At 61.3% G+C, this 115343-nt stretch carries 95 protein-coding genes, 3 tRNA genes, 1 other RNA gene and 1 pseudogene (1 of these 100 only partly in view); 59 read left to right on the top strand and 41 right to left on the bottom strand.

Annotated features, from left to right (window positions below; all coding sequences use genetic code 11):
* The first annotated feature begins 105 nt into the window (after positions 1 to 105).
* Positions 106 to 1743, top strand: coding sequence for a glycosyltransferase family 39 protein (locus J4E58_RS05260; RefSeq protein ID WP_087091199.1), 1638 nt, complete (start codon positions 106 to 108; stop codon positions 1741 to 1743).
* A gap of 39 nt (positions 1744 to 1782) precedes the next feature.
* Here the strand turns inward: J4E58_RS05260 and J4E58_RS05255 are convergent, their stop codons facing one another.
* Both J4E58_RS05255 and J4E58_RS05250 read right to left on the bottom strand, forming a co-directional pair.
* Entirely contained in the window at positions 1783 to 2883 is a 1101-nt protein-coding gene (locus J4E58_RS05255) for a polyamine ABC transporter substrate-binding protein (protein WP_087091200.1), read from the bottom strand.
* A gap of 246 nt (positions 2884 to 3129) precedes the next feature.
* Positions 3130 to 4035 (bottom strand): LysR family transcriptional regulator, encoded by a 906-nt coding sequence (locus J4E58_RS05250; protein ID WP_087091201.1) that lies wholly within the window; start codon positions 4033 to 4035, stop codon positions 3130 to 3132.
* A gap of 109 nt (positions 4036 to 4144) precedes the next feature.
* On the opposite strand from J4E58_RS05250, the gene J4E58_RS05245 reads away from it, so the two are divergent.
* Complete coding sequence (locus tag J4E58_RS05245) at positions 4145 to 5383, top strand: SGNH/GDSL hydrolase family protein (RefSeq protein ID WP_087091202.1); 1239 nt, start codon at positions 4145 to 4147, stop codon at positions 5381 to 5383.
* A 142-nt stretch (positions 5384 to 5525) separates the two neighbouring features.
* Here J4E58_RS05245 and J4E58_RS05240 read toward each other — a convergent pair whose 3' ends face one another.
* The 8 genes from J4E58_RS05240 to J4E58_RS05205 form a co-directional block, all read right to left on the bottom strand.
* Positions 5526 to 5912, bottom strand: a complete 387-nt coding sequence (locus tag J4E58_RS05240; RefSeq protein ID WP_087091203.1) for a DUF6124 family protein — start codon at positions 5910 to 5912, stop codon at positions 5526 to 5528.
* A 435-nt stretch (positions 5913 to 6347) separates the two neighbouring features.
* Positions 6348 to 6739, bottom strand: a transfer-messenger RNA (tmRNA) gene (gene ssrA / locus J4E58_RS05235).
* 79 nt (positions 6740 to 6818) lie between these two features.
* Positions 6819 to 7106, bottom strand: a complete 288-nt coding sequence (locus tag J4E58_RS05230) for a hypothetical protein (RefSeq protein ID WP_007920821.1) — start codon at positions 7104 to 7106, stop codon at positions 6819 to 6821.
* Positions 7107 to 7384: 278 nt separating this feature from the next.
* On the bottom strand, positions 7385 to 10195 hold the full coding sequence (locus J4E58_RS05225; protein ID WP_087091204.1) for an FAD-binding and (Fe-S)-binding domain-containing protein: 2811 nt from the start codon (positions 10193 to 10195) through the stop codon (positions 7385 to 7387).
* Positions 10192 to 10863: a lactate utilization protein gene (locus J4E58_RS05220; protein WP_087091205.1), complete on the bottom strand. Its 672-nt coding sequence runs from the start codon at positions 10861 to 10863 to the stop codon at positions 10192 to 10194. The genes J4E58_RS05225 and J4E58_RS05220 overlap by 4 nt, the downstream gene beginning before the upstream one ends.
* Positions 10860 to 12317: a LutB/LldF family L-lactate oxidation iron-sulfur protein gene (locus J4E58_RS05215; protein WP_087091206.1), complete on the bottom strand. Its 1458-nt coding sequence runs from the start codon at positions 12315 to 12317 to the stop codon at positions 10860 to 10862. The genes J4E58_RS05220 and J4E58_RS05215 overlap by 4 nt, the downstream gene beginning before the upstream one ends.
* A complete protein-coding gene (locus J4E58_RS05210; RefSeq protein WP_087091207.1) occupies positions 12314 to 13138 on the bottom strand; it encodes a (Fe-S)-binding protein in 825 nt (274 codons plus the stop codon). Before J4E58_RS05210 ends, J4E58_RS05215 begins: the two co-directional genes overlap by 4 nt.
* Before the next feature lie 144 nt (positions 13139 to 13282).
* Positions 13283 to 14968 carry a lactate permease LctP family transporter gene (locus J4E58_RS05205; protein ID WP_007920833.1) on the bottom strand — a complete coding sequence of 562 codons (1686 nt, stop codon included), beginning with the start codon at positions 14966 to 14968 and terminating at the stop codon, positions 13283 to 13285.
* 261 nt (positions 14969 to 15229) lie between these two features.
* Here J4E58_RS05205 and J4E58_RS05200 point away from each other — a divergent pair, with 261 nt between their 5' ends.
* On the top strand, positions 15230 to 15997 hold the full coding sequence (locus J4E58_RS05200) for an FCD domain-containing protein (protein WP_007920835.1): 768 nt from the start codon (positions 15230 to 15232) through the stop codon (positions 15995 to 15997).
* A 79-nt stretch (positions 15998 to 16076) separates the two neighbouring features.
* On the opposite strand, the gene smpB is transcribed toward J4E58_RS05200, so the two are convergent.
* The gene (gene smpB / locus J4E58_RS05195) at positions 16077 to 16559 is read right to left on the bottom strand and encodes an SsrA-binding protein SmpB (protein ID WP_009042112.1); all 483 of its coding nucleotides are present in this window, start codon (positions 16557 to 16559) and stop codon (positions 16077 to 16079) included.
* A gap of 117 nt (positions 16560 to 16676) precedes the next feature.
* Between smpB and J4E58_RS05190 the strand changes: the two genes are divergently transcribed.
* The 3 genes from J4E58_RS05190 to J4E58_RS05180 are packed head-to-tail and all read left to right on the top strand — an operon-like array spanning position 16677 to position 18835.
* The gene (locus J4E58_RS05190) at positions 16677 to 18080 is read left to right on the top strand and encodes a sodium-dependent transporter (protein ID WP_087091208.1); all 1404 of its coding nucleotides are present in this window, start codon (positions 16677 to 16679) and stop codon (positions 18078 to 18080) included.
* A gap of 7 nt (positions 18081 to 18087) precedes the next feature.
* Complete coding sequence (locus J4E58_RS05185; RefSeq protein WP_007920838.1) at positions 18088 to 18522, top strand: type II toxin-antitoxin system RatA family toxin; 435 nt, start codon at positions 18088 to 18090, stop codon at positions 18520 to 18522.
* Entirely contained in the window at positions 18515 to 18835 is a 321-nt protein-coding gene (locus J4E58_RS05180; RefSeq protein WP_172963016.1) for an RnfH family protein, read from the top strand. The genes J4E58_RS05185 and J4E58_RS05180 overlap by 8 nt, the downstream gene beginning before the upstream one ends.
* Positions 18836 to 18893: 58 nt before the next feature.
* On the opposite strand, the gene J4E58_RS05175 is transcribed toward J4E58_RS05180, so the two are convergent.
* A complete protein-coding gene (locus J4E58_RS05175; protein WP_007920839.1) occupies positions 18894 to 19421 on the bottom strand; it encodes an outer membrane protein assembly factor BamE in 528 nt (175 codons plus the stop codon).
* A 98-nt stretch (positions 19422 to 19519) separates the two neighbouring features.
* Here J4E58_RS05175 and fur point away from each other — a divergent pair, with 98 nt between their 5' ends.
* Positions 19520 to 19924, top strand: coding sequence for a ferric iron uptake transcriptional regulator (fur, locus tag J4E58_RS05170; protein WP_007920840.1), 405 nt, complete (start codon positions 19520 to 19522; stop codon positions 19922 to 19924).
* A 90-nt stretch (positions 19925 to 20014) separates the two neighbouring features.
* Here fur and recN read toward each other — a convergent pair whose 3' ends face one another.
* The gene (recN, locus tag J4E58_RS05165) at positions 20015 to 21688 is read right to left on the bottom strand and encodes a DNA repair protein RecN (protein WP_053259602.1); all 1674 of its coding nucleotides are present in this window, start codon (positions 21686 to 21688) and stop codon (positions 20015 to 20017) included.
* A 252-nt stretch (positions 21689 to 21940) separates the two neighbouring features.
* On the opposite strand from recN, the gene grpE reads away from it, so the two are divergent.
* From grpE to J4E58_RS05125, 8 genes are all read left to right on the top strand, one after another.
* Positions 21941 to 22507: a nucleotide exchange factor GrpE gene (gene grpE / locus J4E58_RS05160; RefSeq protein ID WP_007920848.1), complete on the top strand. Its 567-nt coding sequence runs from the start codon at positions 21941 to 21943 to the stop codon at positions 22505 to 22507.
* Between the two features lie 102 nt (positions 22508 to 22609).
* Positions 22610 to 24526, top strand: coding sequence for a molecular chaperone DnaK (gene dnaK, locus J4E58_RS05155; protein WP_007920851.1), 1917 nt, complete (start codon positions 22610 to 22612; stop codon positions 24524 to 24526).
* 324 nt (positions 24527 to 24850) lie between these two features.
* A complete protein-coding gene (dnaJ, locus tag J4E58_RS05150; protein ID WP_007920853.1) occupies positions 24851 to 25975 on the top strand; it encodes a molecular chaperone DnaJ in 1125 nt (374 codons plus the stop codon).
* A 10-nt stretch (positions 25976 to 25985) separates the two neighbouring features.
* Positions 25986 to 26792: a 4-hydroxy-tetrahydrodipicolinate reductase gene (gene dapB, locus J4E58_RS05145; RefSeq protein ID WP_087091209.1), complete on the top strand. Its 807-nt coding sequence runs from the start codon at positions 25986 to 25988 to the stop codon at positions 26790 to 26792.
* A gap of 258 nt (positions 26793 to 27050) precedes the next feature.
* Positions 27051 to 28187, top strand: a complete 1137-nt coding sequence (gene carA / locus J4E58_RS05140; RefSeq protein ID WP_007920857.1) for a glutamine-hydrolyzing carbamoyl-phosphate synthase small subunit — start codon at positions 27051 to 27053, stop codon at positions 28185 to 28187.
* Between the two features lie 104 nt (positions 28188 to 28291).
* The gene (carB, locus tag J4E58_RS05135; protein WP_087091210.1) at positions 28292 to 31513 is read left to right on the top strand and encodes a carbamoyl-phosphate synthase large subunit; all 3222 of its coding nucleotides are present in this window, start codon (positions 28292 to 28294) and stop codon (positions 31511 to 31513) included.
* Positions 31510 to 31986 carry a transcription elongation factor GreA gene (gene greA / locus J4E58_RS05130; protein ID WP_007920862.1) on the top strand — a complete coding sequence of 159 codons (477 nt, stop codon included), beginning with the start codon at positions 31510 to 31512 and terminating at the stop codon, positions 31984 to 31986. Before carB ends, greA begins: the two co-directional genes overlap by 4 nt.
* A 28-nt stretch (positions 31987 to 32014) precedes the next feature.
* A complete protein-coding gene (locus tag J4E58_RS05125; RefSeq protein WP_087091211.1) occupies positions 32015 to 32419 on the top strand; it encodes an MFS transporter in 405 nt (134 codons plus the stop codon).
* A gap of 12 nt (positions 32420 to 32431) precedes the next feature.
* On the opposite strand, the gene J4E58_RS05120 is transcribed toward J4E58_RS05125, so the two are convergent.
* Positions 32432 to 32740: a YhbY family RNA-binding protein gene (locus J4E58_RS05120; protein ID WP_007920867.1), complete on the bottom strand. Its 309-nt coding sequence runs from the start codon at positions 32738 to 32740 to the stop codon at positions 32432 to 32434.
* Positions 32741 to 32846: 106 nt separating this feature from the next.
* On the opposite strand from J4E58_RS05120, the gene rlmE reads away from it, so the two are divergent.
* The 17 genes from rlmE (at position 32847) to J4E58_RS05035 (ending at position 49177) form a co-directional block, all read left to right on the top strand.
* On the top strand, positions 32847 to 33476 hold the full coding sequence (gene rlmE, locus J4E58_RS05115) for a 23S rRNA (uridine(2552)-2'-O)-methyltransferase RlmE (protein ID WP_007920869.1): 630 nt from the start codon (positions 32847 to 32849) through the stop codon (positions 33474 to 33476).
* Positions 33477 to 33677: 201 nt separating this feature from the next.
* Positions 33678 to 35582: an ATP-dependent zinc metalloprotease FtsH gene (ftsH, locus tag J4E58_RS05110; protein ID WP_009046930.1), complete on the top strand. Its 1905-nt coding sequence runs from the start codon at positions 33678 to 33680 to the stop codon at positions 35580 to 35582.
* 8 nt (positions 35583 to 35590) lie between these two features.
* Positions 35591 to 36442, top strand: coding sequence for a dihydropteroate synthase (gene folP, locus J4E58_RS05105; RefSeq protein WP_087091212.1), 852 nt, complete (start codon positions 35591 to 35593; stop codon positions 36440 to 36442).
* Between the two features lie 16 nt (positions 36443 to 36458).
* Positions 36459 to 37796 carry a phosphoglucosamine mutase gene (gene glmM / locus J4E58_RS05100; protein ID WP_087091213.1) on the top strand — a complete coding sequence of 446 codons (1338 nt, stop codon included), beginning with the start codon at positions 36459 to 36461 and terminating at the stop codon, positions 37794 to 37796.
* Between the two features lie 66 nt (positions 37797 to 37862).
* Entirely contained in the window at positions 37863 to 38618 is a 756-nt protein-coding gene (gene tpiA, locus J4E58_RS05095; RefSeq protein WP_007920876.1) for a triose-phosphate isomerase, read from the top strand.
* A 4-nt stretch (positions 38619 to 38622) separates the two neighbouring features.
* Entirely contained in the window at positions 38623 to 39006 is a 384-nt protein-coding gene (gene secG, locus J4E58_RS05090) for a preprotein translocase subunit SecG (RefSeq protein WP_009042126.1), read from the top strand.
* A gap of 29 nt (positions 39007 to 39035) precedes the next feature.
* A tRNA-Leu gene (locus tag J4E58_RS05085) sits at positions 39036 to 39121 on the top strand.
* Between the two features lie 96 nt (positions 39122 to 39217).
* Positions 39218 to 39294: transfer RNA gene (locus J4E58_RS05080), tRNA-Met, on the top strand.
* Positions 39295 to 39424: 130 nt separating this feature from the next.
* Entirely contained in the window at positions 39425 to 39883 is a 459-nt protein-coding gene (gene rimP, locus J4E58_RS05075) for a ribosome maturation factor RimP (protein WP_007920877.1), read from the top strand.
* Between the two features lie 47 nt (positions 39884 to 39930).
* On the top strand, positions 39931 to 41412 hold the full coding sequence (gene nusA / locus J4E58_RS05070; protein WP_007920878.1) for a transcription termination factor NusA: 1482 nt from the start codon (positions 39931 to 39933) through the stop codon (positions 41410 to 41412).
* 26 nt (positions 41413 to 41438) lie between these two features.
* On the top strand, positions 41439 to 43952 hold the full coding sequence (infB, locus tag J4E58_RS05065; protein WP_007920879.1) for a translation initiation factor IF-2: 2514 nt from the start codon (positions 41439 to 41441) through the stop codon (positions 43950 to 43952).
* Between the two features lie 159 nt (positions 43953 to 44111).
* A complete protein-coding gene (gene rbfA / locus J4E58_RS05060) occupies positions 44112 to 44507 on the top strand; it encodes a 30S ribosome-binding factor RbfA (protein WP_007920881.1) in 396 nt (131 codons plus the stop codon).
* Between the two features lie 3 nt (positions 44508 to 44510).
* Positions 44511 to 45428 carry a tRNA pseudouridine(55) synthase TruB gene (gene truB, locus J4E58_RS05055; protein WP_007920884.1) on the top strand — a complete coding sequence of 306 codons (918 nt, stop codon included), beginning with the start codon at positions 44511 to 44513 and terminating at the stop codon, positions 45426 to 45428.
* 140 nt (positions 45429 to 45568) lie between these two features.
* Positions 45569 to 45838 (top strand): 30S ribosomal protein S15, encoded by a 270-nt coding sequence (rpsO, locus tag J4E58_RS05050; protein WP_009042128.1) that lies wholly within the window; start codon positions 45569 to 45571, stop codon positions 45836 to 45838.
* Positions 45839 to 46034: 196 nt separating this feature from the next.
* Complete coding sequence (gene pnp / locus J4E58_RS05045) at positions 46035 to 48140, top strand: polyribonucleotide nucleotidyltransferase (RefSeq protein ID WP_007920885.1); 2106 nt, start codon at positions 46035 to 46037, stop codon at positions 48138 to 48140.
* 137 nt (positions 48141 to 48277) lie between these two features.
* Positions 48278 to 48353, top strand: a tRNA-Thr gene (locus J4E58_RS05040).
* Positions 48354 to 48580: 227 nt separating this feature from the next.
* On the top strand, positions 48581 to 49177 hold the full coding sequence (locus J4E58_RS05035; protein ID WP_143481888.1) for a hypothetical protein: 597 nt from the start codon (positions 48581 to 48583) through the stop codon (positions 49175 to 49177).
* Here the strand turns inward: J4E58_RS05035 and J4E58_RS05030 are convergent.
* The gene (locus J4E58_RS05030) at positions 49139 to 50389 is read right to left on the bottom strand and encodes a hypothetical protein (RefSeq protein ID WP_143481889.1); all 1251 of its coding nucleotides are present in this window, start codon (positions 50387 to 50389) and stop codon (positions 49139 to 49141) included. The genes J4E58_RS05035 and J4E58_RS05030 overlap by 39 nt on opposite strands.
* Before the next feature lie 462 nt (positions 50390 to 50851).
* Positions 50852 to 51712: a LysR substrate-binding domain-containing protein gene (locus J4E58_RS05025; RefSeq protein ID WP_087091214.1), complete on the bottom strand. Its 861-nt coding sequence runs from the start codon at positions 51710 to 51712 to the stop codon at positions 50852 to 50854.
* Positions 51713 to 51845: 133 nt separating this feature from the next.
* Here J4E58_RS05025 and J4E58_RS05020 point away from each other — a divergent pair, with 133 nt between their 5' ends.
* The 4 genes from J4E58_RS05020 to J4E58_RS05005 all read left to right on the top strand — a co-directional run bounded on the left by J4E58_RS05020 (position 51846) and on the right by J4E58_RS05005 (position 56121).
* Positions 51846 to 52895: an agmatine/peptidylarginine deiminase gene (locus J4E58_RS05020; protein ID WP_087091215.1), complete on the top strand. Its 1050-nt coding sequence runs from the start codon at positions 51846 to 51848 to the stop codon at positions 52893 to 52895.
* A 4-nt stretch (positions 52896 to 52899) separates the two neighbouring features.
* Positions 52900 to 53808 (top strand): N-carbamoylputrescine amidase, encoded by a 909-nt coding sequence (gene aguB / locus J4E58_RS05015; protein WP_007922261.1) that lies wholly within the window; start codon positions 52900 to 52902, stop codon positions 53806 to 53808.
* 2 nt (positions 53809 to 53810) lie between these two features.
* Positions 53811 to 54914, top strand: coding sequence for an extracellular solute-binding protein (locus J4E58_RS05010; RefSeq protein ID WP_087091216.1), 1104 nt, complete (start codon positions 53811 to 53813; stop codon positions 54912 to 54914).
* Between the two features lie 82 nt (positions 54915 to 54996).
* A complete protein-coding gene (locus tag J4E58_RS05005) occupies positions 54997 to 56121 on the top strand; it encodes an agmatine/peptidylarginine deiminase (protein ID WP_087091217.1) in 1125 nt (374 codons plus the stop codon).
* Positions 56122 to 56226: 105 nt separating this feature from the next.
* Here J4E58_RS05005 and J4E58_RS05000 read toward each other — a convergent pair whose 3' ends face one another.
* Complete coding sequence (locus J4E58_RS05000; protein ID WP_087091218.1) at positions 56227 to 57123, bottom strand: hypothetical protein; 897 nt, start codon at positions 57121 to 57123, stop codon at positions 56227 to 56229.
* A 338-nt stretch (positions 57124 to 57461) separates the two neighbouring features.
* Between J4E58_RS05000 and J4E58_RS04995 the strand changes: the two genes are divergently transcribed.
* Positions 57462 to 57758 (top strand): DUF6388 family protein, encoded by a 297-nt coding sequence (locus J4E58_RS04995; protein ID WP_007922267.1) that lies wholly within the window; start codon positions 57462 to 57464, stop codon positions 57756 to 57758.
* A 66-nt stretch (positions 57759 to 57824) separates the two neighbouring features.
* On the opposite strand, the gene nadC is transcribed toward J4E58_RS04995, so the two are convergent.
* Positions 57825 to 58673 (bottom strand): carboxylating nicotinate-nucleotide diphosphorylase, encoded by an 849-nt coding sequence (nadC, locus tag J4E58_RS04990; RefSeq protein WP_087091219.1) that lies wholly within the window; start codon positions 58671 to 58673, stop codon positions 57825 to 57827.
* A 341-nt stretch (positions 58674 to 59014) separates the two neighbouring features.
* Here nadC and J4E58_RS04985 point away from each other — a divergent pair, with 341 nt between their 5' ends.
* The 5 genes and pseudogenes from J4E58_RS04985 to J4E58_RS32190 all read left to right on the top strand — a co-directional run bounded on the left by J4E58_RS04985 (position 59015) and on the right by J4E58_RS32190 (position 64908).
* Positions 59015 to 61219, top strand: coding sequence for a DUF1631 domain-containing protein (locus tag J4E58_RS04985; RefSeq protein WP_087091220.1), 2205 nt, complete (start codon positions 59015 to 59017; stop codon positions 61217 to 61219).
* Positions 61220 to 61281: 62 nt separating this feature from the next.
* Positions 61282 to 61842, top strand: a complete 561-nt coding sequence (ampD, locus tag J4E58_RS04980; RefSeq protein ID WP_087091221.1) for a 1,6-anhydro-N-acetylmuramyl-L-alanine amidase AmpD — start codon at positions 61282 to 61284, stop codon at positions 61840 to 61842.
* Positions 61839 to 62675, top strand: a complete 837-nt coding sequence (gene ampE, locus J4E58_RS04975; protein WP_087091222.1) for a regulatory signaling modulator protein AmpE — start codon at positions 61839 to 61841, stop codon at positions 62673 to 62675. Before ampD ends, ampE begins: the two co-directional genes overlap by 4 nt.
* 235 nt (positions 62676 to 62910) lie before the next feature.
* Positions 62911 to 64002, top strand: a pseudogene (locus tag J4E58_RS32195) (methyl-accepting chemotaxis protein); the annotation flags it as partial.
* Positions 63979 to 64908 carry a methyl-accepting chemotaxis protein gene (locus J4E58_RS32190; RefSeq protein WP_394335665.1) on the top strand — a complete coding sequence of 310 codons (930 nt, stop codon included), beginning with the start codon at positions 63979 to 63981 and terminating at the stop codon, positions 64906 to 64908. The pseudogene J4E58_RS32195 and the gene J4E58_RS32190, both read left to right, overlap by 24 nt.
* A 1-nt stretch (position 64909) precedes the next feature.
* Here J4E58_RS32190 and J4E58_RS04965 read toward each other — a convergent pair whose 3' ends face one another.
* Together J4E58_RS04965 and cra are read right to left on the bottom strand one after the other, a co-directional pair.
* Positions 64910 to 65698 carry a TatD family hydrolase gene (locus tag J4E58_RS04965; RefSeq protein WP_087091224.1) on the bottom strand — a complete coding sequence of 263 codons (789 nt, stop codon included), beginning with the start codon at positions 65696 to 65698 and terminating at the stop codon, positions 64910 to 64912.
* A 2-nt stretch (positions 65699 to 65700) separates the two neighbouring features.
* Positions 65701 to 66696, bottom strand: a complete 996-nt coding sequence (gene cra / locus J4E58_RS04960) for a catabolite repressor/activator (RefSeq protein WP_087091225.1) — start codon at positions 66694 to 66696, stop codon at positions 65701 to 65703.
* Between the two features lie 296 nt (positions 66697 to 66992).
* On the opposite strand from cra, the gene ptsP reads away from it, so the two are divergent.
* The 9 genes from ptsP (at position 66993) to J4E58_RS04915 (ending at position 79431) form a co-directional block, all read left to right on the top strand.
* Positions 66993 to 69854: a phosphoenolpyruvate--protein phosphotransferase gene (gene ptsP, locus J4E58_RS04955; protein WP_087091226.1), complete on the top strand. Its 2862-nt coding sequence runs from the start codon at positions 66993 to 66995 to the stop codon at positions 69852 to 69854.
* The gene (gene pfkB, locus J4E58_RS04950) at positions 69854 to 70795 is read left to right on the top strand and encodes a 1-phosphofructokinase (protein ID WP_087091227.1); all 942 of its coding nucleotides are present in this window, start codon (positions 69854 to 69856) and stop codon (positions 70793 to 70795) included. Before ptsP ends, pfkB begins: the two co-directional genes overlap by 1 nt.
* An 11-nt stretch (positions 70796 to 70806) precedes the next feature.
* Entirely contained in the window at positions 70807 to 72549 is a 1743-nt protein-coding gene (locus tag J4E58_RS04945; RefSeq protein ID WP_087091228.1) for a PTS fructose-like transporter subunit IIB, read from the top strand.
* A gap of 848 nt (positions 72550 to 73397) precedes the next feature.
* The gene (locus J4E58_RS04940; protein ID WP_087091229.1) at positions 73398 to 73781 is read left to right on the top strand and encodes a DUF6124 family protein; all 384 of its coding nucleotides are present in this window, start codon (positions 73398 to 73400) and stop codon (positions 73779 to 73781) included.
* A gap of 527 nt (positions 73782 to 74308) precedes the next feature.
* The gene (locus tag J4E58_RS04935) at positions 74309 to 74680 is read left to right on the top strand and encodes a DUF6124 family protein (RefSeq protein WP_053259618.1); all 372 of its coding nucleotides are present in this window, start codon (positions 74309 to 74311) and stop codon (positions 74678 to 74680) included.
* A 316-nt stretch (positions 74681 to 74996) separates the two neighbouring features.
* Positions 74997 to 76268 (top strand): PAAR domain-containing protein, encoded by a 1272-nt coding sequence (locus tag J4E58_RS04930; RefSeq protein ID WP_087091230.1) that lies wholly within the window; start codon positions 74997 to 74999, stop codon positions 76266 to 76268.
* On the top strand, positions 76249 to 76824 hold the full coding sequence (locus J4E58_RS04925; RefSeq protein WP_053259620.1) for a hypothetical protein: 576 nt from the start codon (positions 76249 to 76251) through the stop codon (positions 76822 to 76824). Before J4E58_RS04930 ends, J4E58_RS04925 begins: the two co-directional genes overlap by 20 nt.
* A gap of 112 nt (positions 76825 to 76936) precedes the next feature.
* Positions 76937 to 77515 carry a hypothetical protein gene (locus tag J4E58_RS04920; RefSeq protein ID WP_143481890.1) on the top strand — a complete coding sequence of 193 codons (579 nt, stop codon included), beginning with the start codon at positions 76937 to 76939 and terminating at the stop codon, positions 77513 to 77515.
* Positions 77516 to 77889: 374 nt separating this feature from the next.
* Positions 77890 to 79431: an alkaline phosphatase gene (locus J4E58_RS04915; protein WP_087091232.1), complete on the top strand. Its 1542-nt coding sequence runs from the start codon at positions 77890 to 77892 to the stop codon at positions 79429 to 79431.
* 101 nt (positions 79432 to 79532) lie between these two features.
* On the opposite strand, the gene J4E58_RS04910 is transcribed toward J4E58_RS04915, so the two are convergent.
* Together J4E58_RS04910 and J4E58_RS04905 are read right to left on the bottom strand one after the other, a co-directional pair.
* Positions 79533 to 82061, bottom strand: coding sequence for a sulfite reductase flavoprotein subunit alpha (locus J4E58_RS04910; RefSeq protein WP_087091233.1), 2529 nt, complete (start codon positions 82059 to 82061; stop codon positions 79533 to 79535).
* Between the two features lie 394 nt (positions 82062 to 82455).
* Positions 82456 to 84729 carry a TonB-dependent siderophore receptor gene (locus tag J4E58_RS04905; protein WP_087091234.1) on the bottom strand — a complete coding sequence of 758 codons (2274 nt, stop codon included), beginning with the start codon at positions 84727 to 84729 and terminating at the stop codon, positions 82456 to 82458.
* 206 nt (positions 84730 to 84935) lie between these two features.
* Here J4E58_RS04905 and J4E58_RS04900 point away from each other — a divergent pair, with 206 nt between their 5' ends.
* Together J4E58_RS04900 and J4E58_RS04895 are read left to right on the top strand one after the other, a co-directional pair.
* Positions 84936 to 85616, top strand: coding sequence for a Fe2+-dependent dioxygenase (locus J4E58_RS04900; RefSeq protein ID WP_009042146.1), 681 nt, complete (start codon positions 84936 to 84938; stop codon positions 85614 to 85616).
* Positions 85617 to 85619: 3 nt separating this feature from the next.
* Positions 85620 to 86402: a tetratricopeptide repeat protein gene (locus J4E58_RS04895; protein ID WP_087091235.1), complete on the top strand. Its 783-nt coding sequence runs from the start codon at positions 85620 to 85622 to the stop codon at positions 86400 to 86402.
* 166 nt (positions 86403 to 86568) lie between these two features.
* Here the strand turns inward: J4E58_RS04895 and J4E58_RS04890 are convergent, their stop codons facing one another.
* From J4E58_RS04890 to J4E58_RS04870, 5 genes are all read right to left on the bottom strand, one after another.
* The gene (locus J4E58_RS04890) at positions 86569 to 87732 is read right to left on the bottom strand and encodes a type III PLP-dependent enzyme (protein ID WP_007923836.1); all 1164 of its coding nucleotides are present in this window, start codon (positions 87730 to 87732) and stop codon (positions 86569 to 86571) included.
* A 711-nt stretch (positions 87733 to 88443) separates the two neighbouring features.
* On the bottom strand, positions 88444 to 89601 hold the full coding sequence (locus J4E58_RS04885) for a betaine/proline/choline family ABC transporter ATP-binding protein (RefSeq protein ID WP_007923834.1): 1158 nt from the start codon (positions 89599 to 89601) through the stop codon (positions 88444 to 88446).
* A complete protein-coding gene (locus J4E58_RS04880; RefSeq protein ID WP_087091236.1) occupies positions 89598 to 90251 on the bottom strand; it encodes an ABC transporter permease in 654 nt (217 codons plus the stop codon). Before J4E58_RS04880 ends, J4E58_RS04885 begins: the two co-directional genes overlap by 4 nt.
* 14 nt (positions 90252 to 90265) lie before the next feature.
* Positions 90266 to 91159, bottom strand: coding sequence for a glycine betaine ABC transporter substrate-binding protein (locus J4E58_RS04875; RefSeq protein ID WP_087091237.1), 894 nt, complete (start codon positions 91157 to 91159; stop codon positions 90266 to 90268).
* A gap of 20 nt (positions 91160 to 91179) precedes the next feature.
* Positions 91180 to 91896: an ABC transporter permease gene (locus J4E58_RS04870; protein WP_009042154.1), complete on the bottom strand. Its 717-nt coding sequence runs from the start codon at positions 91894 to 91896 to the stop codon at positions 91180 to 91182.
* A gap of 520 nt (positions 91897 to 92416) precedes the next feature.
* Between J4E58_RS04870 and J4E58_RS04865 the strand changes: the two genes are divergently transcribed.
* A complete protein-coding gene (locus J4E58_RS04865) occupies positions 92417 to 94000 on the top strand; it encodes a peptide chain release factor 3 (protein WP_007923830.1) in 1584 nt (527 codons plus the stop codon).
* Between the two features lie 255 nt (positions 94001 to 94255).
* Here the strand turns inward: J4E58_RS04865 and J4E58_RS32185 are convergent, their stop codons facing one another.
* A complete protein-coding gene (locus tag J4E58_RS32185) occupies positions 94256 to 95248 on the bottom strand; it encodes a fimbrial protein (protein WP_371858167.1) in 993 nt (330 codons plus the stop codon).
* 558 nt (positions 95249 to 95806) lie between these two features.
* Between J4E58_RS32185 and J4E58_RS04855 the strand changes: the two genes are divergently transcribed.
* Positions 95807 to 96067: a hypothetical protein gene (locus J4E58_RS04855; protein ID WP_007927024.1), complete on the top strand. Its 261-nt coding sequence runs from the start codon at positions 95807 to 95809 to the stop codon at positions 96065 to 96067.
* A gap of 117 nt (positions 96068 to 96184) precedes the next feature.
* Here J4E58_RS04855 and J4E58_RS04850 read toward each other — a convergent pair whose 3' ends face one another.
* From J4E58_RS04850 to J4E58_RS04800, 11 genes are all read right to left on the bottom strand, one after another.
* The gene (locus J4E58_RS04850) at positions 96185 to 97156 is read right to left on the bottom strand and encodes a peptide ABC transporter ATP-binding protein (protein WP_009042157.1); all 972 of its coding nucleotides are present in this window, start codon (positions 97154 to 97156) and stop codon (positions 96185 to 96187) included.
* Positions 97156 to 98124 carry an ABC transporter ATP-binding protein gene (locus J4E58_RS04845; RefSeq protein WP_009042158.1) on the bottom strand — a complete coding sequence of 323 codons (969 nt, stop codon included), beginning with the start codon at positions 98122 to 98124 and terminating at the stop codon, positions 97156 to 97158. The genes J4E58_RS04850 and J4E58_RS04845 overlap by 1 nt, the downstream gene beginning before the upstream one ends.
* Before the next feature lie 10 nt (positions 98125 to 98134).
* Positions 98135 to 99061 (bottom strand): ABC transporter permease subunit, encoded by a 927-nt coding sequence (locus tag J4E58_RS04840; protein WP_007927027.1) that lies wholly within the window; start codon positions 99059 to 99061, stop codon positions 98135 to 98137.
* A gap of 11 nt (positions 99062 to 99072) precedes the next feature.
* On the bottom strand, positions 99073 to 100083 hold the full coding sequence (locus J4E58_RS04835; protein WP_007927028.1) for an ABC transporter permease subunit: 1011 nt from the start codon (positions 100081 to 100083) through the stop codon (positions 99073 to 99075).
* A gap of 73 nt (positions 100084 to 100156) precedes the next feature.
* On the bottom strand, positions 100157 to 101752 hold the full coding sequence (locus tag J4E58_RS04830; RefSeq protein ID WP_087091238.1) for an ABC transporter substrate-binding protein: 1596 nt from the start codon (positions 101750 to 101752) through the stop codon (positions 100157 to 100159).
* Positions 101753 to 101834: 82 nt separating this feature from the next.
* Complete coding sequence (locus tag J4E58_RS04825; RefSeq protein ID WP_053259633.1) at positions 101835 to 103235, bottom strand: OprD family porin; 1401 nt, start codon at positions 103233 to 103235, stop codon at positions 101835 to 101837.
* Positions 103236 to 103407: 172 nt separating this feature from the next.
* On the bottom strand, positions 103408 to 105009 hold the full coding sequence (locus J4E58_RS04820) for an ABC transporter substrate-binding protein (RefSeq protein WP_053259634.1): 1602 nt from the start codon (positions 105007 to 105009) through the stop codon (positions 103408 to 103410).
* Between the two features lie 305 nt (positions 105010 to 105314).
* Complete coding sequence (locus J4E58_RS04815; protein WP_087091239.1) at positions 105315 to 106940, bottom strand: ABC transporter substrate-binding protein; 1626 nt, start codon at positions 106938 to 106940, stop codon at positions 105315 to 105317.
* 113 nt (positions 106941 to 107053) lie between these two features.
* Positions 107054 to 107491: a hypothetical protein gene (locus J4E58_RS04810; RefSeq protein WP_087091240.1), complete on the bottom strand. Its 438-nt coding sequence runs from the start codon at positions 107489 to 107491 to the stop codon at positions 107054 to 107056.
* A 262-nt stretch (positions 107492 to 107753) separates the two neighbouring features.
* On the bottom strand, positions 107754 to 108317 hold the full coding sequence (locus J4E58_RS04805) for a cupin domain-containing protein (RefSeq protein WP_007927037.1): 564 nt from the start codon (positions 108315 to 108317) through the stop codon (positions 107754 to 107756).
* Positions 108318 to 108554: 237 nt separating this feature from the next.
* Complete coding sequence (locus J4E58_RS04800; RefSeq protein WP_087091241.1) at positions 108555 to 109271, bottom strand: SIMPL domain-containing protein; 717 nt, start codon at positions 109269 to 109271, stop codon at positions 108555 to 108557.
* A 400-nt stretch (positions 109272 to 109671) separates the two neighbouring features.
* Between J4E58_RS04800 and J4E58_RS04795 the strand changes: the two genes are divergently transcribed.
* The 4 genes from J4E58_RS04795 to J4E58_RS04780 all read left to right on the top strand — a co-directional run bounded on the left by J4E58_RS04795 (position 109672) and on the right by J4E58_RS04780 (position 114129).
* Positions 109672 to 110934 (top strand): ATP-binding protein, encoded by a 1263-nt coding sequence (locus J4E58_RS04795; RefSeq protein ID WP_087091242.1) that lies wholly within the window; start codon positions 109672 to 109674, stop codon positions 110932 to 110934.
* A complete protein-coding gene (locus J4E58_RS04790; protein ID WP_009046975.1) occupies positions 110927 to 111487 on the top strand; it encodes a response regulator transcription factor in 561 nt (186 codons plus the stop codon). The genes J4E58_RS04795 and J4E58_RS04790 overlap by 8 nt, the downstream gene beginning before the upstream one ends.
* Positions 111488 to 111584: 97 nt before the next feature.
* Positions 111585 to 113312, top strand: a complete 1728-nt coding sequence (locus tag J4E58_RS04785; protein WP_087091243.1) for an ABC transporter ATP-binding protein/permease — start codon at positions 111585 to 111587, stop codon at positions 113310 to 113312.
* Between the two features lie 67 nt (positions 113313 to 113379).
* Positions 113380 to 114129, top strand: a complete 750-nt coding sequence (locus J4E58_RS04780; RefSeq protein WP_007927044.1) for a FadR/GntR family transcriptional regulator — start codon at positions 113380 to 113382, stop codon at positions 114127 to 114129.
* A 108-nt stretch (positions 114130 to 114237) separates the two neighbouring features.
* On the opposite strand, the gene J4E58_RS04775 is transcribed toward J4E58_RS04780, so the two are convergent.
* Both J4E58_RS04775 and J4E58_RS04770 read right to left on the bottom strand, forming a co-directional pair.
* Positions 114238 to 114429 (bottom strand): hypothetical protein, encoded by a 192-nt coding sequence (locus tag J4E58_RS04775; RefSeq protein WP_009042169.1) that lies wholly within the window; start codon positions 114427 to 114429, stop codon positions 114238 to 114240.
* Between the two features lie 13 nt (positions 114430 to 114442).
* A protein-coding gene (locus J4E58_RS04770) for a phospholipase (protein ID WP_087091244.1) crosses the window boundary here: on the bottom strand, positions 114443 to 115343 show its 3' portion. The gene runs 737 nt beyond the window's last position; only the last 901 of its 1638 coding nucleotides appear in the window; its start codon lies beyond the right edge, outside the window; it ends in the stop codon at positions 114443 to 114445.

Here is a 115343-nt window from a genome sequence, read left to right as displayed (position 1 = left end):
CGGGATTTTTTGCGGCCTGTTCAGGGATGGTTCAGGGCCTGCGGCTGCAACATGGCAGCCGGCATGCCCAAGCCTTCGGGCAACGCACCCTCTGACGGATAATCCATGGACCACCACCGCATTCGCATCGAGATGTTGGGCGTCTTTCTGCTCGCTTTGTTCCTGTTCACTTTCGGCATCTGGGACCAGCCAGCGCAAGGCTTCGACGGGCGCTGGTGGTTGTTCCTGCAGGAGATGTTCCGCCACGGCGCGAGCCTGTTTCCCACCACCTACGGCGAGCCTTACCCGGACTATCCGGGTACCGCCACCTTATTCAGCTATGGCTTTGCCCAGCTGTTCGGCGCCCCTAACGAATTGGCCAATATCCTGCCCACGGCGCTGGCCTCGGCCGGGGTGCTGGCGTTGCTGTATCGCCTGCTGGCGCCGCTCGATCGCACCTGGGCATTGCTGGCGGTGCTGCTCACGGCGCTGACCACCCAGTGGCTGGAGAAGTCGCGCTCGGTATGCCTGGACCAGATGGTCTCGTTGCTGTGCCTGGGCTGTTTTTACCTGTTGCACAGCGGCGAGCAGCTGGGTTCTAAATGGCGCCAGTACGCGATTTTTCCGCTGTTCGTCATTGCCTTCGCGATCCGCGGCCCCTTGGGGCTGATCGAGGTCTGCGGCGTGGCCTGCAGCTACTGGGCATTGAGTATTTGCCGGGCACCGGGCGACGGCTGGCGACTGTTGAGCAAGGTACTCGCCCATGGGCTGATCGGCCTGATCCTGCTGGCCGCCTGCTGGTGGGCGTTGATGCAACTGGCGCAGTTCAGTGGCGGCGAAGCCTTCGCCCGACAGGTCTACCAGATGCAGGTCGGCGGGCGCCTCGATGAAAGCGGCGAGCCGCTGTATTTCTACTTTCAGCTCAGCCTCTACCGGTACTTCCCGGTGGTGCCGCTGGCGCTGGCGACGCTGTTCGTGCTGCGTCGGCAATGGGTCGCGCGGCATGCGGACGATCAGCTGCAACTGCTGGTGCGCTTGGGCGCCTGCGGACTGATGATCCTGCTCGGCTTGTCGGTGCCGCACTTCAAGCGTGCCTATTACATCCTGCCCATGGTGCCGATGTTCGCGGCGGTCGCGGCTTATGGCCTGCTCCATCCGCAGCGCTGGCTGCTCAGGGTGCGCTGGTTTTATCTCGGCCTGGTGGTGCTGTTGCCGGGCTTGTGCGCCGTGCTGCTGCTGGTCTGCCGGCACAGTTGGCAGAAGCACGGTTATTGGCCGGCGCTGTCATTGCCGCTGATGATGGCGGTGTTTTTCGGCCTGCAGGTGCTGGCGCTGCATGTCTGGCAAACCACTCGCAATGCGCCGGGGCGGCGCCTGGTGCTGCTCAGCTTGTTGGCCCTGGCGGCGCAGTGGTGGCTGCTGGTGAAGGTGATCGAGCCGGCCAAGGACCTGCAATTCGCCACCCGGGGTTTTGTCGGGCAGGTCGAGCAGCTGCGTGGGGAGGACCGCGGCACCCTGGTGTTTCTCAACCTGGGCAAAGACACCTGGGCGGTGCGCTACATGATGAACCTGGACCACGACGAGCAACCGCGGTTTATCGGCAAGGACGACCTGTCGCCACTGGCGTCGCTGCCGCGTCCGGCCTGGGTGATCCTGGCGCGCAAGGATCGGGCATTGCTAGCGGGAACTGCGCTGGAGCAGGCGATCCCGGTGTTCGAGGGGCGCTTGAATGACAATCCCTGCCTGGTGTTCGAGCTGAAGTGAAGGCCTGGCAGCCCCAGGGCGGGGCTGCCTGAGGGCGGATTATTTATCCGACTTGATGCTGGTCCAGACCCGGGTGCGCACGCGCTCCAGTTTTTGCGGCAGCGGTTGCACCACATAGAGTTTTTTCAGGGCTTCGGGGGTTGGCGTCAGGTCGGTATTGCCGGTGATCTCCTTGTTGATCAACGCAATCGAATCCTTGTTGGCGTTGGGGTAACCGAGGAAATCACTGATGGGCGCGATGACTTTCGGGTCCAGCAGGGTGTTGAGGAACTCATGGGCCTCGGCGACATTCTTCGCGCTCTTGGGAATGGCGAAGGTGTCGAACCAGATCGGCGCGCCTTCCTTGGGCAGGCGCCAGTCCACCACCACGCCGTTGCCGGCCTCTTTGGCGCGATTGCCGAACTGGTAGAAGCTGCCGGAGTAACCGATGGCCACGCAGATGTCGCCATTGGCGATATCGGTCATGTATTTGGCCGAGTTGAAGTAGGTGACGTAGGGGCGGATCTTCAGCATCAGATCCTTGGCTTTTTCATAGTCCTGCGGGTTCTGGCTGTTGGGGTCCAGCCCCAGGTAATGCAGGGCCAGCGGCAGGATTTCCGACGGCGAGTCGAGCATGGCCACGCCGCAGGATTTGAGCTTCTCCATGTTCTCCGGCTTGAACACCAGGTCCCAGCTGTCCACCGGCGCGTTGTCGCCCAGCGCGGCCTTGACCTTGGCAGGGTTGAAGCCGATCAGCACCGTGCCGTACATGTAGGGCACGCCGTACTGGTTGCCTGGGTCGTTGCGGTCCAGCAGCTTGAGCAGCTCGGGGTCCTGGTGCTTCCAGTTGGGCAGCTTGGACTTGTCGAGCTTCTGGAACACCCCGGCCTTGATCTGGGTGTCGAGGAACTGGTTCGACGGCACCACCAGGTCATAGCCCGAGTTGCCGGTCAGCAGCTTGGCTTCGAGGGATTCGTTGGTATCGAAGGTGTCCCAGGTGACCTTGATGCCGCTGTTCTTGGCGAAGTCCTTGGGCACCGACGGCAGGATGTAGTCGGCCCAGTTGTACACCCGCAGCTCACGCTGCTCGGCCTGTGCCGCGCCGGCCAGCAGCGACAGCCCACAAACGGTGGCACTCAGTATGCGTTTCATAGTGGCCATGAATGGTTTCCCCAGCGTGGCGATGGTTTTTATGTTCTGTACGCGGCAGGCGGTCCTTGAAAGGCAAAGGACAAAGAGGGTCAAGGTTCACAAGGGCGGTTCTGGTGACAGCGTAGGTCACTCGAGTCGGTGGTTTGGGTTCGATTCTTGCCGACGGCCCCTGGGATTCACAGCACGGGGTTGGCCAAAAGGGGATCGTAATGGCCATTGATCGTGGCCATGGCAGGCAACGCGCTGGCCCTGGGTTCAGGGAATGAAGCCCGGCAACCGCGCCACTCGCTCGGCCAGGTACTCCATGAGCAAACGCACGCGCAGGGGCCGGTAGCGGCGCTCGGGGTAGATCAGGAACGCCTCGTTGGCTGGCCCGCTCCAGTCGGGCAGGACCCGCACCAGTTGCCCGCTGTCCAGCAGGTCGCTGACCAGCCAGGCCGGGGTGACGCAGAGCCCGGCGCCCTGCAGCACGCCGTCGCGGATGGCCAACGAGCTGTTGCTCCGGTAGCGCCCTTGGGGGGTGACGCCGACCTTCTCGCCGCTCGGGCCGCTCAGCTCCAGGCGGTCGCCCGCCGCCAGCCAGGCGAAGCGCAGGAAGTTGTGTGCGCCCAGGTCGGCCGGGCTGTTCAAGGGCGCATGCTGGCGCAGGTACTCCGGGGCCGCCACCAGGTAGCGCGGCGACGTCGCGATGCGCCGGGCGATGGCGTTTGGCGGCAGGTCCCCGCCCAGGCGCAGGGCCAGGTCGACGTTTTCCTCGGTGAGGTCGACGAAGCGATCATTGAAGATCAGCTCCACCTCGATGTCCGGGTATTGCGCCATGAACGCCAGCAGCAAGGCATTGAGGTGCAGCACCCCCAGGCTCACCGGCACATTGACCCGCAGCACGCCCTCGGGGCGCTCGGTCAGGCCGCGCACCTCGGTCACCGCCTCGGTGTATTCCTCCAGCACCGCTTTCGCCCGCTCGTAGAAACGCTTGCCCTGTTCAGTGGGCGTCAGCCCGCTGGTGCCGCGGGTGAGCAGGCGGGTGCCCAACTGCTGTTCCAGGGCCGCCACCAGCTTGCTGACGGTGGGCTGCGTGCTGCCCAGCTCCCGGGCGGCCGACGACAGGCTGCCCAGCTCGACGGCGCGGACGAAGCAATGCATCGCTTTGAGACTGTCCATGGGTATTCGATATCGGAATGGGCTATATGAAGTTATGCCTTCTATCACGGTTATTTCGAATGGAGCAATCTGGCTCGCCTCAGCCTTACGGCCTCAAGGAGCTACCCGGATGAAAGCCCTGCACTCAAGATTTTCCCTGCCGCTGATAGTCACGGCCCTGCTTACCGCAGGTCCTGCCCTGGCCCAGGACAACTGGCTCACCACCTGGATGGCCAGCCCGCAACCGACCTGGGGCAACGAGCTGCCGCTGCCCACGCGGATTCCCGCAACCCTGGCCGACAGCACCGTCCAGCAGAAGCTGCGCGTCAGCGTCGGTGGCAGCCGGGTACGGGTGGTGGTGTCCAACGAATACGGCCAGCAGCCGCTGCTGATCGGCGCGGCGCGGGTCGCGGCCGTGGAGGAGACTGAGTCCGTTCGTGCAGGCTCCGGACAAGTCCTGACGTTTGGCGGTGAGGAACAGGTCAGCATCGCGCCGGGCGAAACCCGCACCAGCGACCCGGTGGCGCTGGCGGTGCCGGCCCTTGGTGAGCTGGTTGTCTCGCTGTACCTGCCACAGCCCACGCCGCTGACCACCTTCCACTGGGACGGCAAGCAAACCGCGTTTATCGCTGCGGGCAATCACGTCGACACTCAGCAGTTAGCGGGTGAGCGGCAAGTGGAAGCGCGGCTGTTCCTCAGCGACATCCTGGTGGATGCCGCGCCCGACAGCCGGGCGCTAGTGGTGCTCGGCGACTCCATTACCGACGGCAACGGCTCGACCCTGGACAGCAACCGCCGCTGGCCCGACTTCCTCGCCCAACGCCTGGCCGCCGAAAACATCGCCGTGCTCAACGGCGGCATATCCGGCGCGCGCCTGCTCGAAGATGGTATGGGCGCCAGCGCACGGGCACGTTTCGAACGCGACGTGCTGAGCAAACCCGGGGTGAAAAGCGTGGTGCTGATGCTGGGGATCAATGACATCAGCTGGCCCGGCACCGCCTTCGCGCCGAACGCACCCTTGCCTGCACTGGACAAGCTAATCGCCGGTTATCGACAACTGATCGACCAGGCGCATCGCCACAACCTGCGCATCATCGGCACCACACTGCTGCCCTTCGAAGGCGCCCTGGAAGGCAGCATCATCGAGCGCTACCACAGCCCGCAAAAGGAACAACTGCGCCAGGCGCTCAACCAATGGATACGCAGCAGCCGGGCATTTGATGCGGTGATCGACTTTGACCAACTGACCCGCGATCCACAGCATCCGACCCGGTTGTTGCCGTTGATCGATTCGGGCGATCACCTGCATCCGGGGGATGCGGGGAATAAGGCGATGGCGGAGGGGGTGGATTTGGAGATGCTTTTTTGAGTGTTTGGCGGGTGCGTTGAATTCGAATGCGGCCAGCATTCCAGGCTCGTTCAGGCCGTGTCTGTTTTCCACATGCGCAGGTGATGTCATTAAGGAACAGCGCGGCAGGTCATGCTGCCGCGCCGTGCGTTCGCGGGGTGTTCTACTTCAGCGATGGCGTGTGGCGACTGCCATCGAGCAAGGCGTCTACCACGGCCCGTGCCATCTCCACCGAGTGCACCAGGGACCAGATCAAACCGCGCTCGATGCCACTGCCGCGCTCAGTGATTTCATCGGAAACCTCCTCGGCGCTTTTCAGCAGCAGGGAGACATGGAGCAGGGCTTCTTCGGCGTTGATGCCTTCCCGGACCGAGAACAAGGAGTCGCGGCTCACCGGGATACTGACGGTTTTTTTGAGCGACTGAATCAGAGACACATCAGCAGGCTGAACTGACAGTTTCTGCCGGATGTGCTGATTGGCCAAATCGTGTTCGAGGTTTCTGACGCACTGGGTAGCAGTGCGGGGAGGATCGGGGACGAGCTTTTTCATGGTGTAACTCCTAGTACAGAGATAGGAGCCATCACCGTCGCTGCTAAACGATAGGGTGGCGGCCGTTCGCAGGTTAGCAGACCGGTGACTAGGACCCCGGCGCACCCGAAGGTGCCCTGCGCACGGCCGCCATAAAGCGGAGCCAAAAAAAGCGCCACGTAATGGGGGCGCCATGCGCCTAGTTACACGTCGAGCTGCTAAACCCGGTCACTGAATTTGCAGTGACGAATCGAGGCTAGCCAGTGCAGGGCGGTAGGCGCAAGCGGCTGGAAGTTTCTAGGAAAATTCGCACAATAGAAAGAGACTTAACGCTGCTTCAGGGGAAGGAAGGCTCGGCACTGTGAGTGCGGGGAGGGGGCGGTGGGCGATGGTGGCGGAACGTTAAGGCCAGAAACAACAAAGCCCACACAAGGCGGGCTTTGTTGGTGCTTCGTTTGGTGGAGCCGGGGGGATTTGAACCCCCGTCCGCCAGTACTCCGCTGTCGGTACTACATGCGTAGCCGTGTCTATTGAGTTAACCCTCAGCGACCCGACGGGCAGGGTGCTTTGGGCGAGTTGTGTAAGTTTTAGCCGCTTCGTCCACAACGTACTGCACGGCGATTCTGTTCTGTATGACAATCATTTCGGGTTTACAGACATCCCCTGATGATTGCTGGACCCGAAGGTACCAGAAGGAAGGCTAGCGCCGCTTACGCAGCGAGAGCGTATTCCCCGTAGGTTTCGTCATTGGCAACTATAGGAAGTTGCAACAGTGGATTTACGAGTTCTGTTACCAACTCGGCATGCACCTAAAGTTTCGCAACCGGCGTCGAATCCTAAACGGCCCCGAACCTGCTGTGCATTACCAGCAGGTTTGTACAGTCTACGCCAAAATGGCCCGCAAGGCCATCCCGAAGGCGGGGCCCGTTAGCCGCCGCCTTCACCCTTGGCGCTGTTCTGGATGCTCTGGATCGCGCGGGTGGTCAGGGCGATGCATTCCTTGGTGCCTTCCTCGGTGTTTTTCGCCTGGGCCGCCTGGGCTTGTTGCACGGTGGCGTCGATGTTGGCCTGCAGGTCCGCGGCCTGGATGGTGGTCCGTGCATCACGGATGGTTTGCAGGTTCACCTGGCACAGGTCTTCCTGGTTCCCGGCGAAGCTGGGGGAAGCCAGGACCGAAGCGGTGACGAACAGGCCTAACAGTACAGAGCGTTTCATGGGCGTCTCCTTGAACTGAAGTGCCAGGCGCTGCTGGCCATCAGTACGAACTGCCGAGATTTCAGGAAGCTCCCGTTTTCGGGAGCTTGATCTGTGGACTGCGGTGGTTCGACAGGGTTCTATTTTTCTGCCCAGGGTCGCGACCACTGAGCCTGCGGGTGCAAGAAACCTGTAGGAGCTCGTCATGGTCGTTAACGGTATCGCCCACTCACTGGCTAACCGCAGTGCTCTCCAGTTCATCGCGAGCAAGCTTCGCTCCTACAGTGGGCGCATACCGATCAGCTTTGCCGGGCCTGGGTCACCCGGTCCACAAGGTACACCAGCCCGTGATAATCGATCCCGCCATGCTGGCTCAGACCGATTTCACAGGTGCGGCTGGTGGAGATGCCTTCGCTGCAGTACTGCACCGCGTCCTTGAGACTACGCAGGGAGTGAGCGTTGAGCTCTGGTGTGGTGAACCCTTTATCGCCGGCGAAGCCGCAGCAATGGATGCCTTCCGGGATCACCACATTGTTGCTGCAACGCCGTGCCAGGTCGATCAGCGCCTGGCTTTCGCCCAGGTGCTGGGTGCTGCAGGTGACGTGCACGGCGACCGGTGCTTCCTGAGGGGTGAACTCGAGCTTGTCCATCAGGTGGGTGCGGATGAAGCGCACCGGGTCGTACAGGTCCAGGCGCACGTCGCCCAGGTCCTGCACCAGACGCAGGGTGCAGGGGCTGGTGTCGCAGTAGATCGGGTCGAGGCCACCGCGGCTGGCGTGGAGCAGGGCGCCGATCAGTTCCTGGCGCTTGTGCTCGGCCTGTTCCGCGTAACCCTTGGAGGCGAATGGCTGGCCGCAGCACAGGCTTTCGACGTTGTCCGGGATCACCACCTGGTAACCGGCTTTTTCCAGCAGGCCGCGGGTCTTGTCGTAGAGCGAGCTTTGCTCTTTGTCCCCGGCCGCCGGGCCCATGACCCGCGACACACAGGCCGCCAGGTAGACCACCCGTGGCCGCTGGTCGCTGACCGCCGGGCTGAAGCGAATGGCCCGTTCCGGCTGCGGCATGGCGCTGGTCCATTGCGGCACCTGGCCCTTGGACAGTTTGCTCAGCGCTGCGGAAACCCTGGCCAGGCGTGGCGCCCCCAGCAGCATCCGCGCGCCGTTGGCCACGTGCAGGGTGAACCGCGCGCCTTGCAAGGTGGCGGCGAAATGCGAGCCAAGCCAATCGGCCGCCTTGGCGTGCGTGGCGTGCTGGCTGCGCAGCTTTTTCACCAGCTCGCCGGTATTGATGCCCACCGGGCAACGCTGGGCGCACAGGCCGGTGGCGGCGCAGGTGTCGATGCCCTGGTATTGATAGGCCGCTTCCAGTTCCGTGGTGTCGATACCGGCGCGCTTGCGGGCCTGAATGTCGCGCCAGATCACGATGCGCTGGCGCGGGCTCAGGGTCAGCCCCTTGGACGGGCACACCGGTTCGCAGAAGCCGCATTCGATGCACTTATCCACAATCTCGTCGGCCGCCGGCAGCGGCTTGAGGTGCTTGAGGTGGATCTGCGGGTCTTCGCTGAGCACCACGTCCGGGTTGAGGATGCCGTTGGGGTCGAGCAGGCGCTTGAGTTGCCACATCAACTGGTAGGCATCGCCGCCCCATTCCAGTTCGACGAAGGGCGCCATATTGCGCCCGGTGCCGTGTTCGGCCTTGAGCGAGCCGCCGAACTCCACCGCCACCAGTTGCGCCACGTCATCCATGAAGGCCTGGTAGCGCGCGACCTCCTCGGCGCTGTTGAAGCCCTGGGTGAAGACGAAATGCAGGTTGCCCTCCAGCGCATGGCCGAACAGGATTGCCTCGTCGTAGCGGTGTTTGTCGAACAGCGCGATCAGGCGATTGACGCCGATGGCCAGCTGTTCCACCGGGAAGGTCACGTCTTCGATGATCACCGTGGTGCCGGTCTTGCGCACCGCGCCGACGGCGGGGAAGGTGTCTTTGCGGATCGCCCAGAGCTTGGCGTTTTCCTTCGGGTCTTCGGTGAAGTCGACCTGCTTCTCCACCGGGAAGGAGGCGAGGGACGCCATGATCTGCGCCAGTTGTTCCTGCAGCAGCGCGGAAGATGCCGCGCGGGACTCGATCAGCAGCGCGCAGGCATTGGCGGACAGTTGCTGGACGAAGGCCGGCATCCCGGGTTTGTCCTGCACCGAACGCAGGCTGCGGCGGTCCAGCAGTTCCACGGCGGAAACGGGCTGGTTTTTCAGCACGGTTACCGCGTTGCAGCAGGTTTCCACATCCGGGAAGACGATCAGCGCCGAGGCTTTGTGCGGGTGGTCGATCACCGTGTCGTAGGTCACCGCGCTGATAAAACCCAGGGTGCCTTCGGAGCCCACCAGCAGGTGGCTGAGGATGTCCAGCGGCTCATCGAAATCCACCAGGGCATTGAGCGACAGGCCGGTGGTGTTTTTCAGCCGGTACTTGTGGCGGATCTTCGCCGCCAGTTCACTGTTGGCGCGGGTCTCGCGGCCGAGGCTGGCCAGGCGTTCGAGCAGCTCGCCATGGCTGCTGCGAAACGCCGCGACGCTGGCGGCGTCTTCGGTGTCCAGGCGAGTGCCGTCGGCCAGTACCAGGCGCAGGCCGGCCAGGGTGTGGTAGGTGTTTTGCGCGGTGCCGCAGCACATGCCGCTGGCATTGTTGGCGACGATGCCGCCGATCTTGCAGGCGTTGATCGAGGCTGGGTCGGGGCCGATCTTACGTCCGAATGGCGCCAGCCAGGTGTTGGCCTGGGCGCCGATCACCCCCGGTTGCAGGCGGATCTGCTGGCCCTGGTCGCGGATCTCGCGGGCATTCCAGTTATCGCCGAGCACCAGCAGCACCGAATCGCTGATGGCCTGCCCCGACAGGCTGGTGCCGGCGGCGCGGAAGGTCACCGGTACGCGGTCGCGCTGGGCCAGCTTGAGCAGGGCCACCACTTCGTCTTCGGACTCGACGCGGATCACCAGTTGCGGAATCAGCCGATAAAAACTCGCATCGGTGCCGAAGGCCAGGGTGGAGAGCGGATCGTCGAAACGCCGCTCCTGGGGGATCAGTTGTTGGGCATCACGCAGAAAAGCCGCCGGTAGACTCATTGGTCCTCCAGGATCAGCACCACCAGGTCTTTCGGGCCGTGGGCACCGTAGGCCAGGACCTGCTCGATATCGGCGGTCTTCGACGGGCCGGACACCAGCAGCGCGTTGGTCGGCATGCCCTGGGCCCAGGCGTATTCCTGCTGGACCTGATAGAAGTTGTCGCGGATCTCGCTGGCCTTGAGCAGGGCGAAATGCACCGGCGGCACCAGGCTCATCAGCCGCGGTTCTTCGCGGGTCGGCCAGAGGATCAGGCTGCCGGTGGCGGCGATGGCGCCGAGGGTGGTGGTGAGGCTGGCCGGGGTATCGTTGAACAGCTCGGCTTTCCATTCCTCGACGGGCCGATCGTAGGCCTTCAACGTCGGCAACCCGGGATGCTCGGCCCAGTATTGGCTGACGCGCTGGCCGTGGGGCGTGGTCGGTGCGATCAGCAGGCTCGGCAACTGGCGTTCGCCCAGCAGGTGGGCGAGCAGCGCCGGCCAGTCCTGGGCGGTGGTCTGATGAATCTCGGTGTGCACCGCTTCCATCTGCTTGCGCAGCTGCGGGATGCGTTGTTCCGGTGCATAGGTATAAGGCTCGGTGACCAGGGCCTCATCGAAGTTATCCACAATCGGCGTGGTGCCGCTCAGGCTGCTGCGCAGCTTGCCGAGGATGTTCTGTTTGGCGCTCATCGACGTTCTCCCTGTTTGGCCAGATGCTCGCGGGCCAGGTCGTGCAAGGACCGGGCGGCGGGTTTCGGTGCGCTGTGGTTTTGCGTCCAGGGGCCGACGTTGCTCGGGGTCAGCGCGCGCAGGCGGGTGGCCGCGAGGCTGAACAGGCGATACAAGGTCGGCGAACTGTTGAGCCTGGCCCAGGCGTTCCAGATAAAACGTTCCTTGCGCGAGTACTTGCTGCCCTGGCCGCGCATCACCTGATGGGGGCTGTCCGGAGCCTTGACGTTCTCTTCGCGCAGGCGACGCAACAGGCTCGGGATCGGGATCTTCACCGGACACACTTCGCCGCAGGCGCCACACAGCGAAGACGCGCTCGGATGGTCCGGCACCTTGGCCAGGCCGACCATGTGCGGGGTGATGATCTTGCCGATGGGGCCGGGGTAGACCTCGCCGTAGGCGTGGCCGCCGATGCGGGTGTAGACCGGGCAATGGTTCATGCAAGCGCCGCAGCGGATGCAGTTCAGGGTCTGGCGCAGTTCGCTGTCGGCGAAGGCCTGGCTGCGACCGTTGTCGAGCAGCACCAGGTGCACTTGCTGCGGGCCGTCCAGCTCATGCTCCTTGCGCGGGCCGGAGATCATGTTGACGTAGGTGGTGATCGGCTGGCCCAGCGCCGAGCGGGTCAGCAGCGATAGCAGCGGCACCACGTCACGCAGGTTCTCGACGACCTTCTCGATGCCGGTGACGGCGATGTGCACGGGCGGCACCGTGGTCGACATGCGGCCGTTGCCTTCGTTTTCCACCAGCAGCAGGGTGCCGGTCTCGGCCACGGCGAAGTTGACGCCGGAGACGCCGATGTCCGCTTCGAAGAATTTCTGCCGCAGGACCCTGCGACCGATCTGAATGAGTTGGTCAACGTCCTTGGTGTACTCCACGCCAAGTTTGTCGTGGAACAAGGACGCGACCTGACCGGCGTTCTTGTGGATCGCCGGCATGATTATGTGTGAAGGCTTCTCGTGGTCGAGCTGGACGATGAACTCGCCCATGTCCGACTCAAGGCATTCAATGCCTTGTTCAGCGAGGACATGGTTCATCTCCATCTCTTCGCTGACCATCGATTTGCCCTTGATCACTTGCCGCGCCTCGTGAGCCCGGATGATCGAGAGGACGATGCCATTGGCCTCGTCCACCGTTTCCGCCCAGTGCACTGTCACACCGTTGCGGGTCAGGTTCTGTTCAAGCTGCTCGAGCAGGTCGGGCAGCTTGGATAACGCACGGGCCTTGATCGCATTGCCCAGGGCCCGCAGGTGTTCGCGCTCGTGGGCATCGCTGAACGACGCCGCACGTTTGGCCATGAGGGAATCCATGGCGCTGCGAAAGTTGTTTCGCAGTTGTCGGTCGCCCAGGGCCTGGTGGGCCCGGGTGCGAAAATCGTCCGACACGGTCAGGGTCGGAATCAGCTCCGGGGCGCTCATGCGGCACCTCCGGTACGCTGCCAGAGGAAGCTGGCCAGGTGTTGGCCGCGCAGCGCTTCCCGTTGTTTCTCCAGCGAACCGTTGATGTTCATCAAGCAGCCGCAGTCGGCGCTCAGCACCTGGTGGGCGCCGGATTCCTTCAGCGCGCGGGTCTTGTCCGCGACCATCGCACCGGAGATGTCCGGCATTCGGACGCTGAAAGTCCCGCCAAAGCCACAGCATTCGCTTTCGTGGTCGTGTTCTACCCGTTCCACGTTGCCCAGTTGTGCCAGCAGCTCACGACCGTGCAGGTGGGTGTTCATCTCGCGCCGTGCCGAGCAGGAGGTGTGCAGCGCCACCTTGATCGGCTCGCCACTGTCCTTGAGCTGCACCTTGCATACGTGCAACAGGAACTCCGCCAGCTCGTAGGTGCGTTCGGCCAGGGCCTGCACCTGCTTCAAGGTCTGCGGCTCGTCCTTGAACAAGTCCGCGTAGTGCTCGCGCAGCATGCCCGCGCAGGAACCCGACGGCACCACCACCGGATAGTCGCCGGCGAACAGCGCCAGTTGCGAGCGGGCCACGGTGCGCGCCTGTTCGGTGTAACCCGAGGTGTAGGCCGGTTGTCCGCAGCAGCTTTGCCCTTGCGGGTACTCCACGCGAATGCCTTCGCGTTCGAGCAAGTGAATCGCATCCATCCCGGCTTCGGGATAGAACAGGTCGACCACACAGGTGCCGAACAGGTAGACCCGCGACGGTTTCTCGCTGGGGTACTGGCGCGGTTCGGCCAAGGGTGGTGCGACACGGGTCGTGTTAGGCACGGCGTTGTAAAAAAGCTCGCTCATTAGGCGTGTCTCCGGGTGGTCCCGGTTATCCGTCTGCGGCGGCTGCTGAATATAGAGAGGCAAGCTTTCAGCAGCCTTGCAGACCGGGTTGTGAGTTGCAGGCGCCGGGTGGGTGCTCCGGCGCCGGTTCTTTCGGTGTCGCGATCAGTGCACCAGCATGCCGGTGAACCAGTAGGCCTGGGCCAGGGTGATCAGGCCGACGATGGTGGCAAAGAATAGGCTGTGCTTGAGGGTGAAGCGGAACAGGTCCGATTCCTTGCCTACCAGGCCGGTGGCGGCGCAGGCCACGGCGATCGATTGTGGCGAGATCATCTTGCCGGTCACGCCGCCGCTGGTGTTGGCCGCTACCAGCAGGGTGTCGTTGACGCCGATCTGGTGCGCGGTGGTGGCTTGCAGCGAGCTGAACAGGGCGTTGGACGAAGTGTCCGAACCGGTCAGGAACACCCCCAACCAGCCGAGGAACGGCGAGAAGAACGGGAACGCCGCGCCGGTGCCGGCCAGCACCAGGGCCATGGTCGAGGACATGCCGGAGTAGTTGGTGACAAAGGCGAAGGCCAGCACCATGCCGATGGACAGGATCGGCCAGCGGAGTTCGTAGAAGGTCTCTTTCAAAGTGGTCAGACCAGTTTTGAAATTGATCTTCAGCACCAGCATCGAGATCAGCGCGGAGAAGAAAATCGCTGTGCCGGTGGCGGAAATCGGGTCGAGCTTGAACACCGCCGGAATCGCGGTCGGAGTGGCGACGATCGGCGCGCTCTTGATCACCAGCTGATCCAGGTGCGGAATCGCGAAGTTGAATACCCAGCTGTACATCGAGCCGCCGGCGGCGAACATCGCCTTGAACGGCTTGAGCGTCCAGATAGTGACCAGCACGGTGAGAATCAGGAATGGCGACCAGGCCTTGAAGATTTCACCGAAGCTGTAGGGCGAAGGCTGGGTGGTGCGCGGCTGGCCGAAACCACCGTTGCGCACGGCAGCGGCGCCGACGCTGGCAGTGGCCGCGGCGAACGAACGCTTGGGTTGCCAGACCTTGAGGAACAGCGTCAGGGAAACCAGGCTGGCCAGGGCCGAGGTGATGTCCGGCAGTTCCGGGCCGATGAAGTTCGAGGTGAAGTACTGGGTCACGGCAAAGCTCAGGCCGGCCACCAGCGCCGCGGGCCAGGTCTCTTTGACGCCACGCAGGCCGTCCATCATGAACACCAGCCAGAACGGCACGAACAGCGACAGCAGCGGCAGCTGGCGGCCGGTCATGGCGCCGATCTTGAACGCGTCGATGCCGGTTACCTGGCCCGCCACGATGATCGGGATGCCCAGGGCGCCAAAGGCCACCGGGGCGGTGTTGGCGATCAGGCACAGGCCGGCGGCGTACAGCGGATTGAATCCCAGGCCCACCAGCAGCGCGGCGGTAATGGCGACCGGCGCACCGAACCCGGCGGCACCTTCGAGAAAGGCCCCGAAGCAGAAACCGATCAGCAGCACCTGCAGGCGCTGGTCGTCGGTGATCGACAGCACGGAGCTGCGGATGACCTCGAACTGGCCGCTCTTGACCGTCAGTTTGTAGAGGAATACGGCGGCGACGATGATCCAGGCGATGGGCCACAGACCGTAGGCAAATCCATAGCCAGCGGCGGCAAGCGCCATGTCGGCGGGCATCTGGAAGGCGAAGATCGCCACCAGAATCGATAGCGCCAGGGTGATGCTGCCGGCAACGTGTCCTTTGAGGCGGAACACGGCCAGAGCCAGGAAGAAGAAGACGATCGGGATGACGGCGGCGAGGGCGGACAGGCCGAGGCTGCCGAGCGGGCTGTAAAGCTGTTGCCAGGTTTGCATATGGGGTGGCCCCTAATTGTTGTTGGTCAGGCACTGGTCAGCGTATTTGGTTAATTGGTAAGACCAATTTACAATCGCTGTTGGCTAGGGTAAAAGCCTTGTGAGCGGTGTGTCAATTTGCCGCCCTAAAACTTTTGTCGAAGGTGCGGTGCAGATGGCATCTGATCCGCTCGCCGACATGCGTTCTGATAGGTGCTGGCGCAGCCCCGATAGGCCAGAATAGAGAGCCCGGCGCGCGGTCGGGATCGTGGAGAGTGAGTTATGGGGTTTGATCAGATTCGTCAGCGCCGTTTGTCTGACGATATTGTCGAGCGGCTCGAGGGGATGATCCTCGAGGGCACGCTGAAGTCCGGTGAGCGCCTGCCGGCGGAGCGTGCGTTGGCGGAACAGTTCGGTGTCTCGCGACCGTCGTTGCGCGAGGCGATCCAGAAACTCACGGCCAAGGGCTTGCTGGTCAGTCGCCAGGGTGGCGGCAACTATGTGGTGGAGTCGCTGGGCTCGACCTTCAGCGATCCGCTGTTGCAGTTGTTGGAAAGCAACCCTGAAGCCCAGCGTGACTTGCTGGAATTTCGCCACACCCTGGAAGCCTCATGCGCCTATTACGCGGCATTGCGTGCCACCGAGGTGGATCGTGAACGGCTCACCGCGGCCTTCGAGGAGTTGCAGGATTGCTATTCCCGGGCCGGCGATGTGAGCCGGGCGGAAGAGGGCGCGGCAGACGCGCAATTCCACCTGGCGATTGCCGAGGCCAGTCACAACGCTGTCTTGCTGCACACCATTCGCGGGCTGTTCGATCTGCTCAAGCGCAACGTGGTGACCAACATTGGCGGCATGTACAAGCAGCGCACCGAAACCCGCGACATGCTGATCAGCCAGCACCGCGATCTGTACCAGGCGATTATCGAAGGACGTGCCGAGCAGGCGCGCGAAGTCTCCAGCCGGCACATTCTGTATGTGCAGGAAGTGCTGGAAGAGGTGCGTCAGGAAGTGCAGCGCGTGGCTCGGGCGGAGCGGCGCAAGGGGATTTAGTTGGGAGATTCATCGCTGGCCAGCTCGCTCCTGGTAGGAACGAGCTGGCTCGCGATCATGGCATCAAGGCAGAAGAGCGTTACTCTTCCTTGCCCTTGTTGCGCACCGCGCGATGCAGCTCACGATCGGAGTCGCGCTCGCGTTCGGTATGACGCTTGTCGTATTCCTTCTTGCCCTTGCCGAGTGCGATCTCGCACTTGACCATGTGCTTGCTCCAGTAGAGCGACAGGCACACGCAGGCATAACCCTTCTGCTGCACGGCAGCGAACAGCTTCTCCAGCTCGCGCTTGTTGAGCAGCAGTTTGCGCGAGCGCACGGGGTCGGCGATCACATGGGTGCTGGCGGTGGTCAGTGGCGTGAAGTGGCTGCCCAGCAGCCAGGCTTCGCCGTCCTTGAGCAGCACGTAACTGTCGACCAGTTGTGCCTTGCCCGCACGCAGACTCTTTACTTCCCAGCCGGCCAGGACCATGCCAGCCTCGAACCGATGTTCGATGAAGTAATCGTGACGCGCCTTTTTATTTTGCGCGATGGTCCCTGTTGGGTGTTTCTTCTGTTTAGCCATAGGGGCGGCATTATAGGCAGTTGCACGCGTGTCGGCTACGGTGAAGCTGCGTGCTTGAGCAGGTTGAGTGAATCCCGGACAATGCGCGCTCTTTTTTCTCGGTTGGGCGCGTTTTTGATGTCGACGGACAAGGTTTCTGTCCACGGCGGCTGGGCCAGTCGCTGGGTTTTCATACTCGCTGCGACTGGTTCTGCCGTGGGCCTGGGAAGTATCTGGAAATTCCCATATATGGTCGGCGTCTACGGTGGCGGCGCCTTTGTCCTGGTATTTCTCGCCTGCATCGCGCTGATCGGTGTGCCGGTGATGCTGGCGGAAACCCTGATCGGCCGTCGCGCCCGGCAAAGCCCGGCCAATGCCTTGAAGGCGCTGGCCCTGGAGGCGGGGCATTCGGCCAAGTGGTCCTGGGGCGCGTTCGCCGGGATGATCACGGCCTTGTTGATTCTTTCCTTCTACAGCGTCGTGGGTGGTTGGTCGCTGGACTACATCATCGATATGGGGCGTGGTGATTTCCAGGGCGTGACGGCGGATCAGGTCGGCACCTATTTCGGCACGGTGATTGCCGACCCCTGGCGGCTGACGCTGTGGCACACGCTGTTCATGCTGTTGTCGGCGGTGGTCATCGCCAAGGGCGTGGTGGCCGGGCTTGAGCGCAGCCTGCGGATCATGATGCCGCTGTTGTTCGTGATGCTGCTGATCCTGCTGGGTTACAGCCTGACCACCGGGCATTTCATGGAAGGCGTGCATTTCATGTTCGACTTCAGCACCGACAAGCTGCTCGACGGCCTGTTGCCGGCCATGGGACATGCGTTCTTTTCCCTGAGCGTCGGTGTCGGTTCCATCATGATCTACGGCGCTTACATGCCAAAGCATTCGTCCATTTCCGGCACTATTGTCGGCGTGGCGCTGCTGGATACCTTCGTTTCGCTGCTGGCGGGGCTGGCGCTGTTCCCGATCGTGTTTGCCGCGGGGTTGAACCCGAGTGAAGGTCCAGGGCTGATGTTTGTCAGTTTGCCTTTTGCCTTTGGTAATGTGGCGTTCGGCCAGCTGATGGGCGTGGTGTTTTTTGTCCTGGTGGCCATTGCCGCCTGGAGCTCGGCGATCTCGCTGCTGGAGCCGATGGTGGCTTACCTGGTGGAGCGGACTCGAATCCGCCGTGGCTGGGTGACATTCTGGCTGGCGTTTACCTGCTGGTTCGTCGGATTGGGAACGGTGTTCTCCTTCAATATCTGGCAGCAGGCCAAGTTTTTCGTGAACGAAGGCGGGGCTTTCCACCTCTACCAATGGGGGGCGGCGGGTGGTCTGGATTTCTTCGGGGTGATCGATTTCTTCACCTCGCGGATCATGTTGCCCTTGGGTGGCCTCTGCTTTGTGGTGTTCGCGGGTTGGGTGATGGGGCGCGAGGCGGTTCGTGATGAGCTGTCGATCCGCAGTCCGCTGCTTTTTGCCCTGACCCTGTTTTTGATGCGCTATGTGGCGCCCATCGGCATTCTTATAGTGTTTGCCGCCCAGTTGTGGAAATGACGCTGACATGACGACACATATTCAACGCTCGGCCCTGTTGCCTTATCCGGCGCAGTTTTTGTACGACCTGGTCAACGACGTGGCGCGCTACCCGGAGTTTTTACCCTGGTGCTCGTCGGCCGAGGTGCTGGAGAGCAGCGAGGTGCAGATGCGCGCCAGCCTGGCCGTTGCCAAGGGCGGGCTCAGCCAGCATTTCGTGACGCGCAATACCCTGGTGCCGGGCCAGTCGATCGAGATGAACCTGGAGGAAGGGCCGTTCAACCAGTTGCACGGCGTGTGGATTTTCAAACCGCTGGGCGAGAAGGCCTGCAAGATCAGCCTGGATTTGTCGTTCGACTACGCCGGTCCACTGGTTCGCGCGACCTTGGGGCCTTTGTTCAACCAGGCGGCCAACACCCTGGTCGATGCGTTTTGTCAGCGGGCCAAGCAGTTGCATGCTTGAGCCCATGATCGAAGTCGAGGTGGTGTATGCCGCGGTCGACCGGCAGGTATTGCTCAGTGTTGCGGTGCCAACGGGGACTACTGTTCGTGCGGCAGTGAAAGGCTGTGGGATAGGCGCGCAATTTCCAGAATTGGATCTGGACAATTGTCCGCTGGGGATCTTTGGCAAAGCGGTTGCGGACCCAGGGAAGCAGCCGGTTCGGGCGGACGATCGCATCGAAATCTACCGCCCGCTGCTGGCTGACCCTAAAGAGGTCCGACGTCTGCGCGCGGCAAAGGCGGCGCAGGCCCGGGCTCGTAATTCAGAGTCCTGAGCAAATCGACAGGCAACAAAAAGCCCGGACTCGCCGGGCTTTTTTATTCCACCACAAATTATTGCGGCGAGGTGTCCAGAGGTTCTGGTGTTGGCACCGGAACGGTCTCGACGTTGTCGACGTCCTTCTGGATCTGATCGAGCAGAGAGCCAGGCTTGGCCGGTTTTTCCGGTTTTGGCTGTTCGGCGTTTTCAGTAGGGGCGGTCACGGTAGTGCCGCTGTCCTTGCCCAGGATGGCTTCGTCGCGGCTTACGCCAGGCATGAAGTCACCGGAAAGGCTGACCAGTTGGTCGTTACCGTTGAAGATAACGCTGACGCGCTCCTGCTGGCGTTCACCGCCACCTGGTTGCAGGCTGTACAGATAATCCCAGCGATCGGCGTGGAACGTGTCGGTCAACAGAGGGTTGCCCATGATAAACCGTACTTGCCGGCGGGTCATTCCCGGGCGTAACTGGTCTATCATGTCCTGCGTGACGACATTGCCCTGCTGGATGTCGATTTTGTAAACCCCGGGGAATGAACAACCGGCGAGTGCGAGCAGTCCCACGAAGGTGAAACTGGTTAGCAAGAGCTTGGTGTTTTGCATCGGTGGGCGACTTCCACTATCTTGGCTGGGACAACGTAAACCCCGATCATACCCGCATTAAGAGAAGCTGCGAAGCAGCATCCGCGAGAAAGCTGACCATGGTTGAAAATAGCGAACTACGTAAAGCCGGCCTTAAAGTGACTCTGCCACGGGTCAAAATTCTACAAATGCTCGATTCCGCCGAGCAGCGACACATGAGCGCCGAGGATGTTTACAAGGCGCTGATGGAAGCTGGCGAGGATGTCGGTCTGGCCACGGTTTACCGTGTTCTGACCCAGTTTGAAGCAGCAGGCCTTGTGGTACGCCACAACTTTGATGGCGGTCATGCGGTATTCGAACTGGCTGACGGCGGTCACCACGACCACATGGTCAACGTGGATTCCGGTGAGGTGATCGAATTCTTCGACGAAGAAATCGAGAAGCTTCAGAAGGCGATTGTCGAGAAGCATGGCTTCGAGTTGGTGGATCACAACTTGGTGCTGTACGTACGCACGAAGAAATAAGCATGTCGCGCGGACATAGTCCGCGAAACGATCGAAGGCGACCCAAGGGTCGCCTTCGTGCTTTCTGCTCTTTATTAAAGTGGCAGGGACTCAAGCCTTGGCGGTAACCACCATTTTTTTCGCGTGGGCCAGCGACTCCTTGGTCAGGTCGATGCCGCCCAGCATCCGCGCTACCTCTTCGATCCGCTCGGTCTTGCCCAGTTTGGAAACCGCGGTGTGAGTCGCATCGCTGCCGCGCACCTTGTGCACAAAAAGATGTTGATGGCCCTGGGCTGCCACCTGCGGCAAGTGGGTGACCGTCAATACCTGGCCGCGCTCGCCGAGGCGACGTAGCAGTTGGCCGACGATCTCCGCGGTCGGGCCGCCGATGCCGACGTCCACTTCGTCGAATACCAGGGTCGGGACACGAGAGGTCTGTGCGGTAATCACCTGGATTGCCAGGCTGATCCGCGACAGTTCGCCCCCGGATGCCACTTTGGCCAGGGCCTTGAGCGGCTGGCCGGGGTTGGCGCTGACCAGTAGCTCGACCTGCTCGAGGCCGTTGGGCTGCAGTTCATCGCCGCTGTTGGCGTGCAGTTCGATGGTGAAGCGGCCGCCAGGCATGCCCAGGCGCTGGATTTCCTGTTCGACGGCGCTGGCCAGGCTGGTTGCGGCCTGCTGGCGCAGCTCGCTCAGCTCCCTGGCCTTTTCGTGATAGTGCCGGGCATAGGATTTCAGCTCATCGCCCAGGCGCTCAATGGATTCGTCATTGGCATCCAGAGTTTCGATTTCCTCCAGCAGTTTCTGCTGCATGGCTGCCACCTCGGTGGGCTGGATCCGGTGTTTGCGAGCCAGGGTATAGATGGCATCCAGCCGCTCCTCCAGTTGTTGCAGGCGCGCCGGGTCCGCATCGAAATGGTCGACGAAGCGATTCAGTTCGCCGACGGCTTCTTCGACCTGGATTTGCGCGCTGGCCAGCAGGTTGGTGGCTTCCGCCAGGGCGCCGGAGGTGTTGCCGATGCTCGACAGGCGATTGAGGCTCGCTGTGAGGGCGCTGAGGACGTTGCCCGAATCACTTTCGCTGCAATGCTCGACGACTTGCCGGCAGATGCCCAGCAGGCTTTCGGCATTGGTCAGGTTCTTGTGTTCGAGTTCCAGTTGCTCGAGTTCGTTTTCGCCCAAGGCCAGGTTTTCCAGTTCCTCCAGCTGATAGCTGAGGAGCTGGTGGCGCGCCCGCTGCTCGTCCCCGGAGTTGGACAGGCGCTCCAGTTCCTGGCGGGTCTGGCGCCAGCGCTGGGCTGCCAGCGATACCTGGCGGGCCAGGTCGGTGGCGCCGGCGTACTCGTCGAGCAGGCGGCGGTGGGTATCGGTTTTCAGCAGCGACTGGTGTTCATGCTGGCTGTGGATGTCGATCAGCAGTTCGCCGAGTGCCTTGAGGTCGCCTAGCGGGCACGGGGAGCCATTGATGTAGCCACGGGAACGGCCTTCGGCGGTGATGACCCGGCGCAGGATGCATGGGCTGTCGTTGTCCAGGTCGCGTTCGGCGAGCCAGGTGCGGGCCTCGGGAATGTCTTCCAGGTCGAAGGTGGCGAGAATGTCGGCCTTGTCGGCACCTGGGCGTACTACGCCACTGTCGGCGCGATCACCCAGGGTCAGCCCCAGGGCGTCGAGCATGATCGATTTGCCGGCGCCGGTTTCACCCGTGATGACGCTCATCCCACGATCCAGTTCCAGATCGAGATGCTCAACGATGGCGTAGTTGTGTACGGACAGGTGCACCAGCATAAAGGCCGCTCCCAAGCTTTAGGTCTGGTTATTTATACAGTGTTTTGTTTTCGGCTGACAATGCCCGCCCTTAGCTCGATTCGCTTGCTTGACGGATTTTTTTATCGTGTGCGGGAATAATTGGTGACCGGCGTTTGGGGTCGTCCAATGATTTTTGCCGAGGGTGCGGCCCTTGAACCTGGAAAATGCGACCCCATATATCGGGGCAGAAGCGTGAGTTGAGCTCGCGGACGATATTGAAAGGAGAATTTTATGGCTGACGAACAGACGCTGGATACGCAAAATCTCGACGCCAATCAGGCCCCCGAGGCCTCGGGCGAAGATCTGGCGGCTCGTGTGCAAGTGCTCGAAGAGCAGTTGGCTGGCGCTCAGGATCAGGCATTGCGTGTCGCAGCCGATCTGCAGAACGTCCGCCGCCGTGCCGAGCAGGATGTAGAAAAAGCTCACAAATTCGCCCTCGAGCGTTTTGCTGGCGACCTGCTGCCAGTGATCGACAGTCTCGAGCGCGGTCTTGAGTTGTCCAGCCCGGACGACGAAAGCATTCGCCCGATGCGTGAAGGTATCGAACTGACCCTGAAGATGTTCCAGGACACCCTGAAGCGTTATCAGCTGGAAGCGATCGATCCGCATGGCGAACCGTTCAACGCTGAACAGCACCAGGCGATGGCCATGCAGGAAAGTGCCGACGTCGAGCCGAACAGCGTTCTCAAGGTGTTCCAGAAGGGCTATCAGCTCAACGGTCGCCTGCTGCGCCCGGCCATGGTCGTGGTCAGCAAGGCACCCGCACCGGTTTCGCCTTCGATTGACGAGAAGGCTTGAAATCGCGCGCAGGGCCCCCATTTATAGGTCAAGCGTTTAAGTGCTACCGCAGTCGGCCACCACTGCTGCGGCAACAAAATCTAAAGTTTCGGGAGAGTTAACATGGGCAAAATTATCGGTATCGACCTGGGGACTACCAACTCCTGCGTCTCCATTCTTGAAAACGGCAACGTAAAAGTTATCGAAAACGCTGAAGGCGCGCGTACCACGCCGTCCATCATCGCTTACGCCAACGATGGCGAAATCCTGGTTGGCCAGTCGGCCAAGCGTCAGGCCGTGACCAACCCGCACAACACCCTGTACGCGGTGAAGCGTCTGATCGGTCGCCGTTTCGACGAAGAAGTCGTACAGAAAGACATCCAGATGGTCCCTTACAAGATCGTCAAGGCTGACAACAATGACGCCTGGGTTGAAGTGAACGGCCAGAAAATGGCTCCGCCACAGATCTCGGCCGAAATCCTCAAGAAAATGAAGAAGACCGCCGAAGACTACCTCGGCGAGGCCGTGACCGAAGCGGTGATCACCGTTCCGGCCTACTTCAACGACAGCCAGCGCCAGGCGACCAAAGACGCCGGCCGCATCGCGGGCCTGGATGTAAAACGCATCATCAACGAACCTACCGCGGCCGCTCTGGCTTACGGCATGGACAAGGCCAAGGGCGATCACACCGTGATCGTTTATGACCTGGGTGGCGGTACCTTCGACGTATCCGTGATCGAAATCGCTGAAGTCGATGGCGAGCACCAGTTCGAAGTACTGGCAACCAACGGTGACACCTTCCTCGGTGGTGAAGACTTCGACATCCGTCTGATCGACTACCTCGTGGACGAGTTCAAGAAAGAAAGCGGCATGAACCTCAAGGGTGACCCGCTGGCCATGCAGCGCCTGAAAGAAGCCGCTGAAAAAGCCAAGATCGAGCTGTCCTCGAGCCAGCAGACCGACGTCAACCTGCCGTACATCACCGCAGATGCTACTGGTCCTAAGCACCTGAACGTGAAGATTTCCCGCGCCAAGCTGGAGTCGCTGGTCGAAGACCTGGTTCAGCGCACCATCGAGCCTTGCCGCATCGCCATGAAAGACGCCGGTATCGACGTCAGCAAGATCGACGACGTGATCCTGGTCGGCGGTCAGACCCGCATGCCGCTGGTGCAGAAGCTGGTCACCGATTTCTTCGGTAAAGAAGCACGCAAGGACGTGAACCCGGACGAAGCCGTTGCCATGGGTGCTGCCATCCAGGGCGCGGTACTGGCCGGTGACGTGAAAGACGTACTGCTGCTGGACGTCAGCCCGCTGACCCTGGGTATCGAAACCATGGGCGGCGTGATGACCGCGCTGATCGAGAAAAACACCACGATTCCTACCAAGAAATCGCAAGTGTTCTCGACTGCCGACGACAACCAGGGCGCAGTGACCATTCACGTGCTGCAGGGCGAGCGTAAGCAAGCCGCGCAGAACAAGTCCCTGGGCAAGTTCGACCTGGCCGAGATTCCACCAGCTCCACGTGGCGTGCCGCAAATCGAAGTGACCTTCGACATCGACGCCAACGGCATCCTGCACGTAGGTGCGAAAGACAAGGCGACCGGCAAGACCCAGTCGATCGTGATCAAGGCCAACTCCGGTCTGTCCGAGGAAGAAATTCAGCAGATGGTTCGTGATGCTGAAGTCAACGCCGAAGAAGACCGCAAGTTCGAAGAGCTGGCCAGCGCGCGTAACCAAGGCGATGCCCTGGTTCACTCGACTCGCAAGATGATCGCTGATGCGGGCGACAAAGTGACTGCTGAAGAGAAGGCTGCGATCGAAGCTGCCGTGGTTGCCCTTGAAGCCGCTATCAAAGGCGACGACAAGGCTGCCATCGACGCCAAGGTCGAAGAGCTGTCGAAAGTGTCCGCTCCGGTCGCTCAGAAGATGTACGCCGAGCAGGCTCAGCCGGCAGAAGGCGCAGCTTCGCAGGGTGAATCGGCCGAGAAAGCCGACGACGTCGTCGACGCTGAGTTCGAAGAAGTAAAAGACCACAAGTAAGACTGCTTGTTGGTCGGCCGGTTGACTGCCTTTGTGCGGTGACTGGTAGGATGTCGCCGCGCGGGAGCTTGCTCCCGCGTTGGCGTGTCTGGAGCAAGCGAATTTTTTACGGCGTGCGGCTCTTTTCGCACGCTGGCGGTACGGCCGGAAATGCTCCTGCTTTCCGTTCGGGATTACCGCAGTTGTCGGCCAGTCTGTTGGTCGTCTATCCAAGACCAGGATCGTTGAATTGACGTGAGTTGGGTCCGGGCCTGTATTGGGGCTCAACGAGTTTGGCGAGGCTCAGGAGAGCGTTGTCGAACGTCCTTAAGAGTGCGAAGACTTATGGCAAAGCGTGACTATTACGAAGTATTGGGTGTGGAGCGAGGCTCGAGCGAAGCCGACCTGAAAAAGGCTTACCGCCGTCTGGCGATGAAGCACCACCCGGACCGTAATCCCGGCGACAAAGCGTCGGAAGATATGTTCAAGGAGGCCAACGAGGCCTACGAAGTATTGTCTGACTCGAGCAAGCGCGCGGCTTATGACCAGTACGGTCACGCCGGTGTCGATCCGAGCATGGGCGGTGGTGGCGCCGGCTTCGGTGGCCAGAACTTCTCCGACATCTTTGGCGATGTCTTCAGTGATTTCTTTGGTGGCGGTCGTGGTGGCTCCCGTGGCGGGGCTCAGCGTGGCAGCGACTTGCGCTACACCCTGGAGCTGAACCTGGAAGAGGCGGTGCGCGGCACCACCGTGAATATCCGCGTTCCGACGCTGGTCAACTGCAAGCCTTGCGACGGCTCGGGCGCCAAGAAAGGCTCCTCTCCTGTTACCTGTCCGACCTGTGGCGGTATCGGCCAGGTGCGCATGCAACAGGGCTTCTTCTCGGTGCAGCAGACCTGCCCGCGTTGCCATGGCCAGGGCAAGATCATTTCCGATCCGTGCGATTCCTGTCATGGCGAAGGTCGCGTCGAAGAGTACAAGACGCTGTCGGTTAAGGTGCCGGCGGGCGTCGATACCGGCGACCGCATTCGTCTGTCCGGAGAAGGAGAGGCGGGGACCCAGGGCGGCCCTACGGGCGACCTGTATGTGGTGATCAATGTGCGTGAGCACTCGATCTTCCAGCGCGACGGCAAGCACCTGTTCTGTGAAGTGCCTATCAGCTTCGTTGACGCGGCGCTGGGCGGCGAGCTGGAAATCCCGACGCTGGACGGCCGGGTCAAGCTGAAGATCCCTGAGGGCACCCAGACCGGCAAGCAGTTCCGTGTGCGTGGCAAGGGTGTGGCTCCGGTGCGTGGCGGCGGTGCTGGCGACTTGATGTGCCGGGTTGCGGTGGAAACGCCGGTGAACCTGAGTCGTCGTCAGCGTGAATTGCTCGAAGAGTTGCGTGGTTCCCTGGCGGACGACAATACCCACTCGCCGAAAACCACTGGCTGGTTCGAAGGCGTGAAGCGCTTCTTCGGCGACCTGTAAGGAGCGAAGCATGCGACGTATAGCTGTGATGGGCGCCGCAGGGCGCATGGGTAAGAACCTGGTGGAGGCCGTGCAACAGCGCTCGCCGCTCTCCGGGCTTACCGCGGCGATCGTGCGGCCTGGCAGTTCGTTGGTCGGTGCCGATGCTGGCGAGCTGGCATCGCTGGGACGCATCGGTGTGCCGATGTCCGACAGCCTGGAAAAGGTTGCCGATGAGTTCGATGTGTTGATCGATTTCACGCTGCCGGAAGTGATGCTGAAGAACCTGGCGTTCTGCCGCAAGGCGGGCAAGGCCATGGTGATCGGTACCACGGGCTTGGGCGACAAGGAAAAGCAGGTGCTGGCCGAGGCGGGCAAGGATATTCCGATCGTGTTCGCCGCCAACTTCAGCGTTGGCGTCAATCTGTCGCTGAAGCTGCTCGACATGGCAGCCCGTGTGCTGGGCGATGATGCAGACATCGAAATCATCGAGGCGCATCACCGGCACAAGATCGACGCGCCTTCGGGAACCGCTCTGCGCATGGGCGAGGTGATTGCTGATGCGCTGGGGCGTGATCTGCAGAAGGTCGCGGTGTATGGCCGTGAAGGCCATACCGGCGCTCGTGAGCGTGAAACCATTGGTTTCGCCACGGTCCGGGGGGGGGATGTGGTGGGCGATCACACGGTGTTGTTCGCTGCTGAGGGCGAGCGTCTGGAGATTACCCATAAGGCTTCCAGTCGCATGACTTTCGCCAAGGGTGCAGTACGTGCTGCGTTGTGGCTGGACGGTCGTCCGGCGGGTCTTTATGACATGCAGGATGTGCTGGATCTGCGTTGAGATGCATCCAAAACAGGGCCAGGCTTCGCGCTTGAGCCCTGTTTTACCCCGCTAAGCGATGTTCTGTCGCATTCCTCTGCCTTTAAGGCTCTTTAGCGGTGGACCAAAAAAGCCTTTTTCTGTAAGCTACAGCTTTAGTGTGTCCACTAAAAGCGCGCAGAATAATTCGGTGAAGAAGCGGGGTGACGTGTCCATACGTCACTCCGCTTTTTTACAACCTGCGATCGCCCTTTCAGGCTTTATTTACGGGAGGTCTTCTTGACTAAGCCAGCCATACTCGCCCTTGCTGATGGCAGCATTTTTCGCGGCGAAGCCATTGGAGCCGACGGTCAAACCGTTGGTGAGGTGGTGTTTAACACCGCAATGACCGGCTATCAGGAAATCCTTACCGATCCTTCCTACGCCCAACAGATCGTTACCCTGACTTACCCGCATATCGGCAATACCGGCACCACGCCGGAAGACGCCGAGTCCGATCGTGTCTGGTCGGCCGGTCTGGTGATTCGCGACCTGCCACTGGTTGCGAGCAACTGGCGTAACACCCTGTCCCTGTCCGATTACCTGAAAGCCAACAATGTTGTGGCGATCGCCGGTATCGACACCCGTCGCCTGACGCGCATCCTGCGCGAGAAAGGCGCGCAGAACGGCTGCATCATGGCCGGTGACAATATCTCCGACGAAGCGGCGATTGCCGCAGCGCGCGGCTTCCCTGGCCTGAAAGGCATGGATCTGGCGAAGGTCGTCAGCACCAAGGAAAGCTACGAGTGGCGCTCCAGCGTCTGGAGCCTGAAGACCGACAGTCATCCGACCATCGAGGCTTCCGAGCTGCCGTACCACGTGGTTGCCTACGACTACGGCGTCAAGCTGAACATCCTGCGCATGCTGGTCGAGCGCGGTTGCCGCGTGACCGTAGTGCCTGCGCAAACTCCGGCCAGCGACGTCCTGGCACTCAAGCCTGACGGCGTGTTCCTGTCCAACGGCCCTGGCGACCCCGAGCCTTGCGATTACGCCATCCAGGCGATCAAGGACGTGCTGGAAACCGAGATCCCGGTCTTCGGTATCTGCCTGGGCCACCAACTGCTGGCACTGGCCTCCGGCGCCAAGACGGTGAAGATGGGCCACGGCCACCACGGTGCCAACCACCCGGTCCAGGACCTGGACAGCGGTGTAGTGATGATCACCAGCCAGAACCACGGTTTTGCGGTGGACGAAGCCACCCTGCCAGGCAACGTGCGGGCGATCCACAAATCGCTGTTCGACGGTACCCTGCAAGGCATCGAACGTACCGACAAGAGCGCGTTCAGCTTCCAGGGTCACCCTGAAGCGAGCCCGGGCCCGAACGATGTGGCGCCGCTGTTCGATCGTTTCATCAACGAGATGGCCAAGCGACGCTGAGTGCTCGCCCCTGAAGGTGGCCCCGGCCTCGGCGGCCCCTTCAGCGCTTCAGAGATTTGATCAAGACGGCTTGCCGACTGACCTGCGGATTTGAGTGACAACCCATGCCAAAACGTACAGACATTAAAAGCATCCTGATTCTCGGCGCTGGCCCGATCGTGATCGGCCAGGCTTGCGAATTCGACTACTCCGGCGCCCAGGCCTGCAAGGCCCTGCGCGAAGAGGGTTACCGGGTCATCCTGGTGAACTCCAACCCGGCGACCATCATGACCGACCCGGCCATGGCCGACGCCACCTACATCGAGCCGATCAAGTGGCAGACCGTTGCCAAAATCATCGAGAAAGAGCGTCCGGACGCTCTGCTGCCGACCATGGGTGGCCAGACTGCGTTGAACTGCGCCCTGGACCTGGAGCGTGAAGGCGTTCTGGAGAAGTTCGGCGTGGAAATGATCGGCGCCAATGCCGACACCATCGACAAGGCCGAAGACCGTTCGCGCTTCGACACCGCGATGAAGGCGATCGGCCTGGAGTGCCCGCGCTCCGGTATCGCCCACAGCATGGACGAGGCCAATGCGGTCCTCGAGAAGCTGGGCTTCCCGTGCATCATCCGCCCGTCCTTCACCATGGGCGGCACCGGTGGTGGCATTGCCTACAACCGTGAAGAGTTCGAAGAAATCTGCGCTCGTGGCCTGGACCTGTCGCCGACCAAGGAACTGCTGATCGACGAGTCGCTGATCGGCTGGAAAGAATACGAGATGGAGGTGGTCCGCGATAAGAAGGACAACTGCATCATCGTTTGCTCGATCGAAAACTTCGACCCGATGGGCGTGCACACCGGTGACTCGATCACCGTGGCTCCGGCACAGACCCTGACCGACAAGGAATACCAGATCCTGCGCAACGCCTCCCTGGCGGTACTGCGTGAGATCGGCGTGGAAACCGGTGGCTCCAACGTCCAGTTCGGCATCTGCCCGAACACTGGCCGTATGGTGGTGATCGAGATGAACCCGCGGGTATCCCGTTCTTCGGCCCTGGCTTCGAAAGCCACCGGCTTCCCGATCGCCAAGGTCGCCGCCAAGCTGGCCGTGGGTTACACCCTGGACGAGCTGTCGAACGACATCACCGGTGGCAAGACCCCGGCGTCCTTCGAGCCGTCCATCGACTACGTCGTGACCAAGCTGCCACGCTTCGCCTTCGAGAAATTCGCCAAGGCCGATGCCCGTCTGACCACTCAGATGAAGTCGGTGGGTGAGGTGATGGCCATCGGCCGGACCTTCCAGGAATCCCTGCAGAAAGCGCTGCGTGGCCTGGAAGTGGGTGTCTGCGGTCTGGATCCGAAGCTCGACCTGAGCAACCCGGAAAGCATGAACGTGCTCAAGCGCGAACTGACCGTGCCGGGCGCCGAGCGTATCTGGTACGTGGCTGATGCGTTCCGTGCCGGCATGACCGTCGAGCAGATCTTCGGCATGAACATGATCGACCCTTGGTTCCTGGTGCAGATCGAAGATCTGATTAAGGAAGAGGAGAAGGTCAAGACGCTGGGCCTGTCGGCCATCGACCGCGACCTGATGTTCCGCCTCAAGCGCAAAGGTTTCTCCGACCAGCGTCTGGCCAAGCTGCTGGGCGTGACCGAGAAGAACCTGCGTACCCACCGCCACAAGCTGGAAGTGTTCCCGGTCTACAAGCGCGTCGACACCTGCGCGGCCGAGTTCGCCACCGATACCGCCTACCTGTACTCGACCTATGAGGAAGAGTGCGAGGCTGCACCTTCGGGTCGCGACAAGATCATGATCCTGGGTGGTGGCCCGAACCGTATCGGCCAGGGCATCGAGTTCGACTACTGCTGCGTGCACGCGGCACTGGCGCTGCGTGACGATGGTTACGAAACCATCATGGTCAACTGCAACCCGGAAACCGTTTCCACTGACTACGACACCTCCGATCGTCTGTACTTCGAGCCAGTGACCCTGGAAGACGTGCTGGAAATCGTCCGCGTCGAGAAGCCAAAAGGCGTGATTGTCCAGTACGGCGGCCAGACTCCGTTGAAACTGGCGCGAGCCCTGGAAGCGGCCGGCGTGCCGATCATCGGTACCAGCCCTGACGCCATCGACCGTGCCGAAGACCGCGAACGCTTCCAGCAGATGGTCGAGCGCCTGAACCTGCGTCAGCCGCCAAACGCCACCGTGCGCAGCGAAGACGAAGCGATTCGTGCTGCGGCCAAGATCGGCTACCCGCTGGTGGTGCGTCCGTCCTATGTGCTGGGCGGCCGGGCGATGGAAATCGTTTACGAAGAAGAAGAGCTCAAGCGCTACCTGCGTGAAGCGGTGCAAGTGTCCAACGACAGTCCGGTGCTGCTGGACCACTTCCTCAATTGCGCCATCGAGATGGACGTGGATGCGGTCTGCGACGGCAAGGATGTGGTGATCGGCGCGATCATGCAGCACATTGAACAGGCTGGCGTACACTCCGGTGACTCCGCTTGCTCGCTGCCGCCGTACTCGCTGCCAGCGCACATCCAGGACGAGATGCGCGAACAGGTCAAGAAGATGGCCCTGGAGCTGGGTGTGGTCGGCCTGATGAACGTGCAGCTGGCCCTGCAGGGTGAGCAGATCTACGTCATCGAAGTGAACCCGCGTGCTTCCCGTACCGTGCCGTTCGTTTCCAAGTGCATCGGTGTCTCCCTGGCGATGATCGCCGCGCGCGTCATGGCGGGTAAGACCCTGAAAGAGCTGGGCTTCACCAAGGAAATCATTCCTAACTTCTACAGCGTCAAGGAAGCGGTGTTCCCGTTCGCCAAATTCCCGGGTGTCGACCCGATCCTCGGCCCAGAGATGAAGTCGACCGGCGAAGTGATGGGTGTCGGTGACACCTTCGGCGAAGCCTTCGCCAAGGCCCAGATGGGCGCTAGCGAAGTGCTGCCGACTGGTGGTACCGCGTTCATCAGCGTGCGTGACGACGACAAGCCGTTGGTTGCGGGCGTGGCTCGTGATCTGATCAGCTTGGGCTTCGAAGTGGTCGCTACTGCCGGTACTGCCAAGCTGATCGAGGCGGCAGGCCTGAAGGTGCGCCGTGTGAACAAGGTGACTGAAGGTCGTCCGCACGTGGTCGATATGATCAAGAATGACGAAGTCACGCTGATCATCAACACCACCGAAGGTCGTCAGTCGATCGCTGACTCTTATTCCATTCGTCGTAACGCCTTGCAGCACAAGATCTACTGCACCACCACCATTGCTGCGGGCGAGGCCATCTGTGAAGCGCTCAAGTTCGGTCCGGAAAAGACCGTGCGTCGCTTGCAGGATCTACATGCAGGATTGAAGGCATGAATAAATACCCAATGACCGTCCAGGGTTCCAAGGCCCTGGAAGAAGAGTTGACGTTCCTAAGCAAGGTCGAGCGGCCACGCTTGAGCCAGGCCATCGGTGAGGCTCGAGAACTCGGTGACCTCAAGGAAAACGCTGAATACCATGCTGCCCGCGAGGAGCAGGGAATGGTTGAAGCGCGCATCCGTGATATTGAAGGCCGCCTGCAAAACTCGGTTGTCATCGATGTGACGAGCATTCCTCATACAGGCAAGGTGATTTTCGGCACTACCGTCGAAATCGCCAACGTCGAAACCGATGAGAGCGTCACTTACCAGATCGTTGGTGAGGATGAGGCTGATATCAAGCTCGGAAAGATCTCTGTAGGTTCGCCTATTGCCCGTGCCTTGATCGCTAAGGAAGAGGGTGATGTGGTTGCCGTTAAAACGCCTAGCGGCGTGATCGAGTATGAGATTGTCGAAGTCCGCCACGTCTGAACGAGGGCGCCTGCTGAATGCAGGCGCCATGCTTTGGCAACTGACTCAGATGTTGTGGGTCGGTGGTGTGTGGTTGTTGCATGTCGGCTTGTTGCCGGTGCTGGGCCAGATTGGCCTGGCGCCGCTGCTGATCGAAGAGATCGGTAATGCGCTGAGTGCGCTGCTGGTTGGTTTTTCAGCGGTATGCATCGTTCTTCAGGTGCTGGTATTGGTGCGTGCTGAAGGGCCGGCGAGCCTGTGGCGGGATATGCGAGGGCAGCTGCTGTTGGTGGCGTTATGTGCGTGCACGATGTATTTCGTGGTGCGCTTCGGGCTGTCGGATGTCGAGCGCTGGCAGCTGTTCAGCTATCTTGTCTTGGCTTTTTCCGGTCTGGTGCTGGTATTGCAGCCGGTGCCTGGGTGGAGTGGCAGGGCGCGCGAAGCACGCCCTTGACCCCTGTCGACGTCAGTGGAAGCGATGGACGTTGGACAGTTGCTTGTTTACCTTGGCGTTCTTGCGATAAATCAACGCCATTTTGCCGATGACCTGCACCAGATCCGCTTTGCCGGCCTTGCACAGTTCTGCAATGGCTTCCAGGCGGGACTCGCGTTCGAGGATGTTGAGCTTGATCTTGATCAGCTCATGATCGCTCAAGGCACGTTCAAGTTCGGCCAACACACCTTCGGTCAAACCGTTGTCAGCCACAGTCAATACTGGTTTCAGATGGTGGCCAATGGATTTGTACTGTTTCTTCTGCTCTTGAGTGAGCGGCATAATCTGACCCCTGCGTCTGATCTTGTAAAAAGCGGCGGCCAGTTTACCCGAGCGCGTCCGGGACCGCCCAGTTAATCACGACCCGTTTTATTTTTTGAGGTGGCCCGTGGCCCGTTCCAAGACAAGCCATAACTGGCTGAAAGAGCACTTCAACGACCCATTCGTCAAAATGGCGCAAAAAGATGGGTACCGTTCGCGTGCCAGCTACAAGCTGCTGGAAATCCAGGAAAAGGATCGCCTGATCCGTCCTGGAATGAGTGTTATCGATCTGGGCGCGGCGCCAGGGGGCTGGTCGCAGGTGACCAGTCGTCTGATCGGCGGGCAGGGGCGACTGATCGCTTCCGACATTCTGGAAATGGATAGTATCCCTGATGTCACCTTCATTCAGGGTGACTTCACCGAAGATGCAGTGTTGGCTCAAATCCTCGAGGCGGTCGGAAATTCCCAGGTTGACCTTGTGATTTCCGATATGGCCCCCAATATGAGTGGTACGCCTGCCGTAGATATGCCGCGGGCGATGTTTCTGTGCGAGTTGGCACTTGATTTGGCGGGGCGGGTTCTGCGTCCCGGTGGCGACTTCCTGATAAAGATTTTCCAGGGAGAAGGTTTCGACGAATACCACAAGAACGTTCGCAAGATGTTCGACAAGGTGGTGATGCGCAAACCGAGTTCTTCCCGTGATCGTTCTCGCGAGCAGTATCTGCTGGGGCGTGGCTTTCGCGGGCGTATCGAGTAAAGGTTGTTTTTGACCGGGTTGATAGTTTTTTCGTATTTCGCCCCGGGGGCTTAAGCGAATATTGTGTAATCTGGGTTTCACAAAGGGTTACAGACAGCGCCTGCCAGAGCTGTAGGTAATGTAGTAAGTTAGGTCGGTGAATATCATGCGAAGCGCGCGCCAGCAGCGGAGCTTGCTTCAGAGGGTAGTTAATTGAACGATATGGCAAAGAATCTGATCCTGTGGTTGATCATCGCGGCTGTCCTGGTGACGGTGATGAACAACTTCTCCAGCCCTAACGAGCCGCAGACCCTCAACTATTCCGACTTTATCCAGCAAGTTAAGGATGGCAAGGTCGAGCGCGTAGCCGTTGATGGTTATGTGATTACCGGCAAGCGCAACGATGGCGATAGCTTCAAGACCATTCGTCCTGCGATTCAGGACAACGGCCTGATCGGTGACCTGGTGGATAACCACGTGGTCGTCGAAGGCAAGCAGCCTGAGCAGCAAAGCATCTGGACCCAACTGCTGGTCGCCAGCTTCCCGATCCTGGTGATCATCGCCGTCTTCATGTTCTTCATGCGGCAGATGCAGGGTGGTGCTGGTGGCAAGGGCGGGCCGATGAGCTTTGGTAAGAGCAAGGCGCGCCTGTTGTCCGAAGATCAAGTGAAGACCACATTGGCGGATGTCGCGGGTTGCGACGAGGCCAAGGAAGAAGTGGGCGAACTGGTTGAGTTTCTCCGCGATCCGGGCAAGTTCCAGCGCCTGGGCGGTCGTATTCCTCGTGGCGTGCTGATGGTTGGCCCGCCGGGTACTGGTAAGACCTTGCTGGCCAAGGCCATTGCTGGTGAAGCCAAGGTTCCGTTCTTCACCATCTCCGGTTCCGACTTCGTCGAAATGTTCGTTGGGGTGGGTGCCAGCCGCGTTCGCGATATGTTCGAACAGGCCAAGAAACACGCTCCGTGCATCATCTTCATCGACGAGATCGATGCCGTTGGTCGCCATCGTGGTGCCGGCATGGGTGGTGGTCATGATGAGCGTGAGCAGACTCTCAACCAACTGCTGGTAGAGATGGATGGCTTTGAAATGAACGACGGCATCATTGTTATTGCCGCCACCAACCGTCCTGATGTGCTGGACCCGGCGCTGTTGCGTCCAGGCCGCTTTGACCGTCAGGTTGTGGTTGGTTTGCCGGATATCCGTGGCCGTGAGCAGATTTTGAAAGTTCACATGCGTAAAGTGCCGATGGGTGAAGATGTCGCGCCGGCCGTGATTGCCCGTGGTACGCCCGGCTTCTCTGGTGCCGACCTGGCCAACCTGGTGAACGAGGCGTCGCTTTTCGCTGCCCGTAGCGGCAAGCGCATCGTCGAAATGAAAGAGTTCGAGCTGGCAAAAGACAAGATCATGATGGGCGCGGAGCGCAAATCCATGGTCATGTCCGAGAAGGAAAAGCAGAACACGGCTTATCACGAAGCGGGTCACGCCATTGTCGGTCGCGTAGTGCCTGAGCATGATCCGGTCTACAAGGTTTCGATCATCCCGCGTGGTCGGGCTCTGGGTGTAACCATGTTCCTGCCGGAAGAAGATCGCTACAGTCTGTCCAAGCGTGCGCTGATCAGTCAGATCTGCTCGCTCTACGGCGGTCGTATCGCTGAAGAAATGACATTGGGCTTCGATGGTGTAACTACTGGTGCTTCCAACGACATCATGCGCGCGAGCCAGATTGCGCGGAACATGGTGACCAAATGGGGGCTTTCCGAAAAACTGGGTCCGTTGATGTACGCCGAAGAAGAGGGCGAGGTCTTTCTGGGGCGCAGTGCTGGTAGCCAGCATGCAAGCCTGTCTGCGGAAACCGCCAAGCTGATCGACTCCGAAGTTCGTAGCATCATCGACCAGTGTTATGGCACCGCCAAGCAGATCCTCACGGATAACCGCGACAAGCTGGATGCGATGGCCGATGCCTTGATGAAGTATGAAACCATCGATGCCGAGCAGATCGACGACATCATGGCTGGTCGTACCCCTCGCGAGCCTCGCGATTGGGAGGGCGGCTCGGGTACCACGCCTCCAGTGGTGCAGAACGAACGCCCAGAGACACCGATCGGCGGCCCGGCTGCTGACCACTAAGGTTTGAAATGACTTCTATGTCGTCCTCGACCCGGTTGCCTTGCGGCAACCGGGTTCTTGATTTGGCCCATACGCATGTCATGGGCATTCTTAATGTAACTCCCGACTCCTTCTCCGATGGTGGCCGTTTCAGTCAGCTTGATGCTGCCTTGCGCCATGCCGAAGGTATGGTGCTGGCGGGCGCGACGCTCATCGATGTGGGGGGCGAGTCCACTCGTCCTGGTGCACGGGCAGTATCGCCGCTTGAAGAGCTTGAGCGGGTAGCACCTATCATCGAACGTATCCATCGTGAACTGGATGTCATTATTTCGGTCGATACATCCACGCCTGCGGTCATGCGCGAAACTGCGCGCTTGGGCGCGGGATTGATCAATGATGTCCGCTCGTTGCGGCGGGATGGCGCGCTGGATGCTGCAGCAGCTACAGGTTTACCGGTCTGCCTTATGCATATGCTCGGTGAGCCTGGCGATATGCAAGACAATCCGCAGTATCGGGATGTAACCAAAGAAGTGGGGGAATTCCTGGCTGACCGTATAGCTCAGTGTGCAGCAGTGGGTATCGGATCGGAACGGATCATTCTGGATCCGGGTTTTGGCTTCGCGAAGACCCTGCAGCACAACTTGAGCCTATTCAAGCATATGGATGCCCTGCATGCCCTTGGTCGACCTCTGCTGGTCGGAGTTTCACGAAAGAGCATGATAGGTCAGGCATTGAGTCGCCCCGTCGGCGAGCGGCTGTATGGCGGACTGGCTCTTGCCGCTCTGGCAATGTCCAAAGGGGCAAAGATCCTGCGGGTCCATGATGTGGCTGAGACGGTGGATGTCGTGCGGATGATTACAGCTGTGGAATCAGCCGAATAAGAATGATGGAGCACTTATGAGCAAGAAATACTTTGGCACCGACGGCATTCGCGGTCGTGTGGGCGTGTACCCTATTACTCCCGATTTCATGCTCAAGCTGGGCTGGGCTGCGGGTATGGCCTTTCGCAGTATGGGTGCCTGTCGTGTGTTGGTGGGTAAAGACACGCGCATTTCCGGTTACATGTTCGAGTCTGCGCTTGAGGCGGGCCTGTCCGCTGCTGGGGCGGATGTAATGCTGCTGGGGCCGATGCCCACTCCTGCCATCGCCTACCTGACCCGCACTTTCCATGCCGAGGCGGGGATCGTGATCAGCGCGTCGCATAATCCTCACGATGACAACGGGATCAAGTTTTTCTCGGGTGAAGGTACCAAGCTCCCGGATGAAGTCGAGCTGATGATCGAAGAGCTGCTGGATGCGCCGATGACTGTGGTGGAGTCCAGCAAGCTGGGTAAGGTATCGCGCATCAATGACGCCTCGGGCCGTTACATTGAATTCTGTAAGAGCAGCGTTCCTTCCAGTACCAGCTTTGCGGGTCTGAAGATTGTTGTCGATTGTGCCCACGGTGCGACCTACAAGGTCGCGCCCAGTGTTTTTCGTGAGTTGGGCGCTGAAGTGGTGGTGCTCTCCGCACAGCCTAACGGTCTGAACATCAACGACAATTGTGGCTCGACCCACATGGGGCAGTTACAGGCTGCGGTATTGGCCGAGCACGCCGATCTGGGTATCGCCTTCGATGGTGATGGCGATCGGGTGTTGATGATCGACCATACAGGCGCCATTGTCGATGGTGACGAACTGTTGTTCATCATTGCCCGGGATTTGCACGCGCGTAACAAGCTGCAGGGCGGTGTGGTCGGTACCTTGATGAGCAATCTGGGTCTCGAGCTGGCCTTGGCTGATCTGGGTATTCCATTCGTGCGCGCCAATGTCGGTGACCGTTATGTCATTGCCGAGCTGCTTGAACGCCAATGGCTGGTAGGCGGTGAAAACTCCGGCCATATCGTGTGCTTCCAGCACACTACCACGGGTGATGCGATCATTGCCGCCCTGCAGGTGCTGATGGCACTGAAACGGCGTGATGAAGGCTTGGCACAGTCGCGTCAGGCGCTGCGCAAATGTCCGCAGATTCTGGTCAATGTCCGTTTTGGCGGTGGTGCCAATCCTGTCGAGCATCCGGCTGTGAAAGAGGCATGCGCGCGTGTTACTACCGCGATGGCTGGGCGTGGGCGGGTGTTGCTGCGCAAGTCGGGCACCGAGCCTTTGGTTCGCGTCATGGTCGAAGGTGATGATGAAGCCCAGGTCCGTGGCTATGCTGACGAACTGGCAAAACTGGTTGCGGAAGTTTCTGCCTGATTTCGGCTTGCCAGTGTTGATGCGGTTGGGTAACATCTGCGCCCACTTTGACCGACGAGGTACAGCATGCGTCGCCCTATGGTAGCTGGTAACTGGAAAATGCACGGTACCCGCGCCAGCGTCGCTGAGCTGATCAATGGCCTGCGTCATCTGGCCTTGCCTAGCGGTGTTGATGTCGCGGTATTCCCGCCTTGCTTGTATATCAATCAGGTGATTGATGGCTTGAAAGGCAAGTCGATTTCGGTCGGCGCGCAGAATTCTGCGGTGGAGCCCATGCAAGGTGCGCTGACAGGGGAGATTGCTCCGAGTCAGCTGGTGGATGCAGGTTGTTCCCTGGTGTTGGTTGGGCATTCCGAGCGTCGCCTGATGATGGGTGAGCGTGACGGTACGCTGAATCGCAAATTCGCAGCAGCACAGGCTTGTGGCTTGAAGCCGGTCTTGTGTGTAGGGGAAACCCTCGAGCAGCGCGAGGCCGGGAAGACTCTTGAAGTTGTCGGGCGTCAGCTGGGTAGCATCATCGAAGAGTTGGGTGTTGGCGCGTTTGCCAATGCCGTTATCGCTTACGAGCCGGTCTGGGCCATTGGTACCGGGCTGACTGCTTCGCCGCAACAGGCCCAGGATGTGCACGCAGCCATTCGGGCGCAGTTGGCGGCAGAGAATTCTGAAGTGGCACGAGGTGTGCGGCTTCTATACGGCGGCAGCGTGAAGGCGGCCAATGCGGTCGAACTGTTCGGCATGCCGGATATCGATGGGGGGCTCATTGGTGGAGCTTCCCTGAATGCAGATGAGTTCGGTGCGATTTGTCGCGCCGCGGGAAACTGAAAAAATGCTGGAAACAGTCGTAGTCGTTTTTCATCTGCTGGGTGCGCTGGGCGTAGTAGCTCTGGTATTGCTGCAGCAGGGTAAAGGTGCGGACGCTGGCGCGTCTTTCGGAGCAGGTGCTTCAAATACTGTGTTCGGAAGCCAAGGTTCCTCTACCTTTCTTAGTAAGTTTACTGCTATACTTGCCGCAGGTTTTTTCATAACCAGCTTAGGGTTAGGTTACTTTGCTAAAGAGAAAGCTCATGAGCTGACTCAAGTAGGTCTGCCAGATCCAGCGGTGCTTGAAGCGCCAAAGCAAAAACCGGCTTCTGATGATGTCCCGGTGCTCCAAGAGCAAAAGTCGGCAACCAATGCGACTGACGTACCTCCAGCTCAAGAGCAGAAGTAAGAAGAGTTTCACGCAGTAACGTAGTCTATGCCGAGGTGGTGGAATTGGTAGACACGCAACCTTGAGGTGGTTGTGCCCATAGGGTGTAGGGGTTCGAGTCCCCTTCTCGGTACCAATTATCAGGAGAGCCCGCTGTTGCGGGCTTTCTTGTAGGTGGAAGGTTACATTGACCCAAAAAGGGATCGGTCGTATACTTCCGCCCCAGCTTTGTCGCGGGGTGGAGCAGTCTGGTAGCTCGTCGGGCTCATAACCCGAAGGTCGTCGGTTCAAATCCGGCCCCCGCAACCAGTTTTAGCGGAGCCCCTTTTCAGGGGCTTTTTGTTAGCTGGACACTTTATAACGCCGCTATTCAACGGCGTTTCCGGGATGGGCGCTTCGCCCATTTTTTATTTGCACAAGCATGCACGAGGGGGTTCAGGTGTCGAGCAAGCTAGAACAGTTGCAGGCCTTGTTGGCCCCGGTGGTCGTGGCCCTTGGCTATGAATGCTGGGGTATCGAGTTTTCGGCTCAAGGTCGCCACTCACTGTTGCGCGTTTATATCGATAAAGAAGGCGGTGTGCTGGTGGACGACTGTGCCATCGTCAGCCGTCAGATCAGCGGCGTTCTGGATGTCGAAGATCCGATCTCCGTTGAATACACCCTTGAAGTTTCCTCTCCTGGCATGGAACGCCCGCTGTTCACCCTTGAACAGTTTGCCAAGTATGTCGGTGAACAAGTGAAGATCAAGCTGCGCTCGCCTTTTGAAGGTCGGCGTAATTTTCAGGGCCTTCTCCGCGGGGTGGAGGAGCAGGACGTCGTGGTGCAGGTGGAAGACCACGAGTTCCTGTTGCCGATCGACATGATCGACAAGGCCCACATAATTCCCAGTTTTGACTGAGACGCGGATCCCGCGGATCCAATGGCTTGCGAAAGGCGAGGCGTACGATGAGCAAAGAAGTACTGCTGGTTGTTGAGTCGGTATCCAATGAAAAGGGTGTACCGGCAAGCGTAATTTTTGAAGCGCTGGAGCTGGCTCTGGCCACTGCTACCAAAAAGCGTTTCGAGGACGAAGTTGATCTGCGTGTGGAAATCAATCGCCACACCGGTGCTTACGAGACTTTCCGTCGCTGGACGGTAGTCGAGGAAGCCGATCTGGACGATCCGGCTGTGGAAACCTGGCCGAGCAAGGTCCAGGAAACCCATCCGGGCGCGAAAGTCGGTGATGTCGTCGAGGAAAAGATCGAGTCGATCGAATTCGGCCGCATTGCTGCGCAGACCGCCAAACAGGTCATCGTGCAGAAAGTCCGCGAAGCCGAGCGTGCTCAAGTCGTTGACGCTTACCGCGAGCGCTTGGGTGAAATCATCTCCGGCACCGTGAAAAAAGTGACCCGCGACAACGTGATCGTCGACCTGGGTAACAACGCTGAAGCGCTGTTGGCCCGTGAAGACATCATTTCTCGCGAGACTTTCCGTGTTGGCGTGCGTCTTCGTGCGCTGCTCAAGGAAATCCGCACCGAGAACCGCGGCCCGCAGCTGATCCTGTCGCGCACCGCGCCGGAAATGCTGATCGAGCTGTTCCGTATCGAAGTGCCGGAAATCGCCGAAGGCCTGATCGAAGTCATGGCTGCCTCCCGTGATCCGGGTTCGCGCGCCAAGATTGCGGTCCGTTCCAAAGACAAGCGCATTGACCCTCAGGGTGCGTGCATTGGCATGCGCGGTTCGCGCGTCCAGGCCGTTTCCGGTGAGTTGGGCGGTGAGCGTGTGGATATCGTCCTGTGGGACGACAACCCGGCGCAGTTCGTGATCAACGCCATGTCGCCGGCTGAAGTCGCGGCAATTATCGTCGACGAAGATGCCCATGCCATGGACATCGCCGTTGGCGCAGACAATCTGGCTCAGGCCATCGGTCGCGGTGGTCAGAACGTGCGTCTGGCTAGCCAGTTGACTGGCTGGACCCTGAACGTGATGACCGAATCGGACATCCAGGCTAAGCAGCAAGCTGAAACCGGCGACATCCTGCGCAACTTCATCGATGAGCTGGAAGTCGACGAAGAGCTGGCACAGGTGCTGGTTGATGAAGGCTTCACCAGCCTGGAAGAGATTGCCTACGTACCGTTGGAAGAAATGCTCAACATCGACGGCTTTGACGAAGACATCGTCAACGAGCTTCGCGCTCGTGCCAAGGATCGCTTGTTGACTAAAGCCATCGCTACTGAGGAAAAGCTGGCAGACGCCCATCCGGCCGAAGACCTGCTCTCGCTTGAGGGTATGGACAAGGATTTGGCGATGGAACTGGCGGTGCGCGGCGTAATTACCCGCGAAGACCTGGCCGAGCAGTCTATTGACGACCTGCTCGACATCGACGGCATTGACGATGATCGTGCCGGCAAGTTGATCATGGCCGCCCGAGCCCATTGGTTCGAGTAATAGGCGCGGCCTGAGGAGAGAAGTGCATGACGCAAGTCACGGTGAAACAACTGGCCGATGAGGTCAAAACACCGGTAGAGCGCCTGTTGCAGCAGATGCGTGAGGCAGGTCTGCCGCACACCGCCGCCGAGGAACATGTGACCGACAGTGAGAAGCAATCGTTGCTGACTCACTTGAAGAGCAGCCACAAGGCGAAAGTGGAAGAACCGCGCAAGATCACGTTGCAGCGTAAAACCACCAGCACCCTGCGTGTGGCCGGCAGCAAAAGCATCAGCGTTGAAGTACGCAAGAAGAAAGTCTTCGTACAGCGCAGCCCGGAAGAAATCGAAGCCGAGCGCCAGCGTGAACTGGAAGAGCGTCGCGCAGTAGAAAATGCTGCACGTCAGAAGGCTGAAGAAGAAGCCAAGCGTCGCGCCGAAGAAGAAGCGCGTCGCCAGCCTGCTGCTGCGCAACCTGCTGCCGTTGAAGCGGTTGCCGCACCTGCGGTGGTTGCCGAGCCGATTGTTGAAGATGTCCCTGTTGTCGCTCCAGCGCCGGTCGCTGAAGTGCGCAAGAAGGACGAGCAGCGTCGCCCGGACAAGAGCCGTAACGACGACAATCGTCGTGGTGGCGATGGCGAGCGTAAAAACGCTCCGCATCGTGCTTCCGTCAAGGAAAAAGCTCCGGCTCCACGCGTTGCCCCACGTACCACCGACGAAGAAAGCGATGGCTTCCGTCGTGGTGGTCGCGGCAAGGCCAAGCTGAAGAAACGCAACGCTCACGGTTTCCAGAGCCCAACCGGCCCGGTCGTGCGTGAAGTGAAGATCGGCGAAACCATCACTGTTGGCGATCTCGCCCAGCAGATGTCGGTCAAGGCTGCCGAAATCATCAAGTTCATGTTCAAGCTGGGCACCCCGGCCACCATCAACCAGGTACTGGACCAGGAAACTGCCCAGCTGGTTGCTGAAGAACTGGGCCACAAAGTGACCTTGATCAGCGACACCGCCCTGGAAGACTCCCTGGCCGAGTCCCTGAAGTTCGAAGGTGAAGCGGTTCCTCGTGCGCCAGTCGTGACCGTAATGGGTCACGTTGACCACGGTAAGACCTCGCTGCTCGACTACATCCGTCGTGCCAAGGTAGCGGCTGGCGAAGCCGGCGGCATCACCCAGCACATCGGTGCGTACCACGTTGAAACCGAACGCGGCATGGTCACCTTCCTCGATACCCCTGGTCACGCCGCGTTTACCGCCATGCGTGCTCGTGGTGCCAAGGCGACCGACATCGTGATCCTGGTGGTTGCAGCGGACGACGGCGTGATGCCGCAGACCGTTGAAGCCGTTCAGCACGCTCAGGCGGCTGGCGTACCTCTGGTGGTCGCGGTGAACAAGATCGACAAGCCGGGTGCCGACCTCGATCGCATCCGTAGCGAACTGTCGGTTCACGGCGTGACTTCCGAAGACTGGGGTGGCGATACCCCATTCGTTCCGGTTTCCGCGAAGATGGGTACCGGTGTCGACGAATTGCTCGAAGCCGTACTGCTGCAGGCCGAAGTGCTCGAACTGACTGCCACTCCTTCGGCCCCTGGCCGTGGTGTCGTGGTTGAATCGCGCCTCGACAAGGGCCGTGGCCCGGTCGCGACCGTACTGGTTCAGGACGGTACCCTGCGTCAAGGCGACATGGTGCTGGTCGGCTCGAACTATGGCCGAGTGCGCGCCATGCTCGACGAGAACGGCAAACCGATCAAGGAAGCAGGTCCGGCCATTCCGGTCGAGATCCTTGGCCTGGACGGTACCCCGGACGCTGGCGACGAGATGAGCGTGGTTGCCGACGAGAAGAAAGCCCGTGAAGTGGCTCTGTTCCGTCAAGGCAAGTTCCGCGAAGTCAAACTGGCTCGCGCTCACGCCGGCAAGCTGGAAAACATCTTCGAAAGCATGGGCCAGGAAGAGAAGAAGACGCTCAACATCGTCCTCAAATCCGACGTCCGTGGTTCGCTGGAAGCTCTGCAAGGCGCTCTGAACGGCCTGGGCAACGACGAAGTGCAAGTGCGCGTAGTCGGCGGCGGCGTCGGTGGTATCACCGAAAGCGACGCCAACCTGGCCCTGGCTTCCAACGCTGTACTGTTCGGCTTCAACGTGCGTGCCGATGCCGGCGCTCGCAAGATCGTCGAGCAGGAAGGTCTGGATATGCGTTATTACAACGTGATCTACGACATCATCGAAGACGTCAAGAAAGCCCTGACCGGTATGCTGGGCAGCGACGTTCGGGAGAACATCCTGGGTGTTGCCGAGGTTCGTGACGTGTTCCGTTCGCCGAAGTTCGGCGCGATCGCCGGTTGCATGGTGATCGAGGGTGTCGTTCACCGTAACCGTCCAATCCGTGTACTGCGTGAAGACATCGTTATCTTCGAAGGCGAGCTGGAATCCCTGCGCCGCTTCAAGGATGACGCTTCCGAAGTGCGTGCCGGCATGGAATGCGGTATTGGCGTGAAGAGCTACAACGACGTCAAAGTCGGCGACAAGATCGAAGTCTTCGAGAAGGTTCAGGTTGCTCGCAGCCTCTAACTCGCGCACCTCAAGAGCCATGATGGCCAGTTGCATGCAAATGCACGGCGCATCGTCCGGACTCTAAACGCAACGCCCGGTCTGGCTTCTGTCAGGCCGGGCGTTTGCCGCTTTCAGACCTTGCGGGTTTCACCGCGAGGCAGCAACAGGTAACAAGACATGGCAAAAGAATACAGCCGCACCCAACGTATCGGCGACCAGATGCAGCGTGAGCTCGCTCAGCTGATCCGTCGTGAAGTCAAAGATCCGCGCGTCGGCCTGGTCACCATCACCGCCGTTGAAGTCAGCCGTGACGTCGGTCACGCCAAGATCTTCATCACCGTGATGGGCCAGGACAACGCTGACGATATCGCTCAGAGCATCAAGGTGCTCAATTCGGCCGCCGGCTTCCTGCGTATGCAGCTGGCTCGCGAGATGAAGTTGCGCAGCGTTCCACAGCTGCACTTCCACTACGACGAAAGCGTCGTGCGGGGTGCGCATCTGTCGGCCCTGATCGAGCGCGCCGTGGCCGAAGACAGCCAGCACGCCGCTACACCCGAAGACGCCAAGGAGTAAGCGGTGGCTCAGGTCAAGCGTATCCGTCGTAACGTCAGCGGTATCATCCTGCTCGACAAGCCGCTGGGGTTCACCTCCAACGCGGCGCTGCAGAAAGTCCGCTGGTTGCTCAACGCCGAGAAGGCCGGGCATACCGGCAGCCTCGATCCCCTGGCCACCGGCGTGTTGCCGTTGTGCTTTGGCGAGGCGACTAAGTTCTCGCAATACCTGCTCGATTCCGACAAGGGTTACGAAACCCTGATGCAGTTGGGCAAGACCACCACCACGGCCGATGCCGAGGGTGAAGTCCTGCAGACTCGCGAAGTGACCGTTGGTCGCGCCGATATTGAAGCGGTGCTGCCGGAATTTCGTGGGCAAATCAGCCAGATACCGCCGATGTACTCGGCCCTCAAGCGTGATGGCCAGCCACTTTACAAGCTGGCCCGTGCAGGCGAAGTGGTGGAGCGCGAAGCGCGTTCTGTTACTATTGCGCGCTTGGAATTACTGGCCTTTGAAGGCGATACTGCGCGGCTAGCGGTGGACTGCAGCAAAGGCACCTATATCCGCACCCTGGTGGAGGATATCGGTGAGAAGCTGGGTTGTGGTGCATACGTCGCGGAACTGCGTCGCACCCAGGCCGGCCCTTTCAGTCTGGCCCAGACCGTCACGCTGGAAGAGCTTGAAGCGGTACATGCCGAAGGCGGCAACGAAGCGGTGGATCGCTTCCTGATGCCATCGGACAGCGGCCTGCTGGATTGGCCGCTGCTGCAGTTCTCCGAACACAGCGCGTTCTACTGGCTCAACGGCCAGCCGGTACGGGCTCCCGATGCACCGAAGTTCGGCATGGTGCGGGTACAGGATCATAACGGTCGCTTTATCGGTATCGGTGAAGTGAGCGAAGACGGGCGCATCGCGCCGCGTCGACTGATTCGGTCGGAATGACCGGAACCAGCCTGTGTAACAGCAGGCTGGAGAGGGTGGCTGTTAACAGGCACGGTCACAGCTCATTTATAGATACGGGGATTTGTCCCTGGCCTGTTGGTGGCGTTTCTCGGAACGCTGCCTTTTGAGAGGAAAGCCAAATGGCACTCAGCGTTGAAGAAAAAGCTCAAATCGTAACCGACTACCAGCAAGCTGTTGGTGACACTGGTTCGCCAGAAGTGCAAGTTGCACTGCTGACCGCCAACATCAACAAACTGCAAGGTCACTTCAAGGCCAACGGTAAAGACCACCACTCCCGTCGTGGTCTGATCCGCATGGTTAACCAGCGTCGTAAGCTGCTGGACTACCTGAAAGGCAAAGACCTGAGCCGTTACAGCGCTCTGATCGGTCGCCTGGGTCTGCGTCGCTAATCAGCGATTGCGCTAGAGGTTGGTTGTTTGCCGTGCGTCAGTGGGTTTCCCGCAGGCGCATGGCAGGCTCCCAGCCTCAAGTTTTATCTGGACCGTAGTTTTACCTGGACAATAAAGGCCGGGCCGATTCCCGGGATTGCCCAAGAATTTCGCAAGAAACCAGTTCCCCCAAGAGCCACAAAGAAGGTAGGACACCGTGAACCCGGTAATCAAAAAATTCCAGTTCGGTCAGTCGACCGTTACCCTCGAGACTGGCCGTATCGCCCGTCAGGCCTCCGGCGCAGTATTGGTCACCGTTGACGACGACGTCAGCGTATTGGTGACCGTGGTTGGCGCCAAACAAGCCGATCCAGGCAAGGGTTTCTTCCCTCTGTCTGTTCACTACCAGGAAAAGACTTACGCTGCCGGTAAGATCCCTGGCGGTTTCTTCAAGCGTGAAGGCCGTCCTTCCGAGAAAGAAACTCTGACCTCGCGTCTGATCGACCGCCCGATCCGCCCTCTGTTCCCAGAAGGCTTCATGAACGAAGTGCAGGTTGTCTGCACCGTGGTTTCCACCAGCAAGAAGACCGATCCGGACATCGCTGCGATGATCGGTACCTCGGCTGCGCTGGCGATTTCCGGCATTCCTTTCGATGGTCCGATCGGTGCTGCCCGCGTTGCTTTCCATGAAAGCACCGGCTACCTGCTGAACCCGACTTACGAGCAGCTTCAGGCATCTAGTCTGGACATGGTCGTAGCCGGTACCGAAGAAGCGGTACTGATGGTTGAATCGGAAGCCAAAGAGCTGACCGAAGACCAGATGCTGGGTGCCGTACTGTTCGCCCACGACGAATTCCAGGCCGTTATCCAGGCCGTCAAAGAGCTGGCTGCCGAAGCCGCCAAGCCAACCTGGGACTGGGCTCCGGCTCCAGAAGCCACCGACCTGCTGGGTGCTATCCGCTCCGAGTTCGGCGAAGCGATCTCCCAGGCTTACACCATCACCGTCAAGGCCGACCGTTATGCACGCCTGGGCGAGCTGAAAGACCAGGTCGTCGCCAAGCTGTCCGGCGAAGAAGGCCAGCCTTCCGCCGGCGACGTCAAAGCCGCTTTCGGTGAAATCGAATACCGCACCGTTCGCGAAAACATCGTCAACGGCAAGCCACGTATCGACGGCCGTGACACCCGCACCGTACGTCCGCTGAACATCGAAGTCGGTGTTCTGCCGAAGACCCACGGTTCGGCCCTGTTCACCCGTGGCGAGACTCAGGCCCTGGTCGTCGCGACCCTGGGTACCGCCCGTGACGCACAGCTGCTGGACACCCTGGAAGGCGAGAAAAAAGACCCCTTCATGCTGCACTACAACTTCCCTCCGTTCTCGGTGGGCGAGTGTGGTCGCATGGGTGGCGCTGGTCGTCGTGAAATCGGTCACGGCCGTCTGGCCCGTCGTTCGGTTCAGGCCATGCTGCCAGCCGCCGACGTGTTCCCCTACACCATCCGCGTGGTATCGGAAATCACCGAGTCCAACGGTTCCAGCTCCATGGCTTCCGTGTGCGGTGCTTCCCTGGCACTGATGGATGCTGGCGTGCCGATGAAGGCACCGGTTGCCGGTATCGCCATGGGCCTGGTCAAGGAAGGCGAGAAATTCGCCGTCCTGACCGACATCCTGGGTGACGAAGACCACCTGGGCGACATGGACTTCAAGGTAGCCGGTACCGCCAAAGGCGTCACCGCGCTGCAGATGGACATCAAGATCAAGGGCATCACCGAAGAAATCATGGAGATCGCCCTGGGCCAGGCCCTGGAAGCTCGCCTGAACATCCTCGGCCAGATGAACCAGATCATTGGCCAGTCGCGTACCGAACTGTCGGCCAACGCTCCGACCATGATCGCGATGAAGATCGACACCGACAAAATCCGTGATGTCATCGGTAAAGGCGGCGCGACCATCCGTGCGATCTGCGAAGAGACCAAGGCTTCGATCGACATCGAAGACGACGGCTCGATCAAGATCTTCGGCGAAACCAAGGAAGCCGCAGAAGCTGCGCGTCAGCGCGTTCTGGGTATCACCGCGGAAGCCGAGATCGGCAAGATCTACGTTGGCAAGGTTGAGCGCATCGTCGACTTCGGCGCATTCGTCAACATCCTGCCTGGCAAGGACGGTCTGGTTCACATCTCCATGTTGAGCGATGCTCGCGTCGAGAAAGTGACCGACATCCTGAAAGAAGGTCAGGAAGTGGAAGTGCTGGTGCTGGACGTGGACAACCGCGGCCGTATCAAGCTGTCCATCAAAGACGTGGCAGCAGCCAAGGCTTCGGGCGTTTAAGACCCCTGACGCTGTAAGCTGAACAAGCAGACGCCCCGACTGGTTCGGGGTGTTTTGCTATGTGCCGTTTGTGCCTTGCTCCCTGTCGGGCGGGTGACATGGCAAAACCCCGGTCCCGGTGCTAGGTTTAGCCCAGCGCCCGTGTAGCTCAGCCGGTAGAGCAGCGCACTCGTAACGCGAAGGTCGCAGGTTCGATTCCTGTCTCGGGCACCAAATCTACTTTCGCTGTATCCCGCCAAGCTTTACAACCCTCCTTATAAGGCCGCAATTTGCGGCCTTTTTCTTTCGTAGCATTTCGCATTCTTTCGCTGCGTGCCGCGCATTTTTAGTACATCATTCAGCACTTCTCCATTCGAGTGACTTGGTGATGTACTGATGCCCCTCACTGATCGAACGTGCGAGGTGAGGCAATCGTTGTTTCGAGTGTGCAGGGTGGATCGATGGCCGACAACATTGTTCGACATCAAAACACTAACTTTAACGCGATACGTCTTTCAGCGATTGGCGCAAACTACACAGGTCACCGACTATCTGGAAACAAAGTAACACTGAATGGAAGTTCTGGTGGGATACTTGTTGCAGGTATTAGCTCCGGAAAGTTTATTGGCTTTGGCATGTCTGGTGATTTCGTAAACGGGACTACGAATGGTACGGCCGTTTTCTTGTCAGATATCACCAACTCTCAGATCACGGGGATTTCAACATTGTCCAATAGCGCTGCACTTGTTGTGAACAACTGCCCACGTATACGATTCACATGCAGCTCTTTTGAGTCAACGCAGACCGTAAACCCAGCAGTTGTCTTCACAGGCAGCAGCCCGAGCAGCGTATTCGATGAGTCCAATGAAATTGTTGGACGCACAGAGAACAACGCATCGTCGGGCGTACTTGTCTCGCGCTATGACGACTCCGTTCCGCCGCTGGGGATTGCTGCCGCTGGGGATCGCGTGATTCGCAGAATTCCGGTGGTTGGTCAGCCGAAGGGCTGGAGATGCACATCAGCTCCTGGCACCTGGGTCAGCGAAGGAAACCTGTAGTTGGTGCTCAACACTCGCCGAGCAGACCTTTCTTCTTTTATTCATTAAATTCATTACAAAGCAGGCCGTACCCCACGCGAACGCTGGGTACGGCCAGCCAATTGGCTTTGAAACAATGATTCCAATCGTGCTAACAATCACGGAATAAACGAGAATCTCAACCTGTGGTATTGATCTTGCGTACCTGAAGTATTTGAATGCAGTCATTATCGAGCACATAGTCAATGCTATGAACATGGAGAAAGCCAATATTCCATATTGCTGATACACAGATAGAATGTTATGTATGTAGGCCCCTGCATTTCCAAAGTCCCTAACTTGACCCAAATAATCGCCAACAAAAGGATTTCTCAAAATTCCTTCTATCCCGGCCTGGAATAACATTGTTCTTTCATCCATGGATTGGCTTGATCCAAACACAGAGATAAATCTATCGTTAAGCCCGAACGAAAGTGCTGCGTATACTGCTAGCGGAGAAAGCAGTATAGACATCAATATTGAGGCCTTAAGTCCGTACTGGATTAGCATAAATGCAGGAATTACAGCTATCAGTAAGAAAAATTCAGTTCTAGACCCTATGAAGTATAGAATCGCAGTAGATGCAGTCATAAGGAAAATCTTGCTGTTCCTTCCATCTATAAATGGGCAAAGTATTAGCGATGTGTAAAGTACGCACATTGCGAGGCTTTGATATGTCGCAGTGTTTTCGACGCCTCCACCTTGCACTACCGGCAATATCATCGTGAAATTTTCTTTGCTGTAAAACTCCCATGTGAAAAATGCAAATCCTGCATAAACTATAAATATAAGTGCTTTATATTTTTTACCTACTTTAACTTTTAAATTTGCCCCTATGACGAACAGTGCAGCCAGAAGCAATATATTGGTAAGGCTCCACCTTAAACCCGCGTCATCGAAGTATTTTGTTTCTGGGTATACGACGTGATTAATTAATGTTATCAGTGTCATGTAAATTAGTAGTGCGACCGATGGTAATGCTGTAAGTAATGCTGATCCTGTGAATTCAGTTATCGGGTTTCGCTTTTTTAGAATGGAACTCAAAGTTATTAATAGCGTCCCAGCCAAAGCAAATGCACCAAACCATCCAAAATAAGGAACATATCCCATGCTATGAAATACATGAAAGAAAAAGTACCCAGGGAAAAGCAGGAATAGATACACCTTGAAAAGGTCGGACTTAATGATTTTCATGAGCTTCCTTTCTGATGGCGCCTTAAATGTGCAGCATGATAGCAAAGGATTGGTTCGCTGCCCGCTGACAACTTTATGGCTTGCGGCTACCGATCCTTGTCGGCATCACCAATGCGGGCGACCTGGGACGATCGCGCTTCAGGCGTTCCAAGAGCATGTGCGGGTATTGCAACGATAGGGATTGTGTTCGGTCGGCAGAACGCCGGAGGTGATTCCAGCGCGCCTAAAAAAGTACAGTGGCTAGTACATTTGAAATTCTTATCTCTGGTAAATGGCTGTAAATAATGGAGTTTTTGGCATGAGTTCGATTCCTGTCTCGGGCACCAGTCAGCCGTTTCAAACAATCCATGAATGCCTGTCAGATACCTACAAAGCCCACCCAGTGCGGGCTTTGTCGTTTCTGGTGTTCGTGATGTGTGCCCGGGCGATTGATGGATGTTCCGGCTCCGCCAGGAAACCTGCTCAAGCCTTGCCAAGGGCCCCGGCCAGCCAGTCGCAGAAGCTGCGGGTGAGGGCATCGCCTTCGCTGTCGCGGTGCACCAGCCAGCTCCAGTTCGGGCCGCGTACGGTCTGCTCCGCCAGCGCCACCAGCAGCCCCTGATCCCGGGCGCGGCCGGCCAGCAGCTGGCTGACCAGGGCTATCCCCAAGCCTTGGCTGGCGGCGTCCAGCAACAGGCCGGGGTCGGAGAAGTTCAGCCCCTGGCTGTGCTGGCCGACGTCGATGCCGCCCTGGACCTGCCAATGGCTCCAGTCCATCTCGCGCTCGCCGTGCAGGGTGGTGCGCGCGTCCGCTGCCTGTTCCAGCAAGGCGGGATGGCAGGCCGGGTACAGGCGGTCTTCCAGCAACACGCGAAAGCTGCATTCGGCCTGGGCGCTGAGGTCGTCGCGCACGGCGATGTCGATGGTCTGGGTGGCCATGTCGGGTGTTTCGTCGGTGGTCAGCAGCCACAGGTCAACCTGCGGATGAAGTCGGTGAAAGTCCGCCAGGCGCGGCACCAGCCAGTGGCGGGCAAAGGCCGGGGTGGTGTTGACCACCAGTTGATTGGGTTTGCGGTACTGGTCCAGGCGGCGGATGCCCACGGCCAGTTGCTGCAGCAGCGACTGGGTGGTGCTGAGCAGGTCGAAGCCGGCATCGGTCAAGGCCACGCTGCGACCGTTGCGGAAGAACAGCGGCTGTTCGAGGAAACTTTCCAGGCTGCGAATCTGCTGGCTGATGGCCGACTGGGTGAGGTGCAGCTCTTCGGCGGCCTTGTGGAAGCTGCCCAGGCGGGCGGCGGCCTCGAAGCCGCGCAGGGCATTCAGGGGTGGCCAGTGTTTAAGCATGATTGATAAGTCCAGCTAATCAGAATTCGACAAAATCTATCGTTTGTTCGGTCGTTTTTACAGGCCTAGCATACAAGTCATGGCCGCGGTCGCGGTTTTCAGTGATAACAAAATCTTAACTGAAGGTACTTGCATGCAATTCAACGATGCGCAGAACGGCTGGTTCATGCCCGCCGAATGGGTACAGCACGCCGCCACCTGGATGGCTTTTCCCCATAACCAGGCCCTGTGGGAAAACAGCTGGGGCGTGACCCTGGCCGAGGTGCAGGTCGACTTTGCCCGTGTGGCCAACGCTATCGCCCATTTCGAACCGGTGAAGATGGTGGTTGACCCCTGCGCAGTGGCGCGAGCCCGTGAGTTGTGTGGAGCGAATATCGAGCTGGTTGAGCTGGCGATCAACGACAGCTGGTGCCGCGACTCCGGCCCGAGTTTCGTCTGCCATCCGCGCCTGGGCACGGCCGGAGTCAACTGGCGCTTCAACGCCTGGGGCGGCAAGTCCGCCTGCGACCTGGACCAAAGCCTGGCGCGGCGGATCCTCGACAGCCTCGGCCTGCAATGCTTCGACACATTGCTGACCAACGAAGGCGGCGCGATTCATGTGGACGGGCAGGGCACCCTGATCACCACCGAATCGGTACTGCTCAACGGCAACCGCAATCCCGGCATGAGCAAGGCCGAGATGGAGGAGATCTTCGCGCGCCTGCTGGGCGTGAAGAAAACCATCTGGCTGCCCGGCGATCCCGACTACGTGACCGGCGACATGACCGACGGCCACGTCGACGGCGTCTGCGCCTTCGCCCGGCCCGGTGCGTTGCTGGTGGACGCGACCCGGGATTCATCTTCGGTGTACGCCGAGGTCGTGCGCGAGAACCGCCGCGCCCTGGAACTGGCCACCGATGCCCAGGGACGCCGCTTCGAAATGCTCGAACTCTTCGAAGCCAGCGATGCCGTGGATCAGGAGGCCGAGGTGTTCTGCGCTTCCTACACCAATTTCTACATCGCCAATGGCGCGATCATCATGCCGGCCTACGGTATCGCAGCCGATGACGAGGCCGCGGCGACCCTGCGCCTGGCTTTCCCCGGGCGTGAGGTGGTGCCGGTGCGGATCAACCAGTTGGCCCACGGCGGCGGCGGTGTGCATTGCATCACCCAGCAGCAACCGGCCTGGCCGCTGAAGGGGTAATGCCATGACTCATCTGACCGTCGCCACCACCCAGTTCGCCTGCAGCTGGAACCTGGAGGACAACCTCGACCAGGCCGAGCAACTGGTGCGGGAAGCCGCCGCCAAGGGCGCGCAATTGATCCTCCTGCAGGAGCTGTTCGCTACCCCGTACTTCTGCATCGAGCAGGACCACAAGCACCTGGCCTTGGCCCAGGAATATGGCAAAAGTGCCGTACTCCGGCGCTTCGCCGACCTCGCCCGAGAACTGGGCGTGGTGTTGCCGCTGAGCTGGTTCGAGCGTGCCGGCAACGCCTTCTTCAACTCGCTGGCGGTGGCCGATGCCGACGGCCGCCTGCTTGGCGTCTACCGCAAGACCCACATCCCCAACGCCATCGGCTACCAGGAGAAGGAGTACTTCAGCCCCGGCGATACTGGCTTCCGCGTCTGGGATACCGCTTTCGGCCGCATAGGCGTGGGCATCTGCTGGGACCAGTGGTTCCCCGAGACCGCCCGCTGCCTGGCCTTGATGGGCGCGCAGGTGCTGCTCTATCCCACGGCCATCGGCTCCGAGCCGGGCGCCGCCGGGCTGGACTCGCGCGACCACTGGCAACTGACCCAGCGTGGCCACGCGGCCGCCAACATCCTGCCGGTGATAGCGGCCAACCGTGTCGGGCAAGAGACGGCAACCACCGATCCGCAGTTGCGGATGAGTTTCTACGGCTCGTCCTTCATCACTGATCACAAGGGCAAGCTGCTGGCCGAGGCTGACCGTGACACTACGGGCGTGCTGGTACAGCGGCTGGATCTTGCGGCCATGGCCGAGGAACGCCTGAGCTGGGGCATCTACCGGGATCGCCGCCCGGAAATGTACGGCCCGCTGCTGGGCTTGGACGGTTGCCGAACCCATGAACACTGGTCGCGCCAGGGAGCCTGAAGATGAATCTCATCAAGAAACTGTCGATGTTGGCATTGGGCCTTGGCCTGGGTTGTTCGCAGTTCGCCGTCCAGGCCGAGGACAAGGTCCTGCGCCTGTACAACTGGGCGGACTACTTCGCCCCGCAGACCCTGGCTGCCTTCACTCACGAGACCGGTATCCAGGTCATCTACGACGTGATGGACAGCAGTGAGACGCTGGAAGCCAAAATGATGTCCGGCCACAGTGGTTATGACCTGATCTTTCCCGGCGACACCGTGGCCGAACGCCTGATGCGCGCCAGTGCCCTGCAGAAGCTCGACCAGGGCAAGCTCGAACACCTGGATGACATCGAGCCCGGCTTGCGCACGTTGCAGGCCCGGTATCCGCATTCGCAGAATGCCACCGTGCCCTACACCTGGGGCACCATCGGCCTGACCTGGAACCAGGCGATGATCGACAAGCGTCTGAATAATGCGCCAGTGAACAGCCTGGATATGATCTTCAAGCCCGAGGTCGCGGCGAAGTTCGCCGATTGCGGCATCTCCATGATCGACTCGCCCGACGAAGTGCTGGCCGTGGTGCTCAACTACCTGGGCCGCGACCCGCGCAGCAGCAAGCCGGACGAACTGGCCGAGGCGGTGGCGTTGCTCAAGGGCATCAAGCCGTACATCCGCAAGTTCCAGTCGCAGCCGGTGACCCAACTGGTCAATGGCGACATCTGCCTGTCCCTCGGCTACAGCGGCGACATGACCCAGGCCCAGCGTACCGCCGACGAGTCCGGCAAGGGGACGCGTTTCCAATACCGTATTCCGCGGGAGGGCACCACGGTGTGGATGGACACCATGGCCATCCCGGCCGATGCCCGCCACCCGGAATACGCCTATGCGCTGATCAATTTCATCATGCGCCCGCAAAACATGGCGGCGATCAGCAACGCCACCGGCTATCCCACCTCCAGCGCCAAGGCCAGGCCGATGGTGGCGGCTGACATGCGCAATAATCCAGATATCTATGTGGACGAGGCCACCTATGGGCGGCTGATCCCCGGCAAGGACATTGCGCAGCGCGACATGCGGGCGCGAATGCGCGCCTGGACCACCTTCAAGACCGGCCTTCACGACTGAAGCCAGCAACCGCCAGAGCAGGGCGGGCACCCGGCAGCCGGGTGGCCACGCCCTTCGGGATTCACTCAACAGAGAACACCTCATGTCTACCCGTCGTGACTTCATCAAGCAGCTGATGGCGGCCAGCGGAGTCGGTGCCGCCGCCTCCCTTGGCCTCGGCTTCGGCGCCCCGCGCATTGCCGCCGCCCCGGCCGGCAACTGGTACATGCCCGACGAGCACGGCCCGCAGGAGCGGGTGATCCTGGCCTTCGGCGCGTCGTCCCGGGTCTGGGAGGACTGGGCGGGCGCGGTGAACGACACCATCGCCCTGCTGGCCAGGACCATCGCCAAGTATCAACCGGTGACCGTGCTGTGTCGCACCAACCAGCTGTCATTGGCCAAGAGCAAGTGTGGCACCAGCAATATCGACTTCCTGACCTTGTCGCTGGACGACGTCTGGGTGCGCGACTACGGCGGCTGCTTCGTGGTCGACGGCGCGGGCGGCCTGGGCCTGGTGGATTTCAACTTCAACGGCTGGGGCGACAAGCAGACCTCGGCCAACGACACCCGCGTGGCCGATACCCTGAGCGAGGAGATGGAGGCCGACTACGTTCGTAGCGCGCTGGTGGGCGAGGGCGGCGGCATCGAGGTGGACGGGCATGGCACCGCGATCATCACCGAGAGCTGCTGGATCAACGACAACCGCAACCCGGGGCTGGGCAAGGCGCAGATCGAAGCCGAGCTGAAGGCCAACTTCGGCCTGCGCAAGATCATCTGGTTGCCGGGTATCAAGGACAAGGACATCACCGATGCCCATGTCGATTTTTATGCGCGCTTCGTCAAGCCCGGCGTGGTCATCGCCAACCTGGACAATGACCCCGGGTCCTATGACTACGCCGTGACGCGCAGGCACCTGGAAATCCTCAATGCCGCTACCGACGCCGATGGCCGCAAGCTGGTGGTCCACACCCTGCCGCCGCCGACCAGGATGCGCAGTAACCTGTATACCCGCGACAACCCGGATTTCGCGCCGGGTTACATCAACTTCCTGCCGATCAACGGCGCGGTGATCGCTCCGCAGTTTGGTGACGCGGCGGCGGACCAGTACTGCAAGGACCTGCTGGCCAGGCTTTATCCGGGGCGGGTGGTGGAACAGGTCAATATCGACCCGATCGCCGCGGGTGGCGGCGGCATTCATTGCGTGAGCAAGCATCTGCCACGGGTGTGAGGTGGCTTTGGGGGGGCGTAAGACCTGGGGAGCGGATCTGACTCGATCCTTCATGCACAACAAAGCCCGCATCGAGCGGGCTTTGTCGTGTTTACTGGCTTTGAATCACTTCACCTTGCTTCTCAGGTCCTCGAGGCTGCGTTTGAGTTGGTCCAGGTTCTGGCCCTGATTGCTGACCTCGCTCTTGAGGCTGGACAGCTCGCTGGAGCTCGAACTGGAGCTTGAGCTGCTGCCACGCTTGAGGTCATCGATCTGACTCGCCAGCTTATCCAGGGTGCCGGCCTGACTACCGACCGTGCTCTTGAGGCTGGACAGCTCGCTGGAGCTCGAACTGGAGCTTGAGCTGTTGCCACGCTTGAGCTCCTCGATCTGCTTGCCGAGCTTGTCCAATTCACTGGCCTGGCTACTGACCGTGCTCTTGAGGCTGTTCAGCTCGCTGGAGCTCGAACTGGAGCTTGAGCTGTTGCCACGCTTGAGCTCCTCGATCTGTTTGCCGAGCTTGTCCAGTTCACTGGCCTGGTCGCTGGTAACGCGCTTGAGGCTGTTCACTTCACTGGTGCTCGAACTGGAGCTTGTGCCGCTGTTGCGCTTGAACTCTTCAAGCTGGGTTTCCAGCTTTTTCAGCTGGTTGGCTTGCTCGCCGGTGGTTTTCTTGAGGTTGCTCACCTCACTGGCAGTGGAGCTGGAGCTGCTGCCGGTGTTGCGTTTGAGCTCTTCGATCAGGCGCGCTTGGCTGTTGACGACGTCCTTGAGCTTTTCCAGTTCGGCGCTGCTGCTCTTGAGGCCGTCCTGCAGCTTTTGCAGGTCGTCCACGGTGAAGCCGCTGGGGCGGACGGTGTACTTGAGGTCTACTTCCTGGTGCAGGGCCGAGATCCTGTCCGAGTACGAGGCGCTGCTGGAGTTGAATTCGACGGCCTGGGCGGAGAGTGACAGGCTGCTGAGGATCAGGGTGGAGAGGCTGGTGGCGAGGAAGGCGGACGAACGCTGAGTGCGGCTGAACATCACTGGGTTTCCTTGTGAAGCGCCGATATGGCACATCGCTATGACTGCATCCTTGCCTTCTTGTTCCAGGGGCAAGAAGGCGGCTCGGGGAGAGGAATGTAACAACGTATTTTTCGTGAAAGTGCCTTGAGCGAACGGACAGGTTTTTTGTCGGTGCGCTGTAAGGATTCGTATGCATCCGCAGACAAAGGCCCTATATTCGCAGCCTGTCTGAATGGTTTTCAGATGATCCCGAATGGTTCACGGCCAGATAAATCGGCTTTCACAGCGCTTTTTTGCGGCAAAGAGATCCCAACGATCCAGATCCATCTTCCATTCCCATGATCAGAGAGAACGAGATGATTCCTAAAGAAGCCAGAATTGACGTAGCCCTTGAAAAGTACCTGGCTGCCACGCCTTCCTTGCAGGAAGAAATCAGCGCCCTGAGCCCGCAGGAGCAGAAGCAGCAGGCCCAGTGGGCGTTCGAGGACGAAGCGGAGTCGCGCGGCATCGAGCCGTGGGAGCTTGTGCTGGAGTTGGTGGCCGAGTCGCCCGAGGAGCTCAAGGCCATGCGCCTGGAGGTCCATCAGGAGGTGGCCGAGGCCCTGGGCATGGACCTTCAGGACTACCTGGAACTCAACGAAATCGACGACTGATGCAAAAACGCCAGCCTTTCAGGGGCTGGCGTTTTTCTTTGAGGGTATCGCGCAGGCTTTTGAAAATCAGAGGCTCAAGCGCATCGACAGGTCGACCGCCTTCACATCCTTGGTCATCGCCCCGATCGAAATGTAATCGACGCCGGTCTCGGCGATCGGGCGCAAGGTGCTTTCATTGATCCCGCCGCTGGCTTCCAGCTTGGCCTTGCCGGCATTCAGGCGAACCGCTTCACGCATATCGTCCAGGCTCAACTCGTCGAGCATGATGATGTCCGCGCCCGCCGCCAGGGCTTCCTTGAGTTCTTCCAGGCTTTCCACTTCGACTTCCACCGGCTTGCCCGGGGCGATCCTGTGGGCGGCGCTGATCGCCTGGGCGATACCGCCGCACGCGGCAATATGGTTTTCCTTGATCAGGAAGGCGTCGTACAGGCCGATGCGGTGGTTGTGGCAGCCACCGCAGGTCACCGCGTACTTCTGCGCCAGGCGCAGCCCCGGCAGGGTCTTGCGGGTATCCAGCAACTTGACCTGGGTATCGGCGACGAAGTCGGCGTAATACTGCGCGCGGGTGGCCACGCCGGACAGCAGCTGCAGGAAGTTCAGGGCGCAGCGTTCGCCGCTGAGCAGCGAACGGGCCGGACCTTCGAGGTGGAACAGGGCCTGGTTGGGGCTGACGCGCTCGCCGTCACGCACCTGCCAGTGCACGGCGACCCGCGGATCGAGCTGGCGGAACACCGCGTCGACCCAGGCCGTGCCACTGATGATCGCCGCTTCGCGGGTAATGATGGTGGCTTTGGCCAGGCGTTCGGCCGGGATCAGTTGCGCGGTGATATCGCCGCTGCCGATGTCTTCCAGCAACGCACGGCGCACGTTGGCTTCGATTTCGGCGGTCAGGTCGGCGAGGCGTAGATTCGGCATAGCAGGCTCCACAAACAAAGTGGCCCGATTATAGGGCCATGGCGCAAGCGAACCCAAGGCGGCGCCCCTCCAGTACCTGCATTTGGTCGCCTGGCCTGAGCCGTTTGCGAGAAAGGGCGGTCGCTATATGAGCACTATTTCAAAGCCCGCGCAGAGTCTGCTGGCACAAGAAGGGGCTTTTGCCAGATAATCCGACTTCTAATTGACGTCATAGCTTTGACGTTTGCTTGGCTCCCCAATATTTGAACTGCAGCGGTGCGTATCGATGCCCGCTGGGACTCGACTGTGAGCGTCGACCGACCTTTTATTGCGCGGCAGAGAAAACCTTTCAGGAGGCTTGGATGCACAACGACGGGAATGTAGTGCCTTTGCACAAGGTGGCTACGGATCAGGCGAACCCTTCGCCGCTCGCCCGCCTGCCTGTGATTCTGCTTCAGGTCCGTGACAAGGCCGCCCAGCAACTGCGCCATGGCCTGCAGGAACTGTTCGATAACGCCGACGACACCTTGTTCGAGATGGCCGACCGGGCCCAGAACAATGTCGACCAGAACACCTTTTTCGAAGCCATGCGCGACCTGCGCCTGAAACGCAAAAGCATCGAGCGCGGCTTCCTGGAAAAACTCTTCGAGGCCTTTGTCGGCCTGGTCCAGTACGACCCTGCGCCGGCGATCGCCCAGGCCGTCGCCTACGTCCCACCCGCTGACACCTGCCAGGATGACCTGGAGCGCACCGTGGCCCTCGAGGCGATGGTCGCCAAGGCCGGCAACCGTGACGGCTTTGCCCTTGGCCAGCTCACCGCGCGCCTGAACGCGCTGCTGGGCAAGCGCCTGGATGACCGCAGCAATCCCTTGGGCCCGGCCATGCTCTGCGAGTATTTCCTCGAGTCTGGGCGCAGCCTGGGGGTGGAGATCAAGGTCAAGCTGATCATTCTCAAGCTGTTCGAACGTTATGTGCTCAGCGAAGCCGACCAGCTGTACGCCGAAGCCAATCAGCTGTTGGCCGCCACGGGCGTGTTGCCGGAGCTCAAGCCCGCGCCGGCGCGCCGGTCTATCGATCAGGCGGCCGCAAGTATCCAGGCCACGCCGGAGCCCGGCGAGGCGCAGATGGACGAAAGCGTTCAGCAAGTGTTCGCCGCCTTGCAGGAGCTGCTGTCGCATGTCCGCGGCAGCGTGGTGCCGACCCTCGAGGCGAGCGCCGAAACCCAGCCCATTTCTACCCGTGACCTGCTGCGCCTGCTGTCTCACCTGCAGCACTACGTGCCGGCGGGCACCCAGGACGATTTCGACCTGCGCAACCACTTGGAACAGCTGCTGACCCGGGTCAGCGTGAAAAGCGGCAAGTCGCGGGTGGTCGGGGTGGCCGACGAGGACGTGATCAACCTGGTGGCCATGCTTTTCGAGTTCATCCTGGCCGATCGCAACCTGCCGGAATCCTTGAAGACCCTGATCGGCCGGTTGCAGATCCCCATGCTCAAGGTCGCGGTGCTGGACAAGAGTTTCTTCAGCCGCAGCAGCCATCCCGCGCGCCGCCTGCTCAATGAAATCGCCGCCGCGGCCATGGGCTGGGGCAGCTGCGACGATTATCAGCGCGATAGCCTGTACCTGCGCATCGAGCAGGTGGTGCAGCGGCTGTTGAGTGACTTCGTCGACGACCCGGCGATCTTTTCCGAGCTGCTCGCCGAGTTTCTCGCCTTCACCAGTGACGAGCGGCGCCGCAGCGAGCTGCTGGAGCAGCGTACCCGTGACGCCGAAGAGGGCCGGGCCAAGGCCGAACTGGCGCGCCGTCGCGTCGAGCAGGCGTTGAACGAAGGGTTGCTGGGCAAGGTCCTGCCGCTGACAGTCGTCGAGTTCGTGCAACAGGCCTGGAGCAAGGTCTTGCTGTTGACCTGTCTCAAGCATGGCGAGCAGTCCAGCGAATGGCGCCAGGGGCTGCAGACCATGGAGCAACTGATCTGGAGCGTGCAGCGTCACACCGATCCGGATGCCGCCATGCAGCTGCTGGCGCTGGTGCCCGACCTGCTCAAGGCGCTGCGCGACGGCTTGAACAGCGCGGCGTTCGACCCATTCGCCACCAGCGAGTTCTTCAGCCAGTTGGAAGCCTTGCACCTGCAGGCGTTCGAGCACTTTGCTCAGGACGCCGGGCAGCATCGGCCGGGCGTGACAGACGAGCAGCCGGCGATGGTCGCGGTCGAGGAGCACATCATCCTGCCCTGTGCCGAAGAGGGCCCGCTGGAGGCCGCGCCCCTGGCGCTGGCGGCCAACGATCCCGGGTTGCTGCGGGTCGAACAGCTGCGGCTGGGGGCCTGGGTCGAATTCCTCGAGGACGAGGACAACAGCGTGCGCTGCAAGCTGGCGGCCATCGTTCAACCCGGTGACAAGTACATCTTCGTCAACCGCACCGGCATGAAGGTCCTGGAGCGCACCCGGGTCGGCCTGGCCCTGGAGTTTCAGCGCGGGGCCGTGCGAGAGCTGGACGACACCTTGCTGTTCGACCGGGCGCTGGAATCGGTGATCGGCAGTTTGCAGCGACTCAATCGCGGCAAGTGATCGCAACCTGGGCGTGGAACGCGGCATACTGAGCCGTCACAGGCTTCGTTGAAGGAATCGGTATGCAGTTGGACCCCGCAAGCGGCTGGTGTCACGGCGTTCGCCATTGCCCGTCACCCAATTTCAACGCACGCCCCGCGGATGAAATTTCCCTGCTGGTGATCCACAACATCAGCCTGCCGCCGGCCCAGTTCGCGACGGGCAAAGTGCAGGAATTCTTCCAGAACCGTCTCGATGTCACAGAGCACCCCTATTTTGCCGGGATCGCCGACCTGCGTGTGTCCGCGCATTTCCTGATCGAACGTGACGGAACCGTGACTCAGTTTGTCTCCTGTCTGGACCGTGCCTGGCACGCCGGTGTGTCGTGGTTCGACGGGCGCGAAAGCTGCAATGATTTTTCCCTGGGGATCGAACTGGAAGGCACCGACGAGCTGCCGTTCACCGATGCCCAGTACGACGCGCTGATTGCCTTGACCGGGCAGTTGCGGCAGGCCTTCAAGGCCATCACCCCACAGCGGATTTGTGGGCACAGCGATATCGCTCCGGGGCGCAAGACCGATCCGGGGCCCGGATTCGACTGGGTACGCTATCGCGCGGCCCTGAACGAAGGGGAAGGACAATGAGTTTTCTGGTGTTGTTGCTGGCGGTCTGGATCGAGAAGTTCTCGGCCTTGCGCCAGCGCGTTCAGCATGACGAGCCGTGGCTGCGTCAATTGCTTGGGCAGGAGGCCAGTCCGCGTCTGGCCAAGCGTCCCTGGTGGGTGCTGGCGCTGCTGGTGCTGCTGCCGGCAGTGCTGCTGGGGTTGCTGTTGCTGGTACTGGAGCCGCTGGCTTACGGCCTGCTGGCGTTGCCGGTGCATCTGCTGGTGGTGATCTACAGCCTGGGGCGGGGCGACCTGCTGGGCGAACTCGGACCGTTTCGCGATGCCTGGCGCCGCGAGGACCTGCAAGCCGCGGCACATGTCGCCAAGCGCGACCTGGATATCTGCGCCGACAGTGGCGAGCAGTTGCTCGAGCAGGTTCAGGGGCACCTGTTGTGGCAGGCCTACCAGAGCTTTTTCGCGGTGATCTTCTGGTACTTCCTGCTGGGCCCGGTGGCCGCATTGAGCTATCGCCTGCTGGCGCTGGCCGCCGAGCACAGCAAGAACCCGGCGGTCGCCGAGCGCGCCGGGCAGCTGCGGCATGCCTTCGACTGGTTGCCGGTGCGCCTGCTGGCGGCCAGCTTCGCCCTGGTGGGCAACTTCGTCGCGGTCAGTCGCGTGATGCTCCACGAACTGCTGAACTGGAACATCAGCGCCGCGCAGCTGGTGGAAAAGGTCGGCCTAGTCGCCGCGGAAATCCCTGCGCCGATCACCGGGCCGGATGGCATTCTCAGCCTGGACCGGATCTGGGAACTGTTGCTGCGGGCCGCGGTGCTCTGGTACGCCGGTTTCGCCCTGTGGACCGTGCTGCCCTGACGACGAGCAGCGAGTGAGCGCTGGCGAGCCCCGGTCTCGCCAGCGCAACTGAAGCCTTCCATCCGTCCGCCGTCCCCGCGGTTAACCTTAAGTTACAAACCCTTTTGCCGATTTGAGCTATACAGAAGCAGCGCCAAATAGTGGCTATCTGCCGTCTTCGCGTACCTGCCAATAAAAATAAAAGCAAAAAGGGAGACTTCTTGTGAAGAGCTTGCTCTATCCCGCCATTGCCCTGATGAACCGCCTGAGCTTCGGCATGAAGTTCAGCCTGATCAGCGTGCTGTTTTTCCTGCCGATGCTGGTCACCAACTTTTATCTGGTGCGCGATTCCTACCGTGAATTCCAGGGCACCCAGGTCGAGCTGCAAAGCCTGGACCTGTTGGGCAGCAGCCTGACCTTGCGCCGCGACCTGGAAACCCTGAACAACATGGTGCAGATCAACGCGACCCTGGGGCAGTCCGGCAAGGCCGGGGATATCGAGAGCAAGATAGGCACCCTGGAAAAGTCCGTGCTTGAGCGCTTGCAGGGCTTGGCTGCGGTCACCGTGGACCCCGAGCAGATCGGCGTGTTCGACGGCAAGCGCGATGAAATGATCGCCGCCTTCAAGGCGCAACAGGCGGAAAGCTCGCTGCAAAGCAAAAGCGCGCTGATCGGCAAGCTCTTGGGCAGTGCGCAGATTTTCAGCCAGATCATCGCCAGCCAGTCGGGCCTGAGCCGCGACACCCAGAGCGATGTGCGGCAGTTGAGCGAACTGCTGACCAGCGTCACGCCCCAGATGACCCAGGTCCTCGGCGAAGGGCGGGCGATGGGCGCGTATTCTCTGGGCCAGGGCTTTCTCAACTCGTCCGCCAGCACCCGTTTCGACGAGTTGCTGGTGCAGATCGAAAAGCTCCAGGCCGAATACAGCCTGAAACTGCAGGATGCGCTGGGATCGAGCAAGGCCGCCCAGGGCGCGCTGGACGCCCAGGCCAGCGCCAGCAAGGGCAGCCTCAAGCAAGCCAGCGAGCTGTTCGAAGAACAGGTGGTGATGGCCGATACCCTGGATGCGCCCTGGCAGGGCTTTTACGACCAGGTCAGCGGGCTGATGGCGCAGACCTACCAGCTCAACGAGGCGACCCTGAAGTTCCTCGGCGAGGAACTGCAACAACGGCTGGGGCAGAACCGCACGCACATGGTGCTGTTGGTGGTGGCGCTGGCGGCGGTGTTCCTGCTGATCTTCTATCTCTACGGCGCGTTCTATGTCTCGACCCGCACCACCCTCAAGCGCCTGGGCGCGATGATGGACAAGGTGGCGGCCGGGGACATGACCGTCACCTTCGATGCCCAGAGCCGCGATGAACTGGGGGAACTGGGCACTGTGTTCAACGGCACCGTGGCGAAGATCCACGACCTGATCGAGTTGGTGGGCAAGACCGTCGGCGAAGTCGAGCACCAGGCCGGGCAGGTGGAAGCCGTGTCGGCCCAGAGCAACCAGGCGGTGGCCGGGCAGCGCAGCCAGATCGAGCAGGTGGCGACGGCGATGAACCAGATGTCCGCCACTTCCCAGGAAGTCGCGCGCAGCGCCGCGGCCGCGGTCAGCAGCGCCCACAGCGTCAACGACGAGACCATCAGCGGGCGCGGGCTGGTGGAATCCCAGCAAGGCAGCATTGCCCAGTTGGCCAGCGAGATCGACCAGTCGGTGCTGGTGATCAATCAACTGGCCAGCGACAGCCAGGCCATCAGCCGGGTGCTGGAGGTGATCAAGAGCATCGCCGAGCAGACCAACCTGCTGGCCCTCAACGCCGCCATCGAAGCGGCCCGCGCTGGCGAGCAGGGCCGAGGCTTTGCGGTGGTGGCCGACGAAGTGCGGACCCTGGCCAAGCGCACCCAGCAATCGACCGAGGAAATCGAGCAGATGATCGTCAAGCTCCACGGCGGCGTGGGGGCTGCGGTCAAGGCCATGGGCATCAGCCACCAGATGGCCAATGGCACGGTCGGGCAGTCGGAAAAGGTCCAGCAGGCGCTGGAGAACATCCTCGGCGCGGTGGGCATGATCGTCGACCAGAACCAGCAGATCGCCGCGGCGGTGGAGCAGCAGACCGCGGTGGCCCACGACATCGATCAGAACATCGTCGAGATCAACCGCGCCGGCGAGCGCACCGCCGAAGGCGCGTACCAGACTGAAAACGCCAGCCGCCAGTTGTCCGCGCAGGTGGTGCAGTTGAAGCAGTTGATCAGCGCGTTCCGGGTCTGATTCAGGCGCTGTGGGGCCAGCCGAACAGCGCGCAAGCGTTGGCGGTACTCGCCGCCGCCAACTGTTCGGGGCTGACGGCCATGAGCTCGGCCAGGGCCGCGCAGATCTCCGGCAGGTGCTGCGGGCTGTTGCGCTGGCCGGGGTACATGGCCGGCGCCATGTCCGGCGAGTCGGTTTCCAGCACCACCGCGTCCAGCGGCAAGTCGGCGATGACCTTGCGCAGGCGCAGGGCCTGCGGCCAGGTCGCGGCGCCCCCCAGGCCCAGTTTGAACCCCAGCTTGAGGTACTCGCGGGCTTCCTCGCGGCTGCCGGCGAAGGCGTGGATGATGCCGGCGCGCTTGAGCTTGAAGCGCTTGAGGGTGGCAATCACCGCGGCATGGCTGCGCCGTACATGGAGCAGGGCCGGTAGCTGGAAGTCCGCGGCCAGTTGCAGTTGTGCTTCGAACAATTGCTGCTGGCGCTGGCGATCCAGCTGCTCGAGAAAATAATCCAGGCCGATCTCGCCCACCGCGCACAGCTGCGGATGGCCCGCCAGGCGGCTCAGCCAGTCGCCCAGCTCAACCAGGTCGGCCGGTCGGTGCTCGTCGAGATAAACCGGGTGCAGGCCGAAGGCGGCGTGCAGGTCGGCATCGCTCTGCACCAGTTCCCAGAGCCGCTGCCAATTGCGCTGATAAACCCCCAGCAGCACCATCCGCCGCACGCCGAGGGCGCGGCTGGCAGCCAGCAGCGCCTGACGATCCGCGTCGAAATCCGGAAAATCCAGATGGGTGTGGCTGTCGATCAGTTCCACGTTCAAGCCTTGTGAATGCGCTGCTTGAAGGTCCGGGCGATGGCGTTCACGCCGGGTTGGTAATGGGCTTCTTCAATGGCGGCCAGGGCCAGTTGCAGGGCCTTGTCGGCGATCAGCTGGTGCTGCTGGGCCATGGCATTGACCGGCAGCGGCAAAAAGTCCAGCAGCTGGGTATCGCCGAAGGTGCCCAGGCGCAGCGGCCGCGACTTGAGCGGAAAGTCATGCAGCGCGTCGAACACCCCTTGCAGCAACACATAGGAGGTGGTCACCAGGGCATCCGGCAGATGGCCCAGGCGCTCCAGCAGCGCTTCCATCAACTGGCGCCCGCAGTCGCGGCTGAAGGCTTCGCCCTGTTCGATCAGCACCTGGCCGTCGAAACCTTCCAGCGCCTGCTTGAAGCCGGCGGCGCGCTCGCGGCTGATGCCCAGCTCGGGGCGGGCGCCGATCAGGGCGATCTGCCGCGGCTGGGGCTGCAGCAGGCTGCGGGTCAATTGCAGGCTGGCTTGCTGGTCGTCGCTGATCACCGAGCAGAAAAACTCCGGCTCCATCACCCGGTCGATGGCGATGATCGGCAGGCCCTGGGCCTGCAACAGGCGATAGGTGTCATCCTCCGGCGGCAGGCAGCTGGCGACGAACAGCGCATCGCAGCGGCGCGCGCGGAACAGTTGCAGCAACTGCCGCTCGCTGTCCGGGGCATCGTCGGAGCTGGCGATCAGCAGCTGGTAGCCACGGGCGCGGGCACCTTGCTCGAGCAACTTGGCAATGCGCGCGTAACTGGGGTTTTCCAGGTCCGGCAGGATGAAACCCAGGGTCCGGGTCCGCCGACTGCGTAGCCCGGCGGCTTGAGGGTTGGGCGTGAAGCCATGTTCCTCGACCACCGCCCGGACCCGTTCGACGGTCGCGTTGCTGATGCGTTGCTGTTCGGCCTTGCCGTTGATGACGTAGCTGGCGGTGGTGACGGACACACCGGCCAGTCTGGCGATATCGCTGAGTTTCAACCCGGGTTTTCCTTGTTTTCTGGAGCTTGCCCCGACATTTTCGCCAATCCTAACCGATATGGGCAGGCGACCAATGTCGGAACGTGCAGCCGACAGGTAGGACTTCAAGGATGATTGATTATCGAGTAACGTGCCCGTCATTGTAGATTAAACGTTTCAGCACGCGTATTTTCTAGGAATATGAGCAAACGGAAACAGGGCCTTGCCAAGCCGACGGTCCCGTTTGTGGCATTAACGCCGCCTGACTGATTCACTCAAAACAATACCTAGCGCCCCAGCGCTAAATAGGAGAAAGCATGCTCGAGCTCACTATTGAGCAGATATCCATGGGCCAGTCGGCTGTGGATAAGTCCGCCGCACTGCACCTGCTCGCCGACAAACTGGTGGCCGACGGCCTGGTCGCCGAAGGTTACCTGGCTGGCCTGCAGGCCCGCGAAGCCCAGGGCTCGACCTTTCTCGGTCAAGGTATTGCCATTCCCCACGGCACCCCGGAAACCCGCGACCAGGTGTTCGCCACTGGCGTGCGCCTGCTGCAATTTCCCGAGGGCGTGGACTGGGGCGATGGCCAGATCGTCTACCTGGCGATCGGCATCGCCGCCAAATCCGACGAACACCTGCGCCTGCTGCAACTCTTGACCCGCGCCCTTGGCGAAACCGACCTGGGCCAGGCCCTGCGTCGCGCCAGCTCGCCCGAAGCCCTGCTGAAACTGCTGCAAGGCGCGCCGCAGGAGCTGGCGCTGGATGCGCAGATGATCGGCCTGGGCGTGGCCGCCGAAGATTTCGAAGAACTGGTGTGGCGCGGCGCCCGTCTGCTGCGCCAGGCCGATTGCGTGAGCAACGGTTTTGCCGCCGTGCTGCAACAGGTCGAGGCGCTGCCCCTGGGCGATGGCCTGTGGTGGCTGCACAGCGAGCAGACCGTCAAGCGCCCGGGCCTGGCCTTCGTCACCCCGGACAAACCGATTCGTTACCTCGGCCAACCCCTGGCCGGGCTGTTCTGCCTGGCCAGCCTGGGCGAGGCCCACCAGGCCCTGCTCGAGCGCCTGTGTGCGCTGCTGATCGAAGGCCGTGGCCATGAACTGGGCCGGGCCACCAGCAGCCGTGCGGTGCTGGAAGTACTGGGTGGCGAACTGCCGGCCGACTGGCCGAGCGCGCGCATCGTGTTGGCCAACGCCCACGGCTTGCATGCGCGCCCGGCGAAGATCCTGGCGCAGTTGGCGAAAAGCTTCGAGGGCGAGATCCGCGTGCGCATCCTCGACACACCGGGCTCCGCCGTCTCGGTGAAGAGCCTGAGCAAGCTGCTGAGCCTCGGCGCCCGCCGTGGCCAGACCCTGGAGCTGATCGCCGAACCGAACATCGCCGCCGACGCCCTGCCAGCCTTGCTGGCGGCCATCGCCGAAGGGCTGGGGGAAGAAGTCGAGCCGGTGGCGCAAGCCAGCGTGCCCCAGGAAGTGCCGGAAGAAATCGAGGTGCCCATCAGCGCGCCGGCTTCCGGCAGCCTGGTCCAGGCCATCCCGGCGGCGCCCGGCATCGCCATTGGCCCGGCGCATATCCAGGTGATCCAGCCTTTTGACTACCCGTTGCGCGGCGAATCCACCGCCAGCGAGCGCGAGCGTCTGCAACAGGCCCTGGCCGAGGTCCGTCATGACATCGACGGCCTGATCCAGCGCAGCAAGGCCAAGGCGATTCGCGAGATTTTCGTGACCCACCAGGAAATGCTCGACGACCCGGAACTGACCGACGAAGTCGACACCCGCCTCAAGCAGGGCGAAAGCGCCGCAGCGGCCTGGATGACGGTGATCGAAGCCGCCGCCCGGCAACAGGAAGCCTTGCACGATGCGCTGCTGGCCGAACGCGCCGCCGACCTGCGGGATATCGGCCGCCGGGTGCTGGCCCAGCTGTGCGGAGTGCAGACCCCGGTCGAGCCGGATGAAGCCTACATCCTGGTGATGGATGAAGTCGGCCCGTCGGACGTGGCGCGCCTCGATCCGGCGCGGGTGGCCGGCATTCTTACCGCCCGTGGCGGCGCCACCGCCCACAGCGCGATCGTCGCCCGCGCCCTGGGGATTCCGGCGCTGGTCGGCGCCGGGGCTGGCGTGCTGCTGCTCAAGCCGGGCACGCCGCTGCTGCTCGATGGCCAGCGCGGTCGCCTGCATGTGGATGCCGATGCCGGCACCCTGCAACGGGCCACCGAAGAGCGTGATACCCGCGAGCAACGGCTCAAGGCCGCCGCCGAGCAGCGCCATCAACTGGCGCACACCACCGACGGCCATCACGTCGAGGTCTTCGCCAATATCGGTGAAAGCGCCGGGGTGACCAGCGCCGTGGACAACGGCGCCGAAGGCATTGGCCTGCTGCGCACTGAACTGATTTTCATGGCCCACCCACAAGCGCCGGACGAAGCCACCCAGGAAGCCGAATACCGCCGCGTGCTCGATGGCCTGGCCGGGCGGCCGCTGGTGGTGCGCACCCTGGATGTTGGCGGCGACAAACCGCTGCCGTACTGGCCGATCGCCAAGGAAGAAAACCCCTTCCTCGGCGTGCGCGGCATCCGCCTGACCCTGCAACGTCCGCAGATCATGGAGGCCCAGCTGCGCGCGCTGCTGCGCTCGGCGGACAACCGCCCGCTGCGGATCATGTTCCCCATGGTCGGCAGCGTCGATGAATGGCGCGCCGCCCGTGACATGACCGAGCGCCTGCGCCTGGAGATCCCGGTGGCTGACCTGCAACTGGGGATCATGATCGAAGTGCCGTCCGCCGCCTTGCTGGCGCCGGTGCTGGCCAAGGAAGTGGACTTCTTCAGCGTCGGCACCAACGACCTGACCCAATACACCCTGGCCATCGACCGTGGTCACCCGACCCTGTCGGCCCAGGCCGACGGCCTGCACCCGGCGGTGCTGCAACTGATCGACATCACCGTGCGCGCGGCCCATGCCCACGGCAAGTGGGTCGGTGTGTGCGGCGAGCTGGCGGCCGATCCGCTGGCGGTGCCGGTGCTGGTCGGCCTGGGTGTGGACGAACTGAGCGTCTCCGGACGCAGCATCGCCGAGGTCAAGGCACGCATTCGCGAACTCAGCCTGACCCAGGCGCAAACCCTTGCTAAACAGGCCCTGGCCGTCGGCAGCGCGAACGATGTGCGCGCCCTTGTGGAGGCCATGTAATGGCAAAGATTCTTACCCTGACCCTGAACCCGGCGCTGGACCTCACCGTCCAGCTGACGCGCCTGGAACCGGGGCAGGTCAACCGCAGCGAAGCCATGCACACTCACGCCGCAGGCAAGGGCGTGAACGTGGCCCAGGTGCTGGCCGACCTTGGCCATCAGCTGACCGTCAGCGGCTTTCTTGGTGCAGACAATCCCCAGGCCTTCGAGGCGTTGTTCGCCCGGCGCGGTTTTGTCGACGCCTTTATTCGCGTGCCGGGGGAAACCCGCAGCAACATCAAGCTGGCCGAACAGGATGGGCGCATCACCGACCTCAACGGCCCCGGCCCGGAGGTCGACGCGGCGGCGCAACAGGCGCTGCTCGAACGCCTGGAACAGATCGCCCCGGGGCATGACGCGGTGGTGGTGGCCGGCAGCCTGCCGCGCGGCGTCAGCCCGCAATGGCTGCACGCCTTGCTGACCCGTCTCAAGGCACTGGGGCTGAAAGTGGCGCTGGACACCAGCGGCGAAGCCCTGCGCGCCGGCCTGGCCGCCGGGCCCTGGCTGGTCAAGCCGAACACCGAGGAACTGGCCGAGGCCCTGGGCAGCCCGCTGCTGTCGCTGGCGACCCAGGCCGCAGCCGCCAGGCGCCTGCACGCCCAGGGCGTCGAGCATGTGGTGATTTCCCATGGCGCCGAAGGCGTGAACTGGTTCAGTGCCGCGCCGGCCCTGCAGGCGTTGCCGCCCAAGGTCAGCGTGGCCAGCACCGTCGGTGCCGGCGACTCGTTGCTGGCCGGCATGCTTCACGGCCTGCTCAGCGCCCATGGTTTCGAACAGACCCTGCGCACCGCCACGGCCATCGCCGCCATGGCCGTGACCCAGATCGGTTTCGGCATCACCGATGCCGCGCAGTTGGCACAGCTTGAACAGGGGGTGCGCGTTCATCCCCTCATAGAACAATAAGAGGGTTGGTCATGAAGTTAGCCATTGTTACCGCCTGCCCGAACGGCATGGTCACCAGTGTGCTGTGCGCCCGGTTGCTGGACGCCGCGGCCCAGCGCCAGGGCTGGAGCACCAGCGTCGAAGTGCATGACGAGGCGCACCCGGAACGGCAATTGTCGGCCGCCACCCTCGAAGCGGCCGAGTGGGTGCTGGTGGTCAGCACCGGGCCTTTGGATATGTCGCGCTTTGTCGGCAAGCGGGTGTTCCAGAGCTCGCCCTCCGTGGCCCTGCAGGACGTCGAGGGCGTGCTGCGCCGTGGCGCCGAGGAGGCCCAGGTGTATGCCGCGGCCGAAGCCGTGGCCGAGCCGGCGCCGGCCAGCAAGAATGCGCCACGGCTGGTGGCGGTCACCGCTTGCCCGACCGGCGTGGCCCACACCTTCATGGCGGCCGAGGCCTTGCAGCAGACCGCCAAGCGCTTGGGGTACGAGCTGCAAGTGGAAACCCAGGGCTCGGTGGGCGCACGCAACCCGTTGAGCGCCGAGGCCATCGCCGCGGCGGATGTGGTGCTGCTGGCCGCGGACATCGAAGTGCCCACCGAGCGCTTCGCCGGCAAGAAGATCTACCGCTGCGGCACCGGCATCGCCCTCAAGCAAGCCGAGGCGACCCTGAACAAGGCCCTGGCCGAAGGACAGGTGGAGTCGGCCGCGGCGGGTGCTGGCGCGGCCCCGGCCAAGCAAGAGAAAACCGGGGTCTACAAGCACCTGCTGACCGGTGTGTCGTTCATGCTGCCGATGGTGGTGGCGGGGGGCTTGATGATCGCCTTGTCCTTCGTCTTCGGCATCACCGCGTTCAAGGAGGAGGGGACCCTGGCCGCGGCGCTGATGCAGATCGGCGGCGACACCGCGTTCAAGCTGATGGTGCCGCTGCTGGCCGGTTACATCGCCTATTCCATCGCCGACCGCCCGGGCCTGGCGCCGGGGATGATCGGCGGCATGCTCGCCAGCACCCTGGGCGCGGGCTTTATCGGCGGGATCATTGCCGGTTTCATCGCCGGCTATGCAGCCAAGGCCATCAGCAAATACGCGCGCTTGCCCCAGAGCCTGGAGGCCTTGAAGCCGATCCTGATCATCCCGTTGCTGGCCAGCCTGTTCACCGGCCTGGTGATGATCTATGTGGTCGGCAAGCCGGTGGCGGGAATGCTCGCCGGCCTGACCCACTTCCTCGACAGCATGGGTACCACCAACGCGATCCTGCTGGGGGTATTGCTCGGCGGCATGATGTGCGTCGACCTTGGCGGGCCGATCAACAAGGCGGCCTATGCCTTCTCCGTGGGGCTGCTGGCGTCGCAGAGTTATGCACCGATGGCGGCGACCATGGCCGCCGGCATGGTGCCGCCGATCGGCCTCGGGATCGCGACCTTTATCGCCCGGCGCAAGTTCGCCCAGAGCGAGCGGGAAGCCGGTAAGGCGGCGCTGGTGCTGGGGCTGTGCTTTATCTCCGAAGGGGCGATTCCGTTCGCCGCCAAGGACCCGTTGCGGGTGATCCCGGCGAGCATCGCCGGCGGCGCGCTGACCGGGGCGCTGTCGATGTATTTCGGCTGCAAACTGATGGCGCCCCATGGTGGGTTGTTTGTGATGTTGATTCCGAATGCGATCAACCATGCGTTGTTGTATTTGCTGGCGATTGTGGCGGGGAGTTTGTTGACGGCGGTGGTGTATGCGCTGGTGAAGCGGCCGGAGGCGACTGAGCTGGCGCTGGAGCCGGTCAAGGCTTGACGGCTGTTCTGTGTTGACTTCGATGGCGCCCGGGTGGCGCCATTGTTGTTTCTGATGATCGCTGATCTTGTAGGCGCGAGGCTTGCCCGCGATAGCGTCCGTCCTGGCGCTGCATTTTTTTGGACGGGGTACATATCCATTCCTGCGGTAACGGCGGCTTAGGGTTCCGCCCTTACGGCGGGTCACTTTTGGCAAACGCCCGGAATGCCGGCCCAGCCAAAAGTAACCAAAAGGTCTCGCCCCTGGCGTACGGCCTTCCGATGGGGCGGGTGGATCAAGATCAAAAGCCAAAGCTGCGTCATGCGCGACCTACCGGTCGGCGCTAACCCCTGTAGCCGCTGCCGAGCCTGCGAGGCTGCGATCGACTGCGCAGCAGGCGCAGGATCTTGAGCCCGCTGGAGGACCTTCGGTCCTATCGCAGCCTTCGGCAGCGGCTACAGAGATCGCGGTTATATCGGAGCCTTTTGTAGGTGCGAGCTTGCTCGCGATCAGGTCCCGCGGCTGACAGGTTTGTTGTGTAAGACGCTGTCTGAAAGTGAGGCGCTTCGCTTTCCTTTGTAAGGCTTTTCCGAGAAACTCCGGGCCGCTTGCGTCTGGTAACGGCGCTATCTAGCCTCGGGTTCGTCACTGACTTTTCGGTGATCGGGTCTAGCAGCCCGGGTCAAGACGCAAGTCGCACCATCAGCACTGCATTTTCCATTTGCAGTGTTCTGTTATGGCGGCTGTGCGTGGGAGCGCCTTCGGGCGCGCCGGTTTCCTTGACCCGGTCTGCTAGCCCGCGTACAGCCGCCACCTTTCTATGCCGTCTAGCAGCGGTGGGTGGTGGCTTCATGTCGAGGAGCCACACCATGAAAAAACTCGTCCCCGATCCACCCGTTTCCCTGCTGTTCTCACGCCGCAATCCAGACCACGACCAGGCCAATGAGCAGGTCCGTCAGGCGTTGGCCAACCATCCGGTGGAAGGTTCGTTGCTCGCAGCCTTGAAACCCACCGCGGCGGGGCCTGCGGGTAACGACTCGCTCTTCACCGTCCGTCCCGGCATCAGCGCCGAAGAGGCGTTGCTTCACGTTTCGATCCTGCTCAAGGCGGCTGAGGAGGTGTCCGATGAGATCACTGAGCGGGCCAGCGGCGTGGAGCGTGGCTTGATCTGGTCGATGATTCATAGCGTCGAGATGGCGCGGGGTGTGGTGGATGCGTTGCTCGACGGCAGCCGCCCGCCAACGCAGGCCTGAACCCTGTAGCCGCTGCCGAGCTTGCGAGGCTGCGATCGGCCGCGAAGCGGGCGCAGGGTCTTGAGACTGCTGGAGGACCTTCGGTCCTATCGCAGCCTTCGGCAGCGGCTACAGAGATCGCGGTTATATCGGAGCCTTTTGTAGGAGCGAGCTTGCTCGCGATCAGGTCCCGAGGCTGACAGGTTTGTCGTGTAAGACGCTGTCTGAAAGTGAGGCGCTTCGCTTTCCTTTGTAAGGCTTTTCCGAGAAACTCCGGGCCGCTTGCGTCTGGGAAGGGCGCTGTCTAGCCTCGGGTTTGTCACTGGTTTTTCAGTGATCGGGTTTAGCAGCTCGGTAAGTCTCAGGCGTATAAGACACCATGTCTTCCCGGTCGGATTTCATTCTGGCTGGTCTGTTATGGCGGCTGTACGTGGGGCACCTTCGGGTGCGCCGGGTTCCTGAGCCCTGGTCTGCTAACCCGCGTCCAGCTGCCACCCTCAATCGTTTAGCAGCGACGGGTGAAAGCTCCATTGCTCGGGAGTTACACCATGAAAAAACTCGTCCCCGATCCACCCGTTTCCCTGCCGTTCTCCCGCCGTAATCCAGACCACGACCAGGCCAATGAGCAGGTCCGTCAGGCGTTGGCCAACCATCCGGTGGAAGGTTCGTTGCTCGCAGCCTTGAAACCCACCGCGGCGGGGCCTGCGGGTAACGATTCGCTCTTCACCGTCCGTCCCGGCATCAGCGCCGAAGAGGCGTTGCTTCACGTTTCTATGCTGCTCAAATCCGCCGAGGAGGTTTCCGACGAAATCACCGAACACGCCAGCGGTATCGAGCGTGGCCTGATCTGGTCGTTGGTGCATTCCGTGGAGATGGCGCGCGGAGTGGTGGACGCCTTGCTCGACGGTAATCGCCTCTGATCGACAACTGGCCGCTGACCGCGTCGCCCAGGGCGAACGGGTTCACTGCCGAATAGGCAGCTGCGATAAACGCATTGAAGGTATGGCCCAACTCGCTTTAACGACTGGCGTTAATGGTCGGTAGAGTGGGAGCTCGCCTCGATCCCAGTCGGGGCGTTTTTTTGTCTGTAGACCCGTAAGAGGCGAGCTACCAAAACAGCCACGTCATCAAAGTTCAGAATCGTCTTACAGCCTTGCCTTTCGCCACTTGCTAGGTTCGGGGAGTTGCAAAGAATCAGAGCCTCCCCCCACGGATCAGCTAAGGCAAGGATGATAAATGCTCCCCTCTGCTCGCCTGGGCGACAAACACGTCTGCCCACTTCCAGGTCATGGCACCACCTCGATTACCTCCGCTTCCAGTGACATAAACATCAACTTCATGGGTGCCGCCCGAGTTGGAGACACCTGCGGTTGTGGTGCGGTTATCACCACGGGGTTTCCCTCGATCATCTTGAACGGGCGCCCAATGGCTCACCTGGGCAGCCCTACCAGTCACGGCGGAACGATCATCTCGGGCAGCCCCGATACCTTCGGCGGTTTCCAGTTCGGTGGTGCAGCAACCCAGGCTATCGTTGACTTCGCCAAGCTCGGTGCCGTGCGCCCGGACGGCTCAGTGAACGATCAACTGATGTCTGAGCTGTTGGCCGACCCACAACTGGAGCAGCGCGCCTTACTCTCGGGCGCTCTGGTGCAACCTGGCAACTCGACTTCAACACCCCCCAAGGAGCCGTTGACTCCCGAGCTAATCGCTGTCGCCGGCAGCCAGCACGACACAGGCTCGGGTAACCAAATGATGTTCATCGGCCAGGCCGTGCGCGAGCTGGCTGAATTCAAACGCAGCAAGCCTGCCCTGGCGCGGACGCTGGTAGTGTTCACCCCGGCATACAGTGAAGCAATGCTCAGTGCTGCCCGCGGATCCGCCGATGGCTATGGTGCTGGCTTTATTGGCGTGGCCAACGTCCAGGAACTGATCGACTTCCTGAACCAAGGCAAGGACCGCAAGCAATCACCCATCGAACACCTATCGCTATTCAGCCACGGCGTGCCGCATCGGATCGCCTTCGGCTATCAGCTTGCCGAGGACTTCCAAATGTCCCTGGACGTACTGAGCTACGATAAAATTTTACCTTCGGCGTTTGCCAGTTCGGCGCAGATCGACAGCTACGCCTGTAGGACCGGCATGGGCAATCGCTCGGACTTCCCCGTCGAAGACGGTATTCAGTTCTTTCCGCAGACGAATGAGAGCCTGGCGCAGTTGCTGGCCAATCACCTGCAGATCAAGGTGCACGCCTTTATTCGACGCTCGGACTACAAGAACACCTGGGGTTCGTTCGAGGAGCGCCGCATGGGCGATCTTTGCGGAATCAGTGGCAACGCAGCACCTGGGAAAGAATGGTGCAGGAAGTGGGGCACACTGAAGGACGAGCGAAAGCTATCTCACAAGAAACATAGGTTCACCTATCAGACCATGGGGGCCATCAACCCTGTGATCTCAGGTGACACACCAGTTGGCGTACCAGGAGGCCATTTTGAGTTTCTACCGAAGTAAAGGCTTCTGGATAGCCGTCACAATTATTTCTCCCTTGCTGCTGACCGCGGCCAACTACGGACTCAAGGTAATGACGAGTGTATACAAGACGGACTTGGGCAACGGCGTAGTGATCTATGCCGACGATTACGTGAAGACCGGACGCTGGGTGTTCGACTGCGAGTATTCACGATTGATCAGCCGTGAGCCGCTGCCAGTCCCTCTCTCCGAACTGGAAAGCGTAGGGAGACTCACCATTGGCAATGCCCTCCTGAAAGAGGTAGACGAGCAGCCTGCCAAGGAGGCATTGAAGGCTGTTACGGGCAATCGCGACTGGTATAAGAATCTGCGCTATCTCTACTCTGCACTGGATGAGAGTAGCGACTTGAATTCCCATGCGTTCTATCTGGTCGCCCAGCACGCTGGCCGGTCATGGGCTGTGGAGGTAGACCAGTCAATCGGCTACGACGGCATGTCTCACTTTACCGTGACTATTGAACCCTACGATCCCAAAACCTACGTGGACTACGCAAAGGCGCTCCAGGCCGCCGCCAAGAGCTGTCCTGTTCCACAGTAAAAGCAGGCACAGCTCCAGGAGCTGGTGGATCTGGTGAAACAGGACCAGACCATGGGAGCTATCAACCCTGTGATTTCAGGCGACACGCCCATTGGAGTACCAGGAGGCCATTTTGAGTTTCTACCGAAGTAAGCCCTTCTGGATCGCAATAGCCATTTTCTCACTGCTACTACTGGTCGCGAGTTACTACGGGTTTAAGTTGATGACGAGCAAATTCAAGACGGATTTTGGCAACGGCGTGGTGATCTATGCCGACGATTATGTAAAGACCGGTCGCTGGGTGTTTGACTGTGAATATTCGCGCTTGATCAGTCGTGAACCACTAACAGCACCAATAGCAGAGCTTGAAGGAACCGGGAAGCTAACAATCAGTGACATGTACTCCCTGAAAGAGACTGACAGGGAGCAGGCAAAGGTGGCAATTAGAGCGATAACTGGAATTGACGGCTGGTACAAAAAACTACGCTATCTCTACTCCGGCCTGGATGAAAACAGCGATCTCAATTCGCACGTTTTTGATCTGCTAGCCAAGCATGATGGTAGGCAGTGGGCATTGAAAGTTAGGCAGAGAATTAACTACCAGGGCAAGTCGAGTTTCAGGATTACTGCAGAGCCATACGATCCAGAAACTTACGTGGATTACGGCAAGGCACTCCAGGCCGCAGCCAAGAGCTGTCCTGCTCCACAGTAAATGGCGGGCCTGATCCTTTCCGTCCTTGAATCACCCTGAATGAGCACACGCTGACAGCTGCGGCGGGCAGGTAGCATTCGATTACGAGCAGCTCGCCACAGATGATCGAGCCTGAACGAATGTCTGCACTCGCGGAACAGGCGTTCACTGCTGTATAGGCAGCTCAGAAAATCCAGTTTTTGAGGTTGTTCGCCGCTTCGTCGTTCACTGCCGTACAGGCAGCCCCAACGCCTATCCCCCAGCATCCGCCAGTGCCGGGAATAACACCGCGTCCCGTTTTTGCAGCCATGTCATTTGCCAGCCCCGTCCCTTGTCATATCCCCTTCATCGCCGCCTACTAAGGTTGCCTTTTGACAGGTGGTCAGGGAGCAACCATGAGCGATTTCACTCTCGGTCGGCGGCGTTTGATTCAGGTGGCGGGGGCGGGGTTGTTGCTGCCGGGGCTGGCGCCGGCGGTGATCGCGTCGCCCAAGGACCGGCCGAAGATGGTCGATGGCGTGCAGTCCGGGGACTTGCTTGGCGACCGGGCGATGGTCTGGAGCCGTACCGACCGGCCGGCGCGGATGGTGGTGGAGTGGGATACCCGCAGCCTGTTCAGCAACCCGCGCAAGTTTGTCTCGCCGCTGGCCGATGCCCGCACCGACTTCACCGCGCGGGTCGAGCTGGGCGGGCTGCCCACCGATCAGGCGATTTTTTATCGGGTGTATTTCGAGGACGCGCAGACCGGCGTGCGCAGCAAGCCCTGGTTCGGCCATTTGCGCAGCGTGCCGCAGACTCGCCGCGATATCCGTTTTGTGTGGAGCGGCGACACCGTCGGCCAGGGTTTTGGCATCAACCCGGACATTGGCGGCATGCGTATCTACGAGGCCATGCGCCGGCGCCTGCCGGACTTTTTTATCCACAGCGGCGACACCATTTACGCCGACGGCCCGGTGCCGGCGCAGCTGACCACCGAGAACGGCCGGGTGTGGCGCAATATCACCACCGAGGCCAAGAGCAAGGTCGCCGAAACCCTCGACGAATACCGCGGCAACTACCGCTACAACCTGCTGGACGAGAACGTGCGGCGCTTCAACGCCGAGGTGCCGCAGATCTGGCAGTGGGACGACCATGAGGTGGTCAACAACTGGTCGCCGAGCAAGGTGCTGGATGAGCGCTACACCAGCAAAGATATCCACACCCTGGTGGGGCGCGCGCGGCAGGCCTGGCTGGAGTACGCGCCGATGCGCTTGCAGAGCGCCGACCAGGGCGGGCGCATCTATCGCAAGCTGAGCTACGGGCCGCTGCTGGATGTGTTCGTGCTGGACATGCGCAGCTATCGCGGTGGCAACGACGACAACCTTGGCGCGGCCAAGCCGTTTCTTGGCCGCGAACAGCTGGACTGGCTCAAGCAGGGGCTCAAGCACTCCAAGGCGCAGTGGAAGGTGGTGGCGGCCGACATGCCCATCGGCCTTGGCGTGCCGGACGGCGAGGTCAGCCCCGGCGTGCCGCGCTGGGAGGCGATCGCCAACGGCGACCCGGGCCCGGCCCAGGGCCGCGAGCTGGAGATCGCCGAGTTGCTGGCGTTCCTGCGCAAGCACAAGGTGCGCAACCATGTGTGGCTGACGGCGGATGTGCATTACTGCGCGGCGCACCATTACCACCCGGACCGCGCGGCGTTCCAGGACTTCGAACCGTTCTGGGAATTCGTCGCCGGGCCTTTGAATGCCGGTAGTTTCGGGCCCAACGCGCTGGACCAGACCTTCGGCCCGGAGGTGGTGTTTCAGAAGGCGCCGCCGGCGCAGAACACCTCGCCGTTCGCCGGGTTCCAGTTCTTCGGCGAGGTGCAGATCGAAGGGCAGAGCGGGGAGTTGAAGGTGACGCTGCGGGACCTGGACGGGGTGGCGGTGTTCGAGCGCAAGTTGCAGCCGGTGTAGTCATGTAGGAGCGAGGCTTGCCCGCGATGGCGGTATCAAGGCCGCTACCGGCCTTTGGCCTATCGCGAGCAAGCTTCGCTCCTACAGAAGCGTGGAGTGGGTCAGTAGACGTCGCGGCGATAGCGGCCTTGCTCGATCAGCTGTTCGACGACCTCGGCGCCCAGCACTTCGTTGAGCGCCTGATCCACGCCCGAGGCCATGCCTTGCAGGCTGCCGCAGATGTAGATCGCGGCGCCGTCGGCCAGCCATTGCTTGAGACGTTCGGCCTGTTGGCGCAGGCGATCCTGGACGTAGATTTTCTCGGCCTGGTCGCGGGAGAAGGCCAGGTCCAGGCGGCGCAGGTCGCCGGCGGTCAGCCATTCCTGCAGCTCGTCCTTGCAGTAGAAGTCATGCTCGGCGTTGCGCTCGCCGAAGATCAGCCAGTTGTCTTGCTGGCCCTCGGCGATGCGCGCCTTGAGCAGGCTGCGCAAGCCGGCCAGGCCCGTGCCGTTGCCCAGCAGGATCAGCGGGCAAGGCTCGGCCGGCAGATGGAAGCCGCTGTTGCGTCGCACCCGCAGGCTGATGCTGGAGCCGACCGGCGCATGCTCGGTGAGCCAGCCGGAGCCGATGCCCAGGCTGCCGTCGGGGTGGCGTTCCTGGCGCACCACCAACTCCAGCTGGCCATCGCTGGCAATCGAGGCGATGGAGTATTCGCGCATGGCCAGCGGCACCAGGGCATCCACCAGCGCCTGGGCATGCAGGCCCACCAGGTGGGCACGGTTTTCCGGGAGCTGGCGGCTGGCCAGGGCCTGGGTCAGGGTTTCCGTCAGGCCGTCGAGCTGCACCGTGGCGCTGCCGTCCAGGCCGAGGCCGTCGAGGAAGAACTCGATGGCCCACGCGCAATTGCGCGGCAGCACTTCTACCAGGTCGCCGGCCAGCCAGCTGTTTGGCTGCGGTGGGGTGAGGCCCAGCAGGTAGACGCCCGAACCGCTGCTGTCCGGGTTTAACAGCTCGCGTTGGTTCAGGGTCCAGTTGTCGTAGGCGGGCGCCTGCCACAGGTCCACCGGCGCCTGGCCGATCAACTGGCCCAGTTGCTGCTGCCAGTGGCGCAGGGCGTAGCTGTCGCCGCTGTCGACTTCCACCGGGGCGAACAGGGTGTTGCCGCCATGTTCGGCCAGCCAGCCATGCAGGCGCTTGGCAAAACCGCAGAAGTGCGGGTATTGCCGGTCGCCCAGGCCCAGTACGGCGTACTTGAGGTTGTCCAGGGACAGGGCACGGCCCAATACCTTGCGCTCGAAGCCCCGGGCGCTGTCCGGCGCTTCGCCGTCGCCGAAGGTGCTGACCACGAACAATGCGTTCTGGGTATTGAGCAGGTCCTGCTCGCTGACGCTGGCCAGCGGCTGGACCTTGGTCGGTACGCCGGCGGCCTGCAATTGCCCGGCGGTCTGCCAGGCCAGTTGTTCGGCGAAACCGCTCTGGCTGGCGAAGCCGATCAGCCAGGCCGAGGCATCGCCGGTGTCGGCGCTCAGGCCCTGGCGCGCGTCCTTGATCTGGCGTTTCTTGCGCCGGCGATCCAGGTACAGCAGCCAGCCGGTGATAAAGAACAGCGGCATGGTCAGCGAAGCAATGGTCACCAGGATCCGCCCGACAATGCCGAAGTAGCTGCCCACGTGCAGGGCATAAATGCTGGTCAGCAACTGCGCCTTGAGGCTCTTGTCGCTGTAGCGGTCATGGCGGCTGACCACGCCGCTGTTGGGGTCGATGGTGATCTGGTTCAGCGCCCGGTCATGAGGCGAATTCTTGAGCAGGTAGAACACGGTCGCCGGCTGGCCGGCCACCGCCGGCATGCGGATGTTGTAGGAGCTCAGGTCCTTGCCGGCGGTGCTGTAGATGCCCAGCCACATGGCGTTGTAGTCGGCGGTCGGCGCCGGGCCCTGGGGCGGCGCGCCTCGGCCGCCCTTCATGCGTTGGCTCTGTGGCGAGTCGGCCAGCAGCTTGTTCAGGCCCTTGTTGTACCACTCGTAGGACCAGGACAAGCCAGTCAGCGCCGCCAGTAGATAGAACAGCAGGCACCAGGTCCCGGCCACGGCGTGCAGGTCCCAGTTGAAGCCGCGACCTTTTTTCGCCCAGTCCAGGGTCAGCCAGGCACGCCAGCTCGCCACCTGGCGCGGCCAGCGCAGGTAGAGGCCGGACAGGCAGAAGAAAATCAGGATCAGGGTGCAGGCGCCGGTGATCTGCCGGCCGCTGTCGCCCATGGCCAGGAAACGGTGCAGTTGCAGCATCAGGCCGAAGAAGTCCTGGCCCAGGGCGGCGCCCATGAATTCGCCGGTGTAGGGGTCGAAATAACGCATTTCGCCACGGCGCTGGCCCGGTGGCGGGGTGAACCACACGCGGGCTGCGTTGCCGCTGTCGGCTTCCACGGTGAGCATCGACACGGTCTTGCCCGAGACCGCCTGGATTTTTTCCACCAGCTCGGCGGGCGGCAGGACGCCTGCCGGCTGCTTTTCCACCTGCAGTGTGGAGGGGTTGAGGGCACGCAGGATTTCATCCTGGAACGACACGGTCGCTCCGGTAATGCCCATCAAGGCCAGGACCAGGCCGGCGCTGATGCCGAAAAACCAGTGCAACTGGAACAGGGTTTTCTTCAACACATCGACCGCCTCGTTGGTTCTTAAGTCTGTGCCACGGCGCGCATTATGCCGTGAGTTGTCGAGAAACATTCTTTCTTACGCACAAAAGCCCCACTTGCCGAAACAGGTGGGGCTCATGCGTTTGTAGCCGCTGCCGAAGGCTGCGATAGGACCGCAGGTCCTCCAGCGATCTTGAGATCCTGCGCTCCCCTGCGGCAGCGGCTACAGGTCCACCGTGTAGCCGCTGCCGAGCCCTGGCGAGGCTGCGATCGGCTTGGGCGGCATTCCGACGCAGCAGTCGCCAAACCCGACGCCCGTACAGGTCAGGCATACCGCAGCGCCAGCTTTGCGGGGCTTCGCCCCGATCGCAGCCTGCGGCAGCGGCTACAGGTGAAACCCGCCGCGTTCCACCTCGTCAGAAGTGGAAGTTGGTGGTGAACAAGGCGGTACGGCCGGCTGCCTGGTTGGCAAAGTGCGCCGAGTAGGCTTTGTCGTAGTAGGTCTTGTCGGTCAGGTTCTGCACGTTCAACTGCAGGTCGACGTTCTTGCTCAGCTTGTAGCTGGCCATGGCGTCGTAGCGGGTGTAGGACGGCACATACACGGTGTTGCCGGCATCGCCATACACCTCGTCGACATAGAACGCACCGCCGCCGACGGTCAGCTTTGGCAACACTTCATAAGTGGTCCACAGGCTGAAGCTGTTTTTCGGCGTGTTCGGCATTTCATTGCCTTTGTTCGAACCGGCGCTGACGACCCCGTTACGCCCGTTGAGGCCGGCGTCCACCAGCTCGCTTTTCAGGTAGCTGTAGCCGGCGAAGACTTGCCACTTGTCGGTGATCTTGCCGCTGGCCGACAGCTCCAGGCCGTCGACGCGGGACTCACCGGCGTTCTGGTAGGTCAGGGCGTCCACCAGGATGCGGGTGTTTTTCTTCTCGGTACGGAACACCGCGGCGGTCAGGGACAGGCGATCGTTGAACACGTCCCACTTGGTGCCCAGCTCGTAGTTGACGGTTTCTTCCGGTTGCAGATCGCTGACGCTGGCGCCGGCGGACAGCGGGTTGCCGTCCGCGCCTTCACCCACCAGGCCGCCCGCTGGCGAGGCCGAGGTGGCGTAGGAAGCATAAACGCTGCCGTTGTCCGTCGGTTTCCACACCAGGCCGGCCTGCCAGTTCCAGAACTGGCTGTCGTCCTTGATCTTGGTGCGCCCAGTGGCGGTGTCGGTATTGGCCACGGTGTCGAAGGTGTCGTAGCGCAGGCCGACGTTGAGCAGCCATTGCGGATCGAGCTCGATGGTGTCGAACACATAGGCCGCGCGGCTGGTGGCTTTAGTGTTGGTGCCGTAGTAGTTGCGGCTGATGTCGCCGGTCCAGGCATCGTCCGGGTTCGGATTGCTCAGCGAGGTGCAGCTGGGGATGCTGCCCGGATTACAGACCTTGGCGGTGTTGCCGGCGATGTTGTAGCTGCTGACGCGAGTCTCTTCGCCAGTGAACTCAAGGCCCGTGGAGTAGTTGTGCTTGAAGCCCAAGGCCTGGAATTCGCCGAACAGGTCGGTCTGGTTGGTGGTGGTTTCGGTGGTGGACACCCGCGAGTTGGCGCGACGCCACACGGTGCCGTACTTGTTGACGTTGAACTTGCTGTCGTCCGGCTGGGTGAGGATGTAGTCCTGGCCGGTGTTGCCATGACGCAGGGTGTTTTTCAGCGTCATGTTGTCGTTCAGGTCGTGCTCGATGGAGACGGTGCTGATGTCCGCGCGTGTCTTGCGGAAGTCCCGATCCTTCAAGCCATAGAAGTTGTCGCTGTCGCCGCCGTCGGTGGGTTTGTCGTGCTTGTGGGCGGTGGCGCTGGCCGAGCTGTAGCCGTAGGGAATGCCCGAATCCGGCAGGTCGTCGCTTTCCATGTGGTAGTAGCTGAAGTTGACGCGGGTCGGGGTGCCCAGGCCGAAGGTCAGGGACGGTGCCACGCCCCAGCGGTCGTAGTTGACGGCGTCGCGACCGGCCACGTTCTGCTCGTGGCTCATCAGGTTCAGGCGAAAGGCGGCGCTGTCGAGGAACTGGCGGTTGACGTCCAGCACATAACGGCGGGTCTGGTCGGAACCGTAGGTGAAGCCGCCATTGAGGAAGTCTTGCTGCTTGGGCGTCTTGCTCACCAGGTTGAGGCTGCCGCCGGCCGAGCCGCGACCGCCGAAGGAGGAGTTGGGCCCCTTGCTGACTTCGATCGATTCGATGTCGAAGATCTCGCGGCTCTGGCCGCCGGTATCGCGCACGCCATCGAGGTAGGTGTCGCCCTGGGCATCGAAGCCACGGATGAACGGACGGTCGCCTTGCGGGTTGCCGCCTTCGCCGGCGCCGAAAGTAATGCCCGGCACGGTGCGCAGCGCATCCTGCAGCGAGGTGGCGGCGGTGTCCTTGAGCACTTGTTGAGGCACCACGGTGACCGAGCGCGGCGTGTTGACCAGCGGCGCGGTGTACTTTTGCGACGAGGCTTTTTCGACCTGGTAGGACGTCTGGTCCTGAGCTTCACCGGTGATGCTGGTGGCGTCCAGGGAAATGGCATTGCCGGCGGCTTTCTTCTCGGTGTTTTCCGCGGCAAAAGCCATATGGGCTGCGGAGCCGGCGGTGATCGCCACGCCAATCGCAGACGCCAGCAGGCGTGGTGAACCGAGCGGTAATTGTGGTGGTTGGCGCGACATGGTGATTCCCCTCCCCAAGGATTTGAGGCGGCGGAATATAAGGCGAACAAGTCTATGTATCAATTGCGAAATATTGCTATTCGCGCGGAATTTACATTCTTTACAATTTCGCTTTACGGTTTTTACGTTTTCATTCGTCTGCGCATTTTACATTTGCAATAAGAATCAATATCATTTACACCCCCTTTGCTTTCAGGTATTGCCTCATGCTCCTGCATATTCCCGGCCTGTTCTCCCGTGAAGAAGTGCTGCGTATCCGTGAGGCCCTGGAGCAGGCGGACTGGGCCGACGGCAAGATCACCGCCGGTTACCAGTCGGCCAAGGCCAAGCACAACCTGCAACTGCCCGAAGGCCATCCGCTGGCCCAGGAGATTGGCGCGGCGATGCTCGAGCGCCTGTGGCAGCACCCGCGCTTCATGTCGGCGGCGCTGCCGCACAAGGTTTTCCCGCCGCTGCTCAACTGCTACACCGCCGGTGGCAGTTTCGACTTTCATATCGACAACGCCGTGCGCCAGCCCAAGGGCAGCGTCGAGCGGGTGCGGACCGACCTGTCGTCGACCCTGTTTTTCAGCGACCCGGAGGACTACGACGGCGGCGAGCTGGAAATCCAGGACACCTTCGGCACCCAGCGGGTGAAGCTGCCGGCCGGCGACATGGTGCTGTACCCGGGCACCAGCCTGCACAAGGTCAACGCGGTCACCCGCGGCACCCGTTACGCGTCGTTCTTCTGGACCCAGAGCCTGGTGCGCGAAGACAGCCAGCGCGCCCTGCTGTTCGAGATGGACGAGGCGATCCAGCAACTGACCCGGGACATGCCGGAGCATCCGTCGCTGATCCGCCTGACCGGCACCTACCACAACCTGTTGCGTCGCTGGGTCGAGGTGTAAGCCGTGAGTTTCCAGTTACGCCGCGAGGAAGTCCTCGACGGCGAGCAACTGCGCGCCATGCTCGAACAGAGCCCGGCCCGGGCCGCCCAGGCGATCCTGCTGGCGGCCGGGGAGGGCGTGCCGGATGCCCAGGCGCTGCTCGGGCAGATCCTGCTCGATGGCCTGGGCATCGAGCGCGACCAGGCGCTGGCGCTGCGCTGGTTTGCGATCGCCGCCAAGGGCGGGCAGCTGATGGCGCGCAACATGCTGGGGCGTTGCCACGAGCATGGCTGGGGCTGCGAGGCCGATGCCCAGGCCGCCGCCGGGCATTATCGCCAGGCCGCCGAAGCCGGGCTGGACTGGGCGCTGTACAACTACGCCAACCTGCTGGCCACCGGTCGCGGGGTCGCTGAAAACCAGGCCCTGGCCTTGAGCTGCTACCAGCGGGCGGCCGCCATGGGCCACGCCAAATCCATGAACCTGTTGGGCCGTTATCTGGAGGAGGGGCATCACTGCCCCAGGGATGTCGCGGCGGCCTGTGACTGGTATCGCCGTTCCGCCGAGGGCGGGGATTTTCGTGGGCAGTTCAGCCACGCCGCGGTGCTGGCCGATGCCGGGCGTATCGACGAGGCGCTGGGCTGGCTGGACCAGGCGTTGGCTGGCGGCAACCTGAATTTCCTGCGGGTCGCCCGCGGCGCCTTGTTGCAGGCTGCCCATCCACAGATCCGTGGCCTGGCCCTGGCGTATCACCAGCGCGCGGCGCAGTTGGGGGATGAAACCGATCGCGAGGCATTAGCCCAGCTGTAGCTTCTGTAGGAGCGAGGCTTGCCCGCGAAGGCGGCATCAAGGCCACCCCGGCCTTCGGCCTATCGCGAGCAAGCTTCGCTCCTACGGAGGCATTTTTTCAGTGTTTATCGCGCAGGCATAAAAAAGCCCATGACTGGTCATGGGCTTTTTCGTTGCGGCGTATCGCTTACACGTAGAAGGATTTCAGGGGCGGGAAGCCGTTGAATTCCACAGCGCTGTAGCTGGTGGTGTAGGCACCGGTGGACAGCCAGTACAGGCGGTCGCCGATGGCCAGGTTCAGCGGCAGGCCGTACTTGTAGTTCTCGTACATGATGTCGGCGCTGTCGCAGGTCGGGCCGGCGATTACCACTTCTTCCGTCTCGCCTTTCTTCTCGGTCCAGATCGGGAACTTGATGGCTTCGTCCATGGTTTCGATCAGGCCGGAGAACTTGCCCACGTCGGTGTAGATCCAGCGTTCCACGGCGGTCCGGGATTTACGCGCCACCAGCACCACTTCGCTGACCAGGATGCCGGCGTTGGCGATCAGCGAGCGGCCAGGCTCGAGGATGATTTCCGGCAGCTCGTCGCCGAAGTCTTCCTTGAGGAAGCGGATGATTTCCTCGGCGTAGGTTTCCAGGCTATTGGTCCGGGTGATGTAGTTGGCCGGGAAGCCGCCACCCATGTTGATCAGCTTGAGGTGGATGCCGTCTTCTTCCTTCAGGCGTTCGAAGATCACCTTGACCTTGGCGATCGCCGCGTCCCAGACGCTGATGTCGCGCTGTTGCGAACCCACGTGGAACGACACGCCGTAAGGCACCAGGCCCAGGTCGCGGGCGAGGATCAGCAGGTCCATGGCCATGTCAGTCTGGCAGCCGAATTTGCGCGACAGCGGCCAGTCAGCGGTGGTCGAGCCTTCGGTGAGGATGCGCACATAGACTTTCGAGCCCGGCGCGGCCTTGGCGATGTTGCGCAGGTCGGCTTCGGAGTCGGTGGCATACAGACGCACGCCCTTCTCGTAGAAGTAGCGGATGTCCTTGGATTTCTTGATGGTGTTGCCGTAGCTGATCTGGTCCGGGCTGACACCGCGGCCCAGCACCTTGTCCAGCTCGTAGATCGAGGCGATGTCGAAGTTCGAACCTTTTTCCCGCAGCAGGTCGATGATTTCGACGGCCGGGTTGGCCTTTACCGCGTAGTAGACCTTGGCGAACTCGAAACCGGCCCGCAGGTCATCGTAGGCCTGGGCGATCATCTGGGTGTCGATCACCACGAACGGGGTTTCTTGCTTGTCGGCGAACGCCTTCATTTTCTGAAAGGTTTCGCGCGCGAAATAGTCTTCGACCTGAATCGACATACCTGGGAGCTCCTAATGGCAAACGGGTAAAAACAATGGGTGCAAATGAACGTCCTCCGTATCCCCACTTTGGTTCGCCTACTTCCCAAGGCATTGCCGCCGAAAGCAAAAAGGCCACCCAGATCGTTTGAGAGCTACTGCGTGCTGTGCGCCTTCGGCGCTACGCGAGCAATACTGCGTTGGGAAGAGGCTCGGAATGCTCATTTACAACCAGTAAACTCCGCTTCCTCGCCTCTTCCCGCCTTGTCTTGCCTGCGCTCGCTACGCTCTCAAACGATCTGCAAAAGGTTTCCCTATGGCCTTGCTGTCTCGTCGTCAGTACTTGAGCCGGATGGATCGTTTCCAGCATGGACGTTCGGCGCGAACTTTAGGGCGTGAGGGGCCTGAGATCAACAAAAAATGTCGCGTTTTTGCACGCGTTCGTCGCGTGCTCCGAGCCAGTCATTTATGTAACCGACCCAGATGACAGGCTGATGTTCCCCAGGGTGGGGAATCCGTGGCGTGAGGCGCCCGGTTCCCGGTCGAGTGCGGGCTGGTGTCGCGAGGTACTGTAGCCGCTGCCGAGGCACGAGGCTGCGATCGACTGAGAAGCAGGCGCTGACCCGGCACCTCGGTATATCAGGGCACCGAGGGCAGGGGGCACGGCCGCTTTGCGGCCGATCGCAGCCTCATTCTTCGGCAGCGGCTACAAGATCGGGCCGATGCGGCAGGTCAGGCCAATGCAGTCTCGGCCGGCGAGACGATGTTGGTCTTCATGCCGCGCGAGCGCCCGGAGCTGAGGTAGGCGGCAATCGATTCCTGGGTCACTTCGCCGAGGAACACCCGCTCGGCATCCAGCACCGGCAGCCACGAACGGTTGAATTCGTACATCCGCGACAGCAGGATCCGCAGGTGTTCGTCGTAGGCGGCGGTGGCGTTGAATTCGCGCAGGTACTGGGCGCAGGTGCCGGCCTGGCGGTGCAGGTCGCGGCGGCGCACATACCCCAGGGCTTTGTTGTCGGCGCAGGTCACCACCAGGTAGCGGCGGTCGTGTTCGTCCATCAGTTCCAGGGCGTCGGCCACCGGGGTTTCCGGGCTCACCGACGGCGCGTTGTCGGCGGCGTCCTCGGCCTTCACCAGCAGCAGGCGCTTGAGGGTGCTGTCCTGGCCGACGAAGTTGCTGACGAACTCGTCCGCCGGATGGGCCAGCAGGGTATCTGGATGGTCGATCTGCAACAGCTTGCCGGCGCGGAAGATGGCGATCTTGTCGCCGAGCTTGATGGCTTCGTCGATGTCGTGGCTGACCATGATCACGGTCTTGTTCAGCGCCCGCTGCATCTCGAAGAACTCGTTCTGGATCATCTCGCGGTTGATCGGGTCGACCGCGCCGAAAGGTTCGTCCATCAGCAGCAACGGCGCATCGGCCGCCAGCGCGCGGATCACGCCGATCCGCTGTTGTTGGCCTCCCGACAGCTCCCGTGGGTAGCGATGCAGATATTGCTTGGGTTCGAGCTTGATCATGCTCATCAGCTCGCGGGCGCGGTCATGGCATTTCTGCTTGTCCCAACCCAGCAGCTTAGGCACCACCACAATGTTTTCCTCGATGGTCATGTTGGGGAACAGGCCGATCTGCTGGATCACGTAGCCGATGTTGCGGCGCAGGGTCACTTCGTCCAGGCCGGTGGTGTCTTCGCCATTGATCAGCACCTTGCCCGAGGTCGGCATGATCAGGCGGTTGATCATCTTCAGCGTGGTGCTTTTGCCGCAGCCCGATGGCCCAAGGAACACACAGATTTCGCCTTCATTGACGGTCAGGCTTACGGAGTCAACGGCGGTGATGGTCTTGCCGTTGCTTTGGAAGGTCTTGGTCAGGTTTTGAAGTTCGATCATTTGAGCAGTCCTTTTGGAGTCAAGGAGCGTTGCAGCCATTGCAGAAGCAGGTCGGCGAAGATGGCCAGGAGGCTGACCAGCACCGCGCCGACGATCAGCATCGACATGTCGCTGCGGCTGATGGAAGCAAGAATGAGCACACCCAGGCCGCCGGCACCGATGGTGGCGGCGATGGTCATGACGCCGATGTTCATCACCACGGCGGTGCGTACGCCGGCGAGGATCACCGGCACGGCGATCGGCAACTCGACCATGCGCAGGCGCTGGCCGAAGGTCATGCCGATGCCGCGGGCGGCTTCGCGAATCCCCGGCTCGACGCCGGTCAGCGCCAGGTAGGTGTTACGCATGATCGGCAACAGGGAGTAGAGGAACACCGCGGTGATCGCCGGCAGCGGCCCCAGGCCCTGGCCGAACCTGGAGTAGAACGGCAGCAGCAGGCCGAACAGGGCGATCGACGGGATGGTCAGCAGCACGGTGGCGCTGGCTTGCAGTGGGCCGGCCAGGGTCGGGAAGCGGGTCATCAGGATGCCCAGGGGTACGCCGAAGAGGATCGCCAGGGTCACGGCGATGCCCACCAGGGTGATGTGCTGCCAGGTCAGCTGGATGACTTGCTGCCAGTCGAGATGGGAAAAGGCGTTGAGAAATTCCATGGCTCTTTCCTCCCTCAATTCAGTGGATGCTGGCGCAGGAAATCTGCGGCAACGGCGGATGGGCTTTCATGGTCGACGTCGACCCGGGCGTTGAGCTGGCGCATGGTTTCGTCGTCGAACAGTTCGGCCAGCGGCTTGAGGTCGGCGGCCAGTTGCGGGTGGGCGTCGAGGTAGGCCTGGCGCACCACGGGGGCCGCGGTGTAGTCGGGGAAGTAATGCAGGTCGTCGTTGAGCAATTTCAGGTTGAAGGCGTTGAGCCGGCCGTCGGTGGTGTAGACCAGGCCGGCGAACACCTGGCCGTTGCGCAGGGCGGTGTAGACCAGCCCGGCGTCCATCTGCCGGATGTTCTTGCGGGTCAGGTCCATGCCGTACAGCTTGACCATGCCTTGCAGGCCGTCGGAGCGGTTGGCGAACTCGGTGTCCAGGGCGATCAGGTGGTGGTCCTGGCGTTCGGCGTCGAGGACGTGTTTCAGGTCGCTGACGCTATTGATTTGCGGGTATGCGTCCGCGACGTTTTTCGGCAGGGCCAGGGCGTAGGTATTGCTGAATTTCGACGGGGTCAGCCAGACCAGGCCTTTTTTCCCGTCGAGTTCCTTGACCCGCTCATAGGACTGTTGGCTGTCGAGTTTTTCCATCACGTGGTTGTACGCCACCAGGGACACCCCGGTGTATTCCCAGAGCATGTCCAGTTGCCCGCTTTCGTGGGCGCTGCGTGCCAGGTTGCTGCCCAGGCCGCCGGTGACCCGGGTGTCGTAGCCCTTGCCGCGCAGGTACTGCGAGGTGATTTCCGCCAGCAGCGTCTGCTCGGTGAAGACCCGGGCGCCGATGCGGATCACGGGTTTTTGCGCGGCCTGGGCAATTCCCGCGCACAGCAGGACGCAGCCTATGATCAAAGCTATTTTTTTCATGTGAATTCCTTCGCGCAGGCTTAAGACGGGCGCAGGCCGCGTTCCAGCCAGAGGCGGCTGGCCAGTGTCACCAGGCCGTCGAGCAGCAGCGCCAGCAAGGCGGTGCAGGCCGCGCCGAGCAGCAGTTGCGGCTGATTGTTCAGGGCGATGCCGGGGAAGATCAGGCTGCCAAGGCTGTTGGCGCCGATCAGGAAGGCCAGCGGCGCGGTACCGACGTTGATCGCCAGGGCCACGCGCACGCCACCGATGATGATCGGCACGGCGTTGGGCAGCTCGACTTTCCACAGCACCTGGCGCGGCGTCATGCCGATGCCGACGGCGGCTTCCTTGAGGGAACCCTGGACGTTTTTCAGGCCTTCGTAGGTGTTGCGCACGATGGGCAGCAAGGAGGCGAGGAACAAGGCGAAGATGGCCGGCCCGCTGCCGATGCCGAGGATCCCCAGGGCGATGGCCAGGACGGCCAGGGGAGGGACGGTGTTACCGATGTTGAACACCTGCATGAAGCGCTCGGCACGCCCGACCATTTGCGGTCGGCTGAGGAAGATGCCGGCGGGTATCCCCACCACGAGGGCGGCGAACATTGAAGCGAGTACCAGGTACAGATGGGCTTGCAGGTAAAACAACAGATCGTCGCGGTAGTGTTCGATCGTACTGATGCCGATCCAGTGGACCAGCAGGGCCAGGAGAGCGATGACCGCCGCGCCTCCTATCAGCCCTTTGCCATAGCGAATAGCCACAGGCGGACTCCTTTTTCATGTCGGCGAGCATTCTTTCGTGTGGCAAGGCCATACCTGGCTGCCAAAAGAACGGTCGCGAGAAGCAGCTCGTCGCTGCGCTGGAAACAGCGCGGGATCGAGCCATACGCATAGCCTCGTCAGGCTAACTTGCTGATTTTTCTACCCCTGACGAAAGCTTGTAACAGGGGAGTGGACGCCTCCACCTTTTAAAAGGTTCCATATTTGGCAGCGTTTGGCCACCCTCAATCCCATAACTCCGATATCTCTGATACCTGGCATCTGTAGCCGCTGCCGAGCGCAGCGAGGCTGCGATCGGCGGCGCAGCCGTCGCAGAACCAGCCTCCTCGGCATACCTGACAGAGCAACATCGCATGCCGCCCAGCCTGATCGCAGCCTCGCGCTGCTCGGCAGCGGCTACAGGGCAAGGGTTGCAGGGGCGAGGGCCGAACGGTGGTCTGTGGAGCTTGCTTTGCGCTATACTCGCCGCCCTTTTTTTGAATCACCTGCCAGGCGATTTCCCATGACCAAACAGGCCGCCGAAGTCGCGAAACGCCGCACTTTCGCCATTATTTCCCACCCGGATGCGGGTAAAACCACCATCACCGAGAAGCTCTTGCTGATGGGCAAGGCGATTGCCGTTGCCGGTACGGTGAAGTCCCGCAAGTCCGACCGCCACGCCACCTCCGACTGGATGGAGATGGAGAAGCAGCGCGGTATTTCCATTACCACGTCGGTCATGCAGTTCCCTTATCGCGAACACATGATCAACCTGCTCGACACCCCGGGCCACGAAGACTTCTCGGAAGACACCTACCGCACCCTGACCGCGGTGGACTCGGCGCTGATGGTGCTCGACGGCGGTAAGGGCGTAGAGCCTCGGACCATCGCCCTGATGGATGTCTGCCGTCTGCGCGACACGCCGATCGTCAGCTTCATCAACAAACTCGACCGTGACATCCGCGACCCGATCGAACTGCTCGACGAAATCGAAGCGGTCCTGAAGATCAAGGCGGCGCCCATCACCTGGCCGATCGGTTGCTACCGTGACTTCAAGGGTGTGTACCACCTGGCGGGCGACTACATCATCGTCTACACCCCCGGCCACGGTCACGAGCGCACTGAAACCAAGATCATCGAGAAGCTCGATTCCGATGAAGCTCGCGCCCACCTGGGCGACGAGTACGAACGCTTCATCGAGCAGCTGGAGCTGGTGCAAGGCGCCTGCCATGAGTTCGACCAGCAGGCGTTCATGGACGGCCAGCTGACCCCGGTGTTTTTCGGTACCGCCCTGGGCAACTTCGGGGTCGACCACGTGCTCGACGCGGTTGTCGACTGGGCGCCGCTGCCGCTGGCGCGCGTGGCCAACGAGCGCACCGTGGAGCCGCAGGAAGAGAAGTTCACAGGCTTCGTGTTCAAGATCCAGGCGAACATGGACCCCAAGCACCGCGACCGTATCGCCTTCATGCGCATCTGCTCGGGCAAGTACGAGAAAGGCATGAAAATGCGCCACGTGCGCACCGGCAAGGACGTGCGCATCGGCGATGCGCTGACCTTCTTCTCCTCCGAGCGTGAACAGCTCGAAGAAGCCTACGCCGGCGACATCATCGGCTTGCACAACCACGGCACCATCCAGATCGGCGACACCTTCACCGAAGGCGAAGCCCTGGGCTTCACCGGTATCCCGCACTTCGCCCCGGAACTGTTCCGCCGCGTGCGCCTGAAGGACCCGCTGAAATCCAAGCAACTGCGCCAGGGCCTGCAACAGCTGGCCGAAGAAGGCGCGACCCAGGTGTTCTTCCCCGAGCGCAGCAACGACATCATCCTCGGCGCCGTCGGTGTGCTGCAGTTCGATGTGGTCGCCAGCCGCCTGAAAGAGGAATACAAGGTCGAGTGCTCCTACGAGCCGATTACCGTGTGGTCCGCGCGCTGGATCGATTGCAGCGACAAGAAGAAACTCGAGGAATTCTCCAACAAGGCCGTGGAAAACCTGGCACTGGATGGTGGCGGTCACCTGACCTACCTGGCCCCGACCCGGGTCAACCTGGCGCTGATGGAAGAGCGCTGGCCCGACGTGAAATTCCGCGCGACCCGCGAGCATCACTAAGGTCTGAGCGACGCCTCACCAAAAAGCCCCGCGGCCCAAACCGCGGGGTTTTTTATGTCCAGAACCTATCCATTCCCGTAGGAGCGAGGCTTGCCCGCGATAGCGTCCGCCCGGCCAATGAACCTCTCCCGGCAGAACCGCGGTGGCAGGTTTTGGGGCTGCTACGCAGCCCATCGCGAGCAATCGAGCGTCGACCGGCATGTGGCGTGCCTGTGAGGCGCGAAGCCAATCCCGCACGCTAGGGCGGGATCAGGCTCAGTTGTACACCAGCACGTAACTGACCACCGCATCGGCTTTACCGGCTTTCACCTCGCCACCGCTCGGGACGTAACGGGCCTGGCCAGCAAAATGGTAGACCTCGGCATCGGGTTGGCTCTGCTGCCAGTCAAGGTTGAGGGCCTGGCTCGGGGTGAACGGCAGCCGGGTACCCTTGCCGTTGGTGAGTTCGATGGCCGCGCCGCTGGCAACATGGCTTTGCCCGGCATCGTTGAACTTGAGCAGGCCATCGCTGGTGGTGGCGCCTTGGAAATAGATCTTGACCGGTGCCGGCTGGGTGGGGCGCAAGCCTTTGCAGTACACGTTCAAATTGAAGTTATGTGCCTGGGTGTTGCCTGTACGGATATTGGAGGCGGCGACTTTCCCCATGGGGACGATGAGGCTCTTGACCTGTGCTTCGCAGGCGCTGAAATAAATGCTGTTGGTCACGTTGGTCGTCAGGTTGGTACCGACAATCTTCATAGTAGGGGTTACACCGGTTACCCAGCGGTCGGAGCTCAAGCCGAATGAGATCGGGCCCTTGCCTACCGCGGCGCCGGTGCGGATGAAGTCTATGATCACGTGAGTGGGCATTTGCAGTGATATTGCAAATAATGATGTGCTCTCAAATGGAGGATATTTGACGCTTCCCCAGTTCGGTCTGTCAAAACCGATTCTGACTCCGACGCCTTCAACAGTGGTTTTGTATACGTTAGGCAGCCCAGCAGGCTCTAGACCAGTGACATTCAAGGTCATACCCCATTTTTCGCTACATCGGAGAGAGAAGTTCCAATTGTTAAAATTGATTGACTGCCGCGCCATGACTTGGCCGATTGGCGCTGGGGATAGGCTGGTGGTGCCTGCCAGCGGAGGTATTGTGAGTGTGCTTTCTGATGGCGGGAAATACTCCCAGTCACATTCGGCAAAAGCCGAATGGGCTCCGGCTAGCGTGGTAACCAGAGTCAATGCCGATAATATTTTCTTGAAGAGCATGGGGTACCTGTCTGGTCGCGAAATTGAGCGATGGAGTGCTTTCCCTTCCGTTCATTGAGAAGCAGGTTCGCGTCATCCATGGCGCTGCATGTTCTGCCCAACGATAGAGTTCGATGGTGTTGTGGGTGAGTTTCAGCCGGGGGGAGGAATGCTATCGATGCCGGGCATATCGATGAATAAGGTGAATCTGATTTGCGTGCAGGCGTTCTACGCGCAGTCCTGACTGTGCGCTATCCCAGTAGGAGCGAGGCTTGCCCGCGATAGCGCCGGTTCGGGCAATGACTTTCTCCCGGCAGAACGGCGTTGGCAGGTTTGGGGCTGCTGCGCAGCCCATCGCGAGCAAGCTCGCTCCTACAGAGGTGGTGGGATGGGCATAACCGCAGGTTTTAAGGCCTAGTCGAAAGCCGTCTATCCAGTGGGCGGATAGCTAGCTTCCTATCTGGAAAAGCGCTGGCTTCGGGGCTAGGTTTCAGGGGCAAGGTTTCATACGAAGCCGCGCCTTGCAGGTCAGGGCCTGTGGCCATCATTGATTCACCTACATAAAGGGACGGAATCAACATGAATGTCTTCCAACGGGGTGTGCTGTTGCTCAAGGTGCTGGTGCTGTTGTCGCTGGGCATGTCCGCGGCCTGGGCCGGCGACCAGGCCGCACGGGTGCCGGGTTTCTGGGGGCCGGGGCATTTGCAGAACGGGGTGCAGATGATCGCCAAGTCGGAATCCGAGCCGGGCGATCAGGGGCAGGGTGGTAGCGAGGGCGATGACGATTCGACCACCGACGAGCCGGACCCCGACAGCGACGACGAGGCTAGCCAGGGCTGAGCCAGGCTGGAGGAAAAAAGAAACCCCTCCTGCCGGACTGATGCGCAATCCGGTAGGAGGGGTTTGGTCAACACAGATGAGGCGCCGCGGGTCACCGCGGCGCCTTTTTTTGCCGGCTCAGCCGAGGAACTGTTCGGCGTAGTGGCAGGCCACCTGGCGGGTGTCGAGCAGGCGCAGGGCCGGCTCTTCGCTGCTGCAACGCTCGGTGGCGTATGGGCAGCGCTTGTGGAACGCACAGCCGGATGGCGGGTTCAGCGGGTTGGGCAATTCGCCGACGATCTTGATCTTCGGTTTGTCCGGGTCCGGGTGAATGGTCGGCGTGGCCGACAACAACGCCTGGGTGTAAGGGTGCAGCGGACGGGTGTAGATGTCCTCTTTCGGGCCCATTTCCACCGGCCGGCCGAGGTACATCACCATCACGTGGTCGGCGACGTGACGCACCACCGCCAGGTTGTGGGAGATGAACACGTAAGCGGTGTTGAACTCCTGCTGCAGGTCCATGAACAGGTTCAGCACCTGGGCCTGGATCGACACGTCGAGGGCCGAGGTCGGTTCGTCCGCCACCAGCACTTTCGGTTGCAGCATCATCGCCCGCGCCAGGGCGATACGCTGGCGTTGGCCGCCGGAGAACATGTGCGGGTAGCGCTGATAATGCTCGGGGCGCAGGCCCACCTGCTTCATCATCGCCTGGACCTTTTCCCGACGCTCGCTGGCCGACAGCTGGGTGTTGATCAGCAGCGGCTCGGCCAGTTGATCGCCGATCTTCTGCCGTGGGTTGAGCGAGGCGTAGGGGCTCTGGAACACCATCTGCACGTCTTTGCGCAGTTGCTTGCGCTGGGCCTTGTCGGCGCCGGCGACTTCCTGGCCGGCGATTTTCAAGGAGCCGGAAGACGGTTCTTCGATCAAGGTCAGGGCCCGGGCCAGGGTGGATTTGCCGCAGCCGGATTCACCGACCACTGCGAGGGTCTTGCCGGCTTCCAGCTCGAACGACACGCCGTTGAGGGCGCGCACGGTGGCGTGGCCCTTGAACAGGCCGCGGGACACTTCGTAGTGGCGGGTCAGGTTGCGGGCGGTAAGAACGACGGCCATTACGCCACCTCCTGATTCAGCGGGTAGAAGCAGCGGGCGAGGCTGGCGGCTTTCGGGTCGAGGCCTGGACGCTGCTGGCGGCAGTTTTCCTGCACGTACGGGCAGCGCGGCGAGAGCAGGCAACCTTGCGGACGGTCGTAGCGACCGGGAACGATGCCCGGCAACGTCGACAGGCGCGCAGCGCCCATGCTGTGCTCGGGAATCGCTGCCAGCAGCGCTTCGGTGTAGGGATGGGCGGGGATGTCGAACAACTCCGGCACCTGGCCCACTTCCACCGCTTGCCCGGCGTACATCACGCACACGCGCTGGGCGGTCTCGGCGACCACCGCCAGGTCGTGGGTGATCAGCACCAGGCCCATGTTCTGCTCGCGTTGCAGGTTGAGCAGCAGCTCCATGATCTGCGCCTGGATGGTCACGTCCAGGGCGGTGGTCGGTTCGTCGGCGATCAGCAGCTTCGGCTCGCCGGCAATCGCCATGGCAATCGCCACGCGCTGGCTCATGCCGCCGGACAGTTGGTGCGGGTAGGCGTCCATACGGCTGGCGGCGCCCGGGATCTCGACTTTTTCCAGCAGTTCGATGGCGCGCTTGCGGGCCGCCTTGCCGGACATCTTCAGGTGCAGGCGCAGCACTTCCTCGATCTGGAAGCCCACGGTGTAGCTCGGGTTCAGCGCGGTCATCGGGTCCTGGAACACCATGGCCAGGTCCTTGCCGACGATCTGCCGGCGTTGCCGGGCGCTGAGCTTGAGCATGTCCTTGCCGTCGAAGCTGAGGGCGTCGGCGGTGACGATGCCGGGATGCTCGATCAGCCCCATCAGCGCCATCATGGTCACGGACTTGCCGGAGCCGGATTCGCCAACGATGGCCAGGACTTCGCCCTTGTCCACGTTCAGGTCCAGGCCATCCACCACGGGAACGGCCTGGGCGTCGCCGAAGCGCACGTTGAGATTCTTGATTTCTAGCAGTGACATGGGAATCTCCTCAGGCGGCGTTCTTGAGTTTCGGGTCCAGCGCATCGCGCAGGCCGTCGCCCATCAGGTTGATTGCCAGCACGCTGAGCAAAATGGTCAGGCCGGGCAGGCTCACCACCCACCAGGCGCGTTCGATGTAGTCGCGGGCCGAGGCCAGCATGGTGCCCCACTCAGGGGTGGGCGGCTGGACGCCAAGGCCGAGGAAGCCCAGGGCCGCGGCATCGAGAATCGCCGAGGAGAAGCTCAGGGTCGCCTGGACGATCAGCGGCGCCATGCAGTTGGGCAGCACGGTGATGAACATCAGGCGCGGCAGGCCGGCACCGGCCAGGCGCGCGGCGGTCACGTAGTCGCGGTTGAGCTCGCCCATCACCGCGGCGCGGGTCAGGCGCACGTAGGACGGCAGGGACACCACGGCGATGGCAATCACGGTGTTGATCAGGCCTGGGCCGAGGATGGCGACGATCGCCACGGCCAGCAGCAGGGACGGCAGGGCCAGCATGATGTCCATCAGACGCATGATGGTCGGACCGAGCAGGCGCGGGAAGAAGCCGGCGAACAGGCCCAGGAGGATGCCCGGGATCAGCGACATGACCACCGACGACAGGCCGATCAGCAGCGACAGGCGCGAACCGGTGATCAGGCGCGACAGCAGGTCGCGGCCCAGTTCGTCGGTGCCGAGGATGAACTGCCATTGGCCGCCTTCGAGCCAGACCGGCGGGGTCAGCAGGAAGTCGCGGTATTGCTCGCTCGGGTTATGCGGGGCGACCCAGGGCGCGAAGATCGCGCAGAAAATCACCAGCAGCATGAACAGCAGGCCGGCCACCGCGCCCTTGTTGCGCGAGAAGGCCTGCCAGAATTCCTTGTACGGCGACGGGTACAGCAGGCTTTGATCCACGGCCACGGCGGATACGGCTACTGAGGAGGTTGGAGTGCTCATGAGTATTGTCCTCAGCGCTGGTGACGAATGCGTGGGTTGGCAAAGCCGTAGAGGATGTCCACCACGAAGTTGACCAGGATCACCAGGCAGGCGATCAACAGGATGCCGTTCTGCACCACGGGGTAGTCCCGGGCGCCGATGGCTTCGATCAGCCATTTGCCGATGCCGGGCCAGGAGAAGATGGTTTCGGTCAGGACCGCGCCGGCCAGCAGGGTGCCGACTTGCAGGCCGACCACGGTCAGCACCGGGATCAGCGCGTTGCGCAGGCCGTGCACGAACACCACGCGCGCCGGCGACAGGCCCTTGGCCTTGGCGGTGCGGATGTAGTCTTCGCGCAGCACTTCGAGCATCGAGGAACGGGTCATCCGCGCGATCACCGCCAGCGGAATGGTGCCAAGCACGATGGCCGGCAGGATCAGGTGGTGCAGGGCGTCGAAGAAGGCGCCGGTGTCATCGGCGAGCAGGGTGTCGATGAGCATGAAGCCGGTTTTCGGCTCGATGTCGTAGAGCAGGTCGAGCCGCCCGGAAACCGGGGTCCAGCCCAGGCTTACGGAGAAGAACATGATCAGGATCAGGCCCCACCAGAAGATCGGCATCGAATAGCCGGCAAGGGAGATGCCCATCACCCCGTGGTCGAACAGGGATCCTCGTTTCAGCGCGGCGATCACCCCGGCCAGCAGGCCGATCACGGCAGCGAACAGCATCGCGGCCGAGGCCAGTTCCAGGGTTGCGGGGAACAGGGAGGTGAACTCGCTCCACACACTCTCGCGAGTACGCAGGGATTCACCCAGGTCGCCCTGGGCGAGTTTGCCGATGTAGTCCAGGTACTGGGCATACAGCGGTTTGTTCAGACCAAGGCGTTCCATTGCCTGGGCATGCATCTCAGGGTCGACCCGGCGCTCGCCCATCATGACTTCCACGGGATCGCCGGGAATCATGCGAATCAATGCGAACGTCAGCAAGGTGATGCCGAAGAATGTGGGAATCAACAACCCCACACGGCGGGCAATAAAACTAAACATCTTCTGGTGTACCTCATCAGCCGGTTAGGCGTGTCCGGCACCCCTGGGGTCAGGGATGCCGGGCGTTTCTTATCTACTTCACCTGGGTGGTAGCGAAGTTGTTGGTGGTCAGGGGGCTCTGGTGGTAGCCCTCGACGTTCTTGCGCATTGCCGTGAACATTTTCGGATAGGCCATGGGGATCCAGGGTTGTTCCTTGTCGAAAATATCCTGGGCCTGTTCATAGAGTGCGGTCCGTTTGGCCGGCTCGGATTCGGCGCGGGCCTGATCGATCAGGCTCTGGAACGCTTTATTGCACCAGCGAGCGTAGTTTTCGCCGTTTTTGGCGGCCTCGCAACTGAGGTTGGGGGTCAGGAAGTTGTCCGGGTCCCCGTTATCCCCTGCCCAGCCGGCGGAAACCATGTCGTGCTCGCCGTTCTTGGCGCGCTTGAGCATCTCGCCCCATTCCATGACGCGGATATCGATCTTGAGGCCGATCTTCGCCAGGTCGGACTGCATCATCTGTGCGCCGAGCAGCGGGTTGGGGTTGGTCGGGCCACCGCCGTTGCGGGTGAACAGGGTGAAGACCGTGCCTTCCGGCACGCCGGCTTCCTTGATCAGGGCGCGGGCCTTGTCCAGGTCGCGGGCCGGGTTGCCCAGGCTGGTGTTGAAGCCCAGCAGGGTCGGCGGGTAGGGGCCGGTGCCGACCACCGCGTTGCCCTTGCCGTACAGGCTGTTGACGTAGGCTTCCTTGTCGAAGGCGATGTTGATGGCCTGACGGACACGCGGGTCGCTCATGTACTTCTTGGTGGTGTTCAGGGCCACGTAGCCCACGGTCATGGCGGCCAGGTCGTCGACCTTCAGGTTGGTGTCGGCCTTGATGCTCGGGATGTCGTCCGGCTTCGGATACAGGGCGACCTGGCACTCATTGGCCTTGAGCTTCTGCAGGCGCACGTTGTTGTCGGTGGTGATCGCCAGGATCAGCGCGTCGGCCGGCGGCTTGCCACGGAAGTAGTCCGGGTTGGCCTTGAACCGCACCTGGGCGTCCTTGGCGTAGCGCTGGAAGACGAACGGGCCGGTGCCGATCGGCTTGCTGTTCAGTTCGCCGGGCTTGCCGGCCTTGAGCAACTGGTCGGCGTATTCGGCCGGGAAGATCGAGGCGAAGGCCATGGCCACGTCGGCCAGGAACGGTGCTTCGCGACGGGTCAGGGTGAAGACCACGGTGTGGTCGTCGGTTTTCTCGACGCTTTTGAGCAGTTCCTTGAAACCCATGCTCTCGAAATAGGGGAAGCCCACGCTGGACTTGTCATGCCACGGGTGTTTTGGGTCCAGCTGACGCTGGAAGCTCCAGAGCACGTCGTCGGCGTTCATCTCGCGGGTCGGCTTGAAGTAATCGGTGCTGTGGAACTTGACGCCTTTGCGCAGGTGGAAGGTGTAGATCAGGCCGTCCGGGCTGATCTCCCAGGACTCGGCCAGGGCCGGCTCGATGTCCGTGGTGCCGGGCTTGAAGTCCACCAGGCGGTTGAAGATGGTTTCCGCCACCGCGTCGGCAGTGACTGCAGTCGTGTACTGGACCATATCGAAGCCTTCCGGGCTGGCTTCGGTACAGACCACCAAGGGCTTGGCCGAGACGCCTGCGGCGACGCTCAGCAGTGCGGCAGCGATGGCCGCTTTCAGGGGAAGCATTTTCATCTAGAACCCTCTGCAATCGGTTGAACCAGAGTAGCTGGAGTGGCGAATTCGTCATGAATTCGCCAACCAGCCGATGTGTTTTTTAGAGAATCTTGAACGGGATGGTGGTGACCAGGCGGAACTCGTTGATGTTGCCGTCGGCCTGGTTTTCGCTGGCGCGGTGGGTAGTGTAGGTCGCCCGGATCGCGGTTGCCTTCAGCGGACCGCTCTGGACTGCATAAGACGCGCCAATACCGTATTCGTAGTGGGTTTCGCCATCCATCAGGCTCAGGTCGCCGCGCTGGGCGCCTGGATCGGTGTAGGCGGTACCGCGGTAATGGGTACCGTCGATGCCCCAGCCGCGTGCCGAGTAGATGTTGAACTTCAGGCCTGGCACGCCGTATTCGGCCATGTTCAGACCGTAGGCGATCTGGAAGGACTTCTCGTTCGGGCCGTTGAAGTCCGAGAGCAGGGAGTTGGCCAGGTAGATACCGTTGGTTTCATGCAGGTAGTCGAAGTACTCGTTACCGTTCACTTGCTGGTAGGAGAAGGTCAGGCTGTGGGCCTGGTGAGTCAGGCCGAGCGACAGCGAGTAGGTGTCGTTGTCGATCTCGCCCATCAACTTCTTACCTTCGTCGACGGTCTTGTAGTAGTTCAGGCCGGTGGTCAGGCTCAGTACCTGGCTGTCACCCAGCTCGTGGGTGGCGCCGAAGTAGTACTGGTTCCAGAAGTCTTTGACGTTGGCGCCATACAGGCTGGTTTTCAGGCTCTTGAACGGCTGGTAGTTCACACCTGCGGTGTAGACCTTGTCGGTTTCCACGCCAGTGGCGGAGTACTCGGTGCGGAATTTCGACAGGCTCTGTTCGGTACGCGGCGAAACGCGATCGAAACCGGCCAGATCGAACGACAGGTTGTTGAACTCTTCGCTGTGCAGGCTCACACCTTCGAAACTCGAAGGCAGGGCACGGTTGCCGATGACGTCGACGATCGGCGTGCTGAAGTTCTGGCGACCGGCGGTCAGGGTGGTGTTGGAGACGCGGAACTTGACGTTGGCCAGGCCCAGTTTGCTCCACTGGCCGACAGCGTCGCCGTCGGAGTGGGTCAGGGTACGGTTGTTCTTGCCGGCGATGTCCTTGCGGTCACGATCCAACGCGATGGCGTTGTAGGCGGCCACCTCGGTGCTGACCCCGACAGTACCTTCGGTGAAGCCCGAGCTGTAGTTGAGGATGGTGCCCTGGACCCAGTTGATCCGGCGTGGGGTCGAAGTCGGCTGGCCGTTGTGGTTGTAGGAGAAGCGGTCGTCACGACGCTTCAGCTCGTTGGCGTACCAGTTGCGGGTCGTGCCCGACAGGCTCTGGCCTTCGACGAAGCCCTTGGCCTCCGCCTGGGCGCTGGTGCCGTTCAGTTCGGTCGGGACGAATTCCTGGCTCACGCTTTCCGCATGGGCCATGGCCGTGATGCTGCTGATGGCCAGGGCCAGTAACGCGGTGTTGCTCGGTTTCATGGGTGAAGCTCCTTTGCTTTCTTTATTTTTATGCCGGTCTTTTTGGGTTGACCGGCTTTTGCTTTACAACTCATTCAAGGCATCGCAAACGTTTGCATGAGGCTTGATCGCCGAATTCAGGCAACAGATTTGCGTGGGGGCGAATATCGCCCCCAGCGGCCTGGCTAATCATTTATTGGTCGATGCTGACGCCCGAGAACACGTTGCGGCCGAAGGGGCTGACCTTGAATCCTTCGACTTTGGCGCTCAACGGCTGGTTGACCGTCGAGTGGGCGACCGGGGTGATCGGTACCTGCTGCTTGAGCAACTGCTGGGCCTGTTGGTAGAGCACCGTGCGCTGTTCGCGATCGGTGACGATCTTGGCCTGCTTGATCAGCTTGTCGTACTGCGGGTCGCACCACATGGAGTAGTTGTTGCCGCCAATGGCGTCGCAGCTGTACAGGGTGCCGAGCCAGTTGTCCGGATCACCGTTGTCGCCGGTCCAGCCGATCAGGCTGATGTCGTGCTCGCCATTCTTGGTGCGCTTGATGTACTCGCCCCACTCGTAGCTGACGATCTTCACTTTCAGGCCGATTTTGCCCCAGTCGGACTGGAGCATTTCGGCCATCAGCTTGGCGTTGGGGTTGTAGGGACGTTGCACCGGCATGGCCCAGAGGGTGATTTCCGTGCCTTCCTTGACCCCGGCGGCCTTGAGCAGCTCACGGGCCTTTTGCGGGTTGTAGGCGGCGTCCTTGATGCTGGTGTCGTAGGACCACTGGGTCGGCGGCATGGCGTTGACCGCCAGCTGGCCGGCGCCCTGGTACACGGCGTTGAGGATGCCCTGCTTGTTCACCGCCATGTCCAGCGCCTGGCGCACTTCGAGCTGGTCGAAGGGCTTGTGGCGAACGTTGTAGGCGATATAGCCGAGGTTGAAGCCGGGCTTTTCGATCAGTTGCAGTTTCGGGTCTTTTTTCAGCGCTTCGACATCGGCCGGCCGTGGATGCAGGGTGATCTGGCATTCGCCGGCCTTGAGTTTCTGCACGCGCACCGAGGCATCGGTGTTGATGGCGAAAATCAGCTGGTCGAGCTTGACCCGGCTCGGGTCCCAGTACTGCTTGTTGGCGGTGTAGCGGATGTTCGAGTCTTTCTGGTAGCTCTTGAACACGAACGGCCCGGTGCCGATCGGCTTCTGGTTGATGTCGCTGGGTTTGCCGGCCTTGAGCAACTGGTCGGCATATTCGGCCGAGAGAATCGCGGCGAAGCTCATGGCGATGTTCTGGATGAACGCGGCGTCCACCGAGTTCAGGGTCATCACCACGGTCAACGGCCCGGTCTTCTCGACCTTGGCGATGTTCTTGTTCAGGCTCATCCCGTTGAAGTAGGGAAACTCGGTGGGGTAGGCCTTGCGGAAGGGCTGCTCGGGATCGAGCATGCGGTTGAAGGTGAAGAGCACGTCGTCGGCGTTGAAATCACGCGTCGGCTTGAAGTACGGCGTGGTATGGAACTTCACCCCTTCGCGCAGATGGAAAGTGTATTGCAGGCCGTCCGCGGAAATATCCCAGCGGGTGGCCAGGCCCGGCACCACATTGGTCGCGCCTTTTTCGAACTCCGCCAGGCGGTTGTACAGCGGCTCTGCCGCGTCGTTGTCGGTGGCGGTGGTGTATTGCGCGGTGTCGAAACCGGCCGGGCTGCCTTCGGAGCAGAACACCAGGCTGTTGCCGGCCGCCAGGCTGGCGGAGGTTGCGGTCAACAGGCCGGTGCCCAGCAGGGCGGATAAAACCAGGGAATGACGCATGACGATCCCTCTTCCTTTTTATTGTTTTGATCGATGAGCAGTCGCCCCATCCGGAGGCGGTCATGTCATTGATCCCAAGTCTCGCTTGCAGCAAATGCCGGGCAATGGATGCACCACTCCATGCTTTGACGGTAGGGGTCGCCGCATGGGTAGTAAATGCCAAAGAGCCTGAAAGACATGTAAGGAACTTCCGAAATGCCCGTACTCACCACGATGGGGCGCAGCAAGAGGAAGAGCGTTCGAGTTCCGGCAGTCCTGGCAGGTAAGGCAACGGCGACGTCAGCTGAGGTCGCCGTTGCAGACCCTTATTTGCTGATGCTGACGCCGTAGAACGAGTTCAGGCCAAAGGGGCTGATCTTGAAGTCCTGCACGTTGGCGCGCATGGGTTGGAACACCGTCGAGTGGGCGATAGGTGTCATCGGGACCTGGTCTTTGAGGAGGTGTTGCGCCTGCTTGTACAGCTCGGTGCGTTTGGCCACGTCCGGGGTGGCCTTGGCTTGCTTGATCAGTGCGTCGTACGGCTTGTCGCACCATTTGGAGAAGTTGTTGCCGTTCATGGCGTCGCAGCCGAACAGGGTGCCGAGCCAGTTGTCCGGGTCACCATTGTCGCCGCTCCAGCCGATGATCATCGCCTGGTTCTCGCCACCCTTGGAGCGCTTGATGTATTCGCCCCATTCGTAGCTGACGATGTTGACCTTCAGGCCGATCTTCGCCCAGTCGGACTGCAGCATTTCAGCCATCAGCTTGGCGTTCGGGTTGTACGGACGCTGCACCGGCATGGCCCACAGGGTGATCTGGGTGCCTTCCTTGATGCCGGCTTCCTTGAGCAGCGCCTTGGCTTTCTCGGGGTCGTACTTGGCATCCTTGATGGTGTCGTCATAGGACCACTGGGTCGGTGGCATGGCGTTGACCGCCAGCTGGCCCGCGCCCTGGTAGACCGAGTCGATGATCTGCTGCTTGTTCACCGCCATGTCCAGCGCCTGGCGGACCTTGAGGTCGGCCAGCGGGTTGGCGTCGGTGCGGCCCTTGAGCACAGGCATCACGTTGTAGGCGATGTAGCCGAGGTTGAAGCCGGCTTGCTGCGGCAGCTTGAGGGTCTTGTCCTCGCCCAGGGCCTTGAGGTCGGCCGGGCGCGGGAACAGGGTGACCTGGCATTCGTTCTTTTTCAGCTTCTGGATACGTACCGACGGGTCGGTGGTGATGGCGAAGATCAGGTTGTCGATCTTCACGTCTTCAGGCTTCCAGTACTCCTTGTTGCCGGTGTAACGGATGTTGGAGTCTTTCTGGTAGCTCTTGAACACGAACGGCCCGGTGCCGATCGGCTTCTGGTTGATGTCGCCCGGCTTGCCTTCCTTGAGCAGCTGGTCGGCGTACTCGGCGGACTGGATGGAGGCGAAGCTCATCGCCAGGTTCTGGATGAACGCGGCGTCTACGGTTTTCAGGGTGAACTTGACGGTCTTGTCGTCGACTTTCTCGACCTTGGTGATGTTGGTGTCCATCCCCATGTCGGTGAAGTAAGGGAATTCGGTGGGGTACGCCTTGCGGAACGGCATGTCCTTGTCGAGCATGCGGTTGAACGTGAAGAGCACGTCGTCGGCGTTGAAATCACGAGTCGGCTTGAAATACGGCGTGGTGTGGAACTTCACCCCATCGCGCAGATGGAAGGTGTAGGTCAGGCCATCGTCGGAAATGTCCCAACTGGTCGCCAGGCCAGGAATGACGGCGGTGCCGCCACGCTCAAACTGGCTGAGGCGGTTGAACAGGGTTTCTGCTGAGGCGTCGAAGTCGGTTCCGGTGGTGTACTGGCCTGGGTCGAAACCGGCCGGGCTCCCTTCGGAGCAGAACACCAGGTTAGTCGCCGCCTGGGCGAAGGGTGCGCTGGCGAGCAAGCCGGCGCTGACTAAAAGCGGAATGACTGCTTGTTTGAACATGGTTGCCTCATGATTTGTTGTCATTTTTGGTGTAGAGGGCGACCTTATGAGTCGACCCGCCGATACTAATGCAGGCCCCATACCCAATGCAAGATGCGGGGCCGTCACAAGTATCAAGGAGTGGAACGAACGTACAGGAATGACGCATTTGTATAAATATTGGCGCATTTGACCGTGTGCGCTGGTTTTTTCTGGTGCATGGGTTGCCTTCTTGCGGGGCATCCGGAGCGAGTCGTGCCTCCGCTTGGTGCGTCGCTGGGGCGGGTGTCGACCGGCTTCTGGTTGAGCCGCCTGTCCTTGCCTGCCTGGCGCAAGTGTTTGGCGCATTGGGTTGACCGGATGAAGTAGGACGGCTTGGTGAGGGAGGCCGTGGAGAACGGATGCCCGGGACCTTGCAGGCGATGGCGGGTGCACAGCACATCGTCGGCGGCGTTGACATTGTGGCTCGCAGTGAAGTTGTCACTGTGGAGGTTGCGGGTGGCGTGCGACAGTGGGATGCCGAGGATCAGCCTCGCTGTCTGCCAAACCTGGAGCGGAAAGGTCTTACGCATGCAAACCTCATTTTTTCTTTTTCTAGGGCGTATCTGAGGATTGGCCTTGTGGGCCGGGGCAACTCGCCTTCTATGGGGAGTGGATGCAGCCCCATGGACCCTGTGCGGCGATAGCGATCGCTTTGTTGTGGGGGTGATTGACGATTCGCCGATGCCGAAATTAAGTCATGCTGAAATCGTGGTCAACGAAAATTAAGCGTGACTAACATTTCTCTTGCGCGCGGGGTGTCTGTGAGGTTGTGCAGGCGGCCACGGGGCGGGTTCAGGCCGCTGAATGGTCGTCGAACAGGCCCATGGTCGTGACGGTCAATACTTCTGCCGGGCCGTTGCCGGCGTTAGCCAGGTAGTGCGGTTTGGTCGAGTCGAAGTGCACCGAGTCGCCGGCGCCGAGGGGATACTGCTGCCCCTCGATGGTGTAGACAATTTGCCCCGAAAGAACGTAGGAGAACTCGGCGCCATCATGGGAAATCAGTTCCGACTGGTAGCCCACGGGTATGTTCATCTTCACCGCGTTGATCAGGTTGCCGGGAAAGGAACTGGACAGCCGCTCGTAGGCCAGGGGCTGGCCTTCGATGGTGTAGCGCACCCGCTTGCCGTCGTGGGAGTCGGGTTGTGCCTGGGTCGGCTGGTCGAATAGGGCGTTCAGCGGAACGTTCAGAGACTTGGCAATGTTGACCAGGGAGGAGATCGAGACGCCGGTGAGATTGCGTTCCGCCTGGGAGAGGAAACTGGCGGTCAGGCCGGATTCGCTGGCGATCTGGCGCAGGGTTTTCTTGGCGGCGCGGCGATAGCGACGCAGGCGTTCGCCGATGCGGTCTGCGGTCATTGGAGAGACTCTTATAGGAAAGGCGCAGTATACCCGGTGGACGTCAATGACGTCTGATAGGCGCCATACCGGGGGCCGTAACTTTAGCATCACCGATGTGGCCGAGTTCACCCCCTCTATTCCAAAAAAGGGCGAGTCCCTCAGGCTGGGTTGAAACAGTGGGTAGCAAAAAAAACGCGGTAACCTCATTGGTGCTGGAGGTCACCGCCGTTTTTTTGGGGACGGGCAGGGAAAACGTTACTGCATCAGGACTTCGATCGAGCCATCGGCGGTCATGCTGACCTGGCTGGTGCCGGCCTCGACTTCCGGAGTGACCGGCGCCGCATCCATGCCCGCGGCTTTCATCATCACCGGCCCGCGCAGATACGGTTGTGGATAACCGTTGCTGTTGAGGTTCAGGTTGACGATCTTGTAGCCCTTGCCGCCCAGCGCTTCGGTGGTCAGCTGTGCACGAGCCTTGAAGGCATCGACCGCTTCCTTGAGCAGTTTGTCTTCGCTGGCCTTGCGGGTCGGGTCGGCGATGGCGAAATCCATCCCGCCCATCTTCAGGTCGGTCAGCAGTTCGCCGGTGAGCTTGGACAGCGCGGCGAAGTCCGAGCTTTCCAGGCGCAGTTCGGCGCGTTCGCGCCAGCCGGTGATCTTCTGGCCCTTGGTGTCGTAGATCGGGTAGCTGTTGCGGCTGCCCTGGCGCAAGGTGATGTCCTTGACCTGGCGTGCCTGGCCCAGGGCCTTGTTCATGGTGGTGGTGATTTCCGCGGCGAGCTTGGCCGGGTCGGCGTTCTGCGATTCGCTGTAGAGGGTGACGATCATCAGGTCGCGGGCCACTTCCTGACTGACTTCGGCGCGCAGGGAGATCTGGTTGTAATGAAGCTCATCGGCGGCCAGGGCCGGCAGGCTGGCGAGGGTGCCGGCGCTGAGGGCGAGAAGGGCGGCGCTGCGACTGAATGTATGCATGAAAACTCCTTGAGTGCGGTCCGCAGGTATTGGGTCCCAGCCTGCGTGAAACCATCAGACTCTAGCTTTTATTGTCTGGTTCGGCCCGTTAACAACTTCTATACATCTATTACCCAACGCCAACTACGGAGGTTTTTGTAGCCGCTGGCGAAGCCTGCGCTCGACTGCGCAGCAGTCGTAATCTGTTCTCGGGCCGGACTCTGAGATGGGGATGGCGAGCGCTTTGCGCTCTATCGCGGGCAAGCCTCGCTCCTACAGGCAGGTGGTGTTTTTGCAGGCAAGGCTTGCCCGCGATTGGCCATTGCCCAAGACTGTGGCGGTTTGCCGCAGTTTTGCCTGTCTGGGCCGCTGCTTGGTTATACTCGTCGCGATCCGCCTGGAGCGCTCATCAGGAGAGCTCATGCTCGCCCCCGTACAACTGCTTTCCGCCACTCGCCAGAACCTCTGGCGTCTGACTTTTATCCGCATCCTGGTTCTGGCCGCTCAGGCCGGTTCGGTGGGGCTCGCCTACTGGTTCGACCTGCTACCGCTGCCCTGGCTGCAACTGGCCGTCACCCTGGGCCTGTCGCTGATCCTCTGCGCCTTCACCGCCATTCGCCTGCGCACCTCGTGGCCGGTCACCGAGCTGGAATATGCCGTGCAACTGGCTTGTGATTTGTTTATCCACAGCGCCCTGTTGTATTTCTCCGGCGGCTCGACCAATCCCTTCGTCTCCTATTACCTGGTGCCGCTGACTATCGCCGCCGTGACCTTGCCATGGCGCTATTCGGTGGTCCTTTCCGGTATCGCGCTGACCATGTACACCTTGCTGCTGGCGCAGTTCTACCCGCTGCAGACTTTCCCCATCGCCCGGGAGAACCTGCAGATCTACGGGATGTGGCTGAGCTTCGCCCTGGCCGCGGCGGTGATCACCTTCTTCGCCGCGAGAATGGCCGAGGAACTGCGGCGGCAGGAGGAGCTGCGGGCGATCCGCCGCGAAGAGGGCCTGCGCGACCAGCAGTTGCTGGCTGTCGCGACCCAGGCCGCTGGTGCCGCCCACGAGTTGGGAACGCCCCTGGCGACCATGAGCGTGCTGCTCAAGGAAATGCGCCAGGACCACCTCGACCCAATGCTGCAAGATGACCTGGGCGTGCTCCAGGACCAGGTCAAACTGTGCAAGGAAACCCTGCAACAGTTGGTGCGCGCCGCCGAGGCCAACCGCCGGCTGGCGGTGGAGATGCAGGATGTCACCGTCTGGCTCGACGAAGCGCTGAACCGCTGGCACCTGATGCGCCCTGAAGCCAGCTACCGCTTCCAACTGCTGGGCAAGGGCCCGATGCCGCGGCTGGCGCCGCCGCCGGACCTGACCCAGGCGTTGCTCAACCTGCTGAACAATGCAGCGGACGCTTGTCCGGAAGGGCTGGAAGTCCAGCTGGATTGGGACGCCGAGAACCTGACCATCAGTATTCGTGACCACGGCGCCGGTGTGCCGCTGGCCATCGCCGAGCAGATCGGCAAACCGTTTTTTACCACCAAGGGCAAAGGTTTCGGCCTGGGCCTGTTTTTGAGCAAAGCCAGCGTGACACGCGCCGGCGGCTCAGTGAAACTCTACAGTCATGAGGAAGGCGGCACGCTCACCGAGCTGCGCCTGCCCCACGGCGCCCGAGGAGACCAACATGAGTGACGAAATCCAAGTCGAAGGCGAAGAACTGCCGCATCTGTTGCTGGTGGATGACGACGCCACCTTCACCCGGGTGATGGCGCGAGCCATGAGCCGTCGCGGCTTTCGCGTCAGCACCGCGGGTTCCGCCGAGGAAGGCCTGGCCCTCGCCCAGCAGGACCTGCCGGACTTCGCCGCGCTGGACCTGAAGATGGACGGCGACTCCGGCCTGGTGCTGCTGCCCAAGCTGCTCGAGCTCGATCCGGAAATGCGCGTGGTGATCCTCACCGGTTATTCGAGCATCGCCACCGCGGTCGAAGCGATCAAGCGCGGCGCCTGCAACTACCTGTGCAAACCGGCGGACGCCGACGACGTGCTGGCCGCGCTGCTCTCCGAGCACGCCGACCTCGACACCCTGGTGCCGGAAAACCCGATGTCGGTGGACCGCCTGCAATGGGAGCACATCCAGCGGGTGCTGACCGAACACGAAGGCAACATCTCCGCCACTGCCCGTGCCCTGGGCATGCACCGTCGAACGCTGCAACGCAAGTTGCAGAAGCGCCCGGTTCGTCGCTGAACCGCGACTGAACGAATGTCCTCAGGACAAGTGAAAAAACGAGCCGATCCTCTATGATCGGCTCGATGCTTGTCCCTATCCCAATCGAGCCTTGATGATGAATCAGAACGCTGAGTATTCCGCGGTCAACGATGCTGTGCGCGGGCAGTTTTTCCGTCGTGTCTGGGAAATGACTACGCCTTACTGGCGCAGTGAAGAGAAGGGCAAGGCCTGGTTGCTGTTGTTCGCGGTGGTGGCCCTGACCCTGTTCAGCGTGGCGATCTCGGTGTGGATCAACAGCTGGTACAAGGATTTCTACAACGCCCTGCAAAAGAAGGACGAGGCGGCGTTCTGGCAGCTGATCCTGTATTTCTGCGGAATTGCCGCGGTGGCCATCCTGGCCGCGGTCTACCGGCTCTACCTGACCCAGATGCTGACCATCCGCTGGCGCGCCTGGCTCACGGAAAAACACTTCGCCCGCTGGCTGGGCCACAAGAACTACTACCAGCTGGAGCAGGGCGGCTACACCGATAACCCGGACCAGCGGATTTCCGAAGACCTTAACAGCTTCACCAGCAATACCCTGGGGCTCGCCCTGGGCCTGCTGCGTACCGTGGTCAGTCTGGTGTCGTTCTCGATCATCCTGTGGGGCGTGTCGGGCAGTATCGAAGTCTTCGGCTACACCATTCCCGGCTACATGTTCTGGTGCGCCTTGGTGTACGCCGCTGTCGGCAGCTGGCTGACCCACTTGATCGGTCGACGCCTGATCGGCTTGAACAACAACCAGCAACGTTTCGAGGCGGACCTGCGTTTTTCCATGGTGCGGGTGCGGGAGAACGCCGAGAGCATTGCCCTGTATGACGGCGAGCCGAATGAGAACAAACGCCTCAGCGCTCGCTTCGGCATGGTCTGGCACAACTTCTGGGACATCATGAAAGTGTCCAAGCGCCTGACCTTCTTCACCTCGGGCTACGGCCAGATCGCGATCATTTTCCCCTTCATCGTCGCGGCCCCGCGTTACCTGACGGGCAAGATCGAACTGGGCGAGCTGATGCAGATCAACTCGGCATTCGGCAACGTCCAGGAGAACTTCAGCTGGTTCATCACCGCCTATTCCGAGCTCGCGGCCTGGCGCGCCACCTGCGACCGGCTGCTGAGCTTCCGTCAGGCCATGAGCGAAAACGAAGAACGCGCTCCAGCCATCGACGTGCAGAGCCAGGGTGAAACCTTGCAGGTGCATAACCTTGGCCTGGACCTGGCGGACGGCCGGCACCTGCTGGCCGGTGCCGAGATGACCGTGACCCCCGGTGAGCGCCTGATGCTCAGCGGCCGTTCCGGCAGTGGCAAAAGTACCCTGCTGCGAGCGATGGGGCGGCTCTGGCCGGCCGGTCACGGCAGCATCCGCATGCCCGCCGAGCGTTATCTGTTCCTGCCGCAAAAGCCTTACCTGCCGATTGGCAGCCTGCGCGAAGCCTTGAGTTATCCACAGTCGGGTGACACCTACCCGCAGGAGCGTTACGTGCAGGTGCTGGAAACCTGCCGGTTGCCGCACCTGGTGTCTCGCCTGGACGAGAGCAACCACTGGCAGCGCATGTTGTCCCCGGGCGAGCAGCAGCGCCTGGCCTTTGCCCGTGCGTTGCTCTATGCGCCGCAATGGCTGTACATGGATGAGGCCACCTCGGCCATGGACGAAGAAGACGAGGCGACCCTGTACCAGGCGCTGATCGACCAGTTGCCGGGGCTGAGCATTGTCAGCGTCGGGCATCGCAGCAGTCTCAAGCGTTTCCACCCGCGGCACATCCGCATCGAGCGCGGGCATCTGGTCGACCAGGCGGTGATGGTGTAGTCAACAGTGATCGTACAACCCGGCTGAGCTATGATGCGTCATCAGTTTTCGGAGAAAGAACTTCACCATGGACAACCAGAACACGGCGCCCCGCCTTCCACGCAAGCGCCGTAGCCTCGCCCAGGAGCTGGTGACCGTGCTGTCGGAGCAGATTCGCGACGGTCAGCTCAAGCGCGGTGACAAGTTGCCCACCGAGTCGGCGATCATGGAGGCCCATGGCGTCAGCCGGACCGTGGTGCGCGAGGCCATTTCCCGCTTGCAGGCCGCCGGCCAGGTGGAAACCCGCCACGGCATCGGCACCTTTGTGCTCGACACGCCGAGCCCGAGTGGCTTCAGGATCGATCCGGCGACCGTGGTGACCTTGCGCGATGTGCTGGCGATCCTGGAACTGCGCATCAGCCTGGAAGTGGAGTCGGCCGGGCTGGCCGCGCAGCGGCGCAGCAGCGAGCAACTGGCGGCGATGCGGGCGGCGCTGGATGCCCTCAATGAAAGCGCGGCCCACGACAGCGATGCGGTGGCCTCGGATTTCCAGTTCCACCTGCAGATTGCCCTGGCCACGGGCAACCGCTATTTCACCGACATCATGACCCACCTGGGAACCAGCATCATTCCGCGCACCCGCCTGAATTCGGCACGCCTGGCTCACGATGATCAGCAGCACTACATGAGCCGCCTGAGCCGCGAGCATGAAGAAATCTATGAAGCCATTGCCCGTCAGGATTCGGACGCGGCCCGGGCGGCCATGCGTCTGCACCTGACCAACAGCCGCGAACGGCTGCGCCATGCCCATGAAGAGGCAGAGGCGCAGCGCGGGTAATGCGGTTGGGGCGGTTATTGCGTCGCCCTTGGCTTCTTATCGCGAGCAAGCTCGCTCCTACAGAGAGGGGAGGTGACCCTGTAGGAGCGAAGCTTGCTCGCGATGCTTTTAGCGGTTTTTGAGAATCGAGCGATCCACCCTCACGGCCAGTTGCCCGGCGCCGGGTTTGGCATTGAAGGTCACATGCCCTTGCTGGTCGACGGTTGCCCGTGCGACGGGAGCGCCGTTGACCAGCAGTTCCAGGGGCGCGCCCTGCAGGGATTGGCCCGAGGCCAGTTCTAGAGTCAGATTGATAGCCATGTCGATGTCCTTATCAGGCATTGCGGTCGATGTAAGTGGTGGCGGCCTTGTCGATCGAGGCGATCAGCTCCGGCGAGCCACCGCGGAACTGGCGGAAAATGTTGCGTCCGCTGGAACCGCCGCCGGTATCCACCGGCACATTCAGGGTCGGCTGGAAGCGCTCGCTCAGTTCGGCGTAGGCGGACCATGGGCCGATGTACGACTCGTTCAAACCGTTGGTGTAGCTGAAGGCATAACGCACGGCATTGCCGGGCAGCCAGTTGGGTTCGCTGGGTGTCTGGGTCTGCCAGCCATCGGCCTGGATGCTCGGAGCAAGCGTCGGCGCTTCCAGGTAGCCCGCCGGCTTGTTGGGCTTGTAGTCCTTGAGCAGCAGGTAGGTGCTCCAGCCCCACCAGTTGTCGATGGTCTTGGTGTCGTTGAGGTTGTTCACGTCGCTGCGTCGCAGCACCTTGTCGCCCTGCATCACGAACAGCGGTGAAAAGTTGCCGCTCTTCGCCGCGTTCAGGTCCGGCAACAGCTTCAGCGCCGTGAAGTTGCCGGGCGTCGGGGCCGCACCGCTGAGGTAGCTTTCGAAGATTTCGTCCGCCGAGCGTTGCACGGCCAACTTGACCTGCTTGCGGTTGTTGCTGTCGAGGGTGTCGAAATAACGCTTGTCGCCATAGGCATGCCAGCGGTCGCCCTGGGCGTTGCTGACGTTGAGGCCGAACTTGCTGTCCTCGTCGTGCATGAAGCGGGTGATCAGCGAACCGAGGTCGCTCGGCGTGACCACCGCCGCCAGTTGCTTGCGCGGTACCCGTACATGGCCGGCGGAGAACAGGTCGGTGAGGAAGTGATCGGCGAAGGCGTTCATGGCGTAGGCCAGTTCCAACTGCTTCTCGTCGGCGTTCTTGTGCGCCAGCACCGCCTGCTGCAGG

It is taken from the genome of Pseudomonas sp. FW305-25 (genome assembly GCF_017351415.1).
Lineage (GTDB): Bacteria > Pseudomonadota > Gammaproteobacteria > Pseudomonadales > Pseudomonadaceae > Aquipseudomonas > Aquipseudomonas chlororaphis.
The sequence above is the reverse complement of the archived record's forward strand: the minus strand, read 5'-3'. Positions and strand labels throughout refer to the sequence as shown.

What these genes read in the sequence shown, in the direction of transcription:
- J4E58_RS05260 (WP_087091199.1), top strand. Translation starts at nt 106, where the DNA reads ATGGACCACCACCGCATTCGCATCGAGATGTTGGGCGTCTTTCTGCTC.
- J4E58_RS05255 (WP_087091200.1), bottom strand. Translation starts at nt 2,883, where the DNA reads ATGGCCACTATGAAACGCATACTGAGTGCCACCGTTTGTGGGCTGTCG.
- J4E58_RS05250 (WP_087091201.1), bottom strand. Translation starts at nt 4,035, where the DNA reads ATGGACAGTCTCAAAGCGATGCATTGCTTCGTCCGCGCCGTCGAGCTG.
- J4E58_RS05245 (WP_087091202.1), top strand. Translation starts at nt 4,145, where the DNA reads ATGAAAGCCCTGCACTCAAGATTTTCCCTGCCGCTGATAGTCACGGCC.
- J4E58_RS05240 (WP_087091203.1), bottom strand. Translation starts at nt 5,912, where the DNA reads ATGAAAAAGCTCGTCCCCGATCCTCCCCGCACTGCTACCCAGTGCGTC.
- J4E58_RS05230 (WP_007920821.1), bottom strand. Translation starts at nt 7,106, where the DNA reads ATGAAACGCTCTGTACTGTTAGGCCTGTTCGTCACCGCTTCGGTCCTG.
- J4E58_RS05225 (WP_087091204.1), bottom strand. Translation starts at nt 10,195, where the DNA reads ATGAGTCTACCGGCGGCTTTTCTGCGTGATGCCCAACAACTGATCCCC.
- J4E58_RS05220 (WP_087091205.1), bottom strand. Translation starts at nt 10,863, where the DNA reads ATGAGCGCCAAACAGAACATCCTCGGCAAGCTGCGCAGCAGCCTGAGC.
- J4E58_RS05215 (WP_087091206.1), bottom strand. Translation starts at nt 12,317, where the DNA reads ATGAGCGCCCCGGAGCTGATTCCGACCCTGACCGTGTCGGACGATTTT.
- J4E58_RS05210 (WP_087091207.1), bottom strand. Translation starts at nt 13,138, where the DNA reads ATGAGCGAGCTTTTTTACAACGCCGTGCCTAACACGACCCGTGTCGCA.
- J4E58_RS05205 (WP_007920833.1), bottom strand. Translation starts at nt 14,968, where the DNA reads ATGCAAACCTGGCAACAGCTTTACAGCCCGCTCGGCAGCCTCGGCCTG.
- J4E58_RS05200 (WP_007920835.1), top strand. Translation starts at nt 15,230, where the DNA reads ATGGGGTTTGATCAGATTCGTCAGCGCCGTTTGTCTGACGATATTGTC.
- smpB (WP_009042112.1), bottom strand. Translation starts at nt 16,559, where the DNA reads ATGGCTAAACAGAAGAAACACCCAACAGGGACCATCGCGCAAAATAAA.
- J4E58_RS05190 (WP_087091208.1), top strand. Translation starts at nt 16,677, where the DNA reads ATGTCGACGGACAAGGTTTCTGTCCACGGCGGCTGGGCCAGTCGCTGG.
- J4E58_RS05185 (WP_007920838.1), top strand. Translation starts at nt 18,088, where the DNA reads ATGACGACACATATTCAACGCTCGGCCCTGTTGCCTTATCCGGCGCAG.
- J4E58_RS05180 (WP_172963016.1), top strand. Translation starts at nt 18,515, where the DNA reads ATGCTTGAGCCCATGATCGAAGTCGAGGTGGTGTATGCCGCGGTCGAC.
- J4E58_RS05175 (WP_007920839.1), bottom strand. Translation starts at nt 19,421, where the DNA reads ATGCAAAACACCAAGCTCTTGCTAACCAGTTTCACCTTCGTGGGACTG.
- fur (WP_007920840.1), top strand. Translation starts at nt 19,520, where the DNA reads ATGGTTGAAAATAGCGAACTACGTAAAGCCGGCCTTAAAGTGACTCTG.
- recN (WP_053259602.1), bottom strand. Translation starts at nt 21,688, where the DNA reads ATGCTGGTGCACCTGTCCGTACACAACTACGCCATCGTTGAGCATCTC.
- grpE (WP_007920848.1), top strand. Translation starts at nt 21,941, where the DNA reads ATGGCTGACGAACAGACGCTGGATACGCAAAATCTCGACGCCAATCAG.
- dnaK (WP_007920851.1), top strand. Translation starts at nt 22,610, where the DNA reads ATGGGCAAAATTATCGGTATCGACCTGGGGACTACCAACTCCTGCGTC.
- dnaJ (WP_007920853.1), top strand. Translation starts at nt 24,851, where the DNA reads ATGGCAAAGCGTGACTATTACGAAGTATTGGGTGTGGAGCGAGGCTCG.
- dapB (WP_087091209.1), top strand. Translation starts at nt 25,986, where the DNA reads ATGCGACGTATAGCTGTGATGGGCGCCGCAGGGCGCATGGGTAAGAAC.
- carB (WP_087091210.1), top strand. Translation starts at nt 28,292, where the DNA reads ATGCCAAAACGTACAGACATTAAAAGCATCCTGATTCTCGGCGCTGGC.
- greA (WP_007920862.1), top strand. Translation starts at nt 31,510, where the DNA reads ATGAATAAATACCCAATGACCGTCCAGGGTTCCAAGGCCCTGGAAGAA.
- J4E58_RS05125 (WP_087091211.1), top strand. Translation starts at nt 32,015, where the DNA reads ATGCTTTGGCAACTGACTCAGATGTTGTGGGTCGGTGGTGTGTGGTTG.
- J4E58_RS05120 (WP_007920867.1), bottom strand. Translation starts at nt 32,740, where the DNA reads ATGCCGCTCACTCAAGAGCAGAAGAAACAGTACAAATCCATTGGCCAC.
- ftsH (WP_009046930.1), top strand. Translation starts at nt 33,678, where the DNA reads ATGGCAAAGAATCTGATCCTGTGGTTGATCATCGCGGCTGTCCTGGTG.
- folP (WP_087091212.1), top strand. Translation starts at nt 35,591, where the DNA reads ATGACTTCTATGTCGTCCTCGACCCGGTTGCCTTGCGGCAACCGGGTT.
- glmM (WP_087091213.1), top strand. Translation starts at nt 36,459, where the DNA reads ATGAGCAAGAAATACTTTGGCACCGACGGCATTCGCGGTCGTGTGGGC.
- tpiA (WP_007920876.1), top strand. Translation starts at nt 37,863, where the DNA reads ATGCGTCGCCCTATGGTAGCTGGTAACTGGAAAATGCACGGTACCCGC.
- secG (WP_009042126.1), top strand. Translation starts at nt 38,623, where the DNA reads ATGCTGGAAACAGTCGTAGTCGTTTTTCATCTGCTGGGTGCGCTGGGC.
- nusA (WP_007920878.1), top strand. Translation starts at nt 39,931, where the DNA reads ATGAGCAAAGAAGTACTGCTGGTTGTTGAGTCGGTATCCAATGAAAAG.
- infB (WP_007920879.1), top strand. Translation starts at nt 41,439, where the DNA reads ATGACGCAAGTCACGGTGAAACAACTGGCCGATGAGGTCAAAACACCG.
- rbfA (WP_007920881.1), top strand. Translation starts at nt 44,112, where the DNA reads ATGGCAAAAGAATACAGCCGCACCCAACGTATCGGCGACCAGATGCAG.
- rpsO (WP_009042128.1), top strand. Translation starts at nt 45,569, where the DNA reads ATGGCACTCAGCGTTGAAGAAAAAGCTCAAATCGTAACCGACTACCAG.
- J4E58_RS05035 (WP_143481888.1), top strand. Translation starts at nt 48,581, where the DNA reads ATGGCCGACAACATTGTTCGACATCAAAACACTAACTTTAACGCGATA.
- J4E58_RS05030 (WP_143481889.1), bottom strand. Translation starts at nt 50,389, where the DNA reads ATGAAAATCATTAAGTCCGACCTTTTCAAGGTGTATCTATTCCTGCTT.
- J4E58_RS05025 (WP_087091214.1), bottom strand. Translation starts at nt 51,712, where the DNA reads ATGCTTAAACACTGGCCACCCCTGAATGCCCTGCGCGGCTTCGAGGCC.
- J4E58_RS05020 (WP_087091215.1), top strand. Translation starts at nt 51,846, where the DNA reads ATGCAATTCAACGATGCGCAGAACGGCTGGTTCATGCCCGCCGAATGG.
- aguB (WP_007922261.1), top strand. Translation starts at nt 52,900, where the DNA reads ATGACTCATCTGACCGTCGCCACCACCCAGTTCGCCTGCAGCTGGAAC.
- J4E58_RS05010 (WP_087091216.1), top strand. Translation starts at nt 53,811, where the DNA reads ATGAATCTCATCAAGAAACTGTCGATGTTGGCATTGGGCCTTGGCCTG.
- J4E58_RS05005 (WP_087091217.1), top strand. Translation starts at nt 54,997, where the DNA reads ATGTCTACCCGTCGTGACTTCATCAAGCAGCTGATGGCGGCCAGCGGA.
- J4E58_RS05000 (WP_087091218.1), bottom strand. Translation starts at nt 57,123, where the DNA reads ATGTTCAGCCGCACTCAGCGTTCGTCCGCCTTCCTCGCCACCAGCCTC.
- J4E58_RS04995 (WP_007922267.1), top strand. Translation starts at nt 57,462, where the DNA reads ATGATTCCTAAAGAAGCCAGAATTGACGTAGCCCTTGAAAAGTACCTG.
- nadC (WP_087091219.1), bottom strand. Translation starts at nt 58,673, where the DNA reads ATGCCGAATCTACGCCTCGCCGACCTGACCGCCGAAATCGAAGCCAAC.
- J4E58_RS04985 (WP_087091220.1), top strand. Translation starts at nt 59,015, where the DNA reads ATGCACAACGACGGGAATGTAGTGCCTTTGCACAAGGTGGCTACGGAT.
- ampD (WP_087091221.1), top strand. Translation starts at nt 61,282, where the DNA reads ATGCAGTTGGACCCCGCAAGCGGCTGGTGTCACGGCGTTCGCCATTGC.
- ampE (WP_087091222.1), top strand. Translation starts at nt 61,839, where the DNA reads ATGAGTTTTCTGGTGTTGTTGCTGGCGGTCTGGATCGAGAAGTTCTCG.
- J4E58_RS32190 (WP_394335665.1), top strand. Translation starts at nt 63,979, where the DNA reads ATGACCGTCACCTTCGATGCCCAGAGCCGCGATGAACTGGGGGAACTG.
- ptsP (WP_087091226.1), top strand. Translation starts at nt 66,993, where the DNA reads ATGCTCGAGCTCACTATTGAGCAGATATCCATGGGCCAGTCGGCTGTG.
- pfkB (WP_087091227.1), top strand. Translation starts at nt 69,854, where the DNA reads ATGGCAAAGATTCTTACCCTGACCCTGAACCCGGCGCTGGACCTCACC.
- J4E58_RS04945 (WP_087091228.1), top strand. Translation starts at nt 70,807, where the DNA reads ATGAAGTTAGCCATTGTTACCGCCTGCCCGAACGGCATGGTCACCAGT.
- J4E58_RS04940 (WP_087091229.1), top strand. Translation starts at nt 73,398, where the DNA reads ATGAAAAAACTCGTCCCCGATCCACCCGTTTCCCTGCTGTTCTCACGC.
- J4E58_RS04935 (WP_053259618.1), top strand. Translation starts at nt 74,309, where the DNA reads ATGAAAAAACTCGTCCCCGATCCACCCGTTTCCCTGCCGTTCTCCCGC.
- J4E58_RS04930 (WP_087091230.1), top strand. Translation starts at nt 74,997, where the DNA reads ATGCTCCCCTCTGCTCGCCTGGGCGACAAACACGTCTGCCCACTTCCA.
- J4E58_RS04915 (WP_087091232.1), top strand. Translation starts at nt 77,890, where the DNA reads ATGAGCGATTTCACTCTCGGTCGGCGGCGTTTGATTCAGGTGGCGGGG.
- J4E58_RS04905 (WP_087091234.1), bottom strand. Translation starts at nt 84,729, where the DNA reads ATGTCGCGCCAACCACCACAATTACCGCTCGGTTCACCACGCCTGCTG.
- J4E58_RS04900 (WP_009042146.1), top strand. Translation starts at nt 84,936, where the DNA reads ATGCTCCTGCATATTCCCGGCCTGTTCTCCCGTGAAGAAGTGCTGCGT.
- J4E58_RS04890 (WP_007923836.1), bottom strand. Translation starts at nt 87,732, where the DNA reads ATGTCGATTCAGGTCGAAGACTATTTCGCGCGCGAAACCTTTCAGAAA.
- J4E58_RS04885 (WP_007923834.1), bottom strand. Translation starts at nt 89,601, where the DNA reads ATGATCGAACTTCAAAACCTGACCAAGACCTTCCAAAGCAACGGCAAG.
- J4E58_RS04880 (WP_087091236.1), bottom strand. Translation starts at nt 90,251, where the DNA reads ATGGAATTTCTCAACGCCTTTTCCCATCTCGACTGGCAGCAAGTCATC.
- J4E58_RS04875 (WP_087091237.1), bottom strand. Translation starts at nt 91,159, where the DNA reads ATGAAAAAAATAGCTTTGATCATAGGCTGCGTCCTGCTGTGCGCGGGA.
- J4E58_RS04865 (WP_007923830.1), top strand. Translation starts at nt 92,417, where the DNA reads ATGACCAAACAGGCCGCCGAAGTCGCGAAACGCCGCACTTTCGCCATT.
- J4E58_RS32185 (WP_371858167.1), bottom strand. Translation starts at nt 95,248, where the DNA reads ATGCTCTTCAAGAAAATATTATCGGCATTGACTCTGGTTACCACGCTA.
- J4E58_RS04855 (WP_007927024.1), top strand. Translation starts at nt 95,807, where the DNA reads ATGAATGTCTTCCAACGGGGTGTGCTGTTGCTCAAGGTGCTGGTGCTG.
- J4E58_RS04850 (WP_009042157.1), bottom strand. Translation starts at nt 97,156, where the DNA reads ATGGCCGTCGTTCTTACCGCCCGCAACCTGACCCGCCACTACGAAGTG.
- J4E58_RS04845 (WP_009042158.1), bottom strand. Translation starts at nt 98,124, where the DNA reads ATGTCACTGCTAGAAATCAAGAATCTCAACGTGCGCTTCGGCGACGCC.
- J4E58_RS04840 (WP_007927027.1), bottom strand. Translation starts at nt 99,061, where the DNA reads ATGAGCACTCCAACCTCCTCAGTAGCCGTATCCGCCGTGGCCGTGGAT.
- J4E58_RS04835 (WP_007927028.1), bottom strand. Translation starts at nt 100,083, where the DNA reads ATGTTTAGTTTTATTGCCCGCCGTGTGGGGTTGTTGATTCCCACATTC.
- J4E58_RS04830 (WP_087091238.1), bottom strand. Translation starts at nt 101,752, where the DNA reads ATGAAAATGCTTCCCCTGAAAGCGGCCATCGCTGCCGCACTGCTGAGC.
- J4E58_RS04825 (WP_053259633.1), bottom strand. Translation starts at nt 103,235, where the DNA reads ATGAAACCGAGCAACACCGCGTTACTGGCCCTGGCCATCAGCAGCATC.
- J4E58_RS04820 (WP_053259634.1), bottom strand. Translation starts at nt 105,009, where the DNA reads ATGCGTCATTCCCTGGTTTTATCCGCCCTGCTGGGCACCGGCCTGTTG.
- J4E58_RS04815 (WP_087091239.1), bottom strand. Translation starts at nt 106,940, where the DNA reads ATGTTCAAACAAGCAGTCATTCCGCTTTTAGTCAGCGCCGGCTTGCTC.
- J4E58_RS04810 (WP_087091240.1), bottom strand. Translation starts at nt 107,491, where the DNA reads ATGCGTAAGACCTTTCCGCTCCAGGTTTGGCAGACAGCGAGGCTGATC.
- J4E58_RS04805 (WP_007927037.1), bottom strand. Translation starts at nt 108,317, where the DNA reads ATGACCGCAGACCGCATCGGCGAACGCCTGCGTCGCTATCGCCGCGCC.
- J4E58_RS04800 (WP_087091241.1), bottom strand. Translation starts at nt 109,271, where the DNA reads ATGCATACATTCAGTCGCAGCGCCGCCCTTCTCGCCCTCAGCGCCGGC.
- J4E58_RS04795 (WP_087091242.1), top strand. Translation starts at nt 109,672, where the DNA reads ATGCTCGCCCCCGTACAACTGCTTTCCGCCACTCGCCAGAACCTCTGG.
- J4E58_RS04790 (WP_009046975.1), top strand. Translation starts at nt 110,927, where the DNA reads ATGAGTGACGAAATCCAAGTCGAAGGCGAAGAACTGCCGCATCTGTTG.
- J4E58_RS04785 (WP_087091243.1), top strand. Translation starts at nt 111,585, where the DNA reads ATGAATCAGAACGCTGAGTATTCCGCGGTCAACGATGCTGTGCGCGGG.
- J4E58_RS04780 (WP_007927044.1), top strand. Translation starts at nt 113,380, where the DNA reads ATGGACAACCAGAACACGGCGCCCCGCCTTCCACGCAAGCGCCGTAGC.
- J4E58_RS04775 (WP_009042169.1), bottom strand. Translation starts at nt 114,429, where the DNA reads ATGGCTATCAATCTGACTCTAGAACTGGCCTCGGGCCAATCCCTGCAG.